Source organism: Pseudovibrio sp. Ad46 (assembly GCF_001623065.1).
GTDB lineage: Bacteria > Pseudomonadota > Alphaproteobacteria > Rhizobiales > Stappiaceae > Pseudovibrio.
On the sequence record NZ_LMCG01000068.1, the window covers coordinates 115344 to 230686 of the forward strand.

Consider the following 115343-nt stretch of genomic DNA (forward strand, 5'->3'; position numbering starts at 1 on the left):
CAAAGGAGCATGGACATCCGCACGCGGCATGAAAGAGCGTCAGATGGGCTCTTTCATCCTGGAGAGCCTCCTTCTTCGCACCAATGACGAAGCATTCACATTGTATGCACACCTTGCTGAAGCTGTGCGGATGCCAGAAGAGCGGAACTGGATCGAATTTCGTCTGAATCCTGCAGCAAAATTTTCCAACGGTGACCCGTTAACCGTTGACGATATTATCTTTTCTCTTGAAACCATCCGCGATCATGGCCGCCCGCCTTATGCACGCTGGTATGGCAAAGTCGTCAAGTTCGAAAAAACGGGGGCACATTCCGTAAAGCTGCATTTTAAAGATGGCAGCGACCGTGAGCTTCCACTGCTCATTGCTCTGGCCCCTATTTTCAACAGCCGCACAACTGATCCTGAAACGTTCGGCAACACCACGCTGACACCGCCAATCGGAACCGGCCCTTACATTTTCTCTGAAATCGACCCCGGTAGACGCACCACCTACACACGCCGCGACGATTATTGGGCAAAAGATCTGCCACAGAAAATCGGCTTCGATAACTTCAATGAAGTGACCGTTGATTACTTCAGAGATTATAACGCCTTGCAGGAAGCGTTCCGCAAAGGTGACACGGAAGCGCTCATCTATGGCAATCCAAGCCTTTGGGAGAATGCGGGTGACTTTCCTGCATTTGAAGAAGGCAAGGTTGTCAAAGACGTATTTGAACGTGGCACGCCACCGAGCATGACCGGCATTGCGTTCAACACCCGTCACCCCAAGTTCTCTGACAAACGCGTCCGCCAAGCTCTTGGCATGCTGTTAGACTTCCAATGGATCAACAGAACCCTCTTCAACGGACTGTACAAACGTACAGACGGATATTGGGACAACTCTGAACTGTCCTCCATTGGGCGCCCGGCGAACGAGTTGGAAAAGAAACTTCTTGAACCATACCCGAATGTGGTCACAGACGAGGTTCTGGCAGGAACATGGCGCCCATCCGAGGCTGATGGGTCAGGGCGTGACCGCAAGGTATTACGCGACGCACTGAGCCTTTTCAAACAGGCAGGGTACAAACTTGATCAAGGCAAACTGATCAACACAAAATCCCGCGAGCAGCTCAGCTTTGAAATTCTTGTACGCGTTCAGGACGAAGAGAAAGTCGCGCTTGCATTGCAGCGCACAGCCAAACTTCTGGGCATCGAAATCTCAGTGCGAACCGTCGACGCCGCCCAGTTCGAAGAACGCCGCGCATCTTTTGGGTTTGATGCCCTCTTCAACACTTGGTTTGCTTCCCTTTCTCCCGGTGGTGAGCAATATGCGCGCTGGTCATCTCAGGCAGCAGACACCAAGAGCTCCAGAAACATCGTTGGCGCAAAAGAACCTGTAATCGATGCATTGATCGATGCCATGGTCGCGGCCCGTACCCGTGAGGAGTTTGTAGCCGCAGTCCGCGCATTTGACCGTGTTCTGATCTCGGGCTTTTACGCAATTCCACTCTATCACGCCCCTGCTGAGTGGGTTGCACGATGGACAACCGTTGAGCATCCAGCCCAATCACCGCTTTACGGCATGCAGTTCGACAACTGGTGGGATGCACCTAAAGAGTAGATAAACACATAAAAATTAGGCTGCGTTCTTGATGAAGGCAGCCTACTCAACAAAAGTGTCTATTAACCAACTTGTCGAATCTCTAATTTCTCAGTCGCTTAGCGGACTTACCTTAAATGATACTGTCAAATACCGATGCCATTGCAAACCACAGCACAACTGGAGTTTGGGGCAATATCACTCTTGATATGCTGTTCCGGCGTGCTGCGCAAAAACATCCAAACCGCTTGGCATTGGTCGATGCACCCGACAGAGAAACATGGACAGGCGGCAAGCCACGCCACCTGACCTATGCCGAAGCAGAGCAGGAAATCAGCAGAATTGCTGGCTTCTTCGCAGCTGTAGGGATGGAACCCGACCACATTTTGGGCCTCCAATCTCCCAATACAGTCGATAATGTTCTTTGCATTCTTGGAGCACTGCGAGCTGGCCTGATTGTTTCCCCCTTCCCGCTGCACTGGCGCCACTCTGAGATTTTACGCGCACTCAGCACAGTAGATGCCAAAGCACTGATCACAGCAGATCGCGTTGAAACCCGCATGCTCGGCGAAGAAGCGCGCGACGCTGCCGCTGACTTTTTCTCTCTGCGTTTCGTTTTTGGCCTCGGCAGCGACATTCCCGACGGCCTCATCGATATGGCACCCATGCTGGCTGAGAGTGGGGATTCCTTCCCGGAGCCGGTGGTAGAACGGGGCGGCGCACCTGCCAATCACGTCGCCACACTCACCTGGGTTCACTCTGGGTCCGAAATCAGCCCAATCCCGCGCAGCCATAACCACTGGGTCTCCACAGGCCTCATGCCGTTTCTTGAGACAAGACTAGAGCCGGGTGCGCGGATTTTGCTGCCGTATATTTTGTGCGGAATTACCGGAATTGGCGCCGGTTTGGTCCCGTGGCTACTGAGCGAAGGGACGCTGCATCTCCACCATCCACATGCTTTATCCACATTAACGGATCACGCACGCTCCATTGAGGCAAATTATATTTTAACCCCTGGACCGCTTGCGTCTCACATCGATGGGGCCTTGGAAGGCTGGAAAACAAACACCGTTGCCACATGGGCAATCACCTCTCCAACACCTGCCAAATACAAAGCCAAAGGCATCGTAACAGACCTCCATGTGTTGGATGAATATGCACTGGTGGCACATTTGCGAGGAACCTCTGAGGAGCCTGTCCCGCTCATTCCGGGCAATCAGTTTGCCCCAAGCACATCCACCCACGGCCCGTGCCTTATTAATATTGATCCCGTTGAAATAAATGAGGAATATTCACAGGGAGTTTCGACAACAGCGCCCGGATACCACCTCAAACTCAAGGGTGCGATGGTCCCGGATGCAGATTGGCCGACCAACGAATCTCATCTGACATTCTTCAGCAACGAGCAAAATGAACATGGGCTGATTACTCAGATCCCTGTTGGCGTACATAACGTTACTGGAGCAATTCATGGCTTTGGAACGCCCGGTCAAAAAGCGCCCGGTTTGCTGGAGCTGGAACGTCTCGACGAAATATACAGTGAATTCTCGGGGGTAAAAGAAGCGGCTGCTTTTCTGGTAGAAGATGAATTAATGGGTGCACGCCTTATGGTCGCGGTGGTACCGTCAGAAGGCCTTCTCGTTGATGTGGAAGCCTTTTACGCCTACCTCGACGCATCACGCGTCAGCCTGACAATGATGCCACATAGAATTCTGTCACTCCGCGCATTGCCAATGACAGAAGGTGGTACTGTAGACCGACAGAAATTGACCAGACGCTCCCAGCCAAAACCGGTGGAAGCGGTTGCCTGAGAGGATGAATGGCCGATCATAGCCAACCATTAGAGACTGAAACGCACGATTCCAGTTGGGGCAAAATCCTGCTGATCGCACCGGTGCAAAATCATGTCTTTGATATGTTGGAGCCTTTGACCGTGCTATCTGATCGTCTGGTCGCAGTTCGAACCAGCGCACAGCTTATTGACGAGCTACAGGGTGCAAACGTTCTTCCCATATGCATTCTTTTGCCCTGGCAGGAAGATAATCCTCCTGAGCTAGATGAACTCACGCAAACCATTAGGCAATTCCGAAAAGGTCCCGGTGTCGAAGTTCCACTTCTTATTATTACAAGTGGCAGTGCGCCTGTTCCGCTGGATTTAAAGCCAAGCGCAACTGTGAGTGATGCAATACCACCAGATGTTCTGCTGCCACGCATTGCCGGTTTGAGGCGTCTTGCCAACAGAGCTGAGGAAGCGCGCCTGCGCCGTGGCCTATTTGGTCCATTGCCAGAGTATAAGATCGAATTCGGCCCGCTAAAATCTGCGGGACTACTCGTTGCCGGGTTTGGCAAGCACTTTGGACGCACACAAGCTCTGTTGGATATGCCTGTAGAAATCGTCAGCGGTTTCTCCTCCGATATGACAGAGGATTATCTGACAGCGCGCCGATTTGAAGCTGTCTTGATCGACATGCCCGCATGGCAAGCTTGCGAAGAGATTGAGCGCCTGCGAGCTGATCCACGATATTTCAACTTGCCCATACTTGCCCATAGCATTGACGAGGAGTCCGCACACCTTCTCTATTCAGCAGGTGCAACTGATGTCCTGCTCGGTGAGGTCTCAGATAAAGCGCTCACGGGTCATATCATCAGCGCCTTGCGCGCGGGCAGACGCCAGCGTTTGACCGATGCAATCCTGACTGTTTCCAGCCAATGGCTTGCACGTCAGGATAATGATGATTTCCTTTCCGAACAAAAATATCTCAACTACCTGAAACTCTTGGAAGAATCCACAAAACGCCGTGGTGAGTCCATCTACGAACTTAATCTTCTTGAACTCATAGAACGTTTCACTGGCAGCAATCCTCAAGCATTTGCACAGCATCAAATGTACTGGAGCGGAACTGTCCTTTCCATAGCAATGGCCGTTTGCCGTGATGAAGACTTCGTTGCTAACATTGAAGGCCGTGGACCTGTCGCCGTTCTACGCAGCAAAAAAGGCATGGAACAGCTCTCCAACCGCGTGCTCGTCATGGTACGCACCACAGGCTTGGGCAACGGATAAGCTCTTCCACCTCCTCACGAAACTGTGAGAGTTTTCATGGAAAACTATCGGATATTCCTGATAGATTGTAGAGCTAACGCGACAAACCCATAACTGAGAATACTGATGTCTACTACTGCCCCGATTGTCATTGATGTTATCTCCGATGTCATGTGCCCATGGTGCTTCATCGGCAAACGCCGACTGGAGAAAGCCTTGATGCTGCTACCAGACAGCACCGTAAAAGTTCAATGGCACCCCTACCAACTTGATGCGACCCTTCCCAAAGAAGGCAAAGATCGCAAAAAATATCTTGAAGACAAGTTTGGTGGAGCTGAACGGGCAAAAGAGATCTACGCTCAGGTAAGCAATGCCGGTGCAGCAGAAGAAATTGACTTCAAGTTTGAGGCAATCACGAAATCCCCAAACACAATCGACAGCCACCGGCTGATCCGCTGGGCCCGTTCTGAAGGCATGCAGGACGCGATGGTCGAAGAGCTGTTCAAGCTTTACTTCACAGAAGGCGCTGACCTGACCGATAAACAAGTCCTGACCAACGCCGCCGAACGCGCAGGCCTCAACAGCAAACTCGTTTCTGATCTACTGAATACAGATCAGGACGTAAAAGAAGTTGAAGCAGATGTGGTCCGTGCTCATGAAATTGGCGTAACAGGCGTTCCCTTCTTCATCATAGATGGCCGCTTTGCAGTGGCAGGAGCAGAAAATCCCGAAACACTCGCAGCAGCAATCCGCCACGCCGAGGAAACAAAAACTGGCGATTAAAAGAAGTAGCCGCGTCTTTATGCGCTCAACGAGCTTCTGAAGATAAATTCCAAGCGCAACAACAAAGCCACATATTCAACTGCTGGATTTCAATAGTGGCTCTGTTTTGCTTGCAGGTATAACCTTGCATGCATGAGCCTTAGGACTTTCATCGCGCTGCTACTAACTCCCATTGCCATTTGGCTTGCAAGTATTGCAGCACTCTTCGTGATTAGTTCGAGCACTGACTGTTCATTTTCATCGAAAGGTATAAGCCCCTGCATCATTTATGGGATTGATATTGGGCACTCTTTGTATGATCTCGGTCTGATGGCGGCATGGGGATTCCTAGCCGTCCCGTATATGTGGGGTTATCTGTTTGCAGGGTGGTTCATATTCAAAGTCGGAACCTTTTTGTACGGCATTTTCATCAGGATGTAGAAAGCAAAAAAGCCGGCCCAAATGGACCGGCTTTCTTAATTTCAAGCAAATGCTGAAGGTCTTATCCGCGCAGGATAGAACGACCAGCAAACACGCCCTGGAGGCCCAGTTCTTCTTCGATACGGATAAGCTGGTTGTACTTAGCCATACGGTCAGAACGGGACAAAGAACCAGTTTTGATCTGGCCACAGTTGAATGCAACTGCCAGATCAGCAATGGTGTTGTCTTCGGTTTCACCTGAACGATGAGACATGACAGAAGTGTAGCTTGCACGGTGCGCCATATCGACAGCTTCCATGGTCTCAGTCAGGGAACCGATCTGGTTCACTTTCACGAGGATGGAGTTTGCAGTGTCGTTTTTGATGCCGCGAGCAAGACGCTCGGAGTTGGTCACGAACAGATCGTCACCTACCAGCTGACACTTGTTGCCGATCGCTTGGGTCAAAGACTTCCAGCCATCCCAATCTTCTTCAGCCATACCGTCTTCGATGGAGAATACTGGGTACTTGCTCACCAGATCTTCAAGGTAGCGAACCATTTCATCAGAACCAAGGATTTTGCCTTCGCCCTTCAGGTTATACTTGCCATCCTTGTAGAACTCGGTGGAAGCTGCATCAAATGCAAGCATCACGTCGTCACCAGGGGTGTAACCAGCTTTCTCAATAGCATTCAGAACGAAACCGATCGCTTCATCAGTAGAACCGATACCAGGAGCAAAACCGCCTTCATCACCCACATTGGTGTTGTGGCCAGCAGCGGAAAGACCTTTTTTGAGCGTATGGAAGATTTCACAACCCATGCGAACAGATTCACGCAGAGAGCTTGCGCCCACTGGCATGATCATGAATTCCTGGAAATCGATTGGATTGTCAGCATGCTCACCACCGTTGATGATGTTCATCATCGGAACTGGCAGCGTGCGTGCACCAAAACCGCCCACATAGCGGTAAAGTGGCATCGCAGCCGCTTCAGCAGCAGCTTTCGCAACAGCAAGAGAAACGCCCAAAATAGCGTTTGCACCAAGACGGCCTTTGTTTTCGGTACCGTCAAGTTCGATCATAGCACGGTCAACTTTGATCTGGTCTTCGGCGTCCATACCGCCGACAGCATCAAAGATCTCACCGTTTACAGCTTCTACAGCGTCCTCAACACCCTTGCCAAGGTAACGCTCACCGCCATCGCGGCGTTCAACAGCTTCAAATGCGCCAGTGGAGGCGCCGGACGGAACTGCAGCCCGACCGAAGGAGCCGTCTTCCAAAAGCACATCAACTTCAACAGTTGGGTTGCCGCGGCTGTCAAGGATTTCGCGACCAATAATGTCGATGATAGCAGTCATCTAAGAGTACTCCAATGTACTTGTAGAGTGTGGAATTTTGGCTCTAAGAGCTTTTACCCGAGGTACTGCCCCCAAGGAAGAGAAGAGACCGTACCCTTCTGTAAATCCTTGGGAATAAACGAATGTATTTTGTCGCACCTCTACGTAAAAACGCAGTATTGTGTCACTTTCCTTAGGTGCCGTGAAATATCTAAAGCGTAAAACTTCCGTTTTTCGCGATCCGGTCAAACTCTTGCAGCCACAGCAGCAAGTCTTTGAGTCGGTTTAGAGGGATCATATTCGGACCATCAGATGACGTGGTGTTGTCAGGATCGTCATGCGTCTCCACAAACAGGCCTGCAATGCCAACGGCAACAGCCGCACGTGCCAGTGTTGCAACAAACTCGCGCTGCCCACCAGATGTGCCACCAAGGCCGCCAGGCTGCTGTACAGAGTGAGTTGCATCAAACACCACAGGGGCACCCATGTCCGCCATAATCGGCAGAGCGCGCATGTCTGAAACAAGTGTGTTGTAGCCGAATGTTGCGCCACGCTCGCACAGCATCACATTGGAGTTGCCACTCTCAATCACTTTGGTCATGACGTTTTTCATGTCCCAGGGCGCGAGAAACTGCCCCTTCTTCACGTTCAATGCTCTGCCAGTTTTAGCGGCAGCAACAAGAAGGTCAGTTTGGCGGCACAGATAAGCTGGAATCTGCAAAATATCGCAAACTTCACTAACTGGTGCACAATGGTTTGGCTCATGCACATCGGTAATCACCGGCAAGCCGTAGGTTTCTTTGATTTCCGCAAAAACCTCCAGACCTTTGGCCATGCCCATACCGCGGCTGGCAGACAGACTAGTCCGGTTCGCCTTGTCGTAGCTCGCTTTGAAAACCAAACCTATATTCAGTTCTTCTGCAATTTCTTTGACAGCCTGAGCCATTTCCATGGCATGTGCGCGGCTCTCCATCTGGCATGGTCCAGCAATAAGAGAAAACGGCTTATCATTTGAAAAGACAGCGTTTCCAACTGAAACTTCTGAATTTGGTTGAGACACGAAGAGATCTCCTTAAAGGCGTGAATATAATCCAAAAGTTGATTAGGCGCTTTGGCTCCAAATTACAAGAGCAGGAACGATGCGATGCGTTCCAGAGAGACCTTTGGCATACGCTGGTCTTGCAACCAGTCATCCAAGTCCGTGAATGCTATACCTAAGGCTCATAGGGGAGCACCAATCACCGCCTTACTTGGTCCAATGCATATCTAACAACAGCACGCACTACATAGAATGCATCTCATCTGTGAGTAGATGAGTGCTGCGCCTCAACTTGGATGGCGACCTTTTCACTAGCCAAAGCCTGTGGTTCAAACCACATTCTTTGATGAGCACATTGATGCTTCATATTGAATTGGAAAGAGTGGCAACCGGCCAATCTATACGTTGCCGCCCACACTGAGCTTAAATGAAACATAACAGCGCCAACACAAAAGCGATCCATCAGAAACTGTGCAGCCACGCGAACCATCCACCAGGCTAAAACAGCGTCATCCAATAACCATAGGCATCTCGGCAGTCTTCCCCATAAGAACAATCAAACTCTTCGCATCTGTTGTTAAGGTAACTCCATAACTCTTTGCTATTTTGTCTCGCTCTTTCTCATAGGTATCCTGAAACCGCTCAACTTGCTTTTGGAGCGTGGCCACCTGAGCAATCTTCTTCTCAGCGGCATCATAACCTTTGTTCGCAGTATCTAAATGCTGGCGAAGTTTTTGATACTTTTCAACGCCAATGAGCTTTTTCTTGTCTCCACCAGCTTCAGCTTCCAAAGTTTTCATTCCCTTGGTGATTTGCTCCACCAAATTATGTGCCTTGATATAGTCGTCCTGCGCTTTCGCAAGAGATTTGAGGGCTTTCTGACCTATTTCAATATCAGCAGAAATTTTCTTTAGCTTCGGTTCATCCTCGACGAGTTTCATGTAGGCCTTTTCGACAGCCGCTTTATCATTCGTCAACTTGCCGTATTTAGCGACATCTTTAGCCGGGAGCTTATGTTTCTTTTCCATTTCTTTCTGGAAAGCAGACACACCGCTCAAGAACTCTTTGACATTCTTATATTTTTTGAGAGCCTTTGGCATTTATTCCTCCAACTGTTTTGCCATGACAGCACAAACGCAGCGAGAAACTACCTGATATCGACCCTGCGAAAAATTACGAGGTCTCACCTTGGTAAAAAATTCTTAGAGCAATTCGGAAAGATTAGCATAAACCATGCCTGATAAAACACTCACTTGAAACTGAAAAACCGGGAACTCTCGTCCCCGGCTTCAAATTCCAAAAACTTACTGGTGCTTTAGATGACCCAGGTATTGTCCGAGCCAATATAGCCATCTTTAAGCAAGCGGTCGACGATCTCATCAGCCAGAGCCTCAACAGTGCGCCCTGCGGTTTTCAAATGCAGTTCCGGAGCCTCAGGGGCTTCATAAGCGCTATCTATCCCGGTAAAGTTGGAAATCTCACCTTTCCGGGCCTTGGCATAAAGTCCCTTAGGGTCACGTGTTTCACACTCTTCCAGAGTTGTATCGACAAAGATTTCAAAGAACTCATCCGTATCCAGCAAATCACGAGCAAGCTGACGTTCAGCCTTAAATGGCGAGATAAAGGAAACCAGTGTGATCAACCCTGCGTCCACAAAGAGTCTCGATGTCTCAGCAACTCGGCGGATGTTTTCAACGCGATCAGCATCGGTAAATCCAAGATCTTTATTCAGACCGTGGCGAACATTATCACCATCAAGCAAATATGTATGCCGTCCTAGGCTCAGGAGCTTCTGTTCCACCGCATTCGCGATGGTCGACTTCCCGGAACCTGAAAGCCCTGTAAACCAGAGAACTGCAGGCTTCTGCCCTTTAAGACCGCCACGCGCTTTCTTGTTCACATCCAGGGCTTGACGGTGGACATTAGTTGCCCGTCGCAGTCCAAACCAGATCAGACCAGCAGCAACAGTCTCATTCGTCATTCTGTCGATAAGAATAAAGCTGCCAGTATCCCGGTTTGCTTCATATGGATCAAAGGCAATTGCTTCAGAAAGCGCCAAATTACAAAATGCGATCTCATTAAGAGCCAGCTGCTTTGCCGCATGATGATCAAACGTGTTCACATCTACCTTGTGTTTGATCTCAGTAACACTTGCCCCGATGGTTTTAGTACCACACTTCAAAAGGTATGGACGCCCCGGCAGCATTGCACTTTCAGACATCCAGATCAGATGAGCGGCAAACTGGTCACTTACATCAGGTCGTGAGTGCGCCGGCGCCAGAACATCGCCACGAGAAATATCGATCTCATCGGCCAAGGTCAGAGTAACCGACTGTCCATCATCAGCTCGCAGCTGATCACCATCCATGGTGACAATTTTTTCAACGCGACTGGTTTTGCCAGACTGGGCAACGACAACTTCATCACCCAAATTAACAGATCCGCCACGAACAGTGCCGCTATATCCGCGAAAATCCAGATTTGGACGGTTCACCCACTGAACTGGAAAACGGAACGCTGCTTCACTGTGCTCTTCACCAAGTTCAACATTTTCAAGGTGTTCAAGCAAAGTCGGACCAGTAAACCAACTGAGTTTCTCGCTATTGGTGGTTACATTGTCACCAAAACGCGCTGAAAGCGGAATGACTTCGCTACTGTCAAAATCAAACCCAGATGAGAAGCTCTCAAAATCCGCCTTGATTTCTTCAAACCGCTTTTGGTCATAGTCAACAAGGTCAATCTTGTTGACCGCCAGAACCACATGACGCACGCCCAACAAAGACGCAATAAACGCATGGCGACGTGTCTGCGTTAGCAGTCCATTGCGCGCATCAACCAACAAAATTGCAAGATCTGCCGTTGACGCCCCGGTCGCCATGTTCCGCGTATACTGTTCATGCCCAGGTGTATCAGCAACAATAAACTTCCGTTTTTCAGTCGAGAAAAAGCGGTAAGCAACATCAATTGTGATCCCCTGCTCCCGCTCAGCCTCAAGGCCATCCACGAGTAGTGCAAGATCAATTTCGTCTGCAACAGTTCCGTGCTTGCGGCTATCTTTCTCAAGCGCTGCCAGCTGATCCTCAAAAATCAGCTTGGTGTCGTAGAGCAAGCGACCAATAAGCGTGGACTTTCCATCATCGACACTGCCGCAAGTCAAAAACCGCAGGAAACTTTTAGACTCTTGTGAGTTGATATAGGTGGACAGATCAAATGCTTCTGCCACTGGCGCGATCTTGTTCATTTAGAAATACCCCTCACGCTTCTTCTTTTCCATTGAGCCGGAGCTGTCATGATCAATCAGGCGACCACTGCGCTCAGATGTGCGCGCAATGAGCATCTCACTCACAATATCTTCAAGAGTGTCAGCAGTGGATTCCACAGCTCCAGTCAGCGGATAACATCCAAGAGTTCTGAAACGAACATCCCGTTGCTCAACTTTCTCACCTGGTTCCAGACGAAAGCGATCATCATCTAACATCAACAAAGTGCCATCCCGCTCAACCACGGGTCGCTTGGCAGAGAAGTAGAGAGGTACAATTTCGATGCCTTCAGCCAGAATGTACTGCCAGATATCCAGCTCAGTCCAATTGGAGAGCGGGAATGCGCGAATAGATTCACCCTTGGCGATCCGACCGTTATAAAGTGACCACAGTTCCGGGCGCTGGTTCTTAGGATCCCAACCATGGCTCGCAGAACGGAACGAAAAAACGCGTTCTTTTGCGCGCGATTTTTCTTCATCACGCCGCGCACCACCGAAAGCTGCATCAAACTTGTATTGCGTAAGCGCTTCTTTCAGCGCTTCCGTTTTCATGATGTGCGTATAATTGGAGCTGCCGTGATCAAATGGATTGATGTTGTTTTTGACGCCCTCTTCGTTCGTGTGAACGATCAGATCCAGTCCATACTTATCTACCGTGTAATCACGGAAAGTGATCATCTCCTGAAACTTCCACGTGGTATCCACGTGCAGTAGAGGAAATGGGGGCTTGGAAGGATAGAAGGCTTTAAGAGCAAGGTGCAGCATCACCGCGCTGTCTTTACCAATGGAGTAAAGCATCACAGGGTTGTCAAACTCTGCCGCTACCTCGCGAATAATATGAATGCTCTCGTTTTCTAGTCGTCGCAAATGCGACTGGCTATCAATGCCCATCACGGTCTCCAAAGGACGTGTCGTTAAGTCTTGATCCAGAGTTTAACGGTTGAGCATTGATGCGCCGAAGCTTACCAACCCGACCTTAAGCCATAATGGGAAATAATTTTTTCGTCCGCGACTGCTAAAAAGCACGGATTTGCGAAAGGCTTGTCTTGAGGCGTTTTGAGCTTGCCGTATGCAAGTGGCGCTCCCCCCTCGACAACAACCGCTCCCCCGGCAGCACAAAGGATCGCTTGCCCGGCAGCAGTATCCCACTCCATCGTTGGCTCCATGCGTGGATAAAAATCGGCTTTCCCTTCTGCCAGGCGGCAAAATTTCAAAGATGAACCCGCAGCAACAATCGATGAGTTCTCCAATCTTTCTAATAGAGCATTGGTCCGTTCACTGCGATGCGATCGGCTTGCCAGAACCCGCAGTTCTTTAGAAAAAAACGTGCAACTCATCTCTGTAGCTTTTCCCGGCTCAAGTCCTTTGGCTTCTGATCGATAAGCACCTTGCCCAACCTCTCCCCAAAACAGCTCACCAGTCACAGGGGCAAAGATAACGCCTTTGGTGGGAGTTCCGTTCTCGATCAATGCAATATTGACTGTGAACTCGCCATTCCGGCTGATGAACTCTCGCGTCCCATCCAGAGGGTCTACAAGAATAAAGCGGGAACCGATTTCTGGCATAATTCCTGCTGCCATTGCTTCTTCAGCAATCACAGGTACATCTGGGCAGAGAACAGACAGGTGATTGAGGATAATTTCTTCAGCTTGCTGGTCTGCAATTGTGACCGGAGAACCATCTCCTTTGGTCACCGACTGAAAGCCTTCCTCATAAATCCCCAGAATTCGTTGCCCTGCTTCCAGCGCTGCAAGCTTAAAACCTTCAATCACAATTACACCCTTGATAGCTTTCTGTTCATCTTGGAGTAACTTTTAAAACAGCATGTTCTGGAGAAACAAGAGAGCTTCACAATTTCGCGATAATTGACTGCGAATGAACATCTCTAAAGAATGAGTAATTCAAATTTCGGGCAATCGAAGCATTATGTCCTAGGACAAATTCATTTGGTACCATTGACGAGCCTAATTCGCTGCAGATAAGTGCTAAGAAAATGACTGTTTCGATCTCCTTGACCTAAGGAATTCAAATATATGACACGTGCGATACGAAAAGCTGTTCTCCCGGTTGCAGGTCTGGGCACCCGCTTCCTTCCTGCAACAAAAGCCGTTCCAAAAGAAATGCTGACCATTCTGGATCGGCCTATCATCCAATACGTGGTTGATGAAGCTCGCGCTGCCGGGATTGAGCACATCGTATTTGTAACAGGCAGAAACAAGCAGGTGATCGAAGATCACTTCGATATTGCTTACGAGCTGGAAGAAACTCTGCGTCGCAGAAACAAAGACCATGCGTTGGAACTTCTTGAAAAGATCCGCCCTTCCGCAGGTACAACCAGTTTTACCCGTCAGCAAGAACCTCTCGGCCTGGGGCATGCGATCTGGTGTGCACGCGACATCATCGGCAATGAACCCTTCGCTATTTTGCTGCCAGACATGCTGATGAAAGCACCAAAAGGTTGCCTGTCGCAAATGGTAGAGGCCTATGAGAACCATGGCGGCAATATCATCTCAGTTGAGGAAGTGCCGTGGGATCAAACACACAAATACGGTATTATCGAGCGGGATGCTCCACGCACTGACGACACCTTCTCCATCACCGGCATGGTTGAAAAGCCAGCAGAAGGAACCGCGCCATCAAACCTTTACATCAATGGCCGCTATATCCTGCAGCCAGAGATTTTTGGACTTCTCGAAAACCAGAGCACCGGTGCTGGTGGTGAAATCCAGCTCACCGATGCCATGCTCACACTGATGGGCCAGCAGGACTTCCACGGCGTCGAATTCCGTGGAGAAACATACGACTGTGGTTCTCGCTCAGGGTTCTTGTCGGCAAATGTCGCTTATGCATTGGATGATTCGGAGCTGGCTGCTCAGCTACGCCCAATGCTAGACAAGCTTCTTGTAAAAACCAGCTGAGTATCGGGAAACGTGAAATGGAAAAAGTACTTGTAACAGGCACTGCCGGCTTTATCGGCAACGCTGTAGCCCTCCGTCTGTTACAAGATGGCTATCATGTCATCGGCCTGGATTGTGTCACAGACTACTATGATGTGACGCTGAAGGAAGAGCGACTGAAACGCCTCACATCCTCTAACCATTTCACAGAAGAGCGGATCAGGCTTGAAGATGCCGAAGCTGTTATGCGCATCTTCAAGCAACATGCACCGACAAAGGTCATTCACCTTGCTGCTCAGGCAGGCGTGCGCTACTCACTGGAAAGTCCTCAGTCTTACATCGATGCAAACGTCACTGGCTTTTTATCTATACTGGAAGGCGCTCGCGCGCATGATGTAAAGCATCTGGTCTATGCTTCCACCAGCTCTGTCTACGGGCTCGATGAAACGATGCCGTTGTCGACACATCGCGGCGGCAATCATCCGGTTTCATTTTATGCTGCAACCAAAAAAGCCAACGAGGCCATGGCCCATTCCTACGCCCACCTCTTTGACATCCCTTGCACAGGTCTACGGTTCTTCACCGTTTACGGTCCTTGGGGACGTCCGGATATGGCTTTGTTCAAATTCACCAAGGCCATATTGGAGGGTAAACCTGTACCGCTGTTCAACCACGGCAATATGATCCGTGATTTCACATACGTGGATGATATTGTGGAAGGTATTGTGCGGGTTGCAAACCTTCCGCCCAAACGTACGGATGATTGGGATGGAAAAGCAGCTGATCCAGCGACCTCCAGCGCACCGTATCAGGTCTTCAACATCGGCAACAGCGATCCGGTTCAGCTAATGGACTATCTTGCCGCCATCGAAGACGCGCTGGGCATGACCGCAAAGAAAGAGTTCTTACCATTCCAGCCTGGAGACGTTGCAGCCACCTTCGCTGATGTTACGGATCTGATTGAGACAACGGGCTTCAAACCGCAAACCTCCGTAAAGGCAGGGGTTGCAAACTTCGTCAAATGGTATCGGGATTACTACAATGTGTAGGACATCCCAAGGTGCCATTTTATGGAAGAAATCGTCTCAGTTGTCGGGCTTGGCTATGTAGGCTTGCCTGTTGCTTGTGCGCTGGCGCATGCAGGTATCAAAACCATTGGTTACGACATAGATCGTCACCGGGTCCAAGAACTTCTCGAGGGAAATGATAGAACTGCCTCTGTCAGCAAGACGGCTCTTTCTTCCAAAAACCTAACGCTCACGTATTCCGCGCCTGATATCAGACAGGCGCGGATCCACATTGTTGCTGTCCCCACTCCAATAAACATCTCCAAACGCCCTGATCTCGGCCCAATAAAAAAAGCCTCAAAAATCGTTGGGGCCTTCATGAAGCCCAACGATATTGTAGTGTTCGAATCTACAGTTTATCCCGGCGCCACCGAAGAGATCGCGATCCCCCTTTTGCAACGAGAATCCGGCCTGCGATTTCAGAAGGATTTCCAGATTGGATACTCACCCGAGCGGATCAATCCCGGCGACAAAAAGCACACGCTTTCTAATCTGCTCAAAATCGTTTCAGCCAGTTCAGAGGATGCACTTGAAACACTGGCCGAGCTATACGGAAAGATTGTCAAAGCAGGTGTTTACAAAGCCTCATCCATTAAAGTCGCTGAAGCTGCAAAGGTCATTGAAAATACACAGCGTGATTTGAACATAGCGCTCATGAATGAGCTCTCCATGCTGTTTCATGCCATGGATATCGATACACGCGATGTACTTGAAGGCGCTTCAACCAAATGGAACTTCCTGCCATTTCATCCCGGTTTGGTCGGCGGACACTGTATCGGCGTTGACCCTTACTACCTGACAGATAAAGCACATCAGCTTGGCTTCTCCCCTCAGGTTATCCTTGCAGGACGAGGAACCAATGAAAGTATGAGCAGGTTCATTGCAACAGAAGTCATTCAAGGCTGCGTAAAGCTTGCACGCCCTATGCCACCTCGCATTGCCATTTTAGGCATCACATACAAGGCAGACGTGCCTGACACGCGAAATTCCAAAGTAATCGACCTGATTAGAGAATTGGAGCGCTTCGGTGCCCATATCTTCGCTGTTGATCCTTTAGCCGATCCGGAACACACGAAAGAGCACTTTGGCGTTGAACTCTATCAGGAAACTCCGCCAGGTGACTGTGATGCAGTTATTCTGGCTGTCCCCCATCATGCTTTCTTCGAAAACGAAGAACCTTGGCATGTGATGGAGCGGTACTTAAGTGCAGAAAAAGTCTTTGTGGCCGATCTTCATGGCCTCTTGGAAAGAGAGAAGACACCAGAACATGTGCTTCTATGGCGCCTATAGAAAAGGCTTGGGCATTCACACGCCCAAGCCTTCGTAGTTTTTATACTCACTGAACCCTATGACCAAACATAAGGCTCCCTGTCACCACGTGCCCAGTCTTCTTTGGTCTGCTGGCGGAATTCTTCAAATCGACCTTCATCAATCGCATCACGGATGCCCTGCATCAGGTACTGGTAGTAAGCAAGGTTGTTCCAGGTCAACAGCATCGCAGCCAGACCTTCATTCACACGCACCAGATGGTGTAGGTAAGCGCGGGAGTATTTGGAAGTTGCTTCACAGTTGGATTGCTCATCCAACGGGCGCGGATCTTCAGAATGGCGCGCATTCTTCAGGTTCACTTTACCAAATCGGGTATAGGCCAAACCATGACGGCCAGCACGGGTTGGCATCACACAGTCAAACTGATCAATACCACGCGCGACACTTTCCAGAATATCTTCTGGTGTGCCAACACCCATCAGATAACGCGGCTTGTCCTTTGGCATCGCAGGCGTCGTGATCTCCAGCATCTTCAGCATGACGGCCTGAGGCTCACCAACGGCCAGACCACCAACGGAATAACCTTCCATCGGAAGCTCAGCAAGCCGCTGAGCTGATTCAACACGCAGATCCGGCACATCCCCGCCCTGAACAATACCGTAAAGGCCCTGCCCTTTTTCTGGGCCGCCCATCTTCTCAAACTGAGCACGGGAGCGTTCAGCCCAACGCAAAGACAATTGCATGGCGCGCTCAACTTCATCCCGCTCAGCAGGAAGAGCAATACACTCATCAAGCTGCATCTGGATATCAGAGCCAAGCAGGCCCTGAATTTCAACAGAACGCTCCGGGCTCATGAAATGCTTTGACCCATCATGATGAGACGAGAAGGTTACGCCTTCTTCGGTCATCTTGCGAAGACCAGACAGAGACATCACCTGAAACCCACCAGAGTCTGTCAGGATCGTGTGATCCCATCCCATAAATTTGTGCAGGCCACCAAGTTTGGCAATCCGCTCAGCAGTCGGGCGCAGCATCAAATGGTATGTGTTACCGAGAACAACATCCGCCCCCAGATCACGCACCTGCTGCGGATACATAGCCTTTACAGTCGCCTGTGTACCAACCGGCATAAACGCAGGCGTACGAACCTTGCCGTGCGGCGTTGTAATTTCACCGCGGCGCGCCATGCCATCTGTTTTCAGCAGCTTGAAGGAAAACGGCTTGGTGCCCTGCTGTGTTTCACGAGATGTTTCGGTCATTTGGAAGCCTTCTTGAACAGCAGCGAGCTGTCTCCATAACTGTAAAAACGGTAGCCAGTGCTGATCGCATGCTCATAAGCAGCGCGCATTTCGTCCATACCACTCAGCGCACTCACAAGCATAAACAGCGTTGAGCGCGGTAAATGGAAGTTGGTCATCAGCGCATCAATGGCTTTGAACTGATAGCCCGGCGTAATAAAAATGTCGGTGCTCTGAGAAATCGGGTTAATCACGCCGTCCTCAGAAACTGAGCTCTCAAGAATGCGCAGTGAAGTTGTACCAACGGAAACAATTTTGTTGCCACGGGCACGAACAGCGTTGAGCGCTGCAGCTGTCACACCGCTGATCTCGCCATACTCAAAGTGCATTTTATGGTCTTCAGTCTTGTCAGCTTTGACTGGCAAAAACGTGCCAGCGCCCACATGAAGCGTCACAAAGTGCTTCTCAACACCGCGTTTTTCAAGGGCAGCAAACAATTGATCTGTAAAATGCAAACCAGCAGTGGGTGCAGCAACAGCACCTTCATATTTTGCGTAGATGGTTTGATAATCTTTGCGGTCCTGATCATCTTCAGCCCGCTTAGCTGCAATGTATGGCGGCAACGGAATGTGCCCCACCTGTGCAATCGCAGCATCCAGCTCACCGGCAGAACGGTCAAACTTAAACAGAATATCGCCAGCCTCGGACTTCTCAGTCACAACAGCAGAAAACTCTGCAGTATCTTTGCTTTCCTCATCAAAAGCAAAACGAACAGTATCGCCAACTTTCAGTTTCTTAGCTGGACGAACAAAGGCACGCCATTCCTTCGCGCTGGCACGCTGGTGCAATGTCACACCAACTTTTGCCGTCACGCCATCGCGCGAGCGGAAGCCAAGCAGCTGTGCCGGAATAACTTTTGTATCATTAAAGACGAGCGCATCACCCGGCTCTAAAAGATCAGGCAGAGACAGCACCTGATCATCTGTCAGCAGTTGCTCACCATCAGGGCGCACCACCAACATCCGTGAACTATCACGCGGAACTGCCGGGCGGAGCGCAATGTTTTCCGGTGGCAGATCAAAATCAAAATCATCAACCAGCATAGGGTATCCAGTTTTACAAAACAGCAAATCAGCGCCGCACAGTATGTGGTCGCCATCTCCGTGCTGTCTTATTGGAATTATTGCCAAATCCGTTTGTATTCTGCAGGCCTTGCTGTCACCTGTCCCGCAGTCAAACGATTGAAGCCAGAGGGAGATACCCCTTGATGCGATTTAGGTCAACCTGTTTAGAAGAGCGCTGCGTCCATTTGCATAGCCCTAACAAAAAGGCCCGGCAAAATGCCGAGCCTTTTATAATTCGCAGTGCGTTCGCTATTAAGCGTCCGCAGCAACCTTCAAAGAGACAATCTTATCTGGGTTGGAAACAGGCTCACCACGTTTGATCTTGTCAACGTTGTCCATACCTTCAACAACCTGACCCCATGCGGTGTACTGACCGTCGAGCCAGGATGCATCGCCGAAGCAGATGAAGAACTGGCTGTCGCCAGAGTTTGGATCCATAGAGCGAGCCATGGAGCATGTGCCCCGAACGTGTTTCGCATCGTTGAACTCAGCTTTCAGCTTCTTGCCGGAGCCGCCAGTACCTGTGCCCTGAGGGCAGCCGGTCTGAGCCATGAAGCCGTCAATCACACGGTGGAACACGATGCCGTCGTAAAAGCCTTCACGTGCAAGCTCTTTAATACGAGCAACGTGGTTAGGTGCCAGGTCAGGACGCAGTTCAATAACAACGTTACCCTGAGTGGTTTCCAGCAGCAGTGTGTTTTCTGGATCTTTGATATCAGCCACGGGACTGTCCTTTATCTTAGAATAAGTCTGAGTGCAGACATAGCCTCTACTTGGCGTCTGCCGCAACCTGCATTTTGATGATCTTATCAGGGTTACGAACAGGTTCGCCGCGTTTGATCTTGTCTACAGCGTCCATTCCGGAAACCACGTCACCAAATACGGTGTACTGACCATCAAGCCAGGATCCATCATTGAACATGATGAAGAACTGAGAGTTCGCACTGTTCGGGCTGCGGGAACGTGCCATGCCAAGAGTACCGCGCTTGAACGGAGCTTTAGAGAACTCAGCCTTCAGGTCAGGCATTTCAGAGCCGCCCATACCTGTGCCGGTTGGGTCGCCAGTCTGTGCCATGAAGCCGTCGATCACACGATGGAATACGATGCCATCATAAAAGCCTTCACGTGTAAGCTGTTTAATACGCTTCACATGCTCAGGTGCAAGATCAGGACGCAGCGTAATTTCAACGCGTCCGTCTTTCAGGTCCAGATAAATCGTGTTTTCAAGATCTTTCGCGTTGGCAGTGAATGGCATCATAAATGCGCCCACAACCATCGCACATGCTGTCAGGATACGTAGCAAGATTTCTGTCCTTGTCTTAGCCAAGGCGTACCTCTCAAACTCCCAATTGGCTTTCGAAAAGAGATACGCACACAAAACAAAATTTAGCGGGTGTTATGTGATTGCACATAAACGCGACGCGCTAAAAAAGTCTAACCCTATCAAATAGGCAGTCTTTTCTGTTGCGTTGTTTTTAAGCAATCTCAAAGCGCTTTTTAAGCGCAGCCTCAACACACTTGGGGACAAACGAACTGTAATCTCCCCCCATCTTTGCAATCTGGCGCACCAGTGTAGCCGTAATGGGGCGCATCACTGGTGAGCTTGGAAAAAATACGGTCTTGATGTCAGGTGCCATCGCCCCATTCATTCCAGCCATCTGCATTTCATAATTGAGATCAGTCGAGTCTCGAAGTCCTCGCACCAGAATGTTAGAGCCATGCTCTCGCGCTGCATCCACTACCAGCCCAGTGAAGGAGACTGTACGAATACGAGCAGCATTTTCTGCACCAAACTGCTCTTCACAAGCAAGGCGGATCAAATCCACACGTTCTTCAAAGGAAAACAACGGAGCCTTGGAAGCCTGAATGCCAATAGCTACAATCACTTCATCAGCCAAAACCAATGATTGTTCCAGAATATCCAGATGACCGTGTGTCATAGGATCAAATGACCCCGGATAAAGTGCAATGCGCTTCATATAATCTCTCGCGTCACAAATGCCTCTCCCCATAAGCATCACAAATGACACTTACCTTTTGGGCTTTGGCGAGATTGAACCCATTTTACCCATGCGTTTCAAGCTATTTCTGACAATAAGGCCAGACCATTTAGGACAGATCATGCAGAATTGGATCGATAGTTGGATCTACCCAAGACGTGCTTCTAGAAAAGCACAATGAAAGTCGCAAAATCCAAATCACTCATAAAATTGCAGTTCCCTTTCCCAGAATAACCAGAAACAAAAAAGGCGGAGCACATGCCCCGCCTTTTTCTAGAATCTACATCACTTACTCAGTGCTGGGCGCTTCGCTACCGTCACCCTCAGGTGTCGGAGCAGCGCTCTCTGCGTCTGTCCCTTCGGTGTCTGCACCGGTCTCGACGGCGCCTTCTACGTCAGCGTTTTCATCGTCATCAGCTTCGCTAATGCGCTCCACTGCAACAACTTGCTCTTCAGCAGAGGTATTGAACACGGTCACACCTTGTGTCGAACGACCTGCAATGCGGATGCCGTTAACCGGGCAACGGATCAGCTGTCCACCATCGGTCACCAGCATAATCTCGTCGCTGTCCTCACTACGGAAAGACGCAACCAGGCGGCCATTACGATCATTCACCGTCATCGCCGCGATCCCCTTACCGCCGCGACCGGTAGTGCGGTACTCGTACGAGCTGGTGCGCTTGCCATAACCCTTTTCAGAAACAGTAAGAATGACTTCTTCACTCTCGTCCATCTCTTTAAAGCGTTCTTCGGAGATGCCCGCGTCCTCAAAGGACACATTATCTTCTGCTTCCTCACCGCGCATAGCACGGGAAAGCTTCAGATAAGCCGTCCGCTCTTCGGAATCGCACTCAAAGTGACCAAGGATCGTCATAGAGATGACGTGATCACTCTCAGCAAGGTTGATCCCACGAACACCAACGGAGTTACGGCCAGAGAACACACGAACATCCGTTGCCGGGAAGCGAATACACATACCCGACGAGGTCGTCAGCAGAACATCATCGTCTTCCGTTGAAGTCATAACGTTGACGATGCCATCGCCCTCTTCCAACTTCATGGCGATCTTGCCGTTTTTGTTGATCTGAGCGAAGTCTGAAAGCTTGTTCCGGCGGATGGTTCCACGCTTGGTCGCAAACATCACGTCCAGCTCTGCCCACGTTTCCTCGTTCTCAGGAAGCGGCAAAATAGATGTGATGCGTTCACCCTGCTCTAAAGGAAGCATATTGACCAAGGCATTACCACGTGCCTGAGGACTAGCCAAAGGCAGGCGCCAGACTTTCATCTTGTAAGCGATACCGCGTGAAGAGAAGAACAGAACCGGCGTATGCGTATTGGCAACGAACAGACGGGTTACAAAATCTTCGTCTTTCGTCCGCATGCCAGACCGGCCCTTACCGCCACGACGCTGCGCACGATAGGTGTCCAGAGGAACGCGTTTGATGTAGCCGGTATGAGATACGGTCACGACCATATCTTCACGCTGGATCAGATCTTCATCATCCAGATCTCCACCACCATCAGTAATTTCTGTCCGGCGCGGTGTCGCAAACTCATCACGCACTTCTTCAAGCTCGGTACGAACGATCTGAAGAATACGCTCACGGCTACGCAGAATATCAAGATAATCCTTGATCTCCGTTGCAAGCTTGTCGAGTTCATCGCCAATCTCGTCGCGGCCCAGAGCAGTCAGACGCTGCAAGCGCAGGTCCAGAATGGCGCGAGCCTGATCTTCAGAAAGCTTGAACGTACCATCTTCCTGAATAGCGTAGCGTGGATCATCAATCAGCTGGATCAGCGGCTCGATGTCTTTCGCTGGCCAGTTACGCTCCATCAGCTGACGGCGCGCAGTCGCAGGATCAGGTGCTGTGCGAATAAGATGAATAACATCATCAATGTTGGCAGTCGCAACAGCCAAACCTACGAGAACATGAGCACGATCACGCGCTTTGTTCAGAAGGAACCGGGTCCGTCGACCAATAACCTCTTCACGGAAAGCAATGAACGCTTTCAGCATATCCTGCAGAGCAAGCTGCTCAGGACGGCCACCATTCAGAGCCACCACGTTACAGCCAAAGCTCTGTTGAAGCTGAGAGTAACGATAGAGTTGGTTCAGGATAACATCAGGAACCGCGTCACGCTTCAGCTCAATAACAACGCGCATGCCACGACGATCTGATTCGTCGCGAATGTCAGAGATGCCCTCAATCCGCTTTTCACGAACAAGCTCTGCGATCTTTTCGATCATAGAGGATTTGTTCACCTGATAAGGGATTTCAGTGACAATCAATGCCATACGGCCTGAGCGAATTTCTTCCGTCTCAACCCGGCTGCGCATAAGAACGGAACCACGTCCGGTCTCATAAGCTGATTTGATGCCAGCACGGCCAAGAATAATACCACCGGTCGGGAAGTCCGGACCCGGGATAATCTCCATCAGCTCTGGCAGAGTGATTTCAGGGCGCTCGATCATTGCGATCGTGCCATCAATCACTTCACCCATGTTATGCGGCGGAATATTGGTCGCCATACCAACAGCAATACCGCCAGCACCGTTTACCAGTAGGTTCGGATAGCGTGCTGGGAGAACTTCAGGTTCCGTCTCGGAACCATCGTAGTTCTCATTGAAGTTCACGGTATCTTTGTCGATATCGGAAAGCTGTGTCTGAGCAACTTTTTCGAGGCGGCACTCTGTATAACGCATCGCTGCAGCACGGTCACCATCAACCGAGCCAAAGTTGCCCTGCCCATTAATGAGTGGCAAGCGCATGGAGAAATTTTGCGCCATACGAACAAGAGCATCATAAATCGCACTATCACCATGTGGATGATATTTACCCATAACGTCACCAACGACGCGGGCTGATTTACGATAGGGCTTGTTCCACTCATATCCGTTTTCATGCATAGAATACAGAATACGGCGGTGAACCGGCTTCAAACCATCACGAACATCGGGAAGCGCACGGCTCACAATCACGCTCATTGCATAATCGAGATAGCTGCGCTTCATTTCATCTGTGATAGAGACGGGCCGAATGTCGCTGGGTAGGCCACCTGGTGGTGTACTTAAGTCCTGATCTGCCAAGGATTATTCTCATCAATTTTAAGTCAGAATTCTTAGCCTTTATAGCCGATTCAAACCGCAGAACCAAACGCCATAAGCCCTGAAAAGACACCTAATAACAACTACCTTACCCCACGACCTTATTGGCAGCAGGTTACTAGGCCTTTCTACACAGTTTCGTTGCTCAAAAGCATCGCTCTTCCTCATAAAAATACTAAGCTATACGCAGGCAGCGCAAAATCCTATCAAACTCTTGCCAAATACAACATTGTCTGGTAGCGCCCTCTCAAGAACCGCAGAAATGCGGGTAAAAGCGCCCAAAGATGGGCTAAACCACATACAAGGTAAAGCGCAATGCTCATTGAGTTCCTCATCAATGCATTTGCCATGCTGTTTGTCACCATCGACCCGATTGGTCTGGCACCAATTTTTCTGGCCGTAACCGCCGGGGCAAGCAGTGTTGAGCGCCGTCAGATCGCGATTAAAGCCATAGTCATTTCTGGCATCACGCTCCTGGCATTTTTCTTTGCCGGACGCCAGCTTCTGGAAGTTCTCGGCATCTCTCAAGCTGCATTTAAGGTTGCAGGCGGCCTTCTGCTCTTCATCATTGCAACTGAGATGGTGTTCGAACATCGCCAAAAGCGTAAAGCTGAAAGTGCGGAAAAGGTTGTCGAACAGGAAGACCTGTCCCAGACAGCAGTGTTTCCGCTGGCTATTCCGCTCATTGCAGGTCCGGCAACTATCTCTGCAATCATCCTGCTCGCCGGTCAGGCACCAGGCTTTGCTGGCCAGATGAGCCTGATCGCAGTCCTTCTGTCTGTGCTCGCACTCAGCTTCTTCGTGTTTCTGCTGGCAGCACGCATCGATAAACTGCTCGGCTCTACAGTCCAGCTCATCATCACCCGTCTTTTTGGTGTGATCCTCGCAGCGCTGTCCGTTCAGTTCGTTGCAGACGGCATCTTCTCGTTAATCGAGATGCATTCATAATTCAGGTGAGCGCCCATACCTCTTGTGGGCGCTCTTCTCTCCAATTGAGTTAAAGCTTGCAGTCCCAAATCCCCTTCGTAAAGTCACCCTTGTATTTTACGGAGGATTCGAATGGCTGCCCACGGCTCAAAAAAAGTGATTTTCGCCGCCCTTGCTGGCAACACACTCATTTCAATCACCAAATTTGCTGCCGCAGCCTATACCGGGTCTGCCGCAATGCTGTCCGAAGGCATTCACTCGCTCGTTGACACAGGAAACCAGGGCCTGCTGCTGCTTGGCATGAAGCGCGCTGAAAAACCTGCAGATGAAAAACACCCGTTCGGATACGGCTCAGAAATTTACTTCTGGGCATTTGTCGTCGCCATCATGATTTTCGCCGTTGGTGCAGGAATTTCGCTTTACGAAGGCATTCAGAAAATTCTCAATCCTCACCCGATTGAATCTGCCCTGATCGCTTACATCGTCCTTGGACTCGCACTTATTTTTGAAGGCTGGGCCTGGATGGTCGCCTACAAAGAGTTCAAAAAAACCAAAGGCAAGCGCCCTTTCCTTGCCGCTGTGCGCGACAGCAAAGACCCAACAGTTTTCACTGTGCTTTTCGAAGATACAGCCGCAATGCTCGGCCTGCTCGTAGCACTTGTCGGCATCTACGGCGCTCAAGCTTTGGGCATTGCATGGCTGGACGGAGCAGCCTCTGTCGTAATTGGCCTCATCCTCGCAGGCACAGCATTTGTACTGGCATTGGAAACCAAAGGCCTCCTCATCGGCGAAAGCGCTTCAGACGAGCTAGTCGCATCCGTGCGAGAAATCCTGCAAGCACCTGCAGCTGTAAAGGGCGTGAATGAAATCCGCACACTGCACCTGGGTCCGAATGACGTCCTCCTCGCAGCCTCGCTGGATTTCGAAGACGCTCTGACAGCAGGTGCAGTTGAAGAAGTCATCTTCTCACTGGAAGACACGATCAAACGGGCACAACCATTGATCGGACGCGTATTCCTTGAAGTCCAGGCTGCGCGCGATCATCAGATTCTTGAGGGCGAGTAGTTTATCCGCCTAGTGACACACAGATTAAACCCTTAAGAAGCTTACATACTAAGAATTTTGGAGCAGACAATGACCATACTTGTAACAGGCGGCTGCGGATATATTGGAAGCCACATGACGTGGTGCCTTCACGACGCTGGAGAGGATTTTGTCGTCATAGACAACCTGTCCACGGGCTTCGATTGGGCCATCCCGCAGAGCACCAAGCTTTACGAAGGCGAAATCACAGACCTTGATCTGCTCCAGACAATCTTCCGCAACCACGACATCTCTGCGGTCATTCACTTCGCCGGCTCAATTATCGTCCCAGAATCTGTCTCTAACCCATTGAAATATTATGAGAATAACACAGCAGCCTCGCGCACATTAATTGAAGCCTGCGTAAAGAATGGCATCAAGCATTTCATTTTCTCATCAACCGCAGCAGTTTATGGTGATCCAGAAGTTATCCCAGTTTCTGAAGATACACCTCTAACCCCCTTAAGCCCTTACGGCACCTCAAAGCTTATGACAGAATTTATGCTGCGCGACACCGCCGCCGCCCACGAGTTCAAATACACGGCTCTACGCTATTTCAATGTGGCAGGCGCTGACCCCGAAGGTCGCACTGGCCAATCCACCAAGAATGCGACGCATCTGATCAAAGTAGCCTGCGAAGCTGCTCTCGGCAAACGCACCCATCTCGGCATTTTTGGCGATGATTTCGACACACCAGATGGGACCGGTGTGCGCGATTACATCCACGTTTCCGACCTTGCAAGCGCACATTACCTTGCCCTAAAACGCCTGCGCGATGGCGGAGATAGCATTATCATGAACGCAGGCTACGGTGACGGCTACTCAGTCCTTCAGGTCATCGACGCTGTGAAAGCCGTATCAGATATTGATTTTGAGGTGAAAAAAGAGCCGCGCCGTGCTGGCGACTCTCCAAAAGTTGTCGCAGACAACTCCAGAATCATGAGCAATCTGGAATGGAAGCCACGCTTTGATGACCTGCCAACAATCGTAAAACATGCGCTGGATTGGGAGAAAAAGCTCCAATTCAAAAACAGCCTTTAACCGCTATTGTGCTGACTGAACTCCTCAGTCAGCACACTTTCCTGCGAACCACAAAACGCTTCATCTATGGGATACGGATAACGCGATCTCCAGGCTGAATACCCAATTCAGCCGCGCGCCCAGCCACCACCTCTAAAACATATTGAGCAGGCAAACCGGAAGGAATAATCTCTTCCGAGTACGGCACTGTGTTTGCAGCAATACTTTTCACTTTATAATCAGACCCGATGAAGATGATATCAAGCGAAGTCGGCGTATTTTTCATCCAGAAGTACTGAAGACCTGACTGCGGGAAAATGAACAGCATCCCTTGATCAGCCGTCAGATCCGTTCGGCCCATCAAACCTTGAGCCCTGTCATCAGGCGTTTCAGCGACTTCAACCTGAAACTCATGCGTTCCATTGGCACTACGCACTTCAAGAATTTCAGTTCTCATACCTGCAGCAACCGTCGATGTCATACCCAGCAAAACAAAAATGAATGCAATTCGAAGAACCGTCATATAGCCCTAAACCTCGTTTTCTTTAGCTTTGAGCCAAAGAAAAACCCTTGGCAAGTCACCAAGGGCTTAAAACTAGCAAATCTCAGGAATGTGATCTGAAAACGATCAGCCTCTCGTCAGTGAGATGCCGGAATGTGAGTACCACTCCCGACAGGCCGAACTTCCGCAGCCATCTTGCCTTTCGGCCCGTCACCAAAGCGCACCTGTACCTTTTGGCCGGGCCGCAACTCCGTAATACCGAAACGGCGCAATGTTTCCATATGAATAAAGATATCTTCCGTTCCCTCGCCGCGCGTTAGGAAACCAAAGCCCTTGACCCGGTTAAACCACTTCACTTCCGCGTCGATAAAGCTACCCTCTGGCGTCACCTGCACGTGCGTCCGAGAAGGTGGTAGCTGAGAAGGATGAACCGCATAACTCTCATCCATGGAAAGAATGCGCATCGCCTGCAATCCGCGCGGACGATTAAGCACCTCGCAAACAACACGCGCGCCTTCATACGCTGTCTGATAGCCGTCCCTGCGCAAGCATGTAACATGCAACAAGACGTCAGGCAGATCGTCTTCCGGCTCTACAAAACCATAGCCTTTACCAATATCAAACCACTTGATTGTTCCTGCCACTTGAAGAACATCTAAGGCTGTATCGTCAACCAGGTCCTCGACAGAGCCTAACTGAGGCGCCGTTTTTACCACCATGATGAATGCCCCGAAATTTGCCGCATCTGAAATGTAACGCTCGATCAAAACCGAACACCACTTGATTCCACAAAAAGAATATCATTACGCCCGACGGCAAAAAGGTAAAAAATTAACAAAGAGCTAAATGATCCCCCATTGATTTGGTTAGTGTTGTCCTATCAACACCATTTACCTGAAGTTTGGAGGGGGTATAGCTAACACTACTGAAGATTTTATCCCATGAATCCCCGCGTTACTTTCAAAGTCTCCGCTCGTCATCAGATACACACTATTGCGGAGCATACCTTGCATATTCAGAATTCAGAAATACTAGGCACCCTTCCCTCCTAGCTTTTTTCGCGCTAGCTTCGGCCAACTTCAACCTCTGCTGGTTCCCACTTCACAGAGCCAATCCCATAAAAGAAAGAGTTCGACATGCGTTATCTACACACCATGGTCCGCGTTAAAGATCTTGATGAATCCCTGAAGTTTTATTGCAGTATCTTTGGGCTGGAAGAAGTTCGCCGTCACGAAAGCGAAGCTGGCCGTTTCACACTTGTCTTCCTAGCTGCGCCTGAAGACAAAGAAAGCTTCAGCGCATCTTCCGCACCAGCACTCGAGCTAACATACAACTGGGATCCGGAAGAGTACGCCGGAGGTCGCAACTTCGGCCACCTCGCCTATGAAGTCGACAATATCTATGAGACCTGCGAAAAACTCCAAGCCTCTGGGATCACAATCAACCGACCACCACGCGACGGCCGTATGGCATTCATTGTTTCTCCAGATGGAATTTCCATTGAGCTTCTGCAAAAAGGTGGAAGCCTTGAGCCAGCTGAGCCATGGCTCTCCATGGGCAACACCGGCAGCTGGTAATTTCAGCACAAGCATTTCAGCGCCTCAATTTCAATTGAGGCGCTGAAATCTAACAATAATTAAGAAAAGAATAGACTAAATCCATATTTGTGGATTGTTTGAATTATAAAATTTTAAGCACTAGACAATATCCTACTGAAAACTTATAAGCCTCCTCACAGCGCGCCACATTGCGCAAATGCTGTAGTGTGCGCCCATCGTCTAGCGGTTAGGACGCCGCCCTTTCACGGCGGAAACAGGGGTTCGATTCCCCTTGGGCGTACCAATTCTCTCCTTAAATTTATTTGTTTTGCTAGCATCGCATCTTTATGAGCTGTTTCTCTATTATTTTGAGAGCAAGCACTGACGACACATCTCTGCAAACAAGCTCTCCAATCCCCATAGCTGCAACCAATCCATTTAAGCCCGAGTAAAGTCGCAAGGTAAGACCCTTACCCGCATCACCCTCTGATCAGGACCTCACGCCGGAACACAAAAAAGCCCGGTAGTGAACCTGCGCTCACTCCGGGCCATCTTGAATTACATGCTTGGCTTAGAACGGAATTTCGTCGTCCATTCCACCGCCGAAGCCGCCAGATGGTGCTTGGCCACCACCGCCGCCACCGCCGAAGCCGCCGCCCTGATTGCTGGAGCCACCACCACCAAAGCCACCGCCCTGGTCGTATCCGCCGCCACCGCCGCCGCTGCCGCCGAAGCCTCCGGACTGGCCACCCTGGCCGCCTGCACCACCGCCTTCGCCGCGACCATCAAGCATAGTCAGCGTAGAGTTGAAGCCCTGCAGAACAATCTCGGTGGAGTATTTATCCTGGCCGCTCTGGTCCTGCCATTTGCGAGTTTGCAACTGACCTTCGATGTAAACCTTGGAGCCTTTGCGCAGGAATTGCTCGGCAACCTTTGCAAGGCCTTCGTTAAACACAACAACACGGTGCCATTCAGTCCGCTCACGGCGCTCGCCGCTGTTACGGTCACGCCAGCTCTCCGAAGTAGCGATACGCAAGTTGACGATCGGACGACCGTCCTGCGTACGGCGAATTTCCGGATCTGCGCCCAAATTTCCAACCAAAATGACTTTATTGACGCTACCGGCCATTGAATTACTCCTAAGTCTGAACTCGCCCAAAGTTTAAGCGAGTTAAGTTGGCAAGTAACCTATGCTCCGCGCTCTACAATTCAAACAGACTTTCTCAAAGCCGCAGTGGTTGTCCACATTTCCTAGGCTTTCAGTCGGAATATCAGGCACCCGCAAGCAAGGCTCTCTGCTCGTTCTATTTTTGTTCCGACACATTGCCTTGCAAAACTGCCAAGTTCAACTCTCAATTTTTCTAAAAGACAATTTTACGCGAGCAAACTCAAAAAGGCTTGCTCCTTAAAATTGTTCCGTTTATGTTCCACCTGATTTCCAGCGCTCATTCTCCTGCATTTTGAGGATCGCGCCCAGACCTGTTTTGCTTTTTATATGCGAACTCGGTATCCGTGATAAAGGACAGTTCCATGGCGAAGTCGCCAACACATGACACACAAAATACTCCCGCGCGCGCAGACCTTATGAAGCAGATCACTGTACGTGGCGCTCGCGAACATAACTTGAAGAATGTGGACCTGGATCTTCCACGAGACAGCCTGATCGTCATGACTGGCCTATCCGGCTCAGGCAAATCCTCTCTTGCCTTCGATACGATTTACGCTGAAGGGCAGCGCCGCTACGTTGAAAGCCTGAGCGCTTACGCCCGCCAGTTCCTTGAAATGATGCAGAAACCAGACGTAGATCAGATCGACGGCCTGTCACCTGCAATCTCCATTGAACAGAAAACCACCTCAAAAAACCCACGCTCCACAGTCGGCACAGTCACAGAAATCTATGACTACATGCGCCTCCTATTCGCGCGCGTAGGCATTCCATACTCTCCGGCAACGGGCCTTCCAATTGAAAGTCAGACAGTCTCCCAAATGGTAGACCGCATTCTGACACTGGAAGAAGGCACTCGCTTATACCTGCTGGCCCCAATCGTGCGTGGCCGCAAAGGTGAGTATAGAAAAGAACTCGCTGAGCTCATGAAAAAGGGCTTCCAGCGCGTAAAAGTTGACGGCGAGTATTATGAAATCGCCGATGCGCCCGCTCTGGATAAGAAGTTTAAACACGATATTGATGTCGTTGTTGACCGTATCGTTGTGCGCGAAGACATGGCTGGCCGCCTGGCAGATTCTCTGGAAACCGCACTGGAGCTGGCCGAAGGCCTCGCTACCGTTGAGTTTGCAGATCAGCAGAATGAGAAAGGCAAAGCAAAGCAGCTCATTTTCTCAGAAAAGTTCGCCTGCCCGGTCTCCGGCTTCACGATCCCGGAAATAGAACCGCGCCTGTTCTCGTTCAACAATCCGTTTGGCGCATGCCCGACCTGCGATGGTCTCGGCACAAAACTGGCGTTTGAAGCCGAGCTCGTTGTACCGGACCAATCTCTTTCCCTTCGGGGGGGCGCGATCCTGCCATGGTCAAAAACCGGTTCAACCTCTCCTTATTACACCCAAACACTGGAAGCATTGGCCAAGCATCATAAGCAGCCAATGACCAAAGCCTGGAAAGACCTTCCAGAAGACTTCCGCAATGCGGTGCTGTTCGGAACCGGCAACACAAAAGTTCAGTTTGTTTATGATGACGGCACTCGCTCTTACAAAACCGAAAAGCCATTCGAAGGCGTTGTCGGCAACATCGAGCGGCGCTGGCGTGAAACAGATTCTCAGATGGTGCGCGATGAACTTTCACGCTACCAGTCAGATCATGCTTGCGACGCTTGTAAAGGCTACCGCCTCAAGCCTGAAGCCCTTTGCGTCAAAATAGCAGATCGCCATATAGGCGAGATCACAGCCCTTTCCATCAAAACTGCACATGACTGGTTCTCCAGCATTGATGAAAAGCTCTCTGATAAACAGAACGAAATCGCATATCGCATCCTCAAGGAAATCCGTGAGCGCTTGAAGTTCCTCAACGATGTTGGCTTGGAATACCTTTCCATGGACCGCTCTTCCGGAACCCTGTCTGGTGGTGAGAGCCAACGTATTCGCCTGGCCTCCCAGATCGGTTCCGGCCTGACCGGTGTACTTTACGTTCTGGATGAACCATCAATCGGCCTGCACCAGCGCGACAATGCTCGTCTTCTGGAAACCCTGAAACACCTGCGCAATCTGGGTAACACTGTTATCGTGGTAGAACACGACGAAGACGCCGTCCTCACCGCAGATTACGTGGTGGATGTGGGTCCGGGCGCAGGTATCCATGGCGGACAAGTAGTTGCCAAAGGCACGCCGGATGAAGTGATGGCCAATCCGGCCTCCCTTACTGGCAAGTATCTTTCCGGCAAAATGAGCATCCCGCAACCAGATGAGCCGCGCAAGATTGACAAGAACCGTCAAATCAAGGTGTTCGGCGCACGCGGCAACAACCTCAAAGACGTGAATGCCACCATTCCGCTTGGCACATTCACTTGTGTGACAGGTGTATCTGGTGGCGGCAAATCTACATTCCTGATCGATACCGTCTATAAAGCGACCGCTCGTCGCCTCAATGGCGCACGCGACAACCCTGCCCCGCATGACCGGATTGAAGGTCTGGAGCGTCTGGACAAAGTCATCGACATTGATCAGTCCCCAATTGGCAGAACGCCGCGCTCCAACCCGGCAACCTATACAGGCGCCTTCACTCCAATCCGGGAGTGGTTTGCAGGTATGCCGGAAGCGAAAACACGCGGCTACGCGCCGGGCCGCTTCTCCTTCAACGTAAAAGGCGGACGCTGCGAAGCCTGTCAGGGTGATGGTGTTATCAAGATCGAGATGCACTTCCTGCCAGATGTATATGTCACCTGTGATGTGTGTAAGGGCAAGCGCTACAATCGCGAGACACTGGAAGTTCAGTTCAAGGGCAAATCCATTGCAGATGTATTGGACATGACCGTTGAAGAAGCAGCAAGCTTCTTCTCTGCCGTGCCATCCATCCGCGACAAAATGGAAACCCTCGCCCGTGTGGGCCTCGGCTACATCAAGGTCGGCCAGCAGGCCACCACTTTATCGGGCGGTGAAGCACAACGCGTGAAACTGGCAAAGGAGCTTTCCAAGCGCTCAACTGGCCGTACGCTCTATATTCTGGACGAACCGACAACCGGTCTCCATTTCCACGATGTCGCCAAGCTGCTCGATGTCCTTCATGAGCTGGTCGATCAGGGCAACACAGTCCTCGTGATCGAACACAATCTGGAAGTGATCAGAACCGCAGACTGGATCCTTGACCTTGGCCCTGAAGGCGGGGACGGCGGCGGAACCATCGTCGCAACTGGCCGCCCAGAGGATGTGGCAGAGGTACCAGAGAGCTATACGGGACACTTCCTCAAGGAATTGTTTGAAAGGCGAAGCGCCAACAAGCTGGACGCAGCAGAATAAAAACCAAATGGCCGGGCACTGTCCCGGTCATTTTTTTGCAAAAATCACCGCCCCCAATGGCCTCTTTCCGCGAAAACAACACAAAATACCAGTTGGCGCCGCTCTATTACAAAACCTGCTCAAAGCCGGCGACACATTGAAATATGATTAAGTTTTCAGCACCAACTGCCTAAAAACAGCACTCCCAGCCCCTCAGGTATGCAGATTTGTGCCCTAAATCACAAAATTACCGCACTGCACAATCGTTAATTTTGGCATTTATGTCGTTTTGAAGAATGGTAGCGCCATCATTTGCCATAATGCCATGCGTTTTTTGCATATCGGACATGCGAAATGATGTGATGCACAATTGGAAAGTCTTTTGTATAAACCAACTCAAGGCCGCTGAGGAACTCCTCCCAATTAAACCTCGGCAGCCTAACATACAATCCTCAAGCAGCACCTCCTCCCAAGCTGCTTGATGGTTCTAAACAGAGATTTCCTCCCAGTTCTCTGTTTACTAGCTTCGCCCGTCGTTCCTCCCATCGACGGGCGTTAGCTGTTTTAAAGGCCTATTTCTCTCAAAACTACCCATCGTCCTCAGCAAAGCAATCACGCAAAAGAAAAACGCACCAGCCTCGCTGATACGCTCTCCAAATCATCACTACTTTACGCACATCACTGCGCAATTCTCATCACCAGCTCACCCGCCTGATGGGTTTTCCAAATCAGCGCTGGTCATAGTCAGCCACTTAGTCATGTGCAAAATATCCGGCGGCTTGCCATTACTCAGGCGCCAGCTGTCTACCACCCATGGAATCTCTGTGGTCGTATCCACCACAACAGCTGAAGCATGCGGATATTTGCCATCAAGGAAAAAACCGCGAGAGGCAGGCCGCGCCGCACGGTGGTATTTAAGCCAACCCTGAGAACCCGCATAAACCAGCAGGCTTGTTGTATTGGTCGCCTCATCAATGCAGTCCATCTGCCCTTTAACGTTGCCATTACCCATATCCAGCCCACCAATATCATTGGATGACCCAACCACAGGTCCAACACGCTTTTCTTGCCACTGCACCGCTTTGGAAATTGCGGCACGCTCAGCTTCAGGGCTTCGATGCCCTCGCTTCAAAATCGTGCGTAATCGCTGTTTGTCTTTCTGGCTAAACGTCACAGCCGTGCGATATTCGCAGCCGAAACCATGACAGATGTATAATGTGTCACCTTTGTTTTCGATGCCACCCATCTGAGTATACCAGGTGCTTGGTTTTCTATTAATTTGGCTCATGCACGCAGTTAGCCCAATTGCGCCAAATGCAATCACGAGAGCTCTAGAAATTGTCTTCAGTTTCTTATTTGAAAAATACATGTGTTTTTGTGAATCACTTTGCACAACCATGGAAGATTGATGGCCTAAATGATTGAACTGAGCAAGTTCAGAGGCTAAGCAATTCGCAAGCGATAAACACTTAGGCTTCATCAGACGCTTTGGCGCAACAGAAGCCCAGTCGATTGGATAGGAAATGACGAAGCAGCCCATACACGTGGTTGGCGGCGGCCTGGCAGGCTCCGAAGCAGCATGGCAGATCGCAGAAAAAGGCCTGAAGGTCGTTCTGCACGAAATGCGCCCAACACGTGAGACCGATGCACACAAAACAGATGGCCTTGCAGAACTGGTGTGCTCCAACTCATTCCGTTCTGACGACGCTGAAAACAACGCTGTTGGCCTGCTTCATGCTGAGCTGCGCACCGCTGGCTCCCTGATCATGAGATGCGCAGATGCCAACAAAGTGCCTGCTGGCGGCGCACTGGCCGTGGACCGCGATGGATTTTCCCAAGCTGTACAAGCCGCGCTGGAAGGCCACGAGAACGTAGAGATCCTCCGCGAAGAAGTGACTGAAATTCCATCAGCAGAAAACGGTCAGGTCATTCTTGCAACCGGCCCGCTCACATCTCCAGCTCTTTCCGAGCAGATCCTGCAAGCAACCGGCGAAGACTCCCTCGCCTTTTTTGATGCGATTGCACCGATCATCCACACTGAATCCATCAATATGGACAAGGCATGGTTTCAGTCTCGCTACGACAAAGTCGGCCCGGGCGGGACAGGGAAAGATTACATCAACTGCCCAATGGATAAAGAGCAATACGAAGCCTTTATCGATGCACTGATCGGCGGCGAAAAGACCTCCTTCAAGGAATGGGAAGAAAACACGCCTTACTTTGATGGCTGCCTTCCAATTGAAGTGATGGCAGAACGTGGCCGCGAAACTCTGCGCCACGGCCCAATGAAACCAATGGGCCTGACCAATGCCCATCAGCCAGACATTAAGGCCTACGCTGTGGTGCAGCTGCGTCAGGACAATGCCCTTGGCACGCTTTACAACATGGTTGGTTTTCAGACCAAACTGAAGTACGGCGCACAGGCAGAAACTCTCCGCATGATCCCGGGCCTGGAAGAAGCTCAGTTTGCCCGCCTCGGCGGCCTGCATCGCAACACCTTCCTCAATTCACCGCGTCTTCTCGATGATCAAATGCGCCTCAAAGCTCTGCCACACGTGCGTTTTGCAGGTCAGATCACCGGCTGTGAAGGCTATGTGGAATCCACCGCTGTTGGATGTTTGACAGGTCTGTTTGCAGCTCATCAGGCACTTGGAACCGACATCGCACCTCCGCCAGTCACAACTGCATGCGGTGCAATCGTCAACCATATCACGGGTGGTCACATCGATCGCGAAGATGGCTCCGGCCCGCGTTCCTTCCAGCCAATGAACATCAACTTCGGCCTCCTGCCTCCCCTGGACGAAATGCCGAAGCATCCAGAAGGCAAGCGCCTGCGCGGCAAAGAAAAGACTCGCCTTAAAAAGCAGGTTATGGCCAAGCGTGGTCTGGATGACTTTAAAGCATGGGTCGCGAACGTCTAACCCGCACGCAACATACAATTAGAGACAGAAAGGCCGGATATTCCGGCCTTTTTCTATTTCCGCGAGAGTTTGGTAAGGCGGCGGGATGTCCGCCACATATGCCAGACACGGCGCATATGCGGCGCCCCACCGCAAACCTGCAGCGGCTCAAAACTATCTTTGTCCGCCTCATTGAAGAACAGCTCCACCTGAAACACGGGCAAAAATGCAGGCAGCACAGACGGATCAATCCCTTCCAGTGCACTCTCACAATCATCGAGATGCTTTTTGCTCAGCTCCACCATTTCTTCAAAAGCCGCCCAGACAGCATCATTTGAACGGTTCCCTCGCAAGGCATTGGCATCCACACCGTGTCGTTCCATCACATCTTTTGGAAGGAACTGCTGGTGCCGCGAGGCCTGCCACGCAAGCGTCTGCATCAAGCCAGAGAGCGCATACGCCACACCACCATGCCCGCTGGCGTCAGAAAGCTGGCGATCAGCAGGTTTTCCGCTCAATATCATAGAGGCCAGCAAAACCACTGTAGAGTTGGTCTCCCCGCAATACCCCTCCAGATCATTGATGGTTGGCATTGGATCGGAATAAAGGTCAAACCGGCGCGCAGAAATCAGGTTGAGGAACGGCTCTCTTGGCAATTTATGATGCTCAATCGTCTCAATGATCGCCTGCGCAACCGGGTTGTGCATCACATCGCCATGATCAGTTCCACTCAGCGCATCATGCCACCATTGCAGGCGAATTTCTCCGGGCATCGGCTCATTGACCAACTCTCGGATACGCGCAATCTCACAGGCAAAGGCGTAAAGGGCAATCAAACTCGGACGCGCAATAATCGGAGCATACAATGTGCTCAGGTAACGCTCGTAGGAGAAGCGTTTTACGAAATCATTACAGTGGTCATAGGCCTGGCTCATAGCTGGGTTCCACGCTTCTTTTTAAACGTCTTCAACTGCAATAAACACGGCTGCCACAGCTCTGTCTTCACCAAGAAGCACATTGTATGTGCGCACAGCAGCACCTGTGGACATGCTATCGACCATAATGCCCTTCTCACGAAACGGTCCCTTCCGAGCCTCTGGAAATGGCTTCAACTCGTCACCAGCACCAATCAACAGCACTTCAATATCGTCAGACTCTGCAAGGATTTGCGCCAGTGCCTCATCCGTAACTTCATCAAAGCTGGTTGGCGCCCAACCATAAACACCAGATGGCACACACATCAGCGATCCACGATGAGACATATCGGCAAATCGAAAGCCGCCATTTCCGTAGGCGTCGATTTGAACCATGCTTGGATAATGCGCATCCCGCACTTCCAAAGGCTCTCCACGTTTTCCCATAGTGTCCTCCAATGGCTATTTTCGCCCAGTATACGCGCAAATTGATAGCCTCTGTTTAATTACACGCGAAAGAATGTCCAATAGAAAATGGGGCTGACCACAATTGTAGTCAGCCCCATCTAAAACATTAGCTGTTTCCGCTGGTTAAGCAGATTTTGCAGGAGATGTTTCATCGTCTTTCTTGTCAAACACGCTGGTGCGAAGCTTCATGAGCATCAGCAACGGAGAGGCAAGGAAGATAGAAGAGTAAGTCCCGATCACGATACCGAAGATCATCGCCAGCACGAAGGACTGGATCACTTCACCGCCCAGGAAGTACAACGCAAACAGCGCCAGCAAAGTGGTCACAGACGTCATTGTTGTACGGGACAGGGTCTCGTTGATGGACTTATCAAGCAGCTCTTCCAGGGAAAGACGCTTGTAACGACGCAGGTTCTCACGAATACGGTCATAAACAACCACCGTATCGTTGAGCGAGTAACCGATAATCGTCAGCACCGCCGCAATACTGGACAGCGTAAAGTCCAGCTGCAACACCGCAAACAATCCAACTGTCAGCAGGATATCATTGAAGGTGGTGATGATCGCGCCAACTGCGAACTGCCATTCAAAGCGGAACCAGATGTAAAACATGATCATCAGCAAGGCAGACCCGACCGCCAGCGTTCCTGCATAAGCAAGCTCGCCGGAAACACGAGGTCCAACCACTTCAGTTCTGCGGAATTCGTATCCATCGGTAAAGGCACCACGGACATTCTCAACCACATCCTGCTGCGCACTCTCACCTTCGCCCTGAGATTCAATGCGGATCAGAACTTCGGTAGGACTACCGAATTCCTGTACCTGCACATCACCCAGATCAAGACCACCAAGGGTCCGGCGAATTTCAGAAAGGTTTGCAGGACCGCTTGTGGACTGCAGCTCGATCAGCGTTCCGCCCTTAAAATCGATGCCGTAGTTCAGGCCGATTGTCAGGAACAGTACAATGGAAAGAACTGCCGTAATTCCAGAAAACGGAAAACTCAACACCCGCCAATGCATAAAGCGGAAGTTGGTCTGCTCCGGAACAAGTCTAAGAAGTTTCATAGGTTCATGCTCCGAATTAGATTGGCAGTTTGGATGGACGCTTACGCTTCACCCATACAGAGATGAGGAAACGTGAGATAGTAAACGCAGAGAACACTGTGGTGAAGATACCGATCATCAGCGTTACGGCGAACCCTTTAACAGGACCGGAACCGATGAAGAACAGGATCACAGCCACAATCAGCGTTGTGATGTTTGCATCCAAAATGGTGCCAAGTGCACGCTTAAAGCCCGCATCAATCGAACCAATAGCGGAACGACCAGCGCGTGCCTCTTCACGAATGCGCTCATAAATCAGCACGTTGGCATCAACCGCCATACCAATTGTCAAAACGACACCCGCAATACCCGGCAGGGTCAGCGTTGCCTGAAGTGTGGTGAGCACACCAAAGATCAGGAACACGTTGGAAGCGAGCGCAAGGTTCGCAATGATCCCGAACTGGCCATAAGCCAGCAGCATGAAGATCACCACCGCTGCCGCTGCAACGATGGAAGCAACCTTACCGCTATCAATGGAATCCTGACCAAGGCCCGGACCAACAGACCGCTCTTCAACTACATCCAGACGCGCAGGAAGCGCACCAGCACGCAGCAGAACAGCAAGATCATTCGCACCATCAACAGTGAAGCTGCCGGAGATCTGACCGGAACCGCCTGTGATCGGCTGACGGATAACCGGAGCGGTGATCACTTCGTCATCAAGCACAATCGCAAACGGACGACCAACATTTGCGCGGGTCACATCCGCAAAGACGCGGGCACCGGCAGTGTTGAAGCGGAAGTTCACAACAGGCTCGTTTGTCTGCTGGTCAAACGCAACAGAAGCATCCTGCAGCTCTTCACCCGTCAGCAGCGGGTTTTCATCCAACAGGTATGGCTGGCCATCAGAACCCTCAACAACCATCGTGCCTGCTGGCGGACGGCCTTGAAGTGCCTGTGACGCACTCATTTCCTGACTAACAAGATGGAACGTTAGCTGCGCAGTAGCACCAATGATATCCTTCAGGCGCTGAGGGTTGGATTCACCCGGCGCTTCAACAAGGATACGGTCAGTGCCCTGACGCTGAATGGAAGGCTCAGTCGTGCCGAGTTCATCAACACGGCGACGGATAACCTCAATGGACTGCCTCACAACGGAAGCGAGGCGCATGTCCAGACCTTCCTCGGAGAAAACCATGCGGAACAGGCCGTCACCTTGAGGTTCAAGAACAAATTCGTTAACCGCTGCACCGCCGAAAACGCCGGAGTTAAGCGGGTTTACCAGTTCTGCAAGGCGCTGTTCGGCCTCATCGAAGCGTGCATTATCACGAATGCGAACCTGAACACCGTCTCCCTGAATACCCAGACCGGTGTAGCCGATACGTGGGTTCTCGCGCAGGGCCCGGCGGATATTTCCAACCAGCTGACGGAACTGTTTTTCTTTGTAATCTTCTTTATCAACCTCATAGAGCAGATAAGCACCGCCCTGAAGGTCAAGACCGAGAACAATCTGGCGCTTAGGCATAAAATCCGGCCAGGATTGAACGGTACTTGCCGGGAAGAAGTTCGGCAATGTTGTAAAGATACCGCCCAGCACCACGACGATAATCAGGGCGATTTTCCAACGCGCGAAATGAAGCATGAGTATATGCCCGGTCCTAGAATAGGCAGACCGCTCTCACTGCGGCAATTGCCGAAACAGGAAAGCGGTCTGAAACTACAGGTATCAAGGCGCGATTATTCGCCGTCCTTAACAGGTTCACCTTTGGAGCGAACTTCCTGGATCATGGCACGAGCAATACGCACACGCGTACCTTCAGCAATGTCCACCTGCAGTTCAGCATCATCAACGATCTTAGCAACTTTACCAATCAGACCACCAGAGGTCACAACGGTGTCGCCGCGACGCAGATTGCTCACCATTTCCTGATGAGACTTCATTTTCTGGCGCTGAGGGCGAATGATCAGGAACCACATGATCACGAAGATCAGGACGAACGGCACAATAGACATTACAACGTCTGGCACGCCGCCTGCGGCCTGTGCATAGGCAGGGGTAATAAACATTAGTTTCTCCTTACCACAAATTCCCGAGGAACCTGATGGCGTTCATTAAACAATTGGCGAGGTGAACCCCTCCAAAATTGACCTTGGCCCGAAAGAACAAGGATTTTGCGCTGGACTATACAGTCCACTCCAACCTTTTCAAGGCATTGACATGCTAACTGGGACTTTCCCCAAGAGTATTGGACATGATACAGCTGTAAATAGGGATACTTGGCCGCAGATCAAATAGCAGAACCGCCGCTGAGACAATTTTCACCTAGTGCATTTTGCGTAAAGCCTATGCCAGCGCACCTGAGTTAATCACGTAGATACACATGACCGCTAAAGAAAATACCTCTGAAGTCGCCCTTCTTACATCCAAACTGGACGAGATTGTCGCCCTGTTGGTCAGCTCCCTTCCCAAGCCTCCGGTTACTGTCAATTTCGACGAAGCCGATGCCTTTGTATTCCACCCTTCCCCGTTTGAGCTTGCGCCTGTACCCAAAGTCAATCGGGTTGATATTAGCCTGCTCAAAGGCGTCGATCACTCCAAGAAAATGCTGATGGAGAATACAAATAGGTTCGCAGAAGGTTTTCCGGCCAATAACGTGCTGTTGTGGGGTGCCAGAGGCATGGGCAAGTCGTCTTTGGTGAAATCTGCTCATGCTGCGATCAACGCAGCACACGCAAACTCCGAAGGCGTCCGCAAACTTGTTCTCATTGAGATTCACCGCGAGGACATCGAAGCCCTCCCCGCGCTGATGAACGAGCTGCGCGGCAAGCCTTACAACTTCATCATCTTTTGCGACGACCTCTCCTTTGATGGCGACGACACCAGCTACAAGAGCCTGAAAGCAGCTCTGGACGGCGGCATTGAAGGTCGACCAGCAAATGTCCTGTTTTACGCCACATCCAACCGCAGACACCTTCTGCCACGCGATATGATGGAGAACGAGCGGTCAACCGCGATCCATGCAAGCGAAGCGGTGGAAGAGAAGGTTTCACTTTCTGATCGATTCGGCCTTTGGATCGGCTTCCACAAATGCTCTCAGGATGAGTATCTGGATATGATCTACGGCTACACTGAGCATTTTGGCTTAAAGGTCGAGCAGGAGCAGCTCCGCGCGCAGGCTCTGGAATGGTCCACCACACGCGGCGCTCGCTCTGGTCGTGTCGCATGGCAATTTATTCAGGATCTGGCAGGCCGCCTCAGCCAAACGCTGTCCTGACAAGCAAAAGCGCTCATAAAAAAGCACGCCGCGTGAAGGTCACCAACGCGGCGTGCTCTACCTATGAAAAGAGTTCCAAGAAGAACCCTCCCCCTTTTTATTAGGAACGCGGTAGATGGTTCATAGGATCTACCGGCTTGTTATCCTTACGCAGCTCAAAATGCAGCTGAGGCTGTGTCACAGACCCGGTCGCACCAGCCATGGCAATAGTCTGTCCACGGCGTACGGCATCACCACGGCGCACCTTCAGCTCTTTGTTGTGCGCATAAGCTGAAACCCAGCCATTATCATGGCGGATAAGCACCAGATTTCCAAAGCCTTTCAGCTCGTTACCGGCGTAAACGATGGTTCCGTCTTCCGCAGCTTTAATGTCTGTCCCTGATGGAACCGCCAGATTAATGCCGTCGTTTTTAGACCCACCCGGCTTCACGCCAAAGTCAGAGATAATCCGCCCACGCACCGGCCAGCGGAACGTTGCCTCATCTGCCACAGCAACCTTTGGTGCCTTCGCTGTCGCAACTGGCTGCACAGGCGCTGGCTTGGAAACTTCTGTCGGCTGCAAACGAACAACATCCGTCTCAGCTTCAGAGATAACCGGAACAATCGGTTTTTGCGGCTTCTGCACACTTGCGGTGTGAACTGGGGTCGGCGCAAGAGAATTGGCAAGCGTGCGCTGTGTCGCAACCGGAGCGGCCACGCGTTGCGGGTTCAACCCTGCCAAAGCGATTCTCTTCGGCTTCGGCACCGCTTGTGTCGCTTTAACACTGGCAACCGATGCCGGACGCTGAGCAACAGAAGCCCTAGGCTTGCTCTTGGGCACTGCTGAAACGCGCAGAGGAGCAACGCTGCGCGCTGCCTGTCCCGTAACAGGCACCCCATAAGATGGCTGCGCAGTCGCAGACTGCGGAGCAACAATCGGCGTCAAAGACTGACTGCGATAGGTCGTTGGCTGTTGCTGTGCACGATAGACCTGAGAAGGTGCAGGCTGCTGGATTGGCTGAAGCGAAGACGCAGGCACAGCTGCTGCTGGTGCCCGCCTTTGCACCGGATAAGCGGCAGGAGGCGCATCACTGTAAACAGGACGCGATCGTTCTCCCACATTGCCCGGAGGAAGCAACGCAGCCGCAATCTTGGTCGCAAACACATCACGAGACTGCCTGGAAGCAGAGCCATTGGCATTCAAAGGCGTAACATACTGCGAAGGAATGGAGGCTGTCGTCTGAGGCTGCTGGCTATTGGACGGCAACACACGAGCGCTGGCTTTCGGCAAGCGGTTCGGTTTACGAACCATCTTCACCGGAATAACAACGGAATCACCGGGCTGCAGCGCAGAACTCACAGTCACGCGATTGGCATGAAGAATTTCGTTAGCCGGCACACGGTATTGCCAGGCAAGACTATCAACATTCTCGTTGGCTTTCAGCGTGACAACGCGGCCACCAACAGCTGTCCACCCAAGCGTGCCATCATTCGGTGCTTTGGCAAGTGCAGCAGGAACTCGGGCGCTCGCGCGCGTGCGCTGGCTCACCGCAACAGGCTGTTTAGAAAATGTCGGCTGCCATGTCTGCTGCGGATACCCGCGCGATTGCGCAGATCCGGTCACAATAGGAGCATTGCTTGATGTTGGCGCAGGCAACAAGACGCCGCGCTGAACAACAGATTTTGTGTTTGATGATGGAAGTCCGGGCGTCACCACAACGGCAGTTCGAGCCGGAGACGTTGGTTCATCAACATATTCAGATTTGCCAAACCGATCCACATTGCCACTACAACCAGCAATACCTGCTGACAGCAAAAACAAGGCTACACCGCGCCGCAATCTGGCTTTCTCACGGGAATGAAACTGCATATCCGCCCTACCCAATACAAATAAAAGGCTAACTGGCGTAAGTTTACTGACAACAGAGTTGATAAAGACTTAATTAAAGCCTCATTCCCCTACAGTTTCGCAGCTATTCCCGGTGTGAGAGAAAGATAGCGGAAGCCACCAAGGTCAGTCTCATCAAGACCGCGGCCACCTTTGTCATACTGAATCAGGCGGCAAATACCGCTTTCATGCTTGATTGGCGCCAACAAACGCCCCCCGGGTGCAAGACGGTCAAACAAGAAGCCCGGCACACGGTCCAGCGCACCATTCAAAATGATACGATCAAACGGGCCGCCATCATCCTCTTCATCAACAGGCGCCACAAGACCATCCGCATGAATCACATCTACATTGTTGATCTTGCAGGACCGAAGTCGCTCACGCGCCAGATCAGCGAGTGTCCGGTAGCGCTCCAGTGAGACAATGCGATCACAGATTTTAGAAAGAACCGCGCACTGATACCCGGATCCACTGCCAATCTCCAACAGGGAATGATCCGGCTTCATTTGCAGAAAATCGGCAACCTTCCCAATCAAGGATGGCTGTGTGCTCATCTGCCCGCAATCAATTGGGAACGAACGATCTTCAAAAGCCAGAAATTGTTGGCTAGCTGACAAAAATATTTTACGAGGAATAGCTTCAAGTGCGCCCAGAACCACAATATTCCGCACACCCTCAGATCGCAGCTTCATAACCCATGCCGCTTGCCTGGCAAGGTTCTCATCAAAGCGACCATCTTCATCAGCAAACAGACTGTCTTCCATTTTAAAACACTCCGTCTATCTGCAGTGCAAAGCCTGCTGGCGGACCAGCAAGCTCAAAAGAGCGCACCTTCAAAGGCCACTTCTGCCCTTTGAAGGAAACGCACATATAACCTAAGAACCTGACGTGAACCCGAAGGGCCTCGGTAGGTTCACATCAAATCAGGACTTTTCGAGTGTCTTTTCCAACTGCCCCATCAACTCATCAGCTGTCAGGTTCAGATGCAAAGGCGTGACTGAAATATAGCCCTCTTTCAAAGCATTGATGTCAGTCCCTTCACGCGCACTTGGTACACGATTTTGGAAAGCAAGCCAGTGATATGGATTACCACGGCCATCCTTGCGGCTTTCAATGTAGAGCGAACCCGCATCGCGCTTGCCCTGACGCACAACCTTAACACCTTTAACCATGTCAGGCGCGTCTTTCGGGAAGTTCACGTTCAGCAGCGTATCAGATGGCAGATTGAACTCCAGCAGGCTGCGGATCACACCCACGGCATGCGCTTCAGCCGTATCGTAGCTCGGTCCGAATTCGGACCCAAAAGCATAGGCCTGAGACAACGCAATGGAACGAACGCCCATCAAAGTGCCTTCCATAGCCGCAGCAATGGTGCCGGAATACGTCACATCATCTGCAATGTTTGCACCCCGGTTAATACCGGAAAGAACCAGATCAGGAGGTGTATCCATGATGGAACGAACCGCCATGATCACACAATCAGTTGGAGTACCGCGAACCGCGAAGTGGCGGCTGTCAATTTCACGAACGCGTAAAGGATCATTCAAAGACAGGGAGTGCGCCACACCGCTCTGGTCGGTTTCTGGTGCAACAACCCAAACATCATCTGAAATTTGCCGCGCAATGCGCTCCAAAACCTCAAGACCCTCAGCGTGGATCCCGTCATCGTTGGTTAGTAAGATACGCATATCGCAGCAATTCCTCATATAAGTCGCGCAGTGCAGCAGAAGAACGCAACCGCTCTTCTGCTGAAAATACGCTTACATCAATTGTTAAGCGCCAATGACTTCAAGGCCATTCATGTACGGGCGAAGAACCTCAGGAACCGTAATTGTTCCGTCTGCATTCTGATAGTTTTCCATCACTGCGATCAGGCAGCGCCCAACAGCAAGGCCGGAGCCGTTCAAAGTATGAACGAATTTCAGAGCCTTCTCGCCTTCCACGCGGTAGCGTGCATTCATGCGGCGGCCCTGGAAGTCACCACAAACAGAACAGGAAGAGATCTCGCGATAAGCATCCTGACCTGGCAGCCAAACTTCAATATCGTAGGTTTTACGAGCACCAAAGCCCATATCACCAACACACAGTGTGACAACACGGTAGTGCAAGCCAAGCAGCTTCAGAACCTTTTCAGCAGACTCGCGCATCCGCTCCAGCTCTTCCAGAGAGCTGTTCTCATCCGTGATAGAAACAAGCTCACACTTCTGGAACTGGTGCTGACGCAGCATACCAGCCGTATCACGACCAGCAGACCCGGCCTCAGACCGGAAACAATAGGTCAAAGCTGTCACACGCAGTGGCAAGTCAGCCTCAGCCAGCGTCTCACCAGAAACTATATTCGTCAGCGGAACTTCTGCTGTCGGAATAAGCCAGTGATCATTTGTCGTACGGAACAGGTCTTCAGCAAACTTTGGCAGCTGCCCCGTGCCGTGCAGCGCGTTATCACGCACCAACAGCGGAGGAGAAACTTCGGTGTAGCCGTTTTCCTGCGTGTGCAGGTCAATCATGAACTGACCGATCGCACGTTCCAGACGCGCAATCTGACCTTTCAGCAACACAAAACGGGAGCCAGACATTTTAGCAGCGGTTTCAAAGTCCATGCCGCCAAGTTGCTCACCCAGCTCGTAATGTTCTTTCTGCTCAAAGTTGTTACGCGGCTTATCGCCATGCGTGTGAAGCAAAACGTTGTCAGCCTCATCCGCACCAAGCGGAACATCCTCATGAGGAATATTGGGGATAACAGCCAAAGCATCCTCAAGCGCAGCGTTCAGCTTGCGCTGTTCCTCTTCGCCGTTCTGGATAAAGCTTTTAATTTCGGCAACTTCAGCCTTCAGGGCCTCTGCTTTTTCCTTGTCGCCCTGGCCCATGGCCATGCCGATTTCTTTGGATGCCGAGTTACGGCGCTGCTGCGCCTCCTGAAGCTTGGTGGTGTGGGAACGGCGCGCATCGTCCAGTTCAACGAGCAGCGCAGCGCGTGGCTCTTGGCCGCGTTTAGCGAGAGCTGTATCAAAGCTCTCCTGATTTTCACGAATCCACTTGATATCAAGCATAACTTAGTAACCCCGGCAGGTTTGCCTTCAAATAACCCGCCGGGAAACTCATAAATCAGGATGGAAGTGAGACTAGGCCTCTTCTTCCGCTTCCTTCTCTTTACGTTTCTTCTCGACGAGCCTTACACAATAGATGGAGACTTCGTAGAGAAGCAGAGTAGGAAGTGCAAGACCGATCTGCGAAATCGGATCAGGAGGTGTTAAAATTGCCGCAGCTGCAAACGCAGCAACAACGGCATATTTCCGCTTACCCTTCAAAGACTCAGAGGTCACAAGACCCGCGCGTCCCATAAGCGTCAAAACAACCGGAAGCTGAAAAACCAGACCGAACGCGAAGATCAGAACCATCACAAAGCTCAGGTACTCACTCACACGCGGAAGCATCTCAATGGACGCTTGCCCGTCCATACCCATCTGCTGCATGGCCAGGAAGAAGCCCATCGCCATTGGCAACACGAGGTAATACACCAGCGATCCACCAATCACGAACAAAACAGGTGTCGCGATCAGATACGGAATAAACGCACTGCGCTCATGCTTATAAAGCCCGGGTGCCATGAACATGTAAATCTGACTGGCAAGAACCGGGAAGGCAATAAACAGCGCTCCAAACAAAGCCAGCTTCATCTGGGTGAAGAACCATTCGTGCGGTGCGGTGTAGATCAGCTTGACTTCAATGCTTTCCCCGGCCGCTGCCGAAAACGGCTCGATCAGGAAGTTGAAGATGTCATTTGAGAAGTAAAAGCAAACCGCAAAGGCAATAGCGATCGCAATCACCGACTTCATCAGGCGGGAACGCAATTCGATCAGGTGCTCAATCAGTGGCGCACGCGAATCTTCAATTTCGTTATCACTCATAAAATAGCCGCCCTAGCTTTCATCTTTGCTGGAAGGAGTGCTTGCGGCACTTTCTTTTGCTTTTTGCGTGGAAGCCAGCTCAGCTGAAGAAACAACTTTCTGCGTCGGAACCTCTGCTTTCACAGGCGCAGCTTCTGGCGCACTGTCCGGTTTACTCTCCGAAGAGCCCTCACCGTTCAGCGAGCTTTTCACATCGCTCTCCGCAGTTTTCATGCTGTCCTGAAGCTTTTTCTTCTCGTCCGCCAATGTCTTTTTCAAGTCATCAAGTGGATTGAAGTTTTGTGCGGCATCAGCCTGCTTCCGCATTTCATCAATGCCGGTCTGCTTCTCCGCTTCTTTGACAGCGTCATTCAAACTAGACTGAAACTCGCCAGCCATACGCCGCACACTGCCGATTGTGCGCCCAATTGTGCGCAACATGCCCGGCAGTTCTTTGGGGCCAACCACCAAAATGGCAACCACAGCAACAAGCAGCAGCTCTGTCCATGCGATATCGAACATAAAGAAGCCGTTTCGTTAGTGTCTCAATGACAGCCCGTTGCCAGGCTCTCATCATAGACATGTCGTGCCGCAAACGGCACATTCACTAGGGAAAGGCGTAGATCACAAACTCTAAGCCAGAAAACGCCGACTTTCCCTAGGTAATTTACACAGACTACCTTAAAGGAGACTTAGTCCTTTTTCGCGGTGTCTTCAGTTTTTTCCTGCGCATTCACGGTGTCACCCGGCGCATGGTCGATCACTTTAGGATCTTCTTCTTTTTCTTTTGCTTCCGCAGCATCATCATTCAGCCCCTTTTTGAAGCTGTTGATGCCCTTTGCAACATCGCCCATCAGCTCGGAAATCTTTCCGCGACCAAACAGCAGAACTACGACAACCGCGATGATGACAATTTGCCAAATACCAATTGAGCCCATCAACCAAACTCCTTAAGAACCCTGAACTGTGTTTTGAGAGACACTACATCCCCCAGATACTAATAGGTAGTATCCAGAAGAATTACCCACTATGATTTACTGACGTCTCTCGCCCAAAAACCAAAACATTCTCTGCATTTATACACAAGTCTATGACATTTTCTGGGTAGAATTGTAATACATCCCTCGTACGAATACGTAGAAGACGCTCAATTCCATCAACTTGTACGTCCAGAAGATCTGTTTCACCTGCCATTGCGCGAGAAATTACTCTGCCTTTGAACTGTCCCTCACCATGGCATACCTTTAAGTGATGTGGTCTTACACATAAGGTCGCATGAGCCCCTTCTTCAAGGCCATTAGAGGAAAAATTCCCGATAGGCGTGACCACACGGCCACCAACAACTTTTCCGGGTATCTCATTGAGATCGGAAAAGAATTTGGCGGCAAACAAACTATTCGGGCGGAAGTAGATATCCTCTGGCGTCGCCAGCTGTACCACCTCCCCATTACGCATCAGCGCAATCCGGTCACCCACGCGCAAGGCTTCTTCAGGATCATGGGTCACCACAACCGCTGTCGCGCCTTGCATTTTGATCATATCCAGCGTCTGCGTGCGCACATCATCACGCAAGCGACTGTCCAATCCTGAAAATGGCTCATCCATCAACAGTGTATGAGGCCGCGGTGCCATTGCACGCGCCAGCGCAGCACGTTGCTGCTCACCTCCAGACAATCCATGCGGATAATCATCCAGATACTGACCAAGACCAACCATGTGCAGCGCATCACGCGCACGGCGCTCGGCCACTTCAGAAGAAAGGTCGGAAAGACCAAACTTCACATTCTCAAGAATCGTTAGATGCGGAAACAGCGCATAGTCCTGGAACATAAGCCCCACACCGCGCTTTTCCGGCGGCAGAAAAGTCCGCTCATCAGCAACCACAGAACCATTGATCCGGACGCTTCCCTGCTGCTGGCGCACAACACCAGCTGCAATACGCAGCACCGTCGTCTTTCCGCAACCAGAATGCCCTAGCAAACACAGCACTTCTCCGCTTTTCAATGAAAGCGAAACACCGCGAACCGCAGGTAAGTCCCCATAATGATGGTAGATATTGTCAAACACCAGCCGTTCTGATGCTGCAACCTTCCCTGGCTCCATTCGTCCCTCATAAAACTTGCAAGGCGGCGAACACAACATCGCGCCCCTTGCATGTGTTTATTTTTCTCCGGCGTCTTCTTCAAGTGCGCCAGTTGCAAACATTTCACTTTCTTCCAGAGGATCTTCATCTTCTGTCAGATCAATACTGTCATCCGGTGCTGGCACATGGAAGCTGGCAGGGATCGCACTATCAAGCAGCCCTGCCCCTTTCAGCTCTTCCAGTCCCGGCAAATCCTTGATGTTCTCAAGACCAAAATGATCAAGAAAATCAAAGCTCGTTCCATAAGTTACAGGACGTCCTGGTGTTCTGCGTCGACCTCGCATGCGCACCCAGCCCGTTTCCAGTAGCACATCAAGCGTGCCCTTAGATGTAGAAACGCCGCGAATATCTTCAATCTCTGCACGGGTCACAGGTTGGTGAAAGGCAATAATAGCTAATGTTTCCAGTGCAGCCCGCGACAAGCGCCGCTGTTCAACCGCTTCACGGTGCAAAATGAACGACAGATCTTCCGCAGTCCGAAACGACCAGCGGTCCTCCGTAGACCGCAGCTGCACACCGCGCTTGCGATAAAACGAGCGCAGGCGGCTAAGGGCGCCGCGAATATCCCGATCACCGGGAATACGCTTTGTCAGCTCGGTAAAGCTGAGAGGCTCCGCACTGGCAAAGATCAAAGCCTCAACCATGCGCTCCGTTTCTAAAAGCTCCCCGGCATCCGCAACTTCAATAGCCTCATTGTCTGAGACTGTGTCGAGCAGGTCTGGCGTTTTACTCATGACAACTCAACCTCTTTTTCCTGAAGCTCTTCAGCTGGCTCACCCGCACCAATCTCTTCCGGCGTCCGCTGTGAGGCACGCACATAGATCGTCTCGAACGGCCCGGACTGCTGAATATCGATCACCCCTTCACGCACCAGCTCCAGACTGGCCGAAAACGCCGAAGCCATAGCCGTCGCCCGCTCCTGCGGGTCTTCCAGATAAGCCGTCAAAAACCGCTCAATCGGCGTCCATACTGCAACTTGCCCCACAAGACGGGTCAGAATATCCCGTGCATCCTGAAGCGACCAGACCTGACGCCGCTTCACATGCACGGACGTCACCGAGTGGCGCTGGCGCTGAGACGCATACGCCATCAGCAAATCATAGAGCGTGGCAGTCCAGACACTGCGCCGTTCCACCGACACAGTTTCAGGAGCACCGCGCGCAAACAGATCCCGTCCAAGACGCGACCGGTTCATCAACTTTGCAGAAGCATCCCGCATGGCTTCTAATCGTTGCAGACGAAACGCCAGCGCCGCTGCCAGTTCTTCACCCGTCGGCTCGTCGCTGTCTTTTTGCTGCGGAATAAGCAAACGGGATTTCAGATAAGCCAACCACGCCGCCATCACCAGATAATCTGCAGCCAGCTCCAGCCGCAAACGGCGCGCTTCTTTTACAAACTCAAGATACTGCTCTGTCAGCGCCAGAATGGAGATCTTGGTGATATCAACCTTCTGGCTGCGGGCCAGTGTGAGCAAAACATCAAGCGGGCCTTCAAATCCGTCCACATCCACAAGCAGGTTCGGGTCGCCAGTCGCAGGCTGCTCCACAGCCGCTGCGCCTGCCAACGCTTCCTCTATCTGCTCTGTGGCCTCAACGTCGCTCAAACATCAATCCCTTTAAAGCGTATCCCCGAAGAGCATGTCCTGCACTCCGGTAAGAAGACACCTTCTCAAACTTTCGCACACAGCTCATCAAACTCCGCGCGCAGTGCCGTTTCATCCCCATCAAACACTTGGGTATTTCGCTGCATAGCTGCCTTGATGCGCTCAGCGCGTTTGCCATCTATCTCCGGCACTGCCGAAGCAACCGTCTTCATCTCATCCAGCTCGCCATTGCAATGCAGAACAAGATCACACCCCGCAGCAACAATTTTCTCAACCCGGCTCTTCAGATCACCCCCGAGCGCTTTCATGGAGATGTCATCACTGATCAGGACGCCATCAAAACCAATCGCTTCCCGGATAACCTTCTGAATAGCATAGGAAGATTGCGTAACAGGATGATCTCCATCAATCTCTTTAAACACGATGTGAGCGGTCATCCCCATCGGACAGTCCCGCAAGGATTTGAACGGCAAAAAGTCCCGCGCTTCAAGCTCCTCAAGAGGGCTTGTCACTTCAGGCAAGGAAAGATGACTATCAACCAGCGCCCGGCCATGGCCCGGCATATGCTTCATAACCGGCATCACACCAGCAGCAAGACAGCCATCCATCGCAGCGCGGCCCAGATCACTCACAAGCGCAACATCAGATCCGTAGGCCCGCAGACCAATAATGTTGCTCGCACCTTCAATGGGCATATCAAGACACGGAATACAGTTGGCGTTCAACCCAAGATCACGCAGATCCAGCCCAATCAGCAAGGCATGCAAATAAGCAGCTCGTTTCGCCGCCTCAACGTCCTGCGCATAAAGCCGCCCGATGGTCCCTGCCGCTGGATAGACTGGCACATGCGGCGCACCAAAGCGTTGCACACGCCCACCTTCCTGATCAATAAAAACAGGCGCATCCGCACGGCCAACAGCCTCGCGAAAATCAGCGCAAAGTCGGCGGATCTGCGCCGGCGTTTCCATGTTTCTAGCAAAAAGGATCAGACCAAACGGCTGCTGGTCGCGAAAAAAGGCTTTGTCCTCAGCCCTGAGCTCAGGTCCAAGGCATCCGGAAATGAACGATTTTAAAAACATGAGTAAAGCTGGTAGCTTGACGCTGGTACGGCGTCAAGCTCCAAAGCGTAGTCCCTGAAAAGGGAAAGCGTATTTAGTTGCGGCGAACGTAACAGTCACCACCAGCAGATTTAAACTCACCGCAGAAGGTGTTTGCACTGGTCGGACCATCAAACGGCACCTGAATGCGGTAGTAAATGCCTTTGTCGCCAAGATCAGCACGCGTAATCACCGGTGTCACCAAAGCCATCAGGTTTGGATAGCGGCTGTTGTAGCGGCGGATCTGACCACGAGCATCCTCAACAGTGCGCACAGACGCCACCTGCACAATGTAAGTCCCACCTGGAATCTCACCAACAACACCTTCGGTAGGTGTCGGAGTTGGAGCAATTGCCTGCGGGTTTACAGCAGCTGTTTGCGTATTCTGGTTTCCAGTCAGGTTCAGCGGTGCGTTGCTGGCACGAGACGTTGGCTGCGGCTGCAGCGGCGTCAGTGTGTTGGAGCGAACAGTACCGCTGCCTGTATTGGCAGAGGCCACAACAAATGGCTTGGACTGAGGCACAACACTCACACCCAGAAGCGTATTGCGCGTCTCGGTCCGCGTTGCCACCGGAGCATTCGCAAACGCATCCTGCAAGCTGGTGGTTGTTGGTACAGCTGCAGCCTGCTGGTTTGCACTCTGGGTTTCACCCGGAAGTGGGTCCCACTGACCAGACGTTGCCGCTGGTGTCGTGCTACCCGTATTTTGCGGATTGCTGTTGCGCACAGTGCTGCTTGTGACAACACGAGGCTGCGCAGACACATTGGCCTCTGCACCAGCCCGCTGAACGATGGTCCCGTCAGGACGAACAATAACGGTCCGCACCTTCTTCGTCGGGTTCACATCAAACACGCTGGACTTTGCAGTATCCGTTTCGCTGGACGCTGGCGGCAATGGTGTAACAGCTGCATCTTCACGCTGAATCATCTTCTCGCCAGTGACTGGCTGAGACGCTTCCTCCGGAGAAAAGACTTTTGCTGTGTCGTTCTTAGGCTGCGCAGAAGGAGATGGAACCTCCTTCATTGGAGAGGCATCAGCTCGAATAATCGGTGGTGGAGTTGCATCTCCGCCTGTTCCACCGAAGTCGAACAGGAACAGACCGGCACCGCCAACCACAACAATACCGCCAATGAGCGACGCAGCCATCAGGCCTTTGCGCATACCGCCACTGCGGTTCTCTTCTGCTTCAATCGGAACATCAACAGAAACACGCGGCACAGCTTGCGGAAGAACGCCGCCATCAAGGCTCGGGTCTTCTTTGCGCATAGCCTGCGCCACAGCATCAAGATCATATCCGCCAGGAGGAGGAGATTGCTCTTCACCAGGCTTTTTCGCTGCGTTCATCGCCTCTTGATGAGCAGCTTCCGTCTGCGCCAGCTTTTCAGCAGCAGCAGGCCAGGACATTTCATCCAAAGACGTATCGTTGGCAACGCTTTCGTCCAGCTGCCAGGCATCATCACCTTCAACGGCAAATGGATCGATTTCCTGAGCAACCTGTTCAAAACCGGCACTCATGCGCTCAAATTCATTCAGCTCTGCAGCCACTTCAGGGCCGATTTCAACTTCAGGCTCTGGTTCTGGCTGCGGCTCCTGCGCAATTTCATCTGCAAAGATGTCATCAACGCTCGCTTCAATGTCCTGCGCAACATTTCGCACAGGCTGAGGCGCAACAGGTTCAGCAACAACGCTTGGCTGCGCTTCCTCGTCAAGACTGAACTCAGCCAACAAAGCTTCTTCAAGATGCTTGGCAGGAATAACCGTTTCCTGTGCAGACACTTCAGGAGCGCTGATGTGCTCCCCTTCAAGCTCAGCACCGGTGTCCATCGCAAACGCTGTCATATCCGGTTCAAATGAAACAGGGTCAGCAGCAGGTGCCACATCATCATGCGTGCCGCGCAACTGAGGCGCGGCAGAAGCTTCTTCAATCGCAGGCGTTGGTGCAGGCTGAACAGGCTTGGCAGCTGCTGCTGCAGTTGCACGTTCTGCAGCACGCTCGGCGCGCCAGCTGTCATAATCACTCTGGGAAAGCTCATCCAGAGCTCTTGGCGAAGCAGACGCCACATTTTGTACAGGCGCAGCAGGCTCGGCAACGCGCGGTGTTTCAACCGCACGTGGAGCATCCGCTGTGCGGCGTTCAAGACGCTCACGCAAAGTTTGCTCAGGGCGTACATCCCGTGCACCAACAGCATCCAGTGTCGGTGTCGCACGGCTCACGGACCGCTGAGGACGAGACGTCTGCTCACGCTCCACCTGAGACTGATTGAGAGAAGCAACAAGGCTCTCTTCAAGATCGCGCGAAAGAATATCATCCATTTCTGGCTCTGCAGTCACATCAGCAGCAGTCACAGACTGGCGCACAGGTGCAGGCGTAGGAACTGGCTTTGCTTCAGGCACAGCTGCCGCTTTTGGAACCGGAGGAAGATCGCTGACATAGTCAACAGCCTCACTCGGCGCACCAGCAGACAACGCAGCAGCGCTCAAATCCGCAAACGGATCAGCATGTGCAGGTGACGCGGAGGTATTTGGAGATGCAAAAACAGCATCCAGAGCCGCAAATGAATCTTGAGTTGATGCAGGCTCATTCACTTCAGCTGCACCCACTGAATAATCATCGGCCAACGTGGCGTCCTGAGAGCCATGCTGAGGAGCATGATCGGCAGTTACACTGCGCTCATCAGTCTTTGGAAACAGCGGACGGTCAGAGACTTCGCTTTCTACGCGAGAACTAGGACGGTACTGAGCAGCGCTCTCCCCGACAATTCTGGCAAGTTCTACGAGCGGATCTTGATCGCCTGCCCACTGTTGCGGTTCATCGCCTGCCGTTTGCCTAGCAGAAACCTCACCCGGACCCGGATACTTGGAGCGATTGGTCATTGCAGCGGTGTTTTCCCTTAAATAAGAGGCTCGCAATCCCCACCGCGAACCTCCAGTACTCTATCAACTATGCTCAGGCGCTAGCGCATTTCATTTGGTGCTGTGACACCCAAAACATTGAGGCCAGAAGCTATTACCTGTGAAACAGCGTAAACTAACGCGAGTCGAGCTTTGGTTAATTCTGGCGTTTTATCATTAATAAAGCGTAATTGCGGCTTTTCCTTGCCTCTGGACCAGTGTCCATGCAGGGCGCTTGCAAGCTCATACAGATAGAACGCAATGCGGTGCGGCTCGTGATTTTCTGAGGCTCCGTCTACAATTCGAGGCCACTGAGCCATCTTCGCGACCAGTGCAAGTTCACCCTCATCTTCAAGTTGTGCAAAATCTGCAGACTGCAACTCTTCAGCTGTATTAGAGAACCAATCTAGCTCTCCAGCAGCCTGACGCAGCACAGAATGACACCGAGCGTGACCGTACTGAACATAAAACACTGGATTGTCTTTTGACTGCTCTTTCACCTTGTCAAAATCGAAATCCAGCTGCGCATCGTTCTTACGATAGAGCATCATAAAGCGTACCGCATCTACACCCACTTCATCAACCACATCGCGAAGGGTGATGAAATTACCAGAGCGCTTGGACATTTTGAACTCAGCGCCGCCCTTAAAGAGCTTCACAAGCTGACACAGACGCACAATCACATCCACATCACCGCCGGAGATCGCATTGCCGATCGCTTCCAGACGCTTCACATAGCCGCCATGGTCTGCACCAAGCACAAAGATGATTTCTTTGAACCCGCGCTCAATCTTGTCGCGCATGTAAGCAACGTCAGCGGCAAAGTAGGTGTAACTACCATCAGACTTCACCAGCGCACGGTCACTGTCATCACCGTAGTTGGAGGAGCGGAACAAGGTCTGCTCACGGTCTTCCCAGTCATCAGGCACTTCGCCTTTTGGTGGTGGCAAAGTGCCAGTGTAAACCAGATCGCGCTGACGCAGAGCATCGAGCGTCAGATCAATGGCATTCCCCTGACCGTGCATGGTCTTTTCTGAAAAGAACACGTCGTGCTTCACGTTCAAAGCACTCAGATCTTCACGGATAAGATCCATCATCTTGTCAACGGCATAGCCCTTGAGCATAGCATGACGCTCGCCCTCACTCATATCTTTCAGGCGCTCACCATATTCCTCTGCCAGCGCCTTGCCGACGGGAACAAGGTATTCGCCCGGATAGTAGCCCTCAGGGATCTGACCAATGTCTTCACCCAGTGCTTCGCGGTAACGCAGAAAGGCGGATTTCGCCAGCGTATCAATCTGGGAGCCAGCGTCGTTGATCACGTATTCACGGGTCACATCATAACCGGCAAACTGCAACAGGCTCGCCAGCGCATCACCCACAACAGCACCGCGTGTATGGCCCACATGCATCGGTCCGGTCGGGTTCGCGGATACATACTCCACGTTCACCTTCAAACCGGCACCACGGCTGCCACTGCCAAACGCATTGCCCTTGGCAACAACATCTGCCAGCACGCGTTCCCAAATAACTTTGTTTACGCGGATGTTGATGAAGCCAGGTCCGGCAATATCAACAGCATCAACTTCACTGTCGGCGCGCAGGCCTTCTGCAATCTTTTCGGCAAGATCACGCGGCTTCATCTTCAGCTGTTTAGCCAGCACCATGGCAGCGTTGGTCGCCAGATCGCCATGAGCAGCATCCCGAGGAGGTTCAACAGTCACTCGTCGCAGATCCAGCTCCGGCGCGTCAGCAGCAAGGTCGAGACCCTTGACTACACTGGTTACCCTTTCGGCGAAGTCTGCAAAGATGTTCATTTTTAATAGCCTAGTTTGACAGCTCACAGGGTTTTGCGAAGCCGCAGCCCCACATAAACTCCATGAATTAATAGTGTTTGAATTGGCGCATTACCCCAGTTCCGGGGTATCGTCAAATAATCGTCGGTGTTCGTCTATGGCATAACGGTCCGTCATGCCTGCAATGAAGTCACAAACCCTGCGGGCCTTCACATCATCACCCTCGCCTTTCAATCCCGTACACCACGGTTCTGGCATTCTTTCCGGTGCCTTAAAGTAGGCATGGAATAAATCCCGCACCACTTTGGCAACCTTCCTGCGAACCGCCAGAACACTTTCGTGTCGGTACAGATTGGCAAACAAAAACTCTTTCAACTCGCGCTCTTCTCGCGCCATTTCAGTTGAAAAGGCAATAACAGGACCATTTGCATCACGAATATCCCCGCATTTCTTGGGAGAAACCTGATTAATTCGCGAAATACTCTCCGCAATCACGTCCTCGACCATGCCGGTGATACATCTGCGCCCGATCTCATGAATACGCCGCGCATCCTCAAGACCGGGATATTTCCCATCCACCTCGTCTAAAATACGCTTCAGATACGGCACCTCTTTCATGGCCTCAAAGCTGAGCAACCCGGCCCGCAGTCCGTCATCCAGATCATGCGCATCATAAGCAATATCATCTGCAATCGCTGCAACCTGCGCTTCTGCACTCGGCCACGACCAGAGCAGCAAATCCTGATGCTTGGCATATTCGCTCACAGCAAACGGCAGATGCTTGCCTTCAAGCTTGCCACAAGGCGCACCGGATCGATCCGTCAGCGGCCCATTGTGCTTCACAAGCCCTTCCAGCGTTTCCCACGCCAGATTGAGGCCATCAAACTCCGCATACCGGCGCTCAAGATCCGTCACAATGCGCAGAGACTGGGCGTTGTGGTCAAAACCGCCATAGTCCGCCATGCATTCATGCATCACGTCCTCGCCCTCATGCCCAAACGGAGTGTGTCCAAGATCATGCGCCAGCGCCAGACACTCGGCCAGATCCTCATCCAGCCGCAGCGCACGTGCAAGCGAACGCGCAATCTGGGAGACCTCAATGGTGTGCGTCAGGCGTGTGCGGAAGTGATCGCCCTCATGGTACACAAAGACCTGCGTCTTGTGCTTGAGGCGGCGGAAAGCTGCACTATGAATAATACGATCTCGATCACGCTGAAACGGCGTACGTGTCGGGCTCTCCGGTTCTGGAAAAAGTCGGCCACGGCTGACTTCCGGATCAACAGCATACTCCGCCCGTGGCTGAGCACCGTATCCTAACGTCTTGACCATTCTTTATCCCCCGCCCCTTACAATCAGAAAATGCCCAGGTCATTCCCTGCGATTTTCGTATCACAGCAAAGACATAACAGATGTAAAAGCCCTGTAAACAACCGCTTTCCCAAGCCAAATGTAATTTAGCAATAAAATACTATGGAAATTACCATGGAGACCACCTAAATTAAAAGGCAAAGCGCATTCCCGAAAAGTGGCTACCGGTTTTCGGATAAGAATACGCAGATAAATAATCTTTAAAGCTGTTTAAGCAGCCCAAACCAAAAGCAAACAGCTTTAAAGAAAGTACGCAAGCCGAAACAAGACTGAGCTTATGACCCAGACCCCTGAAAATACCGTCGGCTTGACCGACAAGGCCGCAAAACGCGTCGCCCAGATACTGGAAACAGAAACCAATGGCAGCATGCTCCGCATTTCTGTCGAAGGTGGCGGCTGCTCCGGTTTTCAATACAAGTATGACATCGTAAAAGAACAGGAAGATGACGACCTCGTCCTCGCCAAACTCGGCGCAACGGTTCTCATCGACAGCATCTCCCTGCAATATATGGCAGGCTCGCAAATTGATTTCGTAACAGATCTCATGGGCCAGTCCTTCCAGATCTCAAATCCTCAGGCCGCCGCCGGCTGCGGATGCGGCACAAGCTTCTCCATCTAAGATAAGCCAGTCGCACATCAGGGGAATAAGTTAAAAAGCGGGCGTGAATGCATCCCAAAGCAACCACGCCCTACCAGCCTCAAAGCCCCGCCCCATAGGAACGCAACTTTCCCGCTTTCCTTTCAAACCAACGCACATATCAACGCAAACAAGTTATCCTCCTAATCAAAGGAGGTTGCCCCCCATACAATTTAATTCGGTGCCCGAACTCATTGCACTCAGAATTACACGTATTTCAGAGGATTTAATGCATCAACTCGACAAGTACCACAAAGTCGTCGTAATCGGGCTTTTAGCATTCGGCGCCATCAAGCTCGTTGGTGAAATTTACTTAAATATCGTTACGCCTATTTTTCTCCAAGGCTTCGGAGGTTTCTTTAATAACAGCAACAACTCCCTTCCTGTGATGCTCTATTACCTTGGAGCAACTATGTGGGGGAGCGGACAGTTAATTGCTCTGGCGTTTGTCGTTGATTACTTAAAGCGCCTAGTTGATGCACGCACCCAAAGCTGAGAGTCTACAACACCCCTTATCTGAGTTTTCATAAGCGAAACTCCGCACTGGGCTAAACAGTGCGCAGGACCACACAGAATATGGCTATCAGGCCTTATTGAGAGGAAACCCGATGAAAATCGCAAGCTGGAACATTAATGGCGTCAAAGCGCGGTTAGAAACGGTTCTCAAATGGCTCGAAGAAGAACAACCGGATGTCGCCTGTTTTCAGGAAATTAAATCGGTTGATGAGAATTTCCCACGCGCTCCGTTTGAGGAGCTGGGATACAATCTGGAAACCCACGGCCAAAAAGGTTTCAACGGCGTCGCAATCCTCTCCAAACGCCCGTTTGAGGAGGTTAACCGCCGCCTGCCGGGTGAAGATGAAGACGAGCAAGCCCGCTATATCGAGGCCGTTATCGCCGGCGACAGCGAGCCGATCCGCGTGGGCTGCCTTTACCTGCCAAACGGCAATCCAGTAGAGACCGAGAAATTCCCCTATAAACTGCGCTGGATGGATCGCCTTCACAAACACGCCGTTAAGCAGCTGGAAAAGGAAGAAGCCTTCCTGCTGGTTGGCGATTACAACGTCATTCCTGAGCCGGAAGACGCAAAGAAACCAGAGGCTTGGGTTGGTGATGCTCTCTTCCGTCCGGAAAGCCGCCAGCGCTTCCGCGCCCTGCTCAACCTCGGCTTCACCGAAGCCGTCCGCGCCACCAACAGCACTGCCGGAACCTACACGTTCTGGGATTATCAGGCGGGCGCATGGCAACGCGATAACGGCATCCGCATCGACCACCTGCTGCTCTCACCGGAAGCCGCCCGCATCATGCAGGGCGTCGGCATCGACAAACACGTCCGCGGCTGGGAAAAACCATCAGACCACGTCCCGGTCTGGGTCGAACTCTCCGCTTAAATACCGCGCTCATTTTGAGCGTACCCTCCAAAAATTCTGGTGGCGACCGCGCCACCAGCCCTCCTCAATTTTTCCATCCAAAACAAATAAACAGAAGTCTGGGAGGACATCTGATGGCTTGGCAACCAGCTGAAAATCGCTATGACACCATGAAGTACAACCGCTGCGGGAAGAGTGGCCTCAAGCTACCTGCCATCTCCCTCGGTCTCTGGCACAACTTCGGTGAAACCACCCCACACCAGACCAAACGCGAGATGTGCCGCACGGCGTTTGATCTGGGCATCACCCACTTCGATCTGGCAAACAACTACGGCCCGCCTCCAGGCAGTGCAGAAACCGCCTTTGGCGAGATCCTGCGCACCGACTTTGCCGGATACCGCGACGAGCTCGTCATCTCTTCCAAAGCAGGTTATGACATGTGGCCGGGACCATATGGCGAATGGGGCAGCCGCAAATACCTCATGGCCAGCTGCGATCAGTCCCTGAAGCGTATGGGGCTGGACTACGTCGACATCTTTTATTCCCACCGCTTCGATCCGGACACACCACTGGAAGAGACCATGATGGCCCTCGACCAGATCGTCCGTCAGGGCAAAGCGCTTTATGTTGGCATCTCCTCCTACAACTCCAAGCGCACTAGGGAAGCAGCGAAGATCCTGAAGGAACTGGGCACCCCATGCCTGATCCATCAGCCAAGCTATTCCATGCTCAACCGCTGGGTGGAAGAGGACGGCCTGCTTGACACGCTGGAAGAAGAAGGCATCGGCTCCATCGTCTTTTCCCCTCTGGCGCAAGGCATGCTGACCAACAAATACCTGGGCGGCGTTCCGCAGGACAGCCGCGCGGGCAAACACGTCGGCTCTTTCCAGGAAAGCTTCCTTAACGAGACCACGCTGACCCATATTCGCTCGCTGAACGAGATTGCCGAGAACCGTGGGCAGACACTGGCCCAAATGGCGCTGGCATGGGTTCTGCGCAAAGGCCGCGTCACCTCAGCTCTGATCGGCGCAAGCCGCAAGGAGCAGGTAATCGACTGCGCAGCCACCATCAACAATCTGGAGTTCACAGAGGAAGAACTGACCGCCATCGATCAGTACGCCACAGAAGCCAACATCAACCTCTGGGCCCAATCTTCCGAACGCGAAGGCCCGTCCCGCCCCGCGAAGAACTAGTAAAAGCCTACAAAGACAAATGGAGTGCGGGCGTCAGGTTCGCACTCCAGATGAGAGGTCGAGGAAATTCCTTCAAGACCGCGGATCCAGCCCCCTCTCTTCAAAATACGCGATTGCTGTGTTCAGGCCGTTCAGGGCGGCGGGTACGCCTGCATAGACCGCCATTTGCCAGATGACTTCAAGGATCTCGGAGGGGCGTGCCCCTGAGTTCAGCGTGTGCTCGATATTCATGACCAGTTGCGGCCCTGTATGCCCACCCATCGCTGTCAAAGCCGCAATGCTGCACAACTGCCGGGTCTTCAGGTCAACCCCTTCCCGGCCATAGTGCTTGTCGTAGGCCCAGTCCACCACACTTTCAGACATACCGGGCACCGCAGCATCATATTTATCAGCAAGCTTCTTCTTCAGTTCGGGATTTAAAATACTCAGGACTTTCTCCGCATTCATAAGCCAGTCTCCTCAAGCCATAAACAACCACCGGTCAGTCTTGCCTACCTGCCTCCTCTTGAAAATCGGTGTGTTAATCACCGAGAAGTTGAGGTGATTGCCGCAAATACTCGCGCTGCAGCACCTTCAGTCCAGCCTGTACCTTGGGCTCGCCAGACCATCTAAGGAGCTGAAATTGTGAGAAAAGAGAGCCCCCTTACAAAACCGGCAACACCTACTGTTTATTCCGCCTCAGATCTGCTAGGCATTTTTACGAGGAACACACTGGACTGCGGAGCCGCTGAATGCTTGAAGACCTTCAAACCCCTTGCCTTTTGCTTGATGAAACCGCAATGCGCCGAAACATCAAAGGCATGGCAGACAGGTTCAAACAGATCGGCGTTCCGCTGCGCCCACACCTCAAGACAGCCAAATCCATCGATGTCGCCCGGATACTGCAAGAGCACGGTGCAGACCGCTGGACCGTCTCAACGCTGAAGGAAGCAGAGTACTTTTCCTCCTTTGGCCTCCAAGATATCCTCTATGCCGTCTCCATCATCCCGCAGAAGATGGAGCGCATCATGCACCTCAACCGCACAGGCGCTCAAATGTCCATTTGTCTGGACAGTACCGAGATGGCAAAACACCTTGCTACCATGACACTGGACGGCCCAAAGCCCCGCGTCTATCTGGAGGTCGATGTAGACGGTCACCGCACTGGCGTAAAGGCAGATCAACAGCGCGCGGTAGATGTCGCCAGATTACTTGCAAACGCATCTAACGTGGAGTTCGCCGGCGTTATGGCCCACGGCGGCGGCGTGAGTTATGCAGCAAACGGCAAGCAGGAACTGGAAGCCGCTGCGGAACAGGAGCGCACAGCAACACTTGCAGTCAAAAGCGCCATTCTGGAAGCAGGCCTGCCCTGCCCGCACGTCAGCATCGGCTCCACACCAACAGCCCTCTTCGGAACATCATTTGATGGAGTTTCTGATGTTCGTGCAGGGGTTTACGTGTTTCAGGATGTGTTTCAGGCCAACCTTGGCATGTGCGCCATGGAAGATGTGGCTGCAACTGTACTCACCAGCATCATCAGCCATGCCCCACACCTCAACCGCATCGTTGTAGATGCTGGCGGACTGGCACTCTCCAAAGACCGCTCGAGCGCAAGCCAAAGCAATGACTGCGGTTTCGGCCTGCTAAGTGATGCAGATGGACACATCGACCCGCTGCTCTACGTGCAAGGTGTCAGCCAGGAGCATGGCTACATCACCACCAGAGACGGAAGCCCTCTTCCCTTCGAACTATACCCTCTGGGATCACAGCTCCGTGTTCTGCCCAACCATTCTTGCATGACTGTCGCCGCCTATGAGGGGTACAATATGATCGACGGAGACCATGAAGGAGAGTGGTGGCCGCGCTGTAACAGGTGGTAGGTCAACCCATTCAATCAATTATATCGGTCACTTCTCATTGAGCCCTACAGATTGTCGCACTAGGAAATTGATTGGCAAAAGTTTTTTCCAATTGCGGTACTCTGAATCTCCCGTGGATATCACCGTTTACCAATCAAGATTTGTGGTGAAATTGAGTCTTTTTGGCCACCTCTAGGTGCTGCCTTGAACTGCAAAAGTCGATTTTCCACGCCCAGCACTAATATTTCAAACATCGCATATCAGCTATGCAAAATTGACCTACCTACATTATACTTACTATAATGTACTTAGAGCGCGCCTAAGTGAAAATGCGGGCGCCCTGTTGCACTGTTTCGCAAACGCACAAAATTCGCGCCTCTAAACACGCAATTTCATAAGTAAATTCATAGGACTAGAACCATTCCAGACCTCTTCGCAACGCACACAACTTGAGCGAGTTATATCACTACCCACAATTGGCCGCCCAATATCCAAAATGTATGCATTTGTATAATTCTGCCTTGCATTTTTTGCAGGTCTGCCAGCCATTTCGGAATTGACATAAATCAAGATGCGGCCCCACTTGAAGCGTACAGTCAATGTCAACAAGCACTGGACGCAAGGAAGCGTAACTCTCTGCAAGCCTTTGGAATTTACTTGTAGCACCACGCTAAATTGCTCAAATGATGAAGGACCTAAAAATGGGCGTTCACCAGAACATCGATAAAGCTACCGCCGACACTCTTCCTTTTCTGAAAGACGACGGACCCAAGGCTTACGCAGGTTTCAAAAAGGGTGACTGGAACAAAGAAATTGACGTGCGCAATTTCATTCAGCTCAACTACACCCCTTATGAAGGTGCTGACGACTTCCTTGCTGGCCCAACCGCTGCAACAACCAAACTCTGGGACAACGTTCTTGAGTTGATGAAAGAAGAAAACAAGAAAGGCGTTCTCGACGCTGATACTGAAGTTGTTTCTTCTATCGTTTCTCACGCACCAGGCTACATCAACAAAGACCTCGAAAAGATCGTTGGTTTGCAGACCGATGCCCCATTGAAGCGCGCTTTGATGCCTTACGGCGGCCTGAAAATGGCAGCAGCCGCTCTGGAGAGCAATGGTTACAAACTTTCAGAAAAAACCGCTGAGGTCTTCTCTAAGCACCGCAAAACACACAATGACGGTGTGTTCGATCTCTACACTCCGGAAATTCGCCGCGCTCGTTCCGCTGGCATCGTAACCGGCCTTCCAGATGCTTATGGCCGTGGCCGCATCATCGGCGATTACCGCCGCGTTGCGCTGTACGGCATCGACAAGCTGATGGAAGACAAGAAAGCACAGCATGCTTCTCTGGACGGCAACGTCCTGAACGAAGAAACGCTACGCCTTCGTGAAGAAATCTCAGAACAGTACCGCTCCCTCGCTGAACTGAAGGAAATGGGCGCTGCACACGGCTGCGACATCAGCCGCCCTGCAGAAAATGCTCAAGAAGCTATTCAGTGGCTTTACCTCGGCTACCTTGCTGCGATCAAAGAGCAGAACGGTGCAGCCATGTCTCTGGGCCGCACAACCACCTTCCTTGACGTATACATCCAGCGCGATCTGGACAAAGGCATCATCACGGAAGATGAAGCACAGGAACTGATGGATCACTTCGTTATGAAGCTCCGTATGGTTCGCTTCATGCGTACTCCAGATTACAACGCGCTGTTCTCTGGCGATCCGGTATGGGTAACTGAATCCATCGGTGGCATGGGCGTCGATGGCCGCACACTGGTCACCAAAAGCTCCTTCCGTGTTCTGCAGACCCTTGTGAACCTCGGCCCTGCACCAGAACCAAACCTGACCGTTCTGTGGTCCGAGCATATGCCTAAGGGCTTCAAAGACTACTGCTCAAAGATCTCCATCGAGACATCTTCTGTTCAGTACGAAAATGATGACCTGATGCGTCGTTACTGGGGTGATGACTACGGTATCGCTTGCTGTGTATCTGCAATGCGCATTGGCAAGCAGATGCAGTTCTTCGGCGCCCGTGCCAACCTTGCAAAAGCAATGCTTTACGCAATCAACGGCGGCATCGACGAAAAAACTGGCAAGCAAGTTGGTCCAAAAGCACACCCAATCACCGGTGACGTGCTGGAATGGGATGAGCTGGAACCACTTTACGACCAGATGCTCGACTGGATTGCAAAGGTTTACGTTCAAGCATTGAACTGCATCCACTTCAGCCACGACAAGTACAACTACGAGCGTGTTGAAATGGCGCTGCATGACCGCGACATCCTGCGCACCATGGCATGTGGTATTGCTGGCCTGTCCGTTGTTGCTGACAGTATCTCCGCAATCAAAAACGCGAAGGTCAACATCATCCGTAACGACGAAGGTCTCGCAGTTGATTACGAAATTGAGGGTGATTTCCCTTGCTTCGGTAACAACGATGACAGCGTTGATGTGATTGCAGAAGACATCATGAAGAAATTCATGGGCAAAATCCGCAATCAGCCAATGTACCGCAATGCGACACCGACACAGTCTGTTCTGACCATCACATCCAACGTGGTGTACGGTAAGAAGACTGGCTCTACTCCGGATGGACGTAAAGCAGGTGAACCATTTGCACCGGGCGCAAACCCAATGCATGGCCGTGACCAGAAGGGCGCAGTGGCTTCCATGAAGTCTCTCTGCAAACTTCCTTACGAAGACAGCCAGGACGGCATCTCCTACACCTTCTCCATCATCCCGGGCGCACTGGGCAAGGACGAAGCTGAACGGATCGACAACCTGTCCCACCTGCTCGACGGTTACATGCATGACATGGGTCACCACATCAACGTGAACGTGTTCGACCGCAAGACCCTGGAAGACGCAATGGAACATCCTGAACTGTACCCACAGCTCACCGTTCGTGTCTCCGGTTACGCAGTGAACTTCATCAAGCTGACCCGTGAACAGCAGATGGATGTGATCAACCGTACATTCCACGGTCAGCGCTAACAGCACTGGGCCAACGGTCAGCGCTGATAACGCTAACCTCTCAATCTCCAAGACAAGGCGCGGGACTCAGTCCCGCGCCTTCTTTGCTGCGACAAATCCGCTGAAACGTGCTCCAATTGCTCAAAATGAGTGCGACAGGAGCGCACATGCACCTAAAATGAATGGCTGCGTTGCACAATTTCATCTTTAAAAACAAGGTCAAAGGCCTTACTTTTAAAGCATTATAAAAAGCAGAAGCGGCCAGAGGAAAAATCCTCACTCCCTATCAAAAACAGGCCGCTCGCAAACAATGATAAAGGACGCCAGCCATGCAAGACACCATGGGCTATGTTCACTCAGTAGAAACAGGCGGAACGGTAGACGGTCCGGGCCTGCGCTACATTGTGTTCACCTCTGGCTGTCCGCTGCGTTGCCTGTACTGCCACAACCCGGACACTTTGAAACTGAAAGCTGGCAAACAATCCTCCGCCTATGAGCTTTTGAAGGACATCTCCACCTACCGCACCTACTTTGAAACCGGTGGCGGCGGCCTGACCGTGAGTGGCGGTGAACCTATGGCACAAAAAGAGTTCCTCAAAACGCTTCTTTGGGGCTGTAACCAGATGGGCGTTCACACCACCGTGGACACGTCCGGCTACTTGCACGCCAACCTTGATGACGAAACCATCGACATGGCAGACCTCTACCTGCTCGACATCAAGTCCTGGGTGCCAGAAACCTACAAGAAGGTCACCGGTGTTGAAGTTGGCCCAACCCTTGAGTTCGCAAAGCGTCTGGAAAAGATGGGAAAAGACGTCTGGATCCGCTTCGTGCTGGTACCGGGCCTCACAGACGCCACTGAAAACGTTGAAGGCGTCGCAAAGTTCGTCTCCGAGCTTGGCAACGTAAAGCGCGTTGATGTGCTGCCCTTCCACAAAATGGGCGAACACAAATGGCAGTCCATGGGCAAAGCCTACCAGCTCAAAGACACCCGCGAGCCATCAGCCGAAGAAACGGAAGCTGCCAAAGAAACCTTCCGCAAGTACGGATTGGACGTACACTGAACATCTGCCATGCTTAGGCCACAGGCGCCCCAAAGATACCTGTCGATTACATAGGTTCTCCTGATTTTCAGGAAAAAGTCGCCACAATACATACTCAGACTAGCCCTCGAAAACATGGGGGCTTTTTCATGAGTAAACGAGTTATCCTCGGTGGGCTGGCTATGCTCACCGCAAGCGCATCAGTTGCAGATGCAGGCTTTAATCAAAGCAGAGCGGAAAAATTCGCCAGGAAAAACGAAAAACATATCATCTGCTACTACCTCTACGGCTTGACGAACCAGAGCAGCAAGCAGGACATCGCCAGAGGCGTCATCACAGCCATGGCCTATGCCAAAGGCATGAAGAAGCAGGAAGCCATCTACGCCCTGGGCTACGGCTCCGGCAAGATCTCCGCCATTCTGGAAGCCGACCCAGACCACCGCGAAGACCTGATCGAAGAACACAGCAAAAACTGCAAATAATAGGATTAGCTAGTAGTTAGCTCTTTGGCTACTAGCTCTCCTTCCCGCACTTTTCTTTAGGACGAGCATCAGATGATACTACCCCTTGAAGAAACACTAACAGAATAATAAGTGTGAGAAGTCCGATAGCCACATAACCCGCTATCGCATATCCTTCCTCGACACTGTCCATTGGCGTTTTTCGCGTAAGATCGAAATGCTCGGTAAGCATTTCAGTAAACTGGATAAAGAATGCTTTATCCCTGTAGTTAAAATCTGCATAGCGATAATCATCGGCTTGCTTATAGCGATCTGCAATCTCTATAAGCAAATCAAATACAGGCTGCTCTTCACTAGCCTCAAAGGAACTATCTACTCCCGCATCGAAGGCGACATACCCCTTTCGATCATATACAATTACCTGAGCCTTGTTTATGAGCTGATCTGCCATTTTGAAATTATATGATAGGACAAAGTACTGTTTATTTTTCAGCAGTTTTGGGTGCACAATCCATTCTGAAAATGCGCAATTCTTCCCAATGGCAAAACAAGCTTTTTTTACTTGTCTTCGTAGGCTTGCTTCAATTTGTACAATTAGTTTTGGAGCAGTCTGGCTATCCCAATCCCCAAACTCAACAAAGCCTGAAGACTTGGCAGACGAAACAACCAGATCAGCAATACCGCTTAGAGGCTTGAGGATTACAGCATCAACACCATAACAGTTCGGTGAGAGTATCCTCGACCTCAAGTAGTCACAAACAAGAGCTGATTGCAAAATTTTGGTTTCATTATCTGGCACTCCCCAGGTCCCCCTAGTCAACTCAAGTCGTCGAACACCATCACCATAGATAGCAGCTTGCCCAATTGAATAACTTGATTGCAAGATGAATGCGAACAGACATGCCAACGGGATAAGAAAAAATTTCAATTTCAACATTAATAGAACTTCACCACGATCAAAGGATGCAGACCGCATCTTTATGTGGAGCGCATGTGAGTCGCAACTATAGATTGCACCCATGAAAGTTCTTATTTTTGAAAAAGGCTGCTATCGGTGTGATAGCAGCCTATTGAATTCTCAGTCTCGAAATCCCACTTTACTGCGGTTTTCCAAGCACTCTCAGCACGTCACCCTTGGAAACAGCGCCTTCATAGCCCATTTCACTGCGGATATGAGAGACCACCTGAATACGCTCCGCATTGTCCCTGGCAAGTTTGCCGGTACCGTGCCACAAGCTGTTCTCAAAGCCAATCCGCGCATGTCCACCATGACCAAACGCCAAAGCACCACACGCCGTCTCAGCCCGCCCAAACGCGCAAAGCATAAACGGGTTATCCTGCGCAATATGAGCTGAAGCATCGCGGGCGCTAAGGAAACCAAGCAGGTCACGCGGATCGCTCTCCTGATCCTTAGCATAACGGCCAAGCACATAAAGCTGGCTGCCATACCCGGCAGGAACAATGCCCTCACCCATCAGCAGATCGAGACGAGCTACATCTTCCGGAGCATACAGGATATGCTGAACCGCACGGCCCGCTTCCTTCGCTTCATGATAGAACCGGCGCGCCAGATCCATATCACCGCCTTCCGGCGCCATTTCACGCATGGCAACAGAAACAGCCTCAGGCTCTACAGCAGCAACAACATCATACTGTTCCTGTGCACTGTACCGGCCAACCGCTTCAGTGGTGATCTGAACAGCCAGTTCAGGGCACTTGGCCGTCACTTCAAGGATAAGCTCCTTGTAAAGGCCAGCATCCAGAACATGCTGTCCCTCAGCACCGCGCACATGGGCATGGAGGGCATCCGCGCCCTCCGCTTCCACGCTCACTGCACAGGCAACGACGTCTTCAATCGTCACCGGCAGCTGCGGATGATCCGCTTTGCCACGACGCGCACCATTTGGCGCACTCATGATGAGCCGCTTTGTCATCAGATAGAAACTCCAGCCTGCGTGAAACTCTCTTTCATTGCAAGGCTTAGCTTCTCAACGATCTCAGTGATATGACTGTCATCAATGATGAATGGAGGAGCAAGAAGAATGTGATCCCCCGTTTTACCATCAACCGTACCACCCATCGGGTAGCACATCAGACCGGCCTTCATTGCATTCTGCTTCACTTTCGCATGAAGCTTTAAGGACGGATCAAGCGGCTCTTTCGTATCCCGATCTTTCACCAGCTCAAGAGCACGGAACAGACCACGGCCACGAATGTCAGCCACATATGGGTGCTGACCAAACTCATCATGCAGAGCAGCAGACAGCTTCTCACCCATGGTGCGCACATGTTCCATACGGCCTGGAGCCGTCAACTGGTCCATCACAGCAGCACCAGCAGCAGCAGCCAGCGAATGCCCCATGTAGGTATGACCATGCTGGAAGAAGCCAGAGCCCGTCGCGATAGTGTCATAGATCTCTTTAGAGCACAGCATCGCGCCAAGTGGCTGATAACCAGCACCAATACCCTTCGCAACAGCAACGATGTCCGGGCGAACCTCATCTTCGTTACACGCGAAGATATGACCGGTGCGGCCCATGCCACACATCACTTCATCCAACACAAGCAGGATGCCGTACTTGTCACAGATCTCGCGAATACGTTTCAGGTAGCCCTTAACAGCCGGTACCGCACCCATGGTTGCACCAACAACAGGCTCAGCAAAGAACGCAGCAACCTTCTCCGGTCCAACACGCAAAATCTCTTCTTCAAGAAGGTTGGCGGAACGCTGCCCGTATTCTTCGAGCGTTTCACTCTCTTCCTTGTAGCGATAAGCGTAACAAGGATCGATATGAGACATTTCGATCAATAATGGACCGAACATTTCACGGCGCCACTTGTTGCCACCAGCGGAAAGCGCTCCCAGCGTATTTCCGTGATAGCTCTGCCAACGCGCAATCATATGCGAACGTTGGTGTTCTCCCTTTTCAACAAAGTACTGCCGTACAAGTTTAACAGCAGACTCCATTGCCTCCGATCCACCTGAAACCAGATAGACACGGTCAATGCCTTCAGGAGCTTGGGCCACCAGTTTATCGGCAAGCTCTTCCGCCGGCTCACTGCCAAAAAAGCCAGTGTGAGCGAACGAAAACTTATCCAGCTGGTCCTTAATCGCGTCGATCACTTGTTCATTAGAGTGACCAAGGCAGGAAACCGCGGCGCCCCCACAGGCGTCAAGGTATCTCTTACCAGTGGAATCAATAAGGTAGCACCCGTCGCCTTTAGCAGCTGTTGGTAGTGTTACACGGGTATTTCTAGGAAAGATGTGGCTCATTTTACAGCCTCCGGGCTGTAGCTCTGTTGTTCGATTGACCGTCCATAGACACGCAAAACTACGCGTGACATTTTGCACAGGCACCACATTGCCTACGTCAAAGTACTTGTCCATAAAAAACTATGAAATATCTCCAGATTGTGATCGGAGACACCCGCACAAAAGACAGTTGAGATATTTTACTACAAATTCCGGCAATAAAATTAGACGGAGCCACACCCAACTACGCAAAACCCCGTGCAGCTTACGTGAAAGTTACTTAGTCGCCGAAAGACTCACTCAGTAAAATCTGAACGACCTAGAGCACGCCCGAAGCCGTACGCCGTGTCTGGCGAAGTATCCAGTGTGGCTTTTTCTGCGAAAACATCAAAAGCGTCATGACCAGCGTCAGCGCTTCAGCCACAGGCAGTGCGTAAAACACGCTCATCGGCCCAATCACAAACCACAGGACAACGATCAGCAGCAGCGGCATTACCAGTGACCGGGACACAGCAATCAGTGCCGACTGGGTCGCACAATGCATACCTGTAAAATAGCCGGAAAACGCGATGTTAACCCCGTTGAACAGGAAGACAGGCCAGATCACACCAATGATCTCAATCGTCAGCTCAACTGTCGACTGATCTGCATCTCCAACAAAGGCACTTGCCAGCAACATGGGTTGGAAAATCAAAAGGCACGCCAGTAACAAGCCAACAACGAAGTTGGTCCCGACCCCAAGCGACAGAAACTGATAAATCCGCCGCGGTTTTCGTGCACCAAAATTGACACTCACCAGAGGCCCAAGCCCCTCACCCACGCCATAAAACACCATGATACCGCTGAAGAACAGATAGTTCACAATGGTGAAAGCAGCCACGCCTTGCGCACCGATTTCGGTGATCAGGATCCAGTTGAACAGGAACACGACAACACCGCCAGAGCTTTCATTGATGAACTCAGACAGACCATTATAGGCAGCCGTGTACATCACCCGCCAGGATCCAAAGGGCCGTAGAAACCGCAACTTGGCGCTTTTATTGGCGAAATGCAAAAGCAGAAACAGCATGCCAGCCTGACTGGCCAGCCCCGTTGCCAGCGCAGCACCCCAAACGCCCCATCCCAGATACCCAATCATCCAGGCATCCAGCACAATGTTGACCGCAGTGATCATCACCATGCCGGCAAGGGAAAAGTTGGGGCGCCCGTCAACGCGGACGAAATGCGACAGCGCAACCGCAAGGCTCAAACCAGGAAAGAACCAGGCAACGGTGAAGATATACGTCTCCACCATCTCAGCAGTCTCCGTGTTTGCACCAAGCATCCGTGCTGCTGTTGGTGTAAAGATAAGCAGCAATGCCGCAAACACCACGGAAAAGGCCAGGACGCTGATCAGTGCCTTCATAAAGATGTTGGAGGCATCTCTTTCCCGTTTCTCACCGATGAATTTGCCTGCCATCACGGCAGCGCCAACGGTCAGCATTACCACCACGCCAAAGTAGAGTGCAAACATAGGCGTGATCAGGCTAATCGCAGCCAAAGCCGTCGCGCCAACAAAGTTTCCGACAAAGATGCCATCAACAATACTGGCAGACGCAATGGAAATCATGCCAAGCACAGCAGGAACCGCAAACCGGAAAAACTCTTTCGCCGGATGTCCCCTGATCATCTGCTCGTTTGCCATTGCCACTGACATGCTTTCCCCTTTGCCTTCGAGAGCGCCCTCCCGCATTTCCGATCAAAATTGAGAAGAATTTGAATTTGAACGATTGATCAACTTGGACATACGCTCAATTTCGTGCTATGTCAAGATTGACCAATTTAAAGAGATAATCTGGAACGCTATATGGCCTATCTGGCGAAGGAAGAACGCCGCAAAGCAATCATTCTGGCAACACTGGATGTTGTGAAGGAAAATGGGTTTGCTGGCATCACCACCCGGGCAGTCGCCAAGCAACTTGGAGCCGCAACCGGCATTCTTCACCACCACTTTAAATCACTCACAGATTTAAAGTGCGAAGCCCTGCGCTACCTGTCTCAAAAAAACGGCGACAATTGCATCTCGGTCTCCAAAGACCTTCCTCCAACACAAGCCCTGCTCCGTCTCATCAGCTTCAATGCAACTCCTCAGGAAAAGGCAGAGACCAGCATATGGATCAGTGCAGCAGATGAAGCCAACAGAGACCCGGAGTTTGCGCGTGTCTACGGTGAAGAAACCAACAAAAGCCATGAATGGATCTGCAACAACCTCAAGGAAGGTGTCCGGTCTGGCGAGTATACCCTCACCCTGCCCGCTGAACTTGTTGCATGGAAACTCATGTCATTGGCTTTCAATCTTTATGACGTGTCCAATCTGCCCGACACAGATCTGACACCAGACATGGCCGTCCAGATCCTTAAGGACGAACTGAAGTCAACACTCGGCCTCGACAGCAAAGACCTTGCGTCTCAGCTGCTTTCGAGCCATTAAGGTGAGACTTGATCACCGCACAACTTCAGAGAGCTTTCATGAAGAAGATCCTCATCCTCAACGGACCGAACCTGAACTTGCTTGGAATGCGCCAGCCAGAAGTTTATGGCTCCACCACGCTTGCAGAGATTGAAGATCAGTGCCGCGCCCACGCAAAACAGCTGGGTGTAGACCTGGAATGCAAGCAGTCCAACCACGAAGGCGAGCTGATCGACTGGATTCACCAGACCCGCCAGACGCGGACCGCAATCGTGCTCAATGCAGGCGCTTATACCCACACCTCAATTGCAATCATGGATGCAATCGCCAGTGTGGAACGCCCGGTGATCGAACTCCACCTATCAAACATCCACCAGCGAGAAGAGTTCCGCCACACTTCCTACATCTCCAAGGTCGCAAACGGAATGATCTGCGGTCTCGGCGCGCACGGTTACACACTTGCCATGGACGCTGCACTTCGAATTTTGGAAGAAGAAGACTAAGCAACAGTTCGGCTCAGCCACTTTGTCTCATCGGGCGAACTCAGAAAACTCAAGCGCTCTATGAGTTCATTTGCCGTTATACTGTGCAACAACAACAAGCCCCAGAACGGGCTTTCCATCCTCAAAACGCGGCGTAATTTCATCCAGTTCAATAAGTGTAAAGTCGTTATCCGCCAGCACCTTGCGTAGATAATCAGCAGAATGGGCAAACCTTCCACGATTGCTCATCACATATGGTTTTTCTGAAAAAGCCTCGTCTGCCGCTGTTTCCGTTGTGAAAATGACCTTGCCATTAAGCTCAATGTTCTTCGCAAGGCCAGCGACAGCCTCCTCCAGTGCCCCAAGATAAATAAATGTATCGCCAGAGATGATTAAGTCCCAGCGTTCATCCCAGTCGTTCTGCAGGAATTCAGTCAGATCATTCAAATAAAGATCGTCATAAAGACTTTTCTGATCGGCCTTCTCAAGCATCCCTTCAGAAAGGTCTACTCCCGTCTTATGCAGTACAAGATCGCCGATTACCTCAGTGCACAAACCAGTGCCACACCCTAAATCCAAAAGGCGTTTAAACCTGCCCTCTGTGAACTTGCTGACCATCTCCTGAATAATCAGAGGCACCGCATAGTTGAGCTGTTTCGTCAGGTGCTGATCAAAGTTGTCTGCATAATTGTCAAAAGTCTTGCTCACACACTGCTCAGGCACTGTGTCAGGTGTGTAATTCTCATCGTTCGATCCAGATGCCAACTGCTCTTGCTCGATAGCGCTTAAATCCTGCTCTACATTTTTTAAAGCAAGCTGCTCAGCTTCTTCGGTCTTACCTGCCTCTTTAAGATCCTGCACCTGGCAGTCGATCAAGAACTTTTTGAGCGCAGCATGTATTGGATTGTCTTCATCGTCTGAATTGAAATTGATGTTCATCATCGTGACATGCCTCTGCCTAAAGCAAACAAGGTGTTTTTCATAAAAGGACTAGATCAAAAAAAACATGATGAAGACTTACGTTGCTTGATAAATATCTCTTTGTATTTTTGTCAGACAGTTTGGATGCGCTGTTGTTTTTTGGTCGTCCCGTGGGGCGCGACAGGCTCACCCTCGCACTCATAAGCATATGGGCGATTAGCCTTACCGGAGGAGCCAAGCCTTCAAATCAGTCGTAATTCTTGGAACTACGCAGCTTCTTGATGTTGCCGCGCTGCTTCTTCCCTTCCATTCGCCGGCGCTTGGAGGCCAGCGTTGGCCGTGTGGCTTTGCGCGTCTTGGGCACATAAGCTGCTTTGCGAATAAGCTCCAGCAACCGCTCCAACGCATCTTCTCGGTTGCGCTCCTGCGTGCGGAAGCGATCAGCTGTCAAAACGACCTCGCCCTTCAGCGTCAGGCGTGAGCCTGCGATCTTGCGCAAACGAGTCTTTAAGTCATCCGGGAGAGTCGCATTTCCATCCAGATTGAATCGCAATTGCACGGCAGAAGACACTTTATTCACGTTTTGACCGCCCGGTCCGGACGCCCTGATGAAGTCTTCTTTGATGTCGCGTTCCTCAATTGAGTAGCGCTCATTCACCTTTATTTTTTTGCGCTCGCTCATCTGGCCCGCCCGTTACATCACGCATGCATAGCATTGATTGAAATAAGAAATTTTACTCTTTGGTCAAAAAACAACCAGTAAAGCAACAGTGCACGCTATAATACCAGCCCCTCAGATTTGCAAAGTTTTACGCAACATAGCCACGCTCCACCGCAGGTATAGGCGAACGTATAATGCACGTATATGTTTGATATCGCTTGATTTAGTCAGTTCTTCTACCTAGTCTCGAATCCATATCCTGCCAGAGGGTAAAATAATTAAGGCGCTCAGCCGAACAAGCAATATTCGTCTCAAGCGTTACTGGAGGGGAAATGACAGAGACTAACATATTGGCGCGGGACGAGATCCAAGAGATCACCGGCCTGACTACAAACAACCTTGATGCCTACTGGATGCCATTCACGGCAAACCGGCAGTTCAAGAAAGATCCACGCCTTCTCGTGAAGGCCAAGGACATGCATTACACCGCCGCCGATGGCCGTCAGATTCTGGACGGCACAGCAGGCTTGTGGTGCTGTAATGCTGGCCATGGACGCCAGAAGATCGTCGAAGCTGTGCAGAAGCAAGTCGCCGAGCTGGATTACGCACCTGCCTTCCAGATGGCACATCCAAAGTCCTTCGAGCTCGCGGCCCGTCTAGCAGCTCTCATGCCAGACCCGCTGAACCACGTGTTCTACACCAACTCCGGTTCTGAGAGCGTTGAAACCGCCCTCAAAATGGCACTGGCCTATCACAAGGCTAAGGGAGAAGGCTCACGGACCCGCCTGATTGGGCGTGAACGCGGCTATCACGGTGTCAACTTCGGCGGCATTTCTGTTGGCGGCATGGTAGCCAACCGCAAGCAGTTTGGTGCGATGCTCGCTGGTGTTGATCATATACGTCACACCCATGGTATTGCAGGCAATGAGTTCAGCAAGGGCGTACCGAAAAACGGCATTGAGTACGCTGAAGACCTCATGCGTCTCATCCAGCTCCACGACCCATCCACCATTGCAGCAGTGATTGTGGAACCAGTTGCGGGCTCCGCTGGTGTGATCCTTCCACCAGAAGGCTACCTGAAGCGCCTGCGCGACATCTGTGATGAGCATGGCATCCTGTTGATCTTCGACGAAGTCATCACTGGCTTTGGTCGCCTGGGCACTCCGTTCGGTGTCGATTACTTTGACGTCATCCCGGACCTCGTCACCACGGCCAAAGGCCTCACCAGCGGCGTTGTGCCAATGGGTGCGGTGTTTGCCAGCTCCAAGGTCTATGACGCATTCATGACCGGACCTGAGCATCTGATAGAGCTGTTCCACGGCTACACCTACTCAGCTCATCCACTTGCCTGTGCAGCTGCTCTGGCAACGCTGGATGTCTACGCTGAAGAGGAGCTGCTCACACGCGGCGCCAAGATGGCCGCGTATTGGCAGGACGCACTTCACTCCCTGCGTGATTGCCCGAATGTGATCGACATCCGTAACATCGGGCTGATTGGTGCGATCGAGCTGGAGCCGATTGCAGATGAGCCGACCAAGCGCGCATTCACAGCCTTCCTGAAAGCTTATGAGAAGAACATTCTCATCCGCACCACAGGCGACACAATCGCAATGTCTCCACCACTCGTCATCTCAGAAAGCGAGATCGACGTACTGGTTGGCACACTACGCGATGTCCTTAAGAATCTGGATTAAGCTCCTGTTTCAGCATGGAATTTCAAAGAGGCGCCCCAGCGCCTCTTTTTATATACCGCAACGTTATAAGTAACTTACACGCACATTCTAAAGTTAATCCTTATTAACTTTAACCAGTTCCTGAGCAGCAATTCACCACATATCCCAGCATGCATAACAAAGCCCCTCGCCATGAAACCACGAGGCTGATAATGTGCCGCCCGAATTACAAAAGCTCTCATGCATCAGGACTCCCATGCTACCTTCCCGCGACATTTCCCGCCTCATCGAAATCATGAAAGCCCTCAGAACACCTGAGACCGGCTGCCCTTGGGATCTGGAGCAGAACTTCAAAACCATTTCGCCCTACACCATCGAAGAGGCCTATGAAGTTGCCGATGCAATCGAGCGTGAAGACCTGAGCGATCTGAAAGAAGAACTGGGAGACCTGCTCCTTCAGGTCATCTACCACTCCCGCATGGCCGAAGAAGAAGACGCCTTCGCCTTTGGCGACGTGGTTGAAGCCATCACCAAAAAGATAATCCGCCGCCACCCGCATGTGTTCGGAGATGACGAGCAAAAAGCAGCGGGCTTCCCGAAAGGCACATGGGATCGCATCAAGGAAGAGGAAAAGCAGGAGCGCAAACAACAACGCGCTGCAATGGGCCTCATTGATCAGATGCCACACTTTTTGGATGAAGTGCCATCCGCATTCCCGGCTCTGACAGAAGCCGAAAAACTCCAGCACCGCGCCTCCAAAGTTGGGTTTGATTGGGGTGCTGCAGAGCCCGTCCTCGACAAGATCAAAGAGGAAGTGGAAGAACTCACCGTTGAAGTCACAGCCAACACGCCAGACCGCAGAAAAATCGAAGATGAACTCGGCGACGTCCTGTTCGCCATCGCCAACCTCGCTCGTCATCTGGAAATCCAGCCAGAAGCCGCCCTCAAACGCACAAACGCCAAATTCCGCCGTCGCTTCGCCCACATAGAAGACGCAGCAACAGCCGAACAACGCCCGCTTAAAGACCTCTCCCTCGACGAGATGGAAGCTCACTGGCAAGCAGCTAAGAAGTTTGATCCAGCAAGCTAAAAGCACTGTCAGGCGAGCGGACAACACCTCGCCTGATCAGCAATGTGTGCATTAGAGCAACGGGCACGTATCTGAATTCAATTCCCGCAGGTAACCAGCCTCAAGATAAGGCTGCACCTTGCCCCACTCCTCCAAAACCTCAGCTGCAAACTCTGGATGAGCAGGCCAATCCGCCACACCCACCGGATACTTATGTGCAGGTGCAATCATCTTAATCACCCCTGGCCAATGCCGCTCCAACGTCATCAAATAGCGACGGGACGCACTCACACTACCAACGGCAATCACGGAGCCAATGAACTCAAAAAGCCCAAGCTCCTTCAAACGCTCAAGTGAGAACGCTACATTCTCACCCGTATTCGTCGCGCGGGTTTCCAAAATCATGTGGTGCCTTGGCACTCCGCCAGCGACAAGCGCCTCACACATCTCATGCGCCTCAAGTTGCCCTGACGCTGTGTACTCACCACCAGTAATCAGAACTCGCCCAACAAGCCCATCACGCCACAATTGCGCTGTGACCTGAACCCGCGCGCCAGCACTTCTGTGTGAGCCAAACAGCAAACACAGATCAGCCTTTCGGATCTCGGTTCTGACAAGCAGATACCGATCAATCTCAGCAATCAGTTGAGGTGTAAGCTTCAGATGTGAATTGGCTGCGCAGGTCATGACATAACCAGACTAACGGCCAAAACAACAACCAGCAACGCTACACCAAACAATACTCCTTCAAATCCCTCACAAGCAGAAAGGCTGGAAGACTGCGCATAACGCGGGTGCCTACGGCATAATCCCAGCCCACCAACAAAAAAGCCCCACTCGCATGAGCAGGGCTTTCTTGTTTTCATTCGTCTCTCAGAGGCAATCAAATCGGTGAGTAACCACCGTCATCATCCTCATCACCGCCTTCTGCAGTTGGCTCTTCAGCCAGCTCCAGCCCGGTCACGAAGTATTTTGCGAAACGTTCCCGGACGCGAGATCGATGGGCATCAGGGACGCGAACAGACAAGCGAATGCCGCCCTCTGTATCGTCACGCGAGAGGATCTCGCAGTTCTGATAGAGCCATGCATGCCCCTGCCCGTCGCTGTGCGGCAGAACCATCGTCACGGTATCCAGCTGCTCAGCCAGACGCGTCTCGATGCGGGCAATCAGATCCTCGATCCCATCACCACTCAGCGCAGAAACCGCAACCGGTCCCTCATCAACCGAGTTACTTTCCAGCAACTTGGCGCGATGTGCCTCGTCCAACATGTCGATCTTGTTATAGACCTCAATGACACGATCACTCTCAGACACTTTAAGACCAAGCATCTCAAGCGTTTCATTCACATCCTGAGACTGCGCTTTGGTGTCCTCATGAGCAATATCACGCACATGAAGCACAATATCAGCCTGAATAACCTCTTCCAGCGTCGCCCTGAAGGCAGCCACCAGATTGTGCGGCAACTCGGAAATGAAGCCAACCGTGTCTGACAGAATGACTTCACGGCCATGCGGCAGCTTCAAACGGCGAAGCGTAGGATCGAGCGTCGCAAACAGCAGATCCTTGGCAAACACCTCCGCATTGGTCATGCGGTTAAACAGCGTAGATTTGCCCGCATTGGTGTAGCCAACAAAAGCGATGACCGGATGCGGCACTTTCTTACGTGCTTTACGGTGAAGCTTACGGGTGCGCTGAACCTGCTCCAGATGACCTTTCAGCAGCGTGATACGATCCTGAATGATACGCCTGTCGGCCTCAATCTGGGTCTCACCCGGGCCACCAACAAAACCAAGACCGCCGCGCTGACGCTCAAGGTGGGTCCAGGACCGCACCAGACGGGATTTCTGCCAACTCAGGTGAGCAAGCTCGACCTGCAGGCGACCTTCCTTGGTCTGCGCACGTTCACCGAAAATCTCCAGAATAAGACCCGTCCGGTCAATAACCTTGGTGTTCCAGTCTCGTTCCAGATTTCTCTGCTGGATTGGGGTGAGCGGATGATCAACAACAACCAGCTCAATCTCTTCGACATCAATACGCAAGCGGATTTCTTCCACTTTGCCTGAGCCGAACAGACTTCCCGGTTTTACATTTGCCAATCGCACCAGACTTGAGGAGACAATCTCCAACTCGATTGCAGCTGCTAGTCCAACAGCTTCTTCCAGTCTGGCTTGGGGGCTACGCTCGGCACCAAAGGGACGCTCAGGAGCACCTTTTCCTCTCGCCAGAGCTCTGCTTTGAATGATCGGTACGATGACGAGTGACCGGGTTCCCCGGGTCACTTCGTCTTCGCCGGCCTCAACATTCGCATCGCGTTGCTTGCGGTTCAGACCGGCCTCTTTTTTAGATTGGGGCTTCATCAGCCTCCTGCTTTTTCGCCTTCTTCTTCAGCTGGTTCGAACAGCTGTATAGGGCTATTTGGCATGATTGTTGAAATAGCGTGCTTGTAAACGAGCTGGGAGTGCCCGTCACGACGCAATAATACGCAGAAATTATCGAACCAAGTAACTACGCCTTGCAGTTTTACACCATTGATCAAAAAGATTGTCAGTGGCGTCTTCTGCTTCCTGACATGATTTAAAAATGTATCTTGAAGATTTTGAGCGCGGTCAGCCATAACTATTTTTTTCCTGTTCTCAGTGGACACGGCCGCGGCATCCACCATTTACTGTTCCCATCCTCGAAACGGCCAAGTGACACTCACAAACACAAGAGAGATGCCCCAACACTAATAAGGTGCGCCGTCTTTCCTAAGTTCCCTTCAGCAAACACCGGAGGCACTTAACCCCCGGCAACCGTCAGTTTAATCAACTCTGACGCTTCATGGAATGATTTTCTTAAGTCTTGAACGATTGGACCGGGCTTACCATCACCCAAAATTGTTCCATTTACATTCACGACGGGCATGACAAGTCCCGATGCACTTGTTAAAAATGCCTCTTGCGCACTTTTTGCCTCTTCCAGAGAAAAGCCGCGTTCTTCTACGGAAAATCCTTTCATTTCCGCCAGTTTTAGAACGCCCGCTCTGGTAATTCCTTTTAAGATTCCGTGGGTAGCAGGTCGCGTCACCAAAGTGCCGTTCTTTAGAATTATCCAAGCATTGGTTGAACCGCCTTCAGTTATCAGACCTTTTTTATCCACAAACCATGCTTCTCGGGCACCAGACTCCTTAGCCTTTTGTTTAGCAAGGACATTAGGCAAAAGACCAACAGTCTTGATATCGACCCGATCCCAACGATTCTCTTCTACCATAATGACCCCAACACCCTTGGCCGCAATTTGGTCCATTTTGTGTGACGGCACCGATTTTGCAGTCATCACAATAGACGGTGGAGTCCCAGCTGGCGGGAAATAATGATCGCGCGGAGCCACGCCGCGCGTAACCTGCATGTAGATCAAGCCGTTTTTCACCCGGTTGAGCGAAATCACTTCCTTCATCACCCGCGTCAAGGCCCCGCGTGACATAGGGGCGGAAATCTGCAACTCACTCAGCGACCGATCCAGCCGGTCCAGATGGGCGCTCATGTCCACAATCTGGCCTCTCCAGACCTCACACACCTCATAAACGCCATCAGAGAACTGGTAACCCCGGTCTTCCACATGCACGGCTGCATGAGAATGTGGCACATATTGTCCATTTACGTAGGCAACACGGCTCATCAGCCTCTCCTGTTCAGGAACATTCAACAGGTTACATCTAAGGGCATTTACTGAATACTATCAAGTGGCTAACAGCAGATAAAACTAGATATTTCCGGGTGGGATCACTGAGAAAACCTGAGCTTCCGTTTTGGGAAGCTAAAACCAACCTACTATCCGGGCGTTTAAGCCAGAAATACTTAAAATCACAGGTTTATAGACGGGAAGAAAAAACAAAGGCCACGACACCTTGGCTGGCCAGTCGCGAACACTCGCGTTTCAGGCTTAACGACTTGATGTTCCGGCACTTTCATACGAGAGCGCCGGAACCATGTAGCAAAACTGGCTCTAAAAGAATTCCAGTGACACGCGGAACATCTGCTCCACCTGACGCACCTTATCTGCAATAGCAAAAATCACAACGCGGTCATGGGCCTGAATACGCTCATCACCGCACGGTGTCACCACCTTGCCATCACGTAAAATTCCACCGATGCGAATGCCTTCAGCAAGCTCAACTTCACGTAGGGGACGGCCAACAAGCGGCGAAGTATCCAGCGCCTCAGCCTCAATCACCTCAGCAGCACCATTTTGCAGCGCATGAACTGCCCGAATACGGCCACGGCGCACATGCTGCAAAATCTTGGAAATCGTCACCTGACGCGGGTTCACAAAGGCATCAATGCCCAAAGCATGCGCAAAGGCTGGATAACTGGTGTTGTTCAGCAGGGAAAGGTTCCGCTCACAGCCCATTTTCTTAGCCATGACGCAGGACAGGATGTTCACCTCATCCTCATTGGTCAGCGCCACCATCATGTCGGAATCTTCGACATCCGCTTCCTGCAACATCACTTGATCCAGCGCACTGCCATGCAACACCACAGTTCTGCGCAGCTCATCCGCAATACGAATAGCGCGATCACGCGAATGCTCGATAATTTTTACTTTGGTTCTGCTTTGCTTTTCCTCAAGACGGCGAGCAACGTAAGCACCAATGTTACCACCACCAGCGATAAGAACACGCTTGGCCTCAGGTTCTTCATGACCGAAGATGCTCAGCGTACGACGCACCTGACCGCGCTCGCAGCACACATAAACCAGATCCCCTTCCCGCATCATATCAGAGCTGTGCGGAACAAAAACCTTGCCTTCACGTGCGATACCAACAACTACGGCTGACAGATCCGGGAACAACTCGGTCAACTGGCGCAGTGGCGTATCCAGCACCGGACAATCACCACCGCAGTCGATCCCGACAATGATCATGTTATCATCTGCAAAGCGCACCGTTTCCATGGCACCTGGCAGCGACAAGCGCCGCAGGATCATCTCACCCACTTCGATTTCAGGAGAAATGATCACGTCAATTGGCATGTTATCGCGCGAAAACAGATTGCGGTAATGGGATTGCAAATAGCTTTGCGCACGCACACGCGAAACCTTGATCGGCACGTTAAACAAAGAGTGCGCCACCTGACATGCAACCATGTTGATCTCGTCATACAAGGTCACGGCAATAATCATGTCAGCCTGATCAGCACCAGCCTGCGCCAGCACATCCGGATGCGCACCATGGCCAATAAAGCCGCGCACATCCAGTGTGTCACGAATGGCATGAACCAGCTGTGGGCTGGTATCAATCACAGAAACGTCGTTCTGCTCCGCTGCAAGTTTTTCGGCAATGCCGTACCCAACCTGTCCGGCGCCACAAATTACAACCTTCATAATTCAGTCCTTTGCTCCACCTCAAAGCTCACCGATCAGGTGAGACCAAGAGACTTGAGCTTTCGGTGCAATGCTGACCGTTCCATACCAATATATTCAGAGGTACGCGAGATATTACCGCCAAAACGCTTAACCTGTGCTTGCAGATATTCACGTTCAAACTGTTCCCGCGCTTCACGAAGTGGCAAGGACATCAGCTCTTCACCGCCAGAAGACCCCGGCATGCTTGGCACAGTCGACGCCACCTCAGCAGGCAGAAGATCCGCTGTAATCACAGCTTCTGAATCAGCCCGTGTCAGGATCATCAAACGTTCAACATTATTGCGCAGCTGGCGCAGGTTCCCCGGCCAGTCATGCGTTTGCAGCACGGCCATCGCATCTTCACCAATCCGGCGCATTGGCAGGCCGGTGGAGTTGGAAATCTGCTTCATGAAGAAATGGATCAGCTGAGGAATATCCTCACGGCGCTCTTCAAGCGCAGGCACTCGCAGCGGCACAACAGCCAGACGGTGATAGAGATCCTCACGGAACAAACCTTCCGCAATCCTGTTTTCCAGATTGTAGCCACTGGAAGACAAGAGACGCACATCCACTTTCACTTTGTTGTGGCCACCCAGACGGGTAAAGGTCTGATCCACCAGCACACGCAGAATTTTATTCTGCGTCTCCAGCGGCATATCGGCAATCTCATCCAGATAGATGGTCCCGCCATGCGCCTCTTCAAGCGCGCCCACCTTGCGCGGTGTGGAGTTAGTCTCTTCAATGCCGAAGAGCTCCTCTTCCATCCGCTCCGGCGTGATGTTCGCAGCAGAAAGCACCACAAACGGCGATTTGGAGCGAGGAGACGCTTCATGGATCGTCCGCGCAACGGTCTCCTTGCCAGAACCAGACGGCCCGGTGATCATCACGCGGCTGTTGGTCAGACAAATACGCTCAATCGTCATGCGCAGGTTGTTAATGGAGGACGAACTGCCCACCAGATTGGAAACGTCGCCAGCACGCTGCTTCAGTTCCTTGATCTCGCGCTTCATGGAAGAAGCTTCCAGCGCGCGCTCGGTGATCAGAACCAGCTTGTCTGCCTTAAACGGCTTCTCGATGTAATCGTAGGCGCCTTTTTTGATCGCAGAAACCGCTGTCTCCACGTTGCCGTGACCAGAAATGATCACAACAGGTAGGTCAGGGTTTTCTTTCTTGATCACCTCAAGCACTTCAAGCCCGTCAAGCTTGCTGCCCATGAGCCAGATATCAAGAATAATCAGAGAAGGACGACGGTCCGCAATCGCAGCCAACGCCGCATCACTGTTGCCAGCGGTGCGGGTATTATAGCCGTCATCCTCTAAAATTCCGGCGATCAGCTCACGAATATCTGCTTCATCATCAACAATCAGAATGTCACTTGCCACGGCTTATCACCACCATTCTTACGTTACATTTTCAGTGAAGGAAGGAACATCAAAACTGCGCAAAGTCAGCCGAACCATGGCACCATGCCCGCCCTCGGCAACAGATGGCGCATCCAGCAGTTCAATTCCACCCCCATGATCTTCCATAATTTTCCGCACAATCGCGAGCCCAAGGCCGGTGCCCTTTTCACGGGTCGTCATATACGGCTCCAAAAGCCGCGTGCGGTGCTCAGTTGGAAGGCCAATCCCGTTATCAATCACATCAATCGTGAGAACCGGACCTTCCCTATAAAGTTTCACCAGAACAGAGCCCTGCTCCGGGTTTTCTTCGCTCGCCAGATAAGCCTCAACAGCTTCCGACGCATTCTTGATCACATTACCAACAGCCTGCCCAACCAGACGGCTGTCAAATGTTGCCCGTACAGCCTCATCCGGCACATCGGTTTCAAAATGAACCTGAGAATTGGCAACAGACACCATAAAGGTGGACTCGCGCACCACGGAGCGCAGATCGGCCTCTTCCATCTTTGGTTTTGGCATACGCGCAAACGAGGAGAATTCATCAACCATACGGCCAATATCCCCCACCTGACGAATGATCGTATCCACGCACTGGTCAAACACCTTACGGTCATCATCTTCAATACGCTTGCCATAGCGGCGACGGATACGCTCAGCAGAAAGCTGGATCGGTGTCAGCGGGTTCTTAATCTCATGCGCAATACGGCGGGCAACATCCGCCCAGGCCGAGTTACGTTGAGCTGCAACAAGGTCCGTGATGTCGTCCAGCGTCACCACAAAACCATGCTCAGAACGGGTCGCTTCCTCAGTCGTCACACGTACATTCACAGTGCGCTCACGCCCCTTACGCATAATGGCAACCTGTGCCACCTGCGAGCCACTGGAGCTTTCTTCAAGCGCCTTAGACACAACCTCTTGCACCTCTGGAAGATTGTCGTAGATCGGTTTTTCCAGAAGCTCGTTTTCATCCTGACTGAGAAGACGTGTTGCTGAGCGATTGACCATGGTCACATCACCCTCATCATCAATCCCGATTACGCCAGAGGACACCCCAGATAGCACGGCTTCACTGAAGCGGCGGCGGCGGTCAATCTGGTCATTTGCAGCCAGCAGCGCATCCCTTTGCCCACGCAACTGACCCGTCATATTGTTGAAGGTCCGCCCAAGGCTCTCAAGGTCACCGCTCGCCTTCGCAGCTTCAACCTCAACATAATAATTGCCTTTGGAAACCTGATCTGCAGCGCCAATAAGGTTACGGATCGGCAACACAAGCTGGTTGGCAAACCCAAAGCCCACCCAGATGGAGGAGAGCAGCAGTACAAGCGCCACACCCACGTAAACAAGGGCAAACGCCAGCTGAACACCAAAGCGGCGCTGTTCCAGCTCCGCATACTCATTGACGCCAGCTTCCGCCAGACGCTGATATTCAACCACCCGGGGATCAAGCGCACGCGTCACATAAAGATAGAGGTCATCAAAAGCGGACAGCTTAATCACGCCGCCCACAAGGTTGGAAACGCCCGGTGCAATCAGCACAGGAGCCCCATCCTTAGCCTGGTTCATCGCCACCTGCGGTGGCAGCAAAGGCTCCACCTTCGGATCGCGCAACACACGCATCACGACGGTGCCGTCATTTTTCAGAACATAAGCCCCCAGCAAGCCACGGACCCAGGTCTGGGTCTCAAAAAAGCGGTCAAACCGAGTGGGGTCATAAAAATAAGAGTTACGGTTCAGATCCACATCACTGGCCATGCCAATCAGCGTGGACCGCAGCGAGTTTCCGTGCTCCTGAACATAAGCGGCCGCAACCGACTGGGCGTTGGTGATGATATTGCGCGTTCTTGTCTCAAACCAGCGATCAAGCCCCTGATCCAGCGTAATCGTTGCCACCACAGCAACAATAAACGCAGGCAGTGCAGCCACCAGCGAGAACATAGTCACAATGCGCACATGAAGCCGGGCCGCAGCACGCCCACGGCGCCGCGCCTGCAACAGCTTCACAAGCTCAAAGATGATCAAGCCGATAAGCAGGAACACCAGTGCGCCATTAAATCCAAGCGCAATGTAAACAACCGTTTCAGAAGGAACGATAGGCGTCACGCCCATCAGCACCAGAAAGGAAACCCCGATGGAACACAGCGCCAGCAAGACCACGGAAAGGCCAAACATGCGAGACTTGCGGCCTTTCGCATCAAGTTTTGGGGTATGTTCTTCTGCTTTTGACTTGAAAATCATGAAACGCGAACCTGCGCACCTGCGATAACTTTATTAATATTGGAAACAGACTATTAGCACGAATTGTTGCCAAAATGCGACAATGGGTTTTATTAGTCACACTCTTGATGGGGAAAACCGAAAAGTCCACAGGTCAGAATAAGCATGCAGTGCACAACTCAAACGCATTCTCACCCCATTAAACGCAAAATGGCACAAGAGATCGCGCCATTTTGAAAGCTTCACTCGATAAAAATCGATTATCTGGAGCTGCGGATCACCTGAACGTCCAGATCGCGGATTTTCTTGCGCAGTGTGTTGCGGTTCACACCTAAAAGTTCAGCAGCCTTGATCTGGTTGCCACGGGTGGCTGCCAGCACTGCGCAGATCAAGGGGTACTCCACCTCACGCAGGATACGGTGGTAAAGGCCCGGAGGCGGCAGATCTTCACCAAATCCGCCGAAGTAATCCCCCAGATACCGCTCCACAGACCCACCAAGATCCTGAACAGACGGCGCATCCATGTCGTTCACAGCCGTAGAAGGCTGAGAAAGTTCCAGATCGATCAAGCTGGCGGTTATGTCATCTTGCGGATAGAGCGCTGCCAGACGGCGCACAAGGTTTTCCAACTCACGTACGTTGCCCGGCCAGCGATAACGGCGCAGCTTATCAAGTGCTGCCACCTCAATCTGCTTGGCAGGCAAACCTTCGCTCTCTGCAATAGAGAAGAAGTGGCGCACAAGATCAGGAATATCCTCAGTCCGTTCCCGCAAAGGCGGAAGGCGAATTGGCACAACATTCAGACGGAAATACAAATCTTCACGGAACAGCCCCTGATTGATCAGCTGACGCAGGTCTTTGTTCGTCGCCGCAATAATCCGCACATCTGTCTGGATCGGCGTACGACCACCTACAGAGGTATACTCGCCCTGCTGTAACACACGCAGCAAACGGGTCTGCGCTTCCATCGGCATATCACCGATTTCATCCAGCAGCAGCGTACCACCATCAGCCTGCTCAAACCGACCAGAAGAACGCGCCTGAGCGCCAGTAAACGAACCCTTCTCATGCCCAAACAGCTCAGATTCAATCAAATCCTTTGGGATCGCCGCCATGTTGACCGCAACAAACGGACCATTCCGGCGTTTGCCATAATCATGCAGCGCCCGCGCAACAACCTCTTTACCAGTGCCACTTTCACCGTTGATCATCACGGTCAGATCAGTCTGCATCAAGCGGGCAAGCACGCGGTAGATTTCCTGCATGGCAGGAGAACGACCCACAAGTGGAATATTGTCATTCCCCTCGCCGCTCATATCAAACTGCCGCCCTTTAGGCTCAGCGAGCGCACGGCCCACAATACCCGTCAGCTCTTTCAGATCAAACGGCTTGGGCAGATACTCATAGGCCCCTTGCTCAGAGGCCTTAATCGCCGTCATGAAGGTGTTTTGCGCACTCATGATGATCACAGGCAATTCCGGACGCAGCTTGCGGATGCGCGGCAGCACATCAAACGCGTTCTCATCCGGCATCACCACATCGGAGATCACCAGATCCCCTTCGCCCGAACTCACCCAGCGCCACAACGTGGTGGCGTTGGACGTCAGCCGAACAGTATACCCTGCACGGGACAGAGCCTGATTGAGAACGGTACGGATCGCAGAATCGTCGTCAGCAACAAGAATGGTTCCACTCGGCATGCTCTTAGTCCTCAATTCCAGAATGTACGTCAGGCCCGGTAAAGGCAGGCATCAGAATGCGGAAGGTCGTGCCCCGATTGCCGCTCTCGCACTCCACCACGCCGCCATGATCACCCACGATCTTGGCAACCAGCGCCAGCCCAAGGCCAGAGCCATTCGTCTTTGTCGTAATAAACGGGTCAAACAGATGCGGGCGCAGATCTTCCGGCACACCATAGCCGTTGTCGCGCACACAAAATTCAAGCGGCAAGCTCACACGCTCCTGCACGCCGGGCACAGACAAACGCACACCGGGACGGAAGGCCGTGGAGACAACAATCTCCGGCTCGTTCACGCCGCTCAGCGCTTCGCTCGCGTTTTTGATCAGATTGATAAAGATCTGCACCAACTGGTCACGGTTGGCATAGACGGGCGGCAAGGAGGGGTCATAATCCTCAACGATCCGCACTTTGGAGGCAAAGCCATTTTCCGCAACCCGTTTCACATGATCAAGCACCACGTGAATATTCACCGGCTCGCGGTCAATCGGGCGTTCATCGGAAAACACTTCCATCCGGTCCACCAACTTCACGATCCGGTCCGTCTCCTCCATGATGAGACGGGTCAAAGTGCGATCATCTTCACTGGCTGACTGCTCCAACAGCTGAGCTGCGCCGCGAATACCAGAAAGCGGGTTTTTGATCTCATGGGCCAGCATGGCGGCAAGGCCCGTCACGGTACGCGCAGCACCGCGGCTGGTCAGCTGCTTATCCAGCTTCTCCGCCATGGTGCGCTCCTGAAACAGCAGCACAACGCCGCCCGGAGCATCACTTAAAGGAGAAGCGTGAATATCAACCAGTTTCTCCTGCCCAATGCGCGGCGTGCCAATGTCCACCTTATACTCATTAACCGCACCGCCGCGCTCACGCACCTGTGCAATCAAACCCAGCAGTGGACTGCCAAACGGCACAAACCAGGACACTTCACGGCGCTTCAACATCGACAAACTGGCATGGAAAAAGTCTTCCGCCGCACTGTTTGCCCCAACAATCTTGTCATCTCCTCCAACCACCACAACAGGGTGCGGCAGAGAATCCAAAACGGCCTGTCCCGGCACGCCTTTGCCCAAACCAGCCTCGGCTTCCGTCAGAGTGTCTCCTCCCGTCTCCAACATCAGGCAGCACTCCTCATAGGGACTTGAACAAACCAGTCATAAAGGGTGTTCCGCACCAGATCAGCATCCAGACTGGTCATAAGCCCTCGCATAAATCCTTGCGGCGCATCATCAAGCCGTCCCGCAGCTTCCAGATACCAGCCCATATGCTTGCGGAAGGCCCGCACGCCAATCTCAAAGCCGTATTGCTCCAGCATGGCGTCGTAGTGCTCCACAACAAGCGCGGCCAGTTCTTCCCCATGTGGATCAGCAAGCCGTTCACCCGTTTCCAGATAATGTGCAATCCGCCCCGGCACCCACGGCCGGCCATAAGCACCACGACCAACCATCACCAGATCGGCGCCAGACTGCGCCAGCATCTCGTCGGCATCCTCAAACTTGCAACAATCACCATTGGCCACCAGCGGCACATCCGGAACAACATCCCGCACCTGCCGGATTGCCCGCCAGTCCGCCTTGCCCTTGTAAAACTGCGAGCGCGTGCGACCATGCACGGTGATCATCTTCACACCCGCATCCACCGCCCGCTTGGCAAGCTCCGGCGCATTAATGGAAGTCTCATCCCAGCCCAGGCGCATCTTCAACGTCACTGGAACAGACACAGCCTCCAGCGTCGCCTCAACCAGCGTCATGGCATGGTCCAGATCTTTCATGAGAGCAGAACCGGAATAGCCAGAGGTCACCTTTTTCGCAGGACAGCCCATGTTGATGTCAATCACATCCGCACCGGCTTTTTCAGCCATGCGCGCGCCCTCACCCATCCAGTGAGGATCTTTGCCTGCCAACTGCACGATGTGAGGATCGATCCCCTCACCTTCAGCCCGCATCAGCGATTCTGGGTGCCCGGTACACAGCGCTTCACTGGCAACCATTTCACTCACCACCAAACCCACGCCATAGCGCAAAGCGATACGGCGGAATGGTAAATCCGAAACGCCGGACATTGGCGCAAGAATAACTTTGTTTTTGAGGGGGATATTACCTATCGTCAGCATTACGCATATTTCTTGAAAGAGCCCAGTTGCACATTTGATAAGCAGCATATGAAGTTGCACATATTCTAACCAAACTAAAAATTTAGGCAAGGGAATATTAAAGAGAAGAGATTGAAGTGTTGAGCTTCGCTCTTAAATCGAGCAAAACCCTCACCAACACAGTTTCTAAGAGCCGCCACCTCACACTCTGAGGACGCAGTTCACACTCAAAGCAGGTGATCCAGTTTTGCAGTCCACTGAAAAAATTGCATGCATCATAGTTGCAGCCGGACGCGGTTCACGCATGTCCACGCAAAATGACAGCAACCCGAAGCAATACCGGGACCTTGGCGGAAAGACTGTTCTGCAAAGAACACTGGAAGCGATTTTATCCTCCTCACAAGTGGATCTGGTACTGCCTGTTATCCACGCAGAAGACGGCGATGCCTATCAAGAGGCCGCAAGCTCACTGACTGACAAACGCCTGATCAGGCCCGTCACGGGCGGAGCCACCCGTCAGGCATCTGTCGCATGTGGCTTGAAAGCGCTGGAACAACTCGTCCCGGACTACGTCCTGATCCACGACGCCGCCCGCCCCTTCATCACACCAGCGGTGATCAAGGACGCTATCACGGCCCTGCAAAACGGTGCACAAGCAGCACTACCAGCTGTGCCAGTGGCAGACACGTTAAAGCGGGCAGACGCAAACCAGCAAGTTCTGGAAACCGTCGATCGCACCCACCTGTGGGCCGCACAAACACCGCAAGCCTTCCCGTATCCGCTCATTTGGGCAGCTCATCAGCAAGCGACCAATGAAAACATCGACAGCTTCACCGATGATACGGCGCTCATCGAATGGCAAGGCAAACCTGTCACCATCACGACAGGCGACCCGCAAAACATCAAGCTCACCACACTCAAAGACATGACGAACGCACAGGAACAGATCGCCATGAAACAACTCGCAGACCTTGGCGACATTCGCGTTGGAACCGGCTACGACGTGCACGCATTTGAAGCCGGTGATGCCGTCATTCTCGGCGGCATTTCCATCCCGCACACCCAGAAACTCAAAGGCCATTCCGACGCGGACGTTGGCCTGCACGCCCTGACAGATGCCATCTTCGGCGCACTGGCAGATGGCGACATCGGCTCGCATTTCCCACCCTCTGACATGCAGTGGAAAGGTGCGGCCTCTGACCAGTTCCTGAAATACGCAATACACCGGGTTCACAAGCGCGGCGGCATGATCGCACACTTGGATTTAACGCTGATCTGTGAAGCTCCGAAAATCGGCCCACACCGGGAAGAAATGCGCAAACAGATCGCACAGATCTGCGATCTGCCCATTGGCCGTGTGGCTGTGAAAGCAACCACCTCCGAAAAGCTGGGCTTCACCGGTCGCCAGGAAGGCATTGCCGCGCAAGCCTGCGCAACCATCCGGCTTCCGTTTGAAGATTAAACAAAGCCACTAAAACAAGGGAGAGAGAACCATGACCGACATCCTCAGCCTTAAGGAAAGAGCACGCGTTCTCGTCTCCAGATACGCTGAAAAAGAGATCAAGATCACCACAGCAGAAAGCTGCACTGGCGGCCTGCTCGCAGGCCTGCTGACAGAAGTGCCCGGCTCCTCTGCTGTGCTTGATCGTGGCTTCGTCACCTACTCCAACGAAGCCAAGCATGAGATGATCGGCGTCCCCGTTGACCTGCTCATGAGCTACGGCGCGGTCAGCAGCGAAGTTGCCAAAGCCATGGCAAGCGGCGCCCTGTTTTGCTCCAATGCCAACGTGGCCGTTTCCATCACGGGCATCGCCGGACCGGACGGTGGCACCAAAGACAAACCTGTCGGACTTGTCCACTTTGGCTTTGCAGCTGACCAGGAGGAAACCAAGCACGTCCAATGCCTCTTCGAGAACACCGGACGTGAGGGAATACGCTTTCAGGCGCTGGTACAAGCATTAAAATTATTAGAAAATTTTATTGAAACTAGCTAATCGAAATTTACCTTCTCGTTAAAAGAGTACCGGGTAGGCACTACTACCTTATGACATTCTAAGAAAACTTAGATAAAATCTGTTTTAAATTTACAACGGAATGTCACGGTATACCCATGAGATATATTGCTAGTTTGTTTTTGGGCATGTGCTTAAGCACCTCAGCTTATGCGGCATCAGATGTATTCCTCATTTCACGAGGGTTCGATGACGAGTTCATCGGCTCTCACGAAGTGCAGAAAATGCCACGCGGTGGCTATAAGGAGCTGCGCCTGTGCGGCCAGTCCTATTGGGTGCGCCCCTACTCTGTTGCCTGGACAAAATGGGAAGAACAGCTTGGCCACAAGATCCGCCTTGAAGTAAACCAGGGCTATGGCTGGGTGGTTCTGTGCACCAAACCAACCACACAGTTGAACCTCAAAGACGTCGGCATTTACGCTTCTCTTGAAAAGACCATGGAGCATGGTGATCCGGACAAGGAACTCACCAACCGCTTTCAGGCAATCCGGCGCACCTTCGTCATGCGCAACGGCCTTACCCCAGAGCAGGCTGAAGCCGAAATCACCAAAAACTACGAGAACAGAGGCTCCCGCCTGAGCCAGTTCCTGAACAATCGCGACAAGAATTAAGCCATTTCTCCGAGGTCTTTCAGCCAAAGAAATGCCGGAAGACCTGAAAACAACCGACTGATCAGCACCAATGCACCTTATTCGGCTGCTCTTTGTACATGAATATTTTGCATGAAGGAGCAGCGGCGAAATGCATATTTGGCGACCAGCACAAACGATCAAGGTGAAATCTCTCGGCCTGCACTGGCGCAACAATCGCCTGCTGGCAGCAGAAGTCTATGATGACGCAGGCAACCTCAAAGGCGTCCGCCCTCTTGGCGGCACTGTTGAGTTTGGCGAAGATTGGAAGGCAGCTCTGGTCAGAGAGTTCAAAGAAGAACTGAACATCCAGGTCACCATCTCTGGCGATCCCGTTGTCATGGAAAACATCTATGAACACGAAGGCCACACAGGCCATGAAATTCTGTTCATCGCAAATGTGACGTTCCCGCCAAATGCTTTCACCACACAGGAAACGATCACATTTCTGGAAGACAGCGGAACGGAAATCACCGCACGCTGGTTCGATCCCGAAGAACTCACCCCAAACGGCGTTGACCTCTTCCCTGCAGGATTAAAGCAACACCTGGAGATCCTGCGATAGCCCACACAAGAATATGAATTACCTTTATGATTATGGAATATATTCAGATTATCTAAGTGCACCTAATTTTAGCGGACATCAGTCTTCAGATTTTTAGGTGCCGTAGATTTTGTCGGCGCGGTCTTCAAAGGCGCTGGAGAATTTGCGGAAGGCGCGGTCGAACATGGCACCCATCATGGTGCCGAGTGTCCGGCTCTTGAACTCATAATTGATATAGAAGCTCACATCGCATTCCTTTTCGGAAACCGGATCGAAGCACCAGACATTTTCCAGATGGCGAAACGGGCCATCCAGATACTCAACCGTAATTTTACTCGCCTCACGATCAAGGGTCACACGACTGGCAAATGTCTCTTTGAAAACTTTGTAAGCCACAGTCATATCCGCCACCATCATTTCACGGTGGTCATCAATCTTCCGGCGTCCGCGCACACGCAATGCTTGACATAAAGGCACAAACTGGGGGTACTGCTCCACATCTGCAACCAGATCAAACATATCATCAGCACTGTGCTGAACCCGGTGTGTGCTTTCGAAAGACGGCATATGCTCGCGTTCTTTTTCTTCTAGTTTTTCAAAAATTCTTCAGGATGCTCTAAGCGACCTTTTTTGATTTGCCAAGAAAATTTTCAGGTTTTCTCTCATCAAGCAGGCCCCTGTGAGCCAAAAGCATCAGAAATTTTCAAGTCGCAATTATACCGCGACGATCTAACGCAACCGTTTCATTCTCAAAACTCTGGTCAGTACTCAAAACTCAATTCTACACTATGCGCTAATACTTAGCTCTTTTTGAAAGCAAACCCAATGCTTAGTCCTTTTAAAATTTCCCACCTCGCCAAAGAAGGCGGAGAAGAAGATTACATTAAAACCACTAATACTCTCACCGATAGTCCTGTGCAGGTCATCAGCCGCGAAGAAACCGCCAAATACCATCAAATCACAGTGGTCGAAGGCGGGATTGAACGCATCAGATACATCCCCCACCAAGCCCGGCACAAAACCCCGCTCATCTTCATCCACGGCATGTGGCATGGGGCATGGTGCTGGAAGAACTATCAGGAAAAACTCGCAGAATCTGGCTGGGAGAGTGTCGCCATCAGCCTGCCCGGCCACGGTCACTCACCAGAACAGCGCCCCACAGCAGAAGCCACACTGGGTTATTACCTGCGCTTTGTGCATGAAGAGGTTACCCGCTATGACCAGCCCGCCGTCTTGATCGGCCACAGCATGGGCGGCGCTTTGGTGCAGTGGTATCTCAAGTATGTCGGCGGGCTGAAAGCAGCCGTTTTTGTCGCGTCATGGACCGCCATTGACGTTATGCAAGACTGCCTGAAAAACGCCATGTCCATCGACTGGCTTGGAACAGCGCTGTCACCTCTTTTGGGATACAAGTTCCAGTTCAGATCCCCCAAAACCGTGGCAAAATGGTTCCTTGCAGATCGCTCGAACCCGGTTGCCCAGTACATCCAGAGCCAGCTTGGGCCAGAATCCGACGTCGTGCTCCTGCAACATCGCCCGCCGCAATGGTTTCCGCCGCTGGATGATACAACACCCAAACTGTGGCTCACAGCCAGCGAAGACGCCATCATCCCCTTCAACCGCTCCCTGCACTCTTCTGCCCTCTATGAGGCAACGCATAAAATCGTGCCCCATGCTGGACACGACATCATGCTGGAAGACAACTGGGAGGAAAGCCTGTCCTACATCACCACATGGCTGCAGAACATGAGCACCACCAGAGCATTGGCAACCAGCTAAGCTCCTAAAGAAGCGCCTCCCATCGTGGTGAGGCGCTCACACACCAAAACCAGCTAAGCCTTACCTTGCAGTTCAACAAGGCACTTTGCCGTATCAGCCGCCTCCTCAGCATAAGCAGGATCACGATGAATAAGCATGGTTGAAAATGCCCCCTCCATCAGCAACACCACACGGCGTGCCAGAACCTCAGGCTCCATCAGTCCGGCAAGCGCATAACGCTCTGCCAGCCAAGCCTCAAACGCCTTCTTGTGCTTTGCCCCCACCACAACAGCCGGATGCCCCGGCATATTCGCCAGTTCCGCAGCTGTGCGAATGAAACCGCATCCCTTCCATTTCGGATGCCGGGCGTTTGAGGCAACACGCAGGAAAATTACAGCAGTCTTGTCCGCAGCACTCCCCTCCGCCTCATCAAACCACGCCGCAAATGCTTCCAGATTGGGTTGGTCCCGAGAGATAAGATACTCAGTCACCAGATCATCTTTGCTTTTGAAATGGTAGTAGAGCGTCTTCTTGGTGATCCCTGCTTTCTCGGCAACAGCGTCCACACTGACAGCACGAATGCCCTCACCATAAAACAACTTGTTTGCAGCATCTAAGATGCGATCGCGGGTCGTCCGCTGAGTTTTCTGAACCATGTATACTAACCAGTGAGTTTACTGAAGAGTGCAGCACTCCTACCCTTGAGTCAATTCAGCTTGAAATGAGGGAAACACAATGAAAAAGCTCGTTCTGTTTGAAGTCAGAGACCGCATTGCACTGCTCACCCTAAACCGCCCGCAAAAGCTCAACGCACTGAACTACCAGACCAACGACCGCCTTCTGGACCTTCTGGACCGGATTGAAGATGACCCGAAAATCAGCGCTGTGATCCTCACAGGTGCAGGAGAACGAGCATTTTCCGCCGGTGGTGACATTCATGAATTCTCCCAGAGCATCACCAAAGGGACAGATGTTGCAGTCAAGCAATTCGTAGCCCGCGGCCAGACCATGACCAGCCGCATCGAAAACTTCACCAAGCCCATCATCATCGCTGTCAACGGCATCGCTTTTGGCGGCGGCTGCGAAATCACCGAGGCCGCCCATCTGGCAATCGCCTCAGACCGCGCCGTCTTTGCCAAACCGGAAATCAACATTGGCATTCCGCCCACTTTCGGCGGCACCCAGCGCCTGCCCCGTCTCGCCGGTCGCAAGCGCGCGCTGGAACTGTTGCTCACCGGAGACCCGTTCGGTCCGGACCGAGCCTGTGAGCTTGGCCTCATCAACAAGGTCGTCCCGCACGATGACCTGTTGCCGGAAGCCTTCGCTCTGGCAGAACGCATCCTGCGCCACTCCCCACTCGCCGCCGCCCGCATCCTCACCGCCGTCACCCGCGGCCTCAACACAACCATCGCCGAAGGCCTCCAAATCGAAGCCGCCCAATTCGCCCAAATGGTCCCCACCAACGACATCCACGAAGGCCTCAACGCCTGGATAGAACGAAGAACCCCCGCCTATGCCGGCAATTAGCGTGGGCGGAATAAGCTGCCCACAAACAAAAAAGCGTCACACCGTACAGTGTGACGCTCTTTAAAATTCGTGGAATGGAATCGGTGCTTAGTTGCCTTGTTTTGCCTTACGGGCTGCTTTCAGCTCTGCAAAGTCTTCGCCAGCGTGGTGGGAAGAGCGGGTCAGCGGGTTCGCGGAAACCTTCAGGAAGCCTTTTGCATAAGCGATCTTCTCATAGGCCTTGAACTCGTCTGGTGTCGGGAAGTTCATCACCGGATGGTGCTTCTTGGTTGGCTGCAGGTACTGCCCAACGGTCAGGAAATCCACATCAGCAACACGCAGATCATCCATCAGCTGAAGCACTTCGTTGCGCTCCTCACCCAGACCAACCATGATGCCGGATTTGGTGAACATCTCAGGATCAATCTCCTTCACTCGCTGCAAAAGGCGGATGGAGTGGAAGTAGCGTGCGCCCGGACGAACCTTCAGATAGTTGGAAGGAACCGTTTCCATGTTGTGATTGAACACGTCAGGTTTCGCCGCAACAACAATCTCAACCGCGCCTTCCTTACGAAGGAAATCAGGCGTCAGCACTTCAATAGTTGTTTTTGGAGAAGCTTTACGGATTGCAGCAATCACGTTGGCAAAGTGCGTTGCACCGCCATCATCAAGATCATCACGGTCCACAGAGGTGATAACAACGTGCTGCAGTTCCATGGACGCAACAGCTTTACCAATGCTTTCAGGCTCATTTTGATCAACTGGCCCCGGCATCCCGGTGCGCACGTTACAAAACGCACAAGCACGGGTACAGGTATCACCCAGGATCATGAAACTCGCATGCTTCTTGGACCAGCACTCACCGATATTCGGGCAACCAGCTTCTTCACAAACCGTGACGAGGTTGTTCTTGCGAACCAGCTCGTGGGTCTCTTTGTAGACAGGAGAAGTGGGCGCCTTAACACGGATCCATTTTGGCTTGCGCTGAACAGGATTATCCGGGCGATGTGCTTTTTCCGGATGGCGCGGACGCTCTTTTTCCTGCAGTGCAGACGCCGTTTGGCTTTTATGATTAGGATCGAGTGTATTTACCAGTGTAACCATATCAGTTCCGTCAGGTCCGAGACTTTGCTTCACACTTGCCTTAAGGGTCAGTGTCACTGTCTCTTATAAGTTTAGTGGTCCATAACAGGAAATGAAGCATCTCTCAATGCCAGACACTGGTGTTCAGTCAGTTCCGCGCCTCAGGACCACGCCTATTCAAAGCCAATTGCATCCCCACCAATCAGTGAGGCAATCAGAGCAAACGCAATGGCGCCAACCATCGCAACGACCGCCTGGTCGAGATATTCATTCCCCAGGGAAACTTCCACATCCGCAAATTCGAACAGGTAAACCCCTGAAATACCACCGAGAAATCCGGCGATAATCAACACGGCGAAGTCTCCGCCAACTGTAGCCATCACCAGCACAGTAGCTACAACGGCACAAACGGCTGATGTCACCAGCCATATGATTGATTTCATAAAGTCCACGGTTCTTCTCCTTTTTGATAAGAAGAGTACCCGGGAAAAATTAAGTCCCCCTCACTGGTAAAATTCCAGTGAGAGGGAATTGATTTACATATTCAGAGCGCGTCCGTAGGCGTCAAGCACACTTTCCTTCATCATTTCGGAAAGGGTCGGATGCGGGAACACAGTGTGCATCAGCTCTTCTTCGGTGGTCTCAAGACCCATCGCAACAACGAAGCCCTGAATGAGCTCGGTCACTTCTGCGCCAACCATATGCGCACCAAGCAGCTGACCGGTTTTCTTATCAAAGATCGTCTTGACCAGACCTTCAGGCTCACCAAGAGCAATCGCCTTACCGTTACCCATGAACGGGAAACGACCAACGCGCAGCTCGTAGCCAGCATCTTTCGCACGCTGCTCAGTCAGACCGACAGAAGCCACCTGCGGATTACAGTAGGTACAGCCCGGAATCTGCTCGCTCTTCATAGGGTGAACATCAAGGCCGGAGATCTTCTCAATGCAGATCACGCCTTCATGCTCAGCCTTGTGCGCCAGCATTGGAGGACCAGCAACGTCACCAATCGCATAAACGCCAGGAACGTTGGTGCGACTAAAGCCGTCAGTCACGATGCAGCCACGGTCTGTCTTGATGCCAAGCGCTTCAAGGCCAAGGTTCTCGATGTTACCAACAACGCCAACAGCGGAGATCAGCTTCTCAGCGGTGATTTCCTGTGTCTTGCCGTCTTTGGTCTCAACAGTCGCAGTCACCTGACCGCCACCCTTAACAACCTTGGAAACCTTCGCTTCCATCACAAACTTGATGCCCTGCTTCTCCATCTGCTTTTTCGCAATCGCGGAGATTTCAGGATCTTCAACCGGCATAATGGTCGACATCATTTCAACAACGGTCACGTCAACGCCCATTGTCTTGTAGAAAGATGCAAACTCGATACCGATCGCGCCGGAACCCATCACAACAATGGATTTAGGCATTTTTTCTGGAACCATCGCTTCGAAATAGGTCCAGATGTTTTCTTTGTCAGGCTCAAGACCCGGAATGACGCGCGGCTTCGCACCAGTTGCAACAATAACGTGCTTGGCGGAATAAGTGCCGTGGCCCTTCACACCCTTAGGTGTTGGGTGCTGTGGCTGCATAGCGTCTTTGGAGGAAGGCCCAACAGAGATCTCACCCGGCTTGGTGAGCTTAGCCTCACCCCAGATGATGTCGACCTTGTTCTTCTTCATCAGGAAGCCGATGCCGCCATTGAGCTGACCGGAAACACCACGGGAGCGCTTCACAACAGCAGAAGCGTCAAAGCTCACGCCTTCAGCAGAAAGACCGTAGTCTTTGCCGTGCTGCATGTAATGGTAGATCTCAGCAGAACGCAGCAGCGCTTTGGTTGGGATACAGCCCCAGTTCAGGCAGATACCGCCCATATGTTCACGCTCGACAATCGCGGTCTTGAAACCAAGCTGCGCGGAGCGGATTGCGGTTACATAGCCACCAGGACCAGAACCAATGATAATCACGTCGTAGGCGTTGCCACTCATCTCTTTAACCTCGCCAAATCGGCATCAAGGAGCTTGAGGCTCCACATAAAGGTGGGAGAACTTCGAAAAATTCTCCAAAACGTAGTCGGGCAGTTCTCCGCTGTCCTTAGCGATCAGCTTTCCTCTGCCATCACCCGCATCCAGACGGTCCAGCGTTCTTTGCGCACGGCCCAGATAGGCATCATTCATGTGTTCGGTGTGCGAGTAAGCCTCAAGTTTTGTCACCACCTTGTCCATGTCCCCCAAAAAGCTGAAGTGCCAGCTGGAAGACCTGATCAGTTGACGTCGCATAAGCCGGCTGTGCCGTGTAAGAGCTTTCCATTGCCACAAAGCAGCCTCGAGAACAGGAGAGAGGCTTTTGCTTTGATAAGCTCGCTCACGCCGCAAAGCCTGAGCACCTTTGAAAAACATCGCGCTGATCATTCGCGGGCACGAGGTAAAATCCGAGACATCGTCTTTGAAATTCAGTCTGTATCGGAAAATATCTGCGCCAAAGAATGTCAGGCTTTTACAGCTCCTGGGGTCATTTTTCGCTCTGAGCAGCGCTTCCGGCTTTGGAATTTCATCCACGTCGGAAACAAGGATCAGATCATTGACCGCAAGATCTTTAAGGCCGCGTTCTATGCAATCGCGTTGGTGGTACTCCCTCGACCAGGCGTTTTGCGGTGTCTCCGGCATGTCCTCGACAATGATATGTCGGATCTTGCTCAAAAACGGTGCAAACCGCGACTTGTTATCAGCAAAATAGAGAGGCTTTTCGTGTCCCGTAAAGGTCTTGGTGGCCTCTACAAGAATGAACTCATCCACCACATCGAAAAGTTCGCCCAAACGAATTTCCAGGGTATCGAGTTCGTTGAAAAACGTGAAGCCATCGACAACTTTGACCATATCATACGGTCTCCTTGCTCAAACGGTCTTCAGTTTACTCCACTCTATTTGCTCACACCTACCACTTGGATCTACCGGCAGAAAAGCAGGGGTTCCTGTTTCCTGCCGGTAAGTCCTGATTAAACCAGCATGGACATCGGGTTTTCGATGTAGCCTTTGAAGGCCTGCAGAAGTTCTGCACCCAGCGCACCATCCACCGCACGGTGGTCAGTGGAAAGGGTCACAGACATCACAGTCGCAGGAACGATCTCATCGCCCTTCACAACCGGACGCTTCTGACCAGCACCAACAGCAAGGATGGTTGCGTGCGGAGGATTGATCACCGCAGCAAATTCCTTGATGCCGAACATGCCAAGGTTGGAAACAGAGGTTGTTCCGCCCTGGAATTCGGTTGGAGCCAGCTTGCGCTCACGAGCACGCTTTGCCAGATCTTTCATCTCGATGGAGATCGTGGAGAGCGTTTTCTCTTCAGCGCGGCGAATGATCGGAGTGATCAGGCCACCATCAATGGAAACAGCAACACCAACGTCAGCATGCTTATGCATAACCATGCCGCTCTCAAGGTAAGATGCGTTGGCAGCCGGAATTGCTTTCAGTGCCAAGGCATGCGCCTTGATGATCATGTCGTTGACAGACAGCTTGTAAGCTGGCTTGCCGTCGCCGTCCTTCGGTGCAGAAGCATTGAGCTGCGCACGCAGAGCCAGCAAAGCATCCAGTTCACACTCCAGCGTCAGGTAGAAGTGAGGAACAGTCTGTTTGGACTCGGTCAGACGCTTTGCAATGATCTTACGCATGCCATCGTGAGGAACCAGCTCGTAGCTGTCTTCATCAAACAGCTTGAGGGTCTGTTCATCAGATGGACCAGACGCCAGCGCAGCTTTTGGAGCCTCAGCAGCCTTCGGTGCGTCCGCAGCTTTAGGCGCGGCCTCAGCCTTGCCAGTGCCAGCAGCAATCGCTGCATCAACGTCACGCTTCACAACGCGGCCATGCGGGCCAGAGCCGTTGATCTGCGCAATGTCCAGACCATTCTGCTTCGCCAGACGGCGCGCCAGAGGAGATGAGAACACACGTTCACCAAATGCAGCGACCGGAGCAGCAGGTGCAGGTGCCGCCGCTGCTGGAGCAGCAGGCGCTTCAGGCGTTGCCGGAGCCTGAGGAGCTGGCGCAGGAGCAGCTGCCGCCGGAGCAGCAGGAGCTGCGTCCATTGCAGAAGCGTCTTCGCCTTCTTCCAGAAGGATCGCGATCGGTGCATTCACCTTCACGCCCTCTGTGCCTTCAGCAACCACGATTTTACCGATGGTGCCTTCGTCGACAGCTTCCACTTCCATGGTCGCTTTGTCGGTCTCGATTTCTGCAATCACGTCGCCTGCAGAAACTGTGTCACCTTCTTTAACCAGCCATTTGGCCAGGTTGCCTTCTTCCATTGTCGGAGAAAGCGCAGGCATCAGAATGTTGATTGGCATACCACTTTTCTCCCAATTAGGCGGTGTAGGTCACAGCCTTAACAGCATCGATAACTTCCTTGGTGTTTGGCAGAGCCAGCTTCTCAAGGTTTGCTGCATATGGCATTGGAACATCTTTACCGGTTACACGTAGAACTGGCGCATCCAGCCAATCGAAAGCTTCACTCTGAACCCGATAAGCAATTTCAGAGGAAACGGAACAGATTGGGAAGGCTTCTTCTACAGTTACCAGACGGCCAGTTTTGCGAACGGATGCCAGAACGGTATCCATGTCCAGCGGACGAATGGTGCGCAGATCAATCAGCTCAACAGAAATGCCCTGCTTTGCCAGCTCATCAACAGCCTGCAGCGCGTAGGTCATACCGATGCTCCAGGAAACCATGGTCACATCAGTACCTTCGCGAACAATCTTCGCTTTGCCGATTGGCAGAACCAGATCTTCAACATCCGGCACGTCGAAGTGCTGACCGTAAAGGATCTCGTTTTCAAGAAACACAACCGGGTTCGGATCGCGGATAGCCGCTTTCAAAAGACCCTTCGCATCAGCTGCGGTGTAAGGCTGAACAACCTTAAGGCCTGGAATGGAAGCATACCATGCTGCAAAGTCCTGAGAGTGCTGCGCACCCACACGAGCTGCAGCGCCGTTTGCACCGCGGAACACCATTGGTGCACCCATCTGACCGCCAGACATGTAAAGCGTCTTACCGGCAGAGTTGATGATGTGGTCAATCGCCTGCATTGCGAAGTTGAAGGTCATGAACTCAACAATTGGGTTCAAACCTGCCATCGCAGCGCCAACAGCAAGGCCGGTAAAACCATGCTCGGTGATTGGAGTGTCGATCACGCGCTTTTCGCCGAACTCGTCCAGAAGACCCTGGGAGATCTTATAGGCGCCCTGATACTGAGCAACTTCTTCGCCCATCAGGAACACGTTTTCATTGCGGCGCATTTCTTCTGCCATCGCGTCGCGCAGAGCTTCACGAACGGTCATGCTCACCATTTTGGTGCCCGCAGGAATTTCCGGATCAGCAGGTGCAACGCTTACAACTGGTGAAGCACCGGTTCCCGGTGCAGCAGGAGCCGCTGGTGCAGCAGGCGCAACTGGTGCTTCAGCAGCCACAGGTGCAGCCGGCGCAACAGGAGCAGCGCCCAGGTTGTCAGCAGCAGATGCGTCTTCGCCTTCTTCCAGCAGAACTGCAATCGGCGCGTTCACTTTTACTTCTTCGGTGCCTTCAGCAACAAGGATCTTGCCAAGTACGCCCTCGTCTACCGCTTCCACTTCCATGGTTGCTTTGTCGGTCTCGATTTCAGCAATCACGTCACCTGCAGTAACAGTGTCGCCTTCTTTCTTAAGCCACTTAGCAAGTTTGCCTTCTTCCATGGTCGGAGAAAGCGCAGGCATTAAAATTTCAACAGCCATAATGTATTATCCCGACCTTAGAGCACGATATCTGTGTAGAGCTCAGATGGATCCGGCTCAGGATCGTTCTGTGCATACTCAGCAGAAGCAGCAACAACTGCGCGCACTTCTTTATCGATAGCCTTCAGATCTTCCTCACTTGCCCATTCTTTTTCAAGAAGGCGAGCACGAACCTGTTCAATCGGGTCATGCTCAGAGCGCATCTTCTGGACTTCATCTTTACTGCGGTATTTTGCAGGGTCAGACATGGAGTGACCACGGTAGCGGTAGGTGATCATCTCAAGGATGTAAGGACCATTGCCTTCACGGCACCATTCCATCGCATAGTCGGTCGCAGCTTTCACCGCGCGCACGTCCATACCATCAACCTGAACACCCGGAATGCCGAAGGAAGCACCGCGTTGGCTAAGATCTGTCGTGGAAGAAGCACGTTCAATGGAGGTCCCCATGCCGTACTTGTTGTTCTCAATGACGTAGATCACTGGCAGGTTCCAAAGCTTCGCCATGTTGAAGCTCTCGTAAACCTGACCCTGGTTGGCAGCACCATCGCCGAAGAACGCCATGGAAACTTTACCGTTCTCTTTATAGCGGTTGGCAAACGCAAGACCGGTACCAAGTGAGACCTGAGCACCCACAATGCCGTGTCCGCCATAGAACTCCTGTTCTTTGGAGAACATATGCATGGAACCGCCCTTACCTTTGGACAGACCACCGCTGCGACCAGTCAGTTCGGCCATCACGCCGTTCGGGTCCATGCCACAAGCGAGCATGTGAGCATGGTCACGGTAAGAAGTGATCATCTGATCACCTTTTTCCTTGGCCATCTCCATTCCAACGACAACAGCTTCCTGGCCGATGTAAAGGTGACAGAAGCCACCGATCAGACCCATACCGTAAAGCTGACCCGCCTTTTCTTCGAAGCGACGGATAAAAAGCATTTCGCGATAAGCGTTTAGCTCTTCATCTTTGGAGAATTCTACTAGTGCAGGTACGTTTTTCATCGCACCGCGGGCTTTGGTAGCACTTTTAGCGCGACCGCCTGAAGACTTGGATTGAGTTCCAGCCATGAGCCTCGTCTCTTTGTGACGTGAATTGGTGAAAGCACACTATCGCCCACAGCGCAGAATGCCAATATGAGCAGAAACACTTGAGGATTTATCTAAGATACTGACTCTACTGATATTTTTAAGTTAACTTAAATTAAGTTAACTCATTCAAATCAACCTAATTTAAGTTAATACACGCTGATGTTTCAGTTACGCATGATCGCAACTTCATTCACGTGCGCCAGATTTAGGGAAGCGCGAGCCCGCTCATCCACCATGTCTGGATCAAGGCTCTCCGGGTCAAGCAACATGACACGGCGTTGTAATTGCAGGCGTTCTTCCCGCAACTCATCAAGCTCAAGTTCAAGAGCAAGAATCTCATGCTCAATCTGTGGTCTGCCCACAAGACCCAGCTTACCGTTGAGCGCATGAAATGCAAAGTAGCACAGCGCACCAATGGCAATTCCTGGCACAAGGAAATTCTTTAGATAGGAGTGTTTCCGCTGACGTGTGGTAGCTAGCACTGATTGACCTACTCATTACAAAAATGGTCACATGCCCGCACTATTTCACAGGGCCCTTAACCAAGAGTTTCCGAAAACCCGGAAATCTTCTTAATTCGCAAAAACCTTTCATGTAATCGCTAAAAAACGCAAATGAACGCACATAGCAACGCAAGGCTGGGGTTTGTGTAGAACCCCAGCAAATGAGCCAATCAGGAAGGAAAATCAGGCGTTTTCCGCCAGCCGTGACAGTTTAATCAACACAGCAGCGGTTCCCTTCAACCGATCATCCGCAGACGGCCAGTCACGGGTCAGCACCACCTTCTGATCCGGGCGGATCTTGGCGAGGATAGTTTGTTCCGCGATGTAGGATACCAGCCCCGCCGGATTGTTGAACTCGCCATTACGGAAAGCAATCACGATGCCCTTCGGCCCAGCGTCAATCTTTTCAACGTTCGCTTTGCGGCACAGCCCCTTGATGTAGACAATCTTCAGAAGGTGTTGAACTTCCTCAGGAAGTGGCCCGAAGCGATCAATCATCTCGGCCCCAAAGCCATCGATATCTTCAAGCTCCATGAGGTCCGCCAGACGACGATAAAGCTCAAGCCGCAACTGAAGGTCCGGTACATACGTATCGGGGATAAGAACAGGCGTACCGATGGCAATTTGTGGAGACCACTTGTCCTCCTGGAAGTCCTCACCGCCAGATTTCAGCTGCGCAACCGCCTCCTCCAGCATCTGCTGGTAAAGCTCAAAGCCAACCTCTTTAATATGCCCGGACTGCTCTTCCCCAAGCAGATTACCCGCTCCGCGAATATCCAGATCATGTGATGCAAGCTGGAAGCCAGCGCCCAAATTCTCAAGGCTTTGCAAGACCTTAAGGCGGCGTTCAGCAGTAGGTGTCAGCGTCTTGTTGGCCGGAACAGTAAACAAAGCATAAGCCCGCGTCTTCGACCGCCCAACACGCCCACGGATCTGATAGAGCTGCGCCAGACCAAACATGTCTGAGCGGTGCACAATCAAAGTGTTCGCGTTTGGTATGTCCAATCCGGACTCCACAATTGTGGTCGCCAACAGCACATCAAACTTGCCCTCATAGAAGGCGTTCATGATGTCATCCAGCTCCCCGGCAGGCATCTGTCCATGCGCAGAAACCACTTTAACTTCAGGCACATTCTCTTCCAGGAACGCCCTCACCTCGGCAAGATCAGACACGCGCGGACACACATAAAAGCTCTGCCCCCCGCGATAGTGCTCGCGCAGCAAGCTCTCGCGGATAACCATCGGGTCGAACGGGGATATAAACGAGCGTACAGCCAAACGGTCCACCGGAGGTGTCGCAATGAGGGAAAGCTCCCGAACGCCCGTCAGTGCCAATTGTAGGGTACGAGGAATCGGGGTCGCAGAGAGGGTTAGAACGTGAACATCACTTTTCAGCTCTTTCAACCGTTCTTTATGCTTCACACCAAAATGCTGTTCCTCATCGATAATGAGAAGACCCAGATCCCTGAAACCAATAGCTTTTCCCAGAAGTGCATGCGTCCCGATGACGACATCGACAGAGCCTTCTTTCAGCCCCTTCTTGGTCTCAGACAGCTCCTTACCGGGGACAAGTCGCGAAGCTTGGCGCACTTCAATCGGTAATCCATTAAAACGATCCGCAAAGGTCCGGTAATGCTGACGGGCCAACAACGTGGTCGGAACAACAATCGCCACCTGCCGCCCAGACATAGCCGCCAAAAACGCAGCCCTTAGAGCAACTTCCGTCTTACCAAAGCCTACATCACCACAGATAAGCCGGTCCATCGGACGCCCTGACGCCATGTCATCAAACACAGATTCAATAGCACTCATCTGGTCATCGGTCTCATCATAGACAAACCGCGCAGAAAACTCGTCATAAGCCCCTTCAGGAGCCGTAATCGCTGGAGCTGTCCGTAACGCACGTTCTGCCGCAATCTTAATCAAGCCATCGGCAATCTCAAGAATGCGCTTCTTCATCTTGGCTTTACGGGCCTGCCATGCCCCGCCGCCAAGCTTATCTAACTGAACTTCCTGATCTTCTGAGCCGTAGCGCGTCAGTAGCTCAATGTTCTCAACAGGAAGGTAAAGCTTGTCCGATCCCGCATATTGCAGCTCAAGACAGTCATGCGGTGCCCCAACAGCCTCAATGGTTTTCAGCCCGATAAACCGGCCAATACCATGCTCCACATGCACCACAAGATCACCGGGGGCCAGAGCAGAGGCCTCAGTAAGAAAATTCGCGCCTTTGGACTTGCGCCGACGCTGACGCACCAGACGGTCACCGAGGATATCCTGCTCCCCAATGAAGGCCAGATCATCAATCTCAAAGCCATGTTCCAGCCCAAGAAGGATCAATGCTGTCAGCCCAGCGGGGACCTTACCCAGCTCAGCAGAATTACCCGCATATCCGGTACGGTCCAATCCATGATCGCTCAGAACCTGGGTTAACCGTTCCCGAGAACCCTCACTCCAACAAGAAAGAACCGCCCTCTTCCCATCCTTGGCAAGAGCTGACACATGCTTGGATAGCGCGTCAAAAATGTTTACATCACCCGCAGCACGTTCAGCCGCAAAGTTACGTCCCTGACGCCCCCCCATATCAATCGCAGTCTTGCCCGTGCCCGGAGGCATAGCAAACGGGGATAATTGAGCAGAAGCCCTGTCAGCCACAAATGAGCTGAACTGGGTGTCCTGAAGATAAATGGCAACTGGCGGAATAGGCTTATACGGCACACCAGAGGAAAGCGCTTTGTTGTTGAGCCCGTCCTGACGCGCACCAAAATGCTCTTCAATCTGCTCAAGGCGTTCCTTGATCATGTCCTCAGCACTGGCATCCAGCACAACTGGCGTTTCACCAATATAATCAAACAGAGTAGACAGGTTATCATGGAACAGAGGCAACCAATGCTCCATCCCCGCATAACGCCGCCCCTCACTGATGGACTGGTAGAGAACATCCTCAGGCCCAGCGGCCCCAAAAGCAGTCACATAGTTACGGCGGAACCGCGAAATCGTTTCAGGATCAAGAATGATCTCGCTCATAGGAACAAGCGTCAGACCCTTCTTCTGAGCCAGCGTTCTCTGACTATCCGTATCAAAGGAACGAATGGACTCCAGCGTATCCCCGAAAAAGTCCAGACGCACAGGCTCTTTGGTTGCCGGAGAAAACAGGTCAATAATGCCGCCGCGCACCGCATATTCCCCGGTTTCACGCACAGTTGGCGTGCGGGCAAAGCCGTTGACTTCCAGCCACTTAACGATCTTGTCGGGATTGATGCGGTTGCCCGGCATGAACGAGAGAATATGATTGGCCGTCCACTCACGAACAGGCATCCGCTGTAAAGCCGCGTTCACTGTTGTGATCAGAACAAACTTCTTTTTCTTCGGCAGTCCCTTTGCCAACCGAAGCAACGTCAGCAATCTGCGCGCAACAATCGCTCCATGAGGCGAAACACGGTCATACGGCAAGCAATCCCATGCAGGCAGCTGAAGCACTTCCACATCAGGCGCAAAGAACCCCAGAGCCTCTGTCAGCGCCGCCATACGGGTTGCATCCCGCGCAACATAAGTCAGCGCAAGGCCGCCCTCCTCAACTTCAGCAAGCACCTTTGAAAGCACGTAGGCTTCAGCTCCATCAGGAACGGAAGCAAGCGTGATGTTTTCACTTTTTTTGAGCAAACTTTCAAACACGGGAGGGGCAACCTTATTATTTCAAATCGTCGGCGGGCAATAACAGACATCTGACCTACAGCCAATCAGATACAACAGCGCAATCAGCTTCCAGCCTTGTCCTTGTAGTAATCGAGTATCTTGCGAAACAGATCTGTGTTCGCTTCATCGGGGACTGGCTTCGTGCCAATAAACCATGAGAAGAGATCCTGATCATGATGCTGCAGGAACACTTCAAGCTCATCCAGCTCTTCATCACTCATCTGAACAATATGCTTTTCAACATAGCCGCCAAGCATGATGTCCATTTCCTTCATGCCACGGTGATGACAGCGGAAAATGATACGTTTACGGCGGTTATCCAGCCCGGTGTTCTCGTTTTGATCTTCGCTCTGCGCACTCTGATCCATCGTCGTTTCCTTAGAAGGTCGCTGATCCTTGTCACTATCTGCAAATAGATAGGGCCAAAATGTTTCGCCTGTATACAACCCTTATTTTCATCTGTCAGTGTTTTCTTAAGGGCGTTGCACAAATCACAGGAACATGGCACAGATCAGATCTGCTGTTCACGTTCTGGTCTATATGGTATGCGCCCTACTCGCCTTGATCCTCTTTTCGCTTCGGTCACCAAACTTCCGGGTATCGGCCCCAAGATTGCGAAGACCATAACAAATCTGCTTGTCGGCAGCCCGGACCGCGACGCCCGCATTTCCGATCTGCTCTTCCATGTTCCGGTAAATGTTATCGACCGACGCTTGCGCCCAGGTGTCTCCGGCTCCCCTGAGGGGGAAATCGTGACACTTGTGCTCCACATAGACCAGCACCGCGCACCACCACGCGGCAGCCGCGCTCCCTATAAGGTTCTCGCGCATGATGAGACCGGGGCCATTGAGCTGGTATTCTTCCACGCACGTGGAGATTTCTTGCATCGCACGCTGCCCGAGGGTGAGAAGCGCATCGTCTCTGGCAAGGTCGAATGGTTTAACGACCGTGCCCAAATGGTGCACCCAGATCACATGGTCTCTGAGGAAGAAGCTGAAAATCTGCCACTCGTAGAGCCTGTTTACCCGATGACAGCGGGCCTTGCTTCCAAAACGCTCCAACGTGCAATGGGCACCGCTCTTGAGTTTCTCCCGCAAATGCCTGAGTGGCAAAACCAGCCCTTCATAGAACAACGCGATTTCCCGCCGTTTGATGTTGCCTTACGCTCCATACACAAGCCGGAAGATGCCAGAGATCTGGCACCAGAAGGCAAAGCCCGCGAACGCCTCGCTTACGATGAGTTTCTGGCAAACCAGCTAGCCCTTGCTCTCGTACGCAACTCTCTGCGCCACATGGGCGGCAAAGCCCGCAAAGGGGACGGTACATTACGCCGAAAGATCCTTGCAGCCCTCCCGTTCGAACTCACAGGCGGTCAGGAAGAAGCGCTGAAAGAGATCTTCGATGATCTGGAAGAGCCAACCCGTATGCTGCGCCTGCTTCAGGGCGATGTTGGGTCTGGCAAAACGGTCGTCGGCCTCCTGGCAATGGCAGCCGTTATTGAGACAGGCGCTCAAGCCGCTATGATGGCTCCAACGGACATTCTGGCCCGCCAACACTACGCCTCCATGAAACCTCTGTGCGATGCAGCAGGCATCCGCACCGCTGTTTTATCAGGTAAAGACACAGCCAAAACTAAACGCGAGATTGGCGAAGCGTTGGAAGCAGGTGAAATCGACTTAATTGTCGGCACTCATGCGCTCTTCCAATCAACGGTCAATTTCAAAGACCTTGGCATCACGATCGTAGACGAGCAACACCGCTTTGGTGTCCACCAACGACTGGCTCTGTCCTCCAAAGGCGCCCACGTGGATGTGCTTGTGATGACAGCAACACCAATCCCACGCACGCTGGTCCTCTCTTATTTCGGCGATATGGACGTCTCCCGCCTGACCGACAAGCCAAAAGGCCGTCAGGAAATCAAAACAGTCTCCATATCCCTGGATCGCATCGGTGAAGTTGTTGACCGCCTGAAAGCGATGATTGCACAGGGGCAGAAGATTTATTGGGTCTGCCCTCTGGTGGAAGAGTCTGAAAAGATCGATCTCGCCGCTGCCGAAGAGCGCTTCAACGACCTGCAGAACGCACTCGGCCCGGTTGTCGCTCTTGTACATGGACGTCAGAAGGCCGATGAAAAACAAGCCGCCATGGATGCCTTCAAAAATGGTGACGCGCGCGTACTTGTGGCAACCACTGTGATCGAAGTTGGCGTTGACGTCCCGGACGCAACCATCATCGTGATTGAACACGCCGAACGCTTCGGCCTTGCACAGCTGCACCAGCTCAGAGGACGCGTTGGCCGTGGAAGTCTAGCCTCTTCATGCCTGCTCCTCTTCAAAGCCCCTCTTAATGAGACGGCAGCGTCCCGCCTCAACATCCTGCGCCAAACCAATGACGGCTTTCTTATTGCAGAGGAAGATCTGCGCCTACGCGGCGAAGGTGAGCTCCTGGGCACTCGTCAGTCCGGTACACCGGGCTTCCGGCTCGCCTCCATTGAAGACCATGCGGATTTGATGGAGATCGCTCGTGATGATGCAAAGCTTATTCTGGCAACAGATCCTGAGCTTGAATCAAAAAGAGGCGACGCCTTGCGCCACCTCCTGTATCTCTTCGCCAGAGACGAAGCTATCAAACTGCTTAGAGCGGGCTAATCTATTCAGCTGCGACGGTCTCGGGACCATCACCGCCTTTGCCAGCTTTCTTACGTTGATGTGCCTCAACAGCCTTTTTATCCTCGCCCTCTAAAAGCTTCGGGTACTCTGGGCTGACAAGACCAGCTGAAATCACCAGCTTTGCGGCATCTTCAACGCTCATAGAAAGCTCGATGATGTCATCGCGCGGCACAAACAGCAAAAAGCCTGAAGTCGGGTTCGGGGTAGTCGGCAAGAAGACAGAAACCGTATCCGCTTGTTCTTCCAGATGCGCGGCAACTTCACCCTTGGTGTCCGTGGCTAGAAACACAATCGCCCACAAACCTTTGCGCGGATACTCCACCAGCCCTGCTTTGGTAAAGTTACGCCCGCTATCATTTAAAACAGTCTCAAAAATCTGTTTCAACGCGGAATATAGGTTACGCACCAACGGCATGCGACCAAGAATGGACTCGCCAACGCTGATAAGCGAACGCCCTGCAATGTTAGCTGTCAGGAAGCCGATCACTGTGATTGCGAGCAGCGCCGCAAACAAACCAAAACCTGGAACTTCCACCGGCAGATAATTATCTGGATTGTATATGGATGGCAGGAAGGGCTTCACCCAACCATCAATCAATTGGATCAAGGACCAACTCAGGTAAAGCGTAATGCCAACCGGGCCTGTAATCACAAGGCCAGTAAAGAAATAGTTCCGCAGCCGCGTCATAAACCCAACGCGCTTCGGCTTTTTATCCCCGTCAGATCCCATCGGCCAAACTTTCATAATTCGGGAACCTTCCGCTTTATATCAGCGACAAGGCGCAGGTATATCCGTGCTTCTTTACGAACTAGTGTATTTTGTCGGTTTTGCAAGTTCCTCTTGAAAAAGAATTCATGCATCTCATCTAAGAGGGTGGATATGTTAGCCATGGTCGCCGGTTGATGCGCCAATAGCCAAACTCCCACTATTGTCAGCACTCACCAACACGGCGTATAAGGCATATCATGCTTGCCGGAAGTGGAGCTCTCTGTGAAGAAGCTATTCTATATGACGCTTGGATTAGCCCTTGTGGCCACAGGGATTGTTGGCATCTTTTTGCCATTGCTGCCGACAACGATTTTCTTCATCCTTGCAGCAGGTTGCTTTGCAAAGTCCAACCCGCGCCTGGAAAACTGGATCCTGACACATCCAAAGATCGGACCAAGTGTCATCCAGTGGCAGGAACATAAAGTCATTCCCAAAAGAGCAAAGTTTTTTGCCTTCACAGGCCTTATCTTTGGCTACCTGATGTTCCTGAAAATGTCTCACCCAACAATCCTGCTCGCCGTAGCAGTCGCCCTCATGATGTGCGCCATAGCCGCCTACATAGCCAGCCGCCCCTCCAAACCCCTGGCCACTTGAAAGCCTCGACCTCAGCCTCGTAGAAGAGGTTCTGAAACCACATCTCCTAAACCCAAAAACACGGAACAATAAATCCCGCGCTTTTGTAGGAACGTTTATGGCGCAATAGACCATAACTACACCTTCAGGTATCTCCATAATAAGTTGATGCTGGCTGTCGGGAGAATATGCTGAGTACCTTAGCTGGCAATCACTCACAGACCATTGTTGTCGACTTGAGTATCCCACTTGATCAGCCCAGCGGCTAGCGACCATTGAACAAGGGACTTCTCAAGTGTGACATTTCACATGGAGAGTATACCTACCATTAATCTCGCTTTTCCCCCTGATAATGCAAACAAAATCGTGTTGCGTGGTACTCAGTCTGCTAACTCCATCTCCCTCGTGATCTGATGAGGTGCTGCGGCGGCTGGTTGAGTGCCTAAAACAGTCACGCGTTCGCCAAAGCGCGAGTATGGGTAGTAATCCCAGACTGCACGATGCTGCGTGCAGCGATTATCCCAAAATACCAATGTGCCCGGTTCCCACCGTATACGGCAATTCAATGCCTGCTCGCGTTCAACGAGTTGAAAGAGCATGCTCAAAATGGCATCACTCTCATCCTCGGATAAACTTGGGATATGCGTTGTAAAACCTGAGTTTACAAAAAGCATTGGCTTGCCTGTCTCAGGGTGCTTCGCAACTATTGGGTGCTCAGTTTTAGGTAGCCCTTCTGGTGGCGTAAAGCCCTTCCAAGGCACGGCTCCATCGTGAACTGCGGTGAGCCCAAGTAAGAACTCTTTCATCACAGGCGACAGCATCTCATAAGCCAGATGCATGTTCGCGAACAAGGTATCCCCACCGCATCCAAGCTCGGGTGTCTCATGCATGTACAACATCGAGCTATGCGAAGGGGCAGGATCAGCTGTGCCATCTGTATGCCAAACCTCTCCTGCTACAAATCGAGATTTCTTACCGGCACGGATTAAGACAATCTCTGGATCATCACCAT

General features: G+C 51.9%; 100 protein-coding genes and 1 tRNA gene (2 of these 101 cut by a window edge). 35 read left to right on the top strand and 66 right to left on the bottom strand.

Annotated elements, in window-relative coordinates; genetic code table 11:
- The 4 genes from PsAD46_RS17800 to PsAD46_RS17815 form a co-directional block, all read left to right on the top strand.
- On the top strand, positions 1-1600 hold the 3' portion of the coding sequence (locus tag PsAD46_RS17800) for an extracellular solute-binding protein (RefSeq protein WP_063307515.1). Its footprint begins 263 nt before the window's first position; 1600 of the gene's 1863 nt are visible here — the last part of the coding sequence; its start codon lies off the left edge, out of view; the stop codon is at positions 1598-1600.
- A gap of 116 nt (positions 1601-1716) precedes the next feature.
- Positions 1717-3390, top strand: coding sequence for a class I adenylate-forming enzyme family protein (locus tag PsAD46_RS17805; RefSeq protein WP_063307516.1), 1674 nt, complete (start codon positions 1717-1719; stop codon positions 3388-3390).
- Positions 3391-3398: 8 nt separating this feature from the next.
- A complete protein-coding gene (locus PsAD46_RS17810) occupies positions 3399-4640 on the top strand; it encodes a hypothetical protein (RefSeq protein ID WP_063290829.1) in 1242 nt (413 codons plus the stop codon).
- A gap of 105 nt (positions 4641-4745) precedes the next feature.
- Positions 4746-5402, top strand: a complete 657-nt coding sequence (locus PsAD46_RS17815; protein ID WP_057466283.1) for a DsbA family oxidoreductase — start codon at positions 4746-4748, stop codon at positions 5400-5402.
- 481 nt (positions 5403-5883) lie between these two features.
- Here the strand turns inward: PsAD46_RS17815 and eno are convergent, their stop codons facing one another.
- From eno to cysQ, 6 genes are all read right to left on the bottom strand, one after another.
- Complete coding sequence (eno, locus tag PsAD46_RS17825) at positions 5884-7158, bottom strand: phosphopyruvate hydratase (protein ID WP_057466281.1); 1275 nt, start codon at positions 7156-7158, stop codon at positions 5884-5886.
- Positions 7159-7348: 190 nt separating this feature from the next.
- The gene (gene kdsA, locus PsAD46_RS17830; RefSeq protein ID WP_063307517.1) at positions 7349-8197 is read right to left on the bottom strand and encodes a 3-deoxy-8-phosphooctulonate synthase; all 849 of its coding nucleotides are present in this window, start codon (positions 8195-8197) and stop codon (positions 7349-7351) included.
- Positions 8198-8685: 488 nt separating this feature from the next.
- Positions 8686-9276 (bottom strand): hypothetical protein, encoded by a 591-nt coding sequence (locus PsAD46_RS17835; protein ID WP_063307518.1) that lies wholly within the window; start codon positions 9274-9276, stop codon positions 8686-8688.
- 215 nt (positions 9277-9491) lie between these two features.
- Positions 9492-11417: a sulfate adenylyltransferase subunit CysN gene (cysN, locus tag PsAD46_RS17840; protein WP_063290831.1), complete on the bottom strand. Its 1926-nt coding sequence runs from the start codon at positions 11415-11417 to the stop codon at positions 9492-9494.
- Complete coding sequence (cysD, locus tag PsAD46_RS17845; RefSeq protein WP_057466276.1) at positions 11418-12326, bottom strand: sulfate adenylyltransferase subunit CysD; 909 nt, start codon at positions 12324-12326, stop codon at positions 11418-11420.
- Between the two features lie 71 nt (positions 12327-12397).
- Entirely contained in the window at positions 12398-13207 is an 810-nt protein-coding gene (cysQ, locus tag PsAD46_RS17850; protein WP_063290832.1) for a 3'(2'),5'-bisphosphate nucleotidase CysQ, read from the bottom strand.
- Positions 13208-13468: 261 nt separating this feature from the next.
- On the opposite strand from cysQ, the gene galU reads away from it, so the two are divergent.
- Genes galU through PsAD46_RS17865 form a run of 3 tightly spaced genes read left to right on the top strand, consistent with a single transcriptional unit; the run spans position 13469 to position 16689 of the window.
- A complete protein-coding gene (galU, locus tag PsAD46_RS17855) occupies positions 13469-14353 on the top strand; it encodes a UTP--glucose-1-phosphate uridylyltransferase GalU (protein ID WP_057466274.1) in 885 nt (294 codons plus the stop codon).
- A gap of 17 nt (positions 14354-14370) precedes the next feature.
- A complete protein-coding gene (locus tag PsAD46_RS17860) occupies positions 14371-15381 on the top strand; it encodes an NAD-dependent epimerase (protein ID WP_063290833.1) in 1011 nt (336 codons plus the stop codon).
- A 21-nt stretch (positions 15382-15402) separates the two neighbouring features.
- Positions 15403-16689, top strand: coding sequence for a nucleotide sugar dehydrogenase (locus PsAD46_RS17865; protein ID WP_063290834.1), 1287 nt, complete (start codon positions 15403-15405; stop codon positions 16687-16689).
- 56 nt (positions 16690-16745) lie between these two features.
- Here the strand turns inward: PsAD46_RS17865 and tgt are convergent, their stop codons facing one another.
- The 6 genes from tgt to gyrA all read right to left on the bottom strand — a co-directional run bounded on the left by tgt (position 16746) and on the right by gyrA (position 24118).
- Positions 16746-17927 carry a tRNA guanosine(34) transglycosylase Tgt gene (gene tgt / locus PsAD46_RS17870; protein WP_063290835.1) on the bottom strand — a complete coding sequence of 394 codons (1182 nt, stop codon included), beginning with the start codon at positions 17925-17927 and terminating at the stop codon, positions 16746-16748.
- Complete coding sequence (queA, locus tag PsAD46_RS17875; protein WP_063290836.1) at positions 17924-19009, bottom strand: tRNA preQ1(34) S-adenosylmethionine ribosyltransferase-isomerase QueA; 1086 nt, start codon at positions 19007-19009, stop codon at positions 17924-17926. Before queA ends, tgt begins: the two co-directional genes overlap by 4 nt.
- Before the next feature lie 273 nt (positions 19010-19282).
- On the bottom strand, positions 19283-19744 hold the full coding sequence (locus tag PsAD46_RS17880) for a peptidylprolyl isomerase (protein WP_093521872.1): 462 nt from the start codon (positions 19742-19744) through the stop codon (positions 19283-19285).
- 55 nt (positions 19745-19799) lie between these two features.
- Positions 19800-20306 (bottom strand): peptidylprolyl isomerase, encoded by a 507-nt coding sequence (locus PsAD46_RS17885; protein WP_063307566.1) that lies wholly within the window; start codon positions 20304-20306, stop codon positions 19800-19802.
- 199 nt (positions 20307-20505) lie between these two features.
- Complete coding sequence (gene coaD / locus PsAD46_RS17890; protein WP_063307519.1) at positions 20506-21009, bottom strand: pantetheine-phosphate adenylyltransferase; 504 nt, start codon at positions 21007-21009, stop codon at positions 20506-20508.
- A gap of 310 nt (positions 21010-21319) precedes the next feature.
- Positions 21320-24118 (bottom strand): DNA gyrase subunit A, encoded by a 2799-nt coding sequence (gyrA, locus tag PsAD46_RS17895; protein WP_063307520.1) that lies wholly within the window; start codon positions 24116-24118, stop codon positions 21320-21322.
- 333 nt (positions 24119-24451) lie between these two features.
- Here gyrA and PsAD46_RS17900 point away from each other — a divergent pair, with 333 nt between their 5' ends.
- The 3 genes from PsAD46_RS17900 (at position 24452) to galE (ending at position 27187) form a co-directional block, all read left to right on the top strand.
- The gene (locus PsAD46_RS17900; protein WP_057466267.1) at positions 24452-25084 is read left to right on the top strand and encodes a MarC family protein; all 633 of its coding nucleotides are present in this window, start codon (positions 24452-24454) and stop codon (positions 25082-25084) included.
- Between the two features lie 111 nt (positions 25085-25195).
- Positions 25196-26128 (top strand): cation diffusion facilitator family transporter, encoded by a 933-nt coding sequence (locus PsAD46_RS17905; protein WP_063296941.1) that lies wholly within the window; start codon positions 25196-25198, stop codon positions 26126-26128.
- Positions 26129-26197: 69 nt separating this feature from the next.
- Complete coding sequence (gene galE / locus PsAD46_RS17910; RefSeq protein ID WP_084404457.1) at positions 26198-27187, top strand: UDP-glucose 4-epimerase GalE; 990 nt, start codon at positions 26198-26200, stop codon at positions 27185-27187.
- Between the two features lie 64 nt (positions 27188-27251).
- Here the strand turns inward: galE and PsAD46_RS17915 are convergent, their stop codons facing one another.
- Together PsAD46_RS17915 and PsAD46_RS17920 are read right to left on the bottom strand one after the other, a co-directional pair.
- Entirely contained in the window at positions 27252-27689 is a 438-nt protein-coding gene (locus tag PsAD46_RS17915; protein WP_084407853.1) for a DUF192 domain-containing protein, read from the bottom strand.
- 116 nt (positions 27690-27805) lie between these two features.
- On the bottom strand, positions 27806-28387 hold the full coding sequence (locus PsAD46_RS17920) for a cold-shock protein (protein ID WP_057466310.1): 582 nt from the start codon (positions 28385-28387) through the stop codon (positions 27806-27808).
- Positions 28388-28804: 417 nt separating this feature from the next.
- On the opposite strand from PsAD46_RS17920, the gene PsAD46_RS17925 reads away from it, so the two are divergent.
- Complete coding sequence (locus tag PsAD46_RS17925; RefSeq protein ID WP_057466264.1) at positions 28805-29245, top strand: VOC family protein; 441 nt, start codon at positions 28805-28807, stop codon at positions 29243-29245.
- A gap of 190 nt (positions 29246-29435) precedes the next feature.
- A tRNA-Glu gene (locus tag PsAD46_RS17930) sits at positions 29436-29510 on the top strand.
- Between the two features lie 267 nt (positions 29511-29777).
- Here PsAD46_RS17930 and PsAD46_RS17935 read toward each other — a convergent pair.
- Positions 29778-30335, bottom strand: coding sequence for a single-stranded DNA-binding protein (locus PsAD46_RS17935; protein ID WP_063304007.1), 558 nt, complete (start codon positions 30333-30335; stop codon positions 29778-29780).
- A gap of 401 nt (positions 30336-30736) precedes the next feature.
- On the opposite strand from PsAD46_RS17935, the gene uvrA reads away from it, so the two are divergent.
- Positions 30737-33670, top strand: a complete 2934-nt coding sequence (gene uvrA, locus PsAD46_RS17940; RefSeq protein ID WP_063307522.1) for an excinuclease ABC subunit UvrA — start codon at positions 30737-30739, stop codon at positions 33668-33670.
- Between the two features lie 682 nt (positions 33671-34352).
- Here the strand turns inward: uvrA and PsAD46_RS17950 are convergent.
- Positions 34353-34937, bottom strand: a complete 585-nt coding sequence (locus PsAD46_RS17950) for a hypothetical protein (RefSeq protein ID WP_208981903.1) — start codon at positions 34935-34937, stop codon at positions 34353-34355.
- A 235-nt stretch (positions 34938-35172) separates the two neighbouring features.
- On the opposite strand from PsAD46_RS17950, the gene trmFO reads away from it, so the two are divergent.
- A complete protein-coding gene (trmFO, locus tag PsAD46_RS17955) occupies positions 35173-36570 on the top strand; it encodes a methylenetetrahydrofolate--tRNA-(uracil(54)-C(5))-methyltransferase (FADH(2)-oxidizing) TrmFO (protein WP_084404458.1) in 1398 nt (465 codons plus the stop codon).
- Between the two features lie 53 nt (positions 36571-36623).
- Here trmFO and PsAD46_RS17960 read toward each other — a convergent pair whose 3' ends face one another.
- The 5 genes from PsAD46_RS17960 to yajC all read right to left on the bottom strand — a co-directional run bounded on the left by PsAD46_RS17960 (position 36624) and on the right by yajC (position 41042).
- A complete protein-coding gene (locus PsAD46_RS17960; RefSeq protein WP_063288807.1) occupies positions 36624-37484 on the bottom strand; it encodes a phytoene/squalene synthase family protein in 861 nt (286 codons plus the stop codon).
- 21 nt (positions 37485-37505) lie between these two features.
- Entirely contained in the window at positions 37506-37910 is a 405-nt protein-coding gene (locus tag PsAD46_RS17965; protein ID WP_063307524.1) for an Mth938-like domain-containing protein, read from the bottom strand.
- Positions 37911-38054: 144 nt separating this feature from the next.
- Entirely contained in the window at positions 38055-38996 is a 942-nt protein-coding gene (secF, locus tag PsAD46_RS28640; protein ID WP_063307525.1) for a protein translocase subunit SecF, read from the bottom strand.
- Positions 38997-39012: 16 nt separating this feature from the next.
- Entirely contained in the window at positions 39013-40617 is a 1605-nt protein-coding gene (gene secD, locus PsAD46_RS28645) for a protein translocase subunit SecD (RefSeq protein ID WP_063307526.1), read from the bottom strand.
- 95 nt (positions 40618-40712) lie between these two features.
- Positions 40713-41042: a preprotein translocase subunit YajC gene (yajC, locus tag PsAD46_RS17980; protein ID WP_057466258.1), complete on the bottom strand. Its 330-nt coding sequence runs from the start codon at positions 41040-41042 to the stop codon at positions 40713-40715.
- Positions 41043-41356: 314 nt separating this feature from the next.
- On the opposite strand from yajC, the gene PsAD46_RS17985 reads away from it, so the two are divergent.
- Positions 41357-42250 carry an ATP-binding protein gene (locus PsAD46_RS17985; protein WP_063307527.1) on the top strand — a complete coding sequence of 298 codons (894 nt, stop codon included), beginning with the start codon at positions 41357-41359 and terminating at the stop codon, positions 42248-42250.
- 100 nt (positions 42251-42350) lie between these two features.
- On the opposite strand, the gene PsAD46_RS17990 is transcribed toward PsAD46_RS17985, so the two are convergent.
- From PsAD46_RS17990 to PsAD46_RS18055, 14 genes are all read right to left on the bottom strand, one after another.
- A complete protein-coding gene (locus PsAD46_RS17990) occupies positions 42351-44099 on the bottom strand; it encodes a M23 family metallopeptidase (RefSeq protein ID WP_063307528.1) in 1749 nt (582 codons plus the stop codon).
- An 89-nt stretch (positions 44100-44188) separates the two neighbouring features.
- The gene (locus PsAD46_RS17995) at positions 44189-44881 is read right to left on the bottom strand and encodes an rRNA adenine N-6-methyltransferase family protein (RefSeq protein ID WP_063290847.1); all 693 of its coding nucleotides are present in this window, start codon (positions 44879-44881) and stop codon (positions 44189-44191) included.
- A 159-nt stretch (positions 44882-45040) separates the two neighbouring features.
- Positions 45041-45805 carry a 5'/3'-nucleotidase SurE gene (gene surE, locus PsAD46_RS18000; RefSeq protein WP_057466254.1) on the bottom strand — a complete coding sequence of 255 codons (765 nt, stop codon included), beginning with the start codon at positions 45803-45805 and terminating at the stop codon, positions 45041-45043.
- Positions 45806-45889: 84 nt separating this feature from the next.
- Positions 45890-47167: a serine--tRNA ligase gene (gene serS / locus PsAD46_RS18005; RefSeq protein ID WP_063290848.1), complete on the bottom strand. Its 1278-nt coding sequence runs from the start codon at positions 47165-47167 to the stop codon at positions 45890-45892.
- 72 nt (positions 47168-47239) lie between these two features.
- The gene (gene tatC / locus PsAD46_RS18010; protein WP_063300599.1) at positions 47240-48025 is read right to left on the bottom strand and encodes a twin-arginine translocase subunit TatC; all 786 of its coding nucleotides are present in this window, start codon (positions 48023-48025) and stop codon (positions 47240-47242) included.
- Between the two features lie 12 nt (positions 48026-48037).
- The gene (tatB, locus tag PsAD46_RS18015) at positions 48038-48526 is read right to left on the bottom strand and encodes a Sec-independent protein translocase protein TatB (RefSeq protein WP_057466251.1); all 489 of its coding nucleotides are present in this window, start codon (positions 48524-48526) and stop codon (positions 48038-48040) included.
- Positions 48527-48696: 170 nt separating this feature from the next.
- Positions 48697-48942: a twin-arginine translocase TatA/TatE family subunit gene (locus PsAD46_RS18020; protein WP_057466250.1), complete on the bottom strand. Its 246-nt coding sequence runs from the start codon at positions 48940-48942 to the stop codon at positions 48697-48699.
- Positions 48943-49024: 82 nt separating this feature from the next.
- On the bottom strand, positions 49025-50107 hold the full coding sequence (locus tag PsAD46_RS18025; RefSeq protein WP_057466249.1) for an ABC transporter ATP-binding protein: 1083 nt from the start codon (positions 50105-50107) through the stop codon (positions 49025-49027).
- 57 nt (positions 50108-50164) lie between these two features.
- A complete protein-coding gene (gene scpB / locus PsAD46_RS18030; protein ID WP_063307529.1) occupies positions 50165-50881 on the bottom strand; it encodes an SMC-Scp complex subunit ScpB in 717 nt (238 codons plus the stop codon).
- Positions 50878-51750, bottom strand: a complete 873-nt coding sequence (locus PsAD46_RS18035) for a ScpA family protein (RefSeq protein ID WP_063300602.1) — start codon at positions 51748-51750, stop codon at positions 50878-50880. The genes scpB and PsAD46_RS18035 overlap by 4 nt, the downstream gene beginning before the upstream one ends.
- Positions 51751-51815: 65 nt before the next feature.
- Positions 51816-52829, bottom strand: coding sequence for a beta-N-acetylhexosaminidase (nagZ, locus tag PsAD46_RS18040; RefSeq protein WP_063307530.1), 1014 nt, complete (start codon positions 52827-52829; stop codon positions 51816-51818).
- 73 nt (positions 52830-52902) lie between these two features.
- On the bottom strand, positions 52903-55722 hold the full coding sequence (locus tag PsAD46_RS18045; protein WP_063307531.1) for an SPOR domain-containing protein: 2820 nt from the start codon (positions 55720-55722) through the stop codon (positions 52903-52905).
- A gap of 80 nt (positions 55723-55802) precedes the next feature.
- Complete coding sequence (gene argS, locus PsAD46_RS18050; RefSeq protein WP_063307532.1) at positions 55803-57557, bottom strand: arginine--tRNA ligase; 1755 nt, start codon at positions 57555-57557, stop codon at positions 55803-55805.
- Positions 57558-57647: 90 nt separating this feature from the next.
- On the bottom strand, positions 57648-58865 hold the full coding sequence (locus PsAD46_RS18055; protein WP_063296960.1) for a deoxyguanosinetriphosphate triphosphohydrolase: 1218 nt from the start codon (positions 58863-58865) through the stop codon (positions 57648-57650).
- A gap of 316 nt (positions 58866-59181) precedes the next feature.
- On the opposite strand from PsAD46_RS18055, the gene erpA reads away from it, so the two are divergent.
- From erpA to mgrA, 4 genes are all read left to right on the top strand, one after another.
- Positions 59182-59523: an iron-sulfur cluster insertion protein ErpA gene (gene erpA / locus PsAD46_RS18060; protein ID WP_063290856.1), complete on the top strand. Its 342-nt coding sequence runs from the start codon at positions 59182-59184 to the stop codon at positions 59521-59523.
- Between the two features lie 247 nt (positions 59524-59770).
- Positions 59771-60037, top strand: a complete 267-nt coding sequence (locus PsAD46_RS18065; RefSeq protein ID WP_063288822.1) for a hypothetical protein — start codon at positions 59771-59773, stop codon at positions 60035-60037.
- 112 nt (positions 60038-60149) lie between these two features.
- Entirely contained in the window at positions 60150-60932 is a 783-nt protein-coding gene (xth, locus tag PsAD46_RS18070) for an exodeoxyribonuclease III (RefSeq protein ID WP_063307533.1), read from the top strand.
- A gap of 113 nt (positions 60933-61045) precedes the next feature.
- On the top strand, positions 61046-62104 hold the full coding sequence (gene mgrA, locus PsAD46_RS18075) for an L-glyceraldehyde 3-phosphate reductase (protein ID WP_063307534.1): 1059 nt from the start codon (positions 61046-61048) through the stop codon (positions 62102-62104).
- A gap of 72 nt (positions 62105-62176) precedes the next feature.
- On the opposite strand, the gene PsAD46_RS18080 is transcribed toward mgrA, so the two are convergent.
- Positions 62177-62551 carry a carboxymuconolactone decarboxylase family protein gene (locus PsAD46_RS18080; protein ID WP_063307535.1) on the bottom strand — a complete coding sequence of 125 codons (375 nt, stop codon included), beginning with the start codon at positions 62549-62551 and terminating at the stop codon, positions 62177-62179.
- Positions 62552-62835: 284 nt separating this feature from the next.
- Between PsAD46_RS18080 and PsAD46_RS18085 the strand changes: the two genes are divergently transcribed.
- From PsAD46_RS18085 to PsAD46_RS18100, 4 genes are all read left to right on the top strand, one after another.
- Positions 62836-63963, top strand: a complete 1128-nt coding sequence (locus PsAD46_RS18085; protein ID WP_063307536.1) for an alanine racemase — start codon at positions 62836-62838, stop codon at positions 63961-63963.
- Between the two features lie 680 nt (positions 63964-64643).
- Positions 64644-66935: a formate C-acetyltransferase gene (pflB, locus tag PsAD46_RS18090; protein WP_208980784.1), complete on the top strand. Its 2292-nt coding sequence runs from the start codon at positions 64644-64646 to the stop codon at positions 66933-66935.
- A gap of 308 nt (positions 66936-67243) precedes the next feature.
- On the top strand, positions 67244-67978 hold the full coding sequence (gene pflA / locus PsAD46_RS18095) for a pyruvate formate-lyase-activating protein (protein WP_063307537.1): 735 nt from the start codon (positions 67244-67246) through the stop codon (positions 67976-67978).
- Positions 67979-68106: 128 nt separating this feature from the next.
- A complete protein-coding gene (locus tag PsAD46_RS18100) occupies positions 68107-68439 on the top strand; it encodes a hypothetical protein (RefSeq protein WP_063307538.1) in 333 nt (110 codons plus the stop codon).
- A gap of 31 nt (positions 68440-68470) precedes the next feature.
- Here the strand turns inward: PsAD46_RS18100 and PsAD46_RS18105 are convergent, their stop codons facing one another.
- The 4 genes from PsAD46_RS18105 to PsAD46_RS18120 form a co-directional block, all read right to left on the bottom strand.
- A complete protein-coding gene (locus tag PsAD46_RS18105) occupies positions 68471-69217 on the bottom strand; it encodes a hypothetical protein (protein WP_153040780.1) in 747 nt (248 codons plus the stop codon).
- Positions 69218-69515: 298 nt separating this feature from the next.
- Positions 69516-70352: a 3-keto-5-aminohexanoate cleavage protein gene (locus tag PsAD46_RS18110; RefSeq protein ID WP_063307540.1), complete on the bottom strand. Its 837-nt coding sequence runs from the start codon at positions 70350-70352 to the stop codon at positions 69516-69518.
- Positions 70352-71692, bottom strand: coding sequence for an aspartate aminotransferase family protein (locus PsAD46_RS18115; RefSeq protein WP_063307541.1), 1341 nt, complete (start codon positions 71690-71692; stop codon positions 70352-70354). The genes PsAD46_RS18110 and PsAD46_RS18115 overlap by 1 nt, the downstream gene beginning before the upstream one ends.
- Positions 71693-71990: 298 nt before the next feature.
- Entirely contained in the window at positions 71991-73367 is a 1377-nt protein-coding gene (locus tag PsAD46_RS18120; RefSeq protein WP_063307568.1) for an MATE family efflux transporter, read from the bottom strand.
- Between the two features lie 150 nt (positions 73368-73517).
- On the opposite strand from PsAD46_RS18120, the gene PsAD46_RS18125 reads away from it, so the two are divergent.
- Both PsAD46_RS18125 and aroQ read left to right on the top strand, forming a co-directional pair.
- On the top strand, positions 73518-74141 hold the full coding sequence (locus PsAD46_RS18125; protein WP_063290862.1) for a TetR family transcriptional regulator C-terminal domain-containing protein: 624 nt from the start codon (positions 73518-73520) through the stop codon (positions 74139-74141).
- A 38-nt stretch (positions 74142-74179) separates the two neighbouring features.
- Complete coding sequence (gene aroQ, locus PsAD46_RS18130; protein WP_063290863.1) at positions 74180-74623, top strand: type II 3-dehydroquinate dehydratase; 444 nt, start codon at positions 74180-74182, stop codon at positions 74621-74623.
- Positions 74624-74689: 66 nt separating this feature from the next.
- Here aroQ and PsAD46_RS18135 read toward each other — a convergent pair whose 3' ends face one another.
- Both PsAD46_RS18135 and arfB read right to left on the bottom strand, forming a co-directional pair.
- Positions 74690-75544 carry a methyltransferase domain-containing protein gene (locus PsAD46_RS18135; protein WP_063288831.1) on the bottom strand — a complete coding sequence of 285 codons (855 nt, stop codon included), beginning with the start codon at positions 75542-75544 and terminating at the stop codon, positions 74690-74692.
- A gap of 226 nt (positions 75545-75770) precedes the next feature.
- Positions 75771-76205, bottom strand: coding sequence for an alternative ribosome rescue aminoacyl-tRNA hydrolase ArfB (gene arfB / locus PsAD46_RS18140; protein WP_057466233.1), 435 nt, complete (start codon positions 76203-76205; stop codon positions 75771-75773).
- Between the two features lie 311 nt (positions 76206-76516).
- Here arfB and PsAD46_RS18145 point away from each other — a divergent pair, with 311 nt between their 5' ends.
- Positions 76517-77878 carry an aspartate aminotransferase family protein gene (locus tag PsAD46_RS18145; protein WP_063307542.1) on the top strand — a complete coding sequence of 454 codons (1362 nt, stop codon included), beginning with the start codon at positions 76517-76519 and terminating at the stop codon, positions 77876-77878.
- 235 nt (positions 77879-78113) lie between these two features.
- Positions 78114-78947, top strand: a complete 834-nt coding sequence (gene mazG, locus PsAD46_RS18150) for a nucleoside triphosphate pyrophosphohydrolase (protein WP_063307543.1) — start codon at positions 78114-78116, stop codon at positions 78945-78947.
- Between the two features lie 51 nt (positions 78948-78998).
- On the opposite strand, the gene PsAD46_RS18155 is transcribed toward mazG, so the two are convergent.
- From PsAD46_RS18155 to dusB, 10 genes are all read right to left on the bottom strand, one after another.
- Positions 78999-79613 (bottom strand): YdcF family protein, encoded by a 615-nt coding sequence (locus PsAD46_RS18155; protein WP_063290867.1) that lies wholly within the window; start codon positions 79611-79613, stop codon positions 78999-79001.
- Positions 79614-79809: 196 nt separating this feature from the next.
- The gene (hflX, locus tag PsAD46_RS18160; RefSeq protein WP_063290868.1) at positions 79810-81285 is read right to left on the bottom strand and encodes a GTPase HflX; all 1476 of its coding nucleotides are present in this window, start codon (positions 81283-81285) and stop codon (positions 79810-79812) included.
- Positions 81285-81542, bottom strand: a complete 258-nt coding sequence (gene hfq, locus PsAD46_RS18165; protein ID WP_008546823.1) for an RNA chaperone Hfq — start codon at positions 81540-81542, stop codon at positions 81285-81287. The genes hflX and hfq overlap by 1 nt, the downstream gene beginning before the upstream one ends.
- A gap of 164 nt (positions 81543-81706) precedes the next feature.
- On the bottom strand, positions 81707-82585 hold the full coding sequence (locus PsAD46_RS18170; protein WP_063290869.1) for a D-amino-acid transaminase: 879 nt from the start codon (positions 82583-82585) through the stop codon (positions 81707-81709).
- 327 nt (positions 82586-82912) lie between these two features.
- Positions 82913-84289, bottom strand: a complete 1377-nt coding sequence (trkA, locus tag PsAD46_RS18175; RefSeq protein ID WP_057466224.1) for a Trk system potassium transporter TrkA — start codon at positions 84287-84289, stop codon at positions 82913-82915.
- Positions 84290-84324: 35 nt separating this feature from the next.
- Positions 84325-85692 (bottom strand): sigma-54 dependent transcriptional regulator, encoded by a 1368-nt coding sequence (locus PsAD46_RS18180; RefSeq protein WP_063290870.1) that lies wholly within the window; start codon positions 85690-85692, stop codon positions 84325-84327.
- Positions 85693-85710: 18 nt separating this feature from the next.
- A complete protein-coding gene (locus PsAD46_RS18185; protein WP_057466221.1) occupies positions 85711-87948 on the bottom strand; it encodes a PAS domain-containing sensor histidine kinase in 2238 nt (745 codons plus the stop codon).
- Between the two features lie 239 nt (positions 87949-88187).
- Entirely contained in the window at positions 88188-89627 is a 1440-nt protein-coding gene (ntrC, locus tag PsAD46_RS18190; protein ID WP_063307544.1) for a nitrogen regulation protein NR(I), read from the bottom strand.
- Between the two features lie 4 nt (positions 89628-89631).
- Positions 89632-90780, bottom strand: coding sequence for a nitrogen regulation protein NR(II) (locus tag PsAD46_RS18195; protein WP_082597189.1), 1149 nt, complete (start codon positions 90778-90780; stop codon positions 89632-89634).
- A complete protein-coding gene (gene dusB / locus PsAD46_RS18200) occupies positions 90780-91775 on the bottom strand; it encodes a tRNA dihydrouridine synthase DusB (protein WP_063288839.1) in 996 nt (331 codons plus the stop codon). Before dusB ends, PsAD46_RS18195 begins: the two co-directional genes overlap by 1 nt.
- A gap of 226 nt (positions 91776-92001) precedes the next feature.
- On the opposite strand from dusB, the gene PsAD46_RS18205 reads away from it, so the two are divergent.
- The 4 genes from PsAD46_RS18205 to PsAD46_RS18220 all read left to right on the top strand — a co-directional run bounded on the left by PsAD46_RS18205 (position 92002) and on the right by PsAD46_RS18220 (position 94960).
- Positions 92002-93216 (top strand): bifunctional 2-C-methyl-D-erythritol 4-phosphate cytidylyltransferase/2-C-methyl-D-erythritol 2,4-cyclodiphosphate synthase, encoded by a 1215-nt coding sequence (locus PsAD46_RS18205; protein WP_193776967.1) that lies wholly within the window; start codon positions 92002-92004, stop codon positions 93214-93216.
- A gap of 31 nt (positions 93217-93247) precedes the next feature.
- A complete protein-coding gene (locus PsAD46_RS18210) occupies positions 93248-93748 on the top strand; it encodes a CinA family protein (protein ID WP_063288840.1) in 501 nt (166 codons plus the stop codon).
- Between the two features lie 116 nt (positions 93749-93864).
- Positions 93865-94377 (top strand): hypothetical protein, encoded by a 513-nt coding sequence (locus PsAD46_RS18215; protein WP_208981904.1) that lies wholly within the window; start codon positions 93865-93867, stop codon positions 94375-94377.
- Positions 94378-94507: 130 nt separating this feature from the next.
- Positions 94508-94960 carry an NUDIX hydrolase gene (locus tag PsAD46_RS18220; protein ID WP_063290876.1) on the top strand — a complete coding sequence of 151 codons (453 nt, stop codon included), beginning with the start codon at positions 94508-94510 and terminating at the stop codon, positions 94958-94960.
- A gap of 93 nt (positions 94961-95053) precedes the next feature.
- On the opposite strand, the gene PsAD46_RS18225 is transcribed toward PsAD46_RS18220, so the two are convergent.
- Entirely contained in the window at positions 95054-95506 is a 453-nt protein-coding gene (locus PsAD46_RS18225) for a type II toxin-antitoxin system RatA family toxin (protein WP_084404459.1), read from the bottom strand.
- 258 nt (positions 95507-95764) lie between these two features.
- Here PsAD46_RS18225 and PsAD46_RS18230 point away from each other — a divergent pair, with 258 nt between their 5' ends.
- Entirely contained in the window at positions 95765-96718 is a 954-nt protein-coding gene (locus PsAD46_RS18230) for an alpha/beta fold hydrolase (RefSeq protein ID WP_063290877.1), read from the top strand.
- 53 nt (positions 96719-96771) lie between these two features.
- Here PsAD46_RS18230 and PsAD46_RS18235 read toward each other — a convergent pair whose 3' ends face one another.
- On the bottom strand, positions 96772-97353 hold the full coding sequence (locus PsAD46_RS18235; RefSeq protein ID WP_063307545.1) for a TetR/AcrR family transcriptional regulator: 582 nt from the start codon (positions 97351-97353) through the stop codon (positions 96772-96774).
- Between the two features lie 79 nt (positions 97354-97432).
- On the opposite strand from PsAD46_RS18235, the gene PsAD46_RS18240 reads away from it, so the two are divergent.
- Entirely contained in the window at positions 97433-98224 is a 792-nt protein-coding gene (locus PsAD46_RS18240) for a crotonase/enoyl-CoA hydratase family protein (protein WP_063307546.1), read from the top strand.
- Between the two features lie 87 nt (positions 98225-98311).
- Here the strand turns inward: PsAD46_RS18240 and lipA are convergent, their stop codons facing one another.
- The 10 genes from lipA to PsAD46_RS18290 all read right to left on the bottom strand — a co-directional run bounded on the left by lipA (position 98312) and on the right by PsAD46_RS18290 (position 110688).
- A complete protein-coding gene (gene lipA / locus PsAD46_RS18245) occupies positions 98312-99307 on the bottom strand; it encodes a lipoyl synthase (protein ID WP_057466208.1) in 996 nt (331 codons plus the stop codon).
- A 152-nt stretch (positions 99308-99459) separates the two neighbouring features.
- Positions 99460-99729 (bottom strand): hypothetical protein, encoded by a 270-nt coding sequence (locus PsAD46_RS18250; protein WP_244271761.1) that lies wholly within the window; start codon positions 99727-99729, stop codon positions 99460-99462.
- Positions 99730-99822: 93 nt separating this feature from the next.
- Complete coding sequence (lpdA, locus tag PsAD46_RS18255) at positions 99823-101265, bottom strand: dihydrolipoyl dehydrogenase (RefSeq protein WP_063307547.1); 1443 nt, start codon at positions 101263-101265, stop codon at positions 99823-99825.
- Positions 101266-101289: 24 nt separating this feature from the next.
- A complete protein-coding gene (locus PsAD46_RS18260) occupies positions 101290-102153 on the bottom strand; it encodes an N-acetylglucosaminyltransferase (protein ID WP_063307548.1) in 864 nt (287 codons plus the stop codon).
- A gap of 119 nt (positions 102154-102272) precedes the next feature.
- Positions 102273-103616: a pyruvate dehydrogenase complex dihydrolipoamide acetyltransferase gene (locus tag PsAD46_RS18265; RefSeq protein WP_063307549.1), complete on the bottom strand. Its 1344-nt coding sequence runs from the start codon at positions 103614-103616 to the stop codon at positions 102273-102275.
- A 16-nt stretch (positions 103617-103632) separates the two neighbouring features.
- A complete protein-coding gene (locus PsAD46_RS18270; protein WP_063307550.1) occupies positions 103633-105036 on the bottom strand; it encodes a pyruvate dehydrogenase complex E1 component subunit beta in 1404 nt (467 codons plus the stop codon).
- Between the two features lie 17 nt (positions 105037-105053).
- Positions 105054-106103, bottom strand: a complete 1050-nt coding sequence (pdhA, locus tag PsAD46_RS18275) for a pyruvate dehydrogenase (acetyl-transferring) E1 component subunit alpha (RefSeq protein ID WP_063307551.1) — start codon at positions 106101-106103, stop codon at positions 105054-105056.
- A 185-nt stretch (positions 106104-106288) separates the two neighbouring features.
- Complete coding sequence (locus PsAD46_RS18280) at positions 106289-106555, bottom strand: septum formation initiator family protein (RefSeq protein WP_057466201.1); 267 nt, start codon at positions 106553-106555, stop codon at positions 106289-106291.
- A gap of 255 nt (positions 106556-106810) precedes the next feature.
- Positions 106811-110299, bottom strand: coding sequence for a transcription-repair coupling factor (gene mfd / locus PsAD46_RS18285; protein WP_063307552.1), 3489 nt, complete (start codon positions 110297-110299; stop codon positions 106811-106813).
- 83 nt (positions 110300-110382) lie between these two features.
- On the bottom strand, positions 110383-110688 hold the full coding sequence (locus tag PsAD46_RS18290; protein ID WP_057466199.1) for a succinate dehydrogenase assembly factor 2: 306 nt from the start codon (positions 110686-110688) through the stop codon (positions 110383-110385).
- A gap of 177 nt (positions 110689-110865) precedes the next feature.
- On the opposite strand from PsAD46_RS18290, the gene recG reads away from it, so the two are divergent.
- Positions 110866-112968, top strand: a complete 2103-nt coding sequence (gene recG / locus PsAD46_RS18295) for an ATP-dependent DNA helicase RecG (RefSeq protein WP_063307553.1) — start codon at positions 110866-110868, stop codon at positions 112966-112968.
- A gap of 1 nt (position 112969) precedes the next feature.
- Here the strand turns inward: recG and PsAD46_RS18300 are convergent, their stop codons facing one another.
- Positions 112970-113719, bottom strand: coding sequence for a DUF502 domain-containing protein (locus PsAD46_RS18300; protein WP_063290907.1), 750 nt, complete (start codon positions 113717-113719; stop codon positions 112970-112972).
- Positions 113720-113998: 279 nt separating this feature from the next.
- On the opposite strand from PsAD46_RS18300, the gene PsAD46_RS18305 reads away from it, so the two are divergent.
- Positions 113999-114352 (top strand): YbaN family protein, encoded by a 354-nt coding sequence (locus PsAD46_RS18305; RefSeq protein ID WP_057466196.1) that lies wholly within the window; start codon positions 113999-114001, stop codon positions 114350-114352.
- Positions 114353-114711: 359 nt separating this feature from the next.
- Here the strand turns inward: PsAD46_RS18305 and PsAD46_RS18310 are convergent, their stop codons facing one another.
- Positions 114712-115343: the 3' portion of a TauD/TfdA family dioxygenase gene (locus PsAD46_RS18310; RefSeq protein ID WP_063290886.1), read on the bottom strand. 280 nt of this gene lie beyond the right edge of the window; only the last 632 of its 912 coding nucleotides appear in the window; its start codon lies off the right edge, out of view — the gene reads right to left on this strand; it ends in the stop codon at positions 114712-114714.

What these genes read in the sequence shown, in the direction of transcription:
- secD (WP_063307526.1), bottom strand. Translation starts at nt 40,617, where the DNA reads ATGCTTCATTTCGCGCGTTGGAAAATCGCCCTGATTATCGTCGTGGTG.
- PsAD46_RS18250 (WP_244271761.1), bottom strand. Translation starts at nt 99,729, where the DNA reads ATGAAATCAATCATATGGCTGGTGACATCAGCCGTTTGTGCCGTTGTA.
- galE (WP_084404457.1), top strand. Translation starts at nt 26,198, where the DNA reads ATGACCATACTTGTAACAGGCGGCTGCGGATATATTGGAAGCCACATG.
- queA (WP_063290836.1), bottom strand. Translation starts at nt 19,009, where the DNA reads ATGCTGGTTGATGATTTTGATTTTGATCTGCCACCGGAAAACATTGCG.
- mgrA (WP_063307534.1), top strand. Translation starts at nt 61,046, where the DNA reads ATGGCTTGGCAACCAGCTGAAAATCGCTATGACACCATGAAGTACAAC.
- tatC (WP_063300599.1), bottom strand. Translation starts at nt 48,025, where the DNA reads ATGAGTGATAACGAAATTGAAGATTCGCGTGCGCCACTGATTGAGCAC.
- trmFO (WP_084404458.1), top strand. Translation starts at nt 35,173, where the DNA reads ATGACGAAGCAGCCCATACACGTGGTTGGCGGCGGCCTGGCAGGCTCC.
- tatB (WP_057466251.1), bottom strand. Translation starts at nt 48,526, where the DNA reads ATGTTCGATATCGCATGGACAGAGCTGCTGCTTGTTGCTGTGGTTGCC.
- yajC (WP_057466258.1), bottom strand. Translation starts at nt 41,042, where the DNA reads ATGTTTATTACCCCTGCCTATGCACAGGCCGCAGGCGGCGTGCCAGAC.
- hflX (WP_063290868.1), bottom strand. Translation starts at nt 81,285, where the DNA reads ATGAAGCCCCAATCTAAAAAAGAGGCCGGTCTGAACCGCAAGCAACGC.
- coaD (WP_063307519.1), bottom strand. Translation starts at nt 21,009, where the DNA reads ATGAAGCGCATTGCACTTTATCCGGGGTCATTTGATCCTATGACACAC.
- PsAD46_RS17815 (WP_057466283.1), top strand. Translation starts at nt 4,746, where the DNA reads ATGTCTACTACTGCCCCGATTGTCATTGATGTTATCTCCGATGTCATG.
- galU (WP_057466274.1), top strand. Translation starts at nt 13,469, where the DNA reads ATGACACGTGCGATACGAAAAGCTGTTCTCCCGGTTGCAGGTCTGGGC.
- PsAD46_RS18290 (WP_057466199.1), bottom strand. Translation starts at nt 110,688, where the DNA reads ATGGATCAGAGTGCGCAGAGCGAAGATCAAAACGAGAACACCGGGCTG.
- PsAD46_RS18025 (WP_057466249.1), bottom strand. Translation starts at nt 50,107, where the DNA reads ATGGAGCCAGGGAAGGTTGCAGCATCAGAACGGCTGGTGTTTGACAAT.
- PsAD46_RS18270 (WP_063307550.1), bottom strand. Translation starts at nt 105,036, where the DNA reads ATGGCTGTTGAAATTTTAATGCCTGCGCTTTCTCCGACCATGGAAGAA.
- recG (WP_063307553.1), top strand. Translation starts at nt 110,866, where the DNA reads ATGCGCCCTACTCGCCTTGATCCTCTTTTCGCTTCGGTCACCAAACTT.
- PsAD46_RS17900 (WP_057466267.1), top strand. Translation starts at nt 24,452, where the DNA reads ATGCTCATTGAGTTCCTCATCAATGCATTTGCCATGCTGTTTGTCACC.
- PsAD46_RS18065 (WP_063288822.1), top strand. Translation starts at nt 59,771, where the DNA reads ATGCATCAACTCGACAAGTACCACAAAGTCGTCGTAATCGGGCTTTTA.
- pdhA (WP_063307551.1), bottom strand. Translation starts at nt 106,103, where the DNA reads ATGGCTGGAACTCAATCCAAGTCTTCAGGCGGTCGCGCTAAAAGTGCT.
- PsAD46_RS17935 (WP_063304007.1), bottom strand. Translation starts at nt 30,335, where the DNA reads ATGGCCGGTAGCGTCAATAAAGTCATTTTGGTTGGAAATTTGGGCGCA.
- PsAD46_RS18225 (WP_084404459.1), bottom strand. Translation starts at nt 95,506, where the DNA reads ATGCCGTCTTTCGAAAGCACACACCGGGTTCAGCACAGTGCTGATGAT.
- PsAD46_RS18155 (WP_063290867.1), bottom strand. Translation starts at nt 79,613, where the DNA reads ATGACCTGCGCAGCCAATTCACATCTGAAGCTTACACCTCAACTGATT.
- PsAD46_RS17990 (WP_063307528.1), bottom strand. Translation starts at nt 44,099, where the DNA reads ATGCAGTTTCATTCCCGTGAGAAAGCCAGATTGCGGCGCGGTGTAGCC.
- mazG (WP_063307543.1), top strand. Translation starts at nt 78,114, where the DNA reads ATGCTACCTTCCCGCGACATTTCCCGCCTCATCGAAATCATGAAAGCC.
- PsAD46_RS17885 (WP_063307566.1), bottom strand. Translation starts at nt 20,306, where the DNA reads ATGGTTGTGGGCGCATTTATGATGCCATTCACTGCCAACGCGAAAGAT.
- PsAD46_RS18210 (WP_063288840.1), top strand. Translation starts at nt 93,248, where the DNA reads ATGACCGACATCCTCAGCCTTAAGGAAAGAGCACGCGTTCTCGTCTCC.
- PsAD46_RS18305 (WP_057466196.1), top strand. Translation starts at nt 113,999, where the DNA reads ATGACGCTTGGATTAGCCCTTGTGGCCACAGGGATTGTTGGCATCTTT.
- tgt (WP_063290835.1), bottom strand. Translation starts at nt 17,927, where the DNA reads ATGACCGAAACATCTCGTGAAACACAGCAGGGCACCAAGCCGTTTTCC.
- PsAD46_RS18020 (WP_057466250.1), bottom strand. Translation starts at nt 48,942, where the DNA reads ATGGGCTCAATTGGTATTTGGCAAATTGTCATCATCGCGGTTGTCGTA.
- PsAD46_RS18110 (WP_063307540.1), bottom strand. Translation starts at nt 70,352, where the DNA reads ATGACAAAGCGGCTCATCATGAGTGCGCCAAATGGTGCGCGTCGTGGC.
- eno (WP_057466281.1), bottom strand. Translation starts at nt 7,158, where the DNA reads ATGACTGCTATCATCGACATTATTGGTCGCGAAATCCTTGACAGCCGC.
- PsAD46_RS18085 (WP_063307536.1), top strand. Translation starts at nt 62,836, where the DNA reads ATGCTTGAAGACCTTCAAACCCCTTGCCTTTTGCTTGATGAAACCGCA.
- PsAD46_RS18100 (WP_063307538.1), top strand. Translation starts at nt 68,107, where the DNA reads ATGAGTAAACGAGTTATCCTCGGTGGGCTGGCTATGCTCACCGCAAGC.
- PsAD46_RS18220 (WP_063290876.1), top strand. Translation starts at nt 94,508, where the DNA reads ATGCATATTTGGCGACCAGCACAAACGATCAAGGTGAAATCTCTCGGC.
- uvrA (WP_063307522.1), top strand. Translation starts at nt 30,737, where the DNA reads ATGGCGAAGTCGCCAACACATGACACACAAAATACTCCCGCGCGCGCA.
- hfq (WP_008546823.1), bottom strand. Translation starts at nt 81,542, where the DNA reads ATGGCTGACCGCGCTCAAAATCTTCAAGATACATTTTTAAATCATGTC.
- PsAD46_RS18120 (WP_063307568.1), bottom strand. Translation starts at nt 73,367, where the DNA reads ATGTCAGTGGCAATGGCAAACGAGCAGATGATCAGGGGACATCCGGCG.
- PsAD46_RS17985 (WP_063307527.1), top strand. Translation starts at nt 41,357, where the DNA reads ATGACCGCTAAAGAAAATACCTCTGAAGTCGCCCTTCTTACATCCAAA.
- cysN (WP_063290831.1), bottom strand. Translation starts at nt 11,417, where the DNA reads ATGAACAAGATCGCGCCAGTGGCAGAAGCATTTGATCTGTCCACCTAT.
- PsAD46_RS18185 (WP_057466221.1), bottom strand. Translation starts at nt 87,948, where the DNA reads ATGATTTTCAAGTCAAAAGCAGAAGAACATACCCCAAAACTTGATGCG.
- trkA (WP_057466224.1), bottom strand. Translation starts at nt 84,289, where the DNA reads ATGAAGGTTGTAATTTGTGGCGCCGGACAGGTTGGGTACGGCATTGCC.
- PsAD46_RS18240 (WP_063307546.1), top strand. Translation starts at nt 97,433, where the DNA reads ATGAAAAAGCTCGTTCTGTTTGAAGTCAGAGACCGCATTGCACTGCTC.
- pflA (WP_063307537.1), top strand. Translation starts at nt 67,244, where the DNA reads ATGCAAGACACCATGGGCTATGTTCACTCAGTAGAAACAGGCGGAACG.
- PsAD46_RS17905 (WP_063296941.1), top strand. Translation starts at nt 25,196, where the DNA reads ATGGCTGCCCACGGCTCAAAAAAAGTGATTTTCGCCGCCCTTGCTGGC.
- erpA (WP_063290856.1), top strand. Translation starts at nt 59,182, where the DNA reads ATGACCCAGACCCCTGAAAATACCGTCGGCTTGACCGACAAGGCCGCA.
- PsAD46_RS17920 (WP_057466310.1), bottom strand. Translation starts at nt 28,387, where the DNA reads ATGGTGGTAAAAACGGCGCCTCAGTTAGGCTCTGTCGAGGACCTGGTT.
- PsAD46_RS17965 (WP_063307524.1), bottom strand. Translation starts at nt 37,910, where the DNA reads ATGGGAAAACGTGGAGAGCCTTTGGAAGTGCGGGATGCGCATTATCCA.
- PsAD46_RS18235 (WP_063307545.1), bottom strand. Translation starts at nt 97,353, where the DNA reads ATGGTTCAGAAAACTCAGCGGACGACCCGCGATCGCATCTTAGATGCT.
- scpB (WP_063307529.1), bottom strand. Translation starts at nt 50,881, where the DNA reads ATGAGTAAAACGCCAGACCTGCTCGACACAGTCTCAGACAATGAGGCT.
- PsAD46_RS17960 (WP_063288807.1), bottom strand. Translation starts at nt 37,484, where the DNA reads ATGAGCCAGGCCTATGACCACTGTAATGATTTCGTAAAACGCTTCTCC.
- xth (WP_063307533.1), top strand. Translation starts at nt 60,150, where the DNA reads ATGAAAATCGCAAGCTGGAACATTAATGGCGTCAAAGCGCGGTTAGAA.
- secF (WP_063307525.1), bottom strand. Translation starts at nt 38,996, where the DNA reads ATGAAACTTCTTAGACTTGTTCCGGAGCAGACCAACTTCCGCTTTATG.
- PsAD46_RS18125 (WP_063290862.1), top strand. Translation starts at nt 73,518, where the DNA reads ATGGCCTATCTGGCGAAGGAAGAACGCCGCAAAGCAATCATTCTGGCA.
- PsAD46_RS17995 (WP_063290847.1), bottom strand. Translation starts at nt 44,881, where the DNA reads ATGGAAGACAGTCTGTTTGCTGATGAAGATGGTCGCTTTGATGAGAAC.
- PsAD46_RS17925 (WP_057466264.1), top strand. Translation starts at nt 28,805, where the DNA reads ATGCGTTATCTACACACCATGGTCCGCGTTAAAGATCTTGATGAATCC.
- PsAD46_RS17805 (WP_063307516.1), top strand. Translation starts at nt 1,717, where the DNA reads ATGATACTGTCAAATACCGATGCCATTGCAAACCACAGCACAACTGGA.
- PsAD46_RS18145 (WP_063307542.1), top strand. Translation starts at nt 76,517, where the DNA reads ATGACAGAGACTAACATATTGGCGCGGGACGAGATCCAAGAGATCACC.
- cysD (WP_057466276.1), bottom strand. Translation starts at nt 12,326, where the DNA reads ATGGGCATTGATAGCCAGTCGCATTTGCGACGACTAGAAAACGAGAGC.
- PsAD46_RS17860 (WP_063290833.1), top strand. Translation starts at nt 14,371, where the DNA reads ATGGAAAAAGTACTTGTAACAGGCACTGCCGGCTTTATCGGCAACGCT.
- PsAD46_RS18265 (WP_063307549.1), bottom strand. Translation starts at nt 103,616, where the DNA reads ATGCCAATCAACATTCTGATGCCTGCGCTTTCTCCGACAATGGAAGAA.
- PsAD46_RS18115 (WP_063307541.1), bottom strand. Translation starts at nt 71,692, where the DNA reads ATGAGCCACATCTTTCCTAGAAATACCCGTGTAACACTACCAACAGCT.
- PsAD46_RS18230 (WP_063290877.1), top strand. Translation starts at nt 95,765, where the DNA reads ATGCTTAGTCCTTTTAAAATTTCCCACCTCGCCAAAGAAGGCGGAGAA.
- PsAD46_RS17865 (WP_063290834.1), top strand. Translation starts at nt 15,403, where the DNA reads ATGGAAGAAATCGTCTCAGTTGTCGGGCTTGGCTATGTAGGCTTGCCT.
- dusB (WP_063288839.1), bottom strand. Translation starts at nt 91,775, where the DNA reads ATGCTGACGATAGGTAATATCCCCCTCAAAAACAAAGTTATTCTTGCG.
- PsAD46_RS18135 (WP_063288831.1), bottom strand. Translation starts at nt 75,544, where the DNA reads ATGATGAACATCAATTTCAATTCAGACGATGAAGACAATCCAATACAT.
- lpdA (WP_063307547.1), bottom strand. Translation starts at nt 101,265, where the DNA reads ATGAGTGGCAACGCCTACGACGTGATTATCATTGGTTCTGGTCCTGGT.
- PsAD46_RS18260 (WP_063307548.1), bottom strand. Translation starts at nt 102,153, where the DNA reads ATGGTCAAAGTTGTCGATGGCTTCACGTTTTTCAACGAACTCGATACC.
- PsAD46_RS18080 (WP_063307535.1), bottom strand. Translation starts at nt 62,551, where the DNA reads ATGAATGCGGAGAAAGTCCTGAGTATTTTAAATCCCGAACTGAAGAAG.
- nagZ (WP_063307530.1), bottom strand. Translation starts at nt 52,829, where the DNA reads ATGTTTTTAAAATCGTTCATTTCCGGATGCCTTGGACCTGAGCTCAGG.
- serS (WP_063290848.1), bottom strand. Translation starts at nt 47,167, where the DNA reads ATGCTTGATATCAAGTGGATTCGTGAAAATCAGGAGAGCTTTGATACA.
- pflB (WP_208980784.1), top strand. Translation starts at nt 64,644, where the DNA reads ATGGGCGTTCACCAGAACATCGATAAAGCTACCGCCGACACTCTTCCT.
- PsAD46_RS17810 (WP_063290829.1), top strand. Translation starts at nt 3,399, where the DNA reads ATGGCCGATCATAGCCAACCATTAGAGACTGAAACGCACGATTCCAGT.
- PsAD46_RS17835 (WP_063307518.1), bottom strand. Translation starts at nt 9,276, where the DNA reads ATGCCAAAGGCTCTCAAAAAATATAAGAATGTCAAAGAGTTCTTGAGC.
- aroQ (WP_063290863.1), top strand. Translation starts at nt 74,180, where the DNA reads ATGAAGAAGATCCTCATCCTCAACGGACCGAACCTGAACTTGCTTGGA.
- PsAD46_RS17915 (WP_084407853.1), bottom strand. Translation starts at nt 27,689, where the DNA reads ATGACGGTTCTTCGAATTGCATTCATTTTTGTTTTGCTGGGTATGACA.
- surE (WP_057466254.1), bottom strand. Translation starts at nt 45,805, where the DNA reads ATGCGTATCTTACTAACCAACGATGACGGGATCCACGCTGAGGGTCTT.
- PsAD46_RS18195 (WP_082597189.1), bottom strand. Translation starts at nt 90,780, where the DNA reads ATGTTGGAGACGGGAGGAGACACTCTGACGGAAGCCGAGGCTGGTTTG.
- PsAD46_RS17950 (WP_208981903.1), bottom strand. Translation starts at nt 34,937, where the DNA reads ATGAGCCAAATTAATAGAAAACCAAGCACCTGGTATACTCAGATGGGT.
- PsAD46_RS18045 (WP_063307531.1), bottom strand. Translation starts at nt 55,722, where the DNA reads ATGACCAATCGCTCCAAGTATCCGGGTCCGGGTGAGGTTTCTGCTAGG.
- PsAD46_RS18170 (WP_063290869.1), bottom strand. Translation starts at nt 82,585, where the DNA reads ATGAGCCGTGTTGCCTACGTAAATGGACAATATGTGCCACATTCTCAT.
- PsAD46_RS18215 (WP_208981904.1), top strand. Translation starts at nt 93,865, where the DNA reads ATGAGATATATTGCTAGTTTGTTTTTGGGCATGTGCTTAAGCACCTCA.
- ntrC (WP_063307544.1), bottom strand. Translation starts at nt 89,627, where the DNA reads ATGCCGAGTGGAACCATTCTTGTTGCTGACGACGATTCTGCGATCCGT.
- argS (WP_063307532.1), bottom strand. Translation starts at nt 57,557, where the DNA reads ATGAACATCTTTGCAGACTTCGCCGAAAGGGTAACCAGTGTAGTCAAG.
- PsAD46_RS18055 (WP_063296960.1), bottom strand. Translation starts at nt 58,865, where the DNA reads ATGGTCAAGACGTTAGGATACGGTGCTCAGCCACGGGCGGAGTATGCT.
- PsAD46_RS18300 (WP_063290907.1), bottom strand. Translation starts at nt 113,719, where the DNA reads ATGGGATCTGACGGGGATAAAAAGCCGAAGCGCGTTGGGTTTATGACG.
- arfB (WP_057466233.1), bottom strand. Translation starts at nt 76,205, where the DNA reads ATGAGCGAGCGCAAAAAAATAAAGGTGAATGAGCGCTACTCAATTGAG.
- lipA (WP_057466208.1), bottom strand. Translation starts at nt 99,307, where the DNA reads ATGGTTACACTGGTAAATACACTCGATCCTAATCATAAAAGCCAAACG.